The organism is Methanosphaera sp. WGK6, from assembly GCF_001729965.1.
Classification (GTDB): Archaea; Methanobacteriota; Methanobacteria; order Methanobacteriales; family Methanobacteriaceae; genus Methanosphaera.
Genome location: NZ_JRWK01000007.1, coordinates 1 through 111210, shown reverse-complemented (window position 1 = coordinate 111210; position 111210 = coordinate 1). Strand labels below are relative to the sequence as shown.

Sequence of the window (111210 nt, the reverse complement as noted above, 5' to 3'; positions counted from 1 at the left end):
TAATAATAGATTAGACTTTTAGTTCAAGGTTTATATAAGAATCATTTTCTTGTAATATTATTATAAGTATATTATGTTATTCTTATTCATGAGTCTAATGACACATGTTTTATTCTGAAAAACTATTTTTTTCTATTCTAGTTAGGTGTATTCAGTATTTGGATGATACTAGTTTTAATTTGGATATACATTGATGATTAGTAAAGTATATATATAATGACTTATATATATAATAACATTCATTGGTACGGCGACCATAGCGATAGGGTCACATCTGATCTCGTCTCGATCTCAGTAATAAAGTCTATCTACGTTCTGTCTTGTACTATAGGTGGTAAGTCTATGGGAATTTCGGAAAGTTGCCGGCCTTTTAATACTTATTAAAAAAAATTGCTTGTTTTATTATATTTTATTTGGAATTTATTATGTACTGTTCTAGTTTTTGTAGTAAGTTTAAGATTCTGTTTTTAATTTAATATTTTTATTAATTGCCGTGGTAGTTCAGTTGGGAGAACGCCAGACTGAAGATCTGGATGTCGCTGGTTCAAGTCCGGCCCACGGCATAAAATTTTTATAGCTTTTTTTTATAGTATTTTATAGTCTAATTTTTAACAATATTTTTTAATTAATATATTATTTATTTTATTTTCATGGTAACTTAAAAATAGTATGATTAACAGATTATTATATGTCATTTCTATTATATTTATAATAGATTAATACTTTAAGTTTAATTTTTAATTATTCTTAATCTGTAATGGATAGCTAGTATTAAAGTGTGACTGCCTGGTACGAGGGTTGCTCGGGGAGGGATGTTGGTAATCTACCTGTGATCTGGAGAGTTAGTAAACAGGCAATAACTTTTAATTAATTTTTAAAAAGAAAAAAGAGGGTTTTGGAGTTTATTTTTTTAGAATTTGTCTAATATATCTTTATAAACACTTTTCAATGGTTCTTCTGATTTTTCATATATTTTTTTAAGTATTAATTCGGGTGTACTATTAGCTAGATAGTTTATTTTTGGACTTCTATCTACTATTAAGTTATAGTTTTCATCAAGACCTTTTGCTTCTATTCCATCTGTTCTTATTTTTGTATTATTTGTTCTTTTTAGTATTTCGGGTGCCATATGTGTTACTATTATTGCATATGAATTTTTGTTTTGTATGTGTTCTATGAATCCTATGATTATTTTTATTGCTGCTTCTAGTTCGGTTATGGATTCTAGTTCATCAATTAATATTAATTGTTTTTCTTGTCCTATTGTGACTGGGATAAATGATGTTAGGAATGTTTCAAATGCTCCTGCATTTAATGATTGTTTTTTTGTAAAATAGTATATTTCGTTTGTTTTTGGTATTGTTGCTTTTTTTGGAGCAGACTCCTAATCCCATATGGGTCATTATGTTGTGTTGTCCTATTGTTTCAAGTAGTGTAGTTTTTCCTCCACTGTTTGCTCCTGTTAGTAGGATGATGTTATTTTCTTCATCCATATTGTATGTTACTTTTTGTGTTGTGATGTTGTTTATTTTTTCTTGTTGTTTTAGTGTTAGATGTAGACTGTCTGTTAGTTGATAGTTTTCACCTAGTTGGGGTATTGTTAAATCATAGAATTTGCTGAAGCTTGCTAATGTGAAGGAGTAGTCATAGTGTATTAATTCTTTTGTTTCATTTTCTACTTGTTTGTTGTATTTTTCAAGTAGTGTACATGCATTTAGTTGTTGTTCATATTCTTTGAGGTGTATGTTTGCTATTGCATTTTCTTGGACTCTTTTTATTTCTTCATAATCTAGTTCTAGTGGATATTTTATTATAAATGGATCAAATAGTAGTCCTGTTTCGTTACTTATTTCTTCTTTTGCTTCATCTAGTACTTCGTTGAATATTGTCATTATCTTTGGTGGAAGTTCTCCTTCATTATTTAGTAGTTGTAGTATTTCGTCTCCTTCTAGTGCTATGTTTTTTATTGCTTCGTTTATTGTTTCATTGGATTTGTCTTTTATGTCTTCGATAATATCTAGGATAGCTACTTTATTTTTCTTTTCGAGTTGTATATTATCTAATGCTTCTAGTACTTCATTTATACAACTTTCCATTCCAAGGTATTGTCTTAGGTTGTATACATTTTCTAGTATTTCTCTGTTTTGTTTGTAGTATTCTAGTATTATGTTTGGTTGTATTTCATAGTCTGGGCTGCTGTTACTTATTGTTACAATGTTTGTTGTTTCACCTGGATCCATATTGTATTCATTATATAGGTATATTACAAATTCAAATTCATTTAGATTTACTTGGTCTTCTAGTGGATATACATTACAATATTTGTTGAATCCTTTTTGTAGTAGTGATAGGTAATCTTCATAGTCTTCACATATTATTGCATACACATCATTGAATTTTGGTTTTATTTCTTTTTGTAATGGTTTTATCTTTTCATATAGTGTTCTAATGTATTGATAGTCTAGGTCTTGTGTTTCGTTTATTGTTTTTTCTATGAGTTTATTTGTTTCTTTTATTTCATCATAGTTTGTTGTAGGACTTAATAGAAGTACTCTGTTTCTTGCATAGTCAGTGTTTGCAAATTCTATTATTCTTTTTATTATATCTTCATAGATATTTTGTGATTGTTCTGTTTTTAAGAAGTTGTTTTCTTTGTTTCCATGAATATATCTTACTATTTCTAATGCTTTTTTTTGACTTAATCCTGTTATATTCATTAGTTTGTCTATATCATAATTTTTCATTGAATTTACAAATTCATCATATGATCCGTATGTTTGAATTATTTTATTGATTAATTTACTTCCTACACCTTTTATATTTTCTATATCGAATATATGACAGCCCTCCCTATTTTTTAGATTATATATTTTAAAAAAGATAATTAATATATAATTATTAGTTTATCTTATGATAAGTTTTTATTTATTATATTAAAAATGTATATGGTGGTTATTTTTATGGATTTTATTGTTTATATTATTCTTTTAATTATTGGTGGATGTTTTGGGGGTGGTATGGCTGGACTTTTAGGTGTTGGTGGAGGTTTAATTTTTACTCCTATTCAGTATTATCTTTTATTGGCTTCTGGTGTTGAACAATCAATAGCTTTGCCAATGGCTTTTGCAACTAGTCTTGCTGTTATTTTTGTGACAATGATAAGGGGTAGTTATGAGCATTGGCATAATGGTTTTGTTGTGATGGATTATCTTCCTTTGTTAATGATTTTAGGTTTTATTGGAGCAATTACTGGTGCTTTTATTTCAACACATATTGATGTTGGTTTTCTTCAATTCTTATTTGGTTTAATGTGTATTGTTGTTGTAATTAATATGATTTTAATTAAATATCCTGATAATGATGATAATATTAGTAAAAGTAGAATTAAACATGCGTTACTTGGGTTAGTTGCAGGTTTACTTTGTGGATTACTTGGTGTGGGTGGTGGAATTATTATGATTCCTGTGTTAACTATACTTCTTAAGTATCCTACTCATAAAGCTATTGGAACTTCTTCTGCTTCTATTATTGCAACATCTCTTGGGGGTTTAATTGCATATATTATTATTGGGTGGAATGTAGTAGGTCTTCCTGAGTTTTCATTAGGTTATGTAAATATGGTACAGTTTATTGTTTTAACATTAATTAGTACTATTGTTGTGGGTTATGCAGCAAAATTATCAAAAAATGTTAATGATAGCATTTTAAAAGTATTTCATATACTAGTAGTATTATATATTGGACTAAAAATGTTAGGTGTATTATAAAAATAGTTTAAGGAGTTATAATTTTATTATTTATAAACTCCTCTTTCAAAATTACAAGGGTAAAATTCATTATTCTTAGTCAAAGTTAATGAGCTTTTTTTGTTATTTATTTTATCTTCAAAATACTTGATTATATTCTCAGTATCTTCTAAGTTAAAAAATCTAGAATCAATACTTAGACTTGAAATTGATGTATCATATATTTTATCAAGATGTTCTGATAAATCAAGTAATCTGTAATCAAATATATGACTATGATTATAACAGTCAAATAATAATTTAAATTTGTTATGTCTTTTATCAACAAGGTAGTAATAATCGGTTCTATATGAATCTAATAGATTTTCAAAGTCATCTTCACTTAACATTAATTGAACATTACCAAATACAATATATTCTAGTGAACAATAATTTTTTAATTTCTTAATATCATTATATGATAATTCATTGGAAATTGTTAATCTTTCAAATCCGGGATTTTCACTTAGTGTTTTAATAGAATAATTGTTATATATGTTCAAATTATTCCCATAACAATTAGTATCTAATTCATTAGCTACTCCAATATTATCTGTTTGAACTTTAATATCAATATCTTCATAATTGAATTTAAGTAGAATTTCACTAACATGTCCAATTTCATTATCAAGTAAAAGTTGTGGCAAAATCCATACTAATTTTTTATCTCCAATTATTTTTTTTACTTCTCTAAGTTCATCATATATATTTTGACAATAATCTTTTATGGAATCATAGTTATAACTTCCATCATAATATACTGTGTCTATATAATCATATTTTGTAATGATTTCTGCTTGTTGTATTTTATTAATGTATATATTCCATGTTTTATCAGAATCTATGTTATTTTTATTATGGTAATGTTCTTTTTTAAATGATTCAATATTATCTTGAATTTTTTGTATTTTTCCTTTTGGTGGAATATATGATTTACGTATATTTTTTGCTATTATTTCAAGTAATGATCGTCTTATATTATTTAATGAGGACATTGGCATAAATAAGTTATCTTGGAAGTTTTCATAGTCTATTTTATTGATTTTAAATGTAGTATTTCCTGTTTTTCGTAATTGTTTGTTTACAGTATCTTTTGTCAATGGCTTATTTTTTGCTTCTTCAAATACTTCTTTACTTGTATATGTAACTGGTTTTTTAAGATTATCTGAAGTACATTTTATTACCATTTGACTATTATTATTTATACTAATATTAAGATTAAGTCCTATTTTATGAAGGTGTTTTTGATTTATTATTGATTTGGTCTTATCCTGTAAATATTTTGAATAAGTGATATAGACCATTGAGTCTTCTTCCACTGGAATATTCTTTTTATTGAGTAATGTGATTTTATTCTTTGTCTGTGAAATAATTTTACTAACATACATACCACAACTTTCATTCTCATACTCAAATTTAAGACCATCACCATTAACAATCTTTGTAGGAAAACGACGATTACCAAACTTAATAGTAATCTTATTTTCTTCAACTTTAATCACACGACCTATAGGATAACCTTGACTACCAGAACGTTCACGACCAACAACATCATCAGAACTATTTTCATTAATATAACCACTAGTTAAACCTCTATTAAATGCAAGATTAAGTAATAAGAAATCATCTGCATTATAATTACCTTCAACTGCTTGTTTATAACAATAAGTACTACTTGAAACATACTCCTTAGCTTTCATACGACCTTCAATCTTAATAGAATCAATACCAGCATCAATAAAATCCTTAACATTATTATAAGTACAAAGATCCTTAGTACTAAGAAGATAAGTACTATCTGTAAGAGGAACATTATATGAATCCTCAAGAATATATCTCATACGACAAGGTTGAGCACATAAACCTCTATTACCACTACGTCCACCTAAAAATGAGGACATAAGACATTGACCTGAATAACAATAACAAAGAGCACCATGACCAAACACTTCTATATTAATATCATGATTAAATTCATGAAGCTTAGATACAATAGTTTTAATTCGAGTTAATGGAACTTCTCGTGAAATATTAACATTACTAAAACCATTTTCACTTAACCATTTAACAAAGGAATAATCATAAATAGTCATTTGAGTAGAAGCATGTAATTCTAAATCAGGAATCAACTCTCTAACAATAGATGCAAGACCAATATCTTGAATAATCACAGCATCAGCACCATGACTATAAAGATAAAAAACATAATCTAAAACATCAATAAGTTCTGATTCAAGAATAGAAATATTCACAGTTACAAAAACCTTAACATTAAATTTATGGCAGAAATTAATAGCATTTTTCAAACCATCATAATTAAAATTATCAGCAAAATCTCTAGCACCATATTTATTTCCTGATAAATACACATAATCTGCTCCACTAAAAACAGCTGCAGGTAAAACATCCTCAGAACCTACTGGTGCTAATATTTTACAATCATCATTAGCCAAACTATTTTCCTCCTAGAAATAACATATTATATAATATAATATTTGACTTAATAATTAAAATAGAATTAGTTTAAAATATAATAATATATAATCTAGAGAGTTAAAAAAAATGTACATAGTATTAGAAGGAATAGATGGTGCAGGAAAATCAACACAAACACAATTATTAAAAGAATGGCTAACTACAAAAAATTATGAAACAAAGATAATAGTAGAACCAACAAATTCTGAAATAGGTCAACTAATAAGAAAACAACTACTCAAAGAAGAATCAACAAATGATATAAATCAACAAATGCTAGCATTACTATTTGCAGCAGACAGATTAACACTAAAACAAGAAATACTAGATGCAAAAAACTCAGATAAAATAATACTAAGTGATAGATCCTTTTATTCAAGTATATGCTACCAGAATAATGAGTCAATAGATATTAGTTGGGTGGCAAATATAAACATACACACACCACAACCTGATCTTACAATAATACTTGATTTAAATGAACAGGATGCTATAAAACGTTGTGATAAAGAAGAAGTATTTGAAACTATTACATTTCTTGAAAAAACAAGAAAAAACTATCTTAAACTATTAAAAACAGAAAAAAACATAATAAAAATAGATGCAACACCATCAACAGAAGAAGTTCAAGAAGAAATACGTGAAAAAATAGCTACAATATTAAAAATATAATATTTATTTTCAAATAACTTTTTTTTTAAAAAAATAGTAAAGAGGGTTTAAAAATCTAATCTTTCCCTCATAATATCAACAATGTAATTAATTGCATCATTAACATCATATAATGTTCCATGTAATTGAGGACCTTCATCAGATTGTTTAAGTTGCACATCAAATTTATCAACAGCTTGTTTTATTTCACTTACTGTAGGGCCTGGTGGTAATGTAACATCAACCACATGCTTAGTAGCACGTCTTAAATCTTCAAGTTCTCCTTCAAATAGAATAATTCCCTTATCAGTTTGAAGCATATTCAAATGATATTCATCAATCATTTCATCTACTTGTCTTGGCTGCATACCTGATAAAACTCTCATTGTATGTTTTGCACACATTATCTCACCAAATTATAGATTTTCCATATATTCACGTGCAGGAGCAAGAATATCAATTAAATATTTACTAACTGTATTTTTCAAGTCCATTGGATGTAATTCTTCTTTAGCATAGATATCTAATAATTCTTCTTCTGTTAATTCAAGATTTCCACCAAATTTTTCAGGTCTTTCAATTAACATGGTTTCATTTTCATCATAGATGTAGTAATGAGCAAGTTCAAGTACAGGGTTATCTTCAATAACACCAGTAGGGCAGAAACTTTTATTAATTTTATTTTTAATATCTTTTGGTGAATCATCTATTGCAATAAAGTTTCCTTTACTACTTGACATTTTATCAGATCCATCAGTTCCATGAATTAATGGGATGTGGATACATACTGGAGCTTCAAGTCCTAATTTTGGAAGAACTTCTCTAGCTAACATATGGATTTTTCTTTGTTCCATACCTCCAACTGCAACATTAGCTTTAAGATCATGAATATCCATAACCTGCATAATTGGATATAAAGCTTCTGCTACATTATGTGCATCTCCTCTTGAAATTTGTGCCATACTACGTTGTGCTCTTTGAATTGTTGTTAATGTGGATGCATGGAATACATTAACGATGTATTCAGGAGTCATACGGTCTGATCCATATATAAATTCAGTTGTTTCTTCACTTAAGCCTAATGCTTTGAAACATTCAATGTTGTATGCTGCTGTTTCATTTAATTCTTCAAGTGTTCCTTTACCATTAAGGTATGCATGTAAGTTAGCAATAAATATTTTAATTTTAAAACCAGCATCTTGTAATGCTTTCATTCTTTTTATTGTTAAAGCATGACCTAGGTGTATTTTACCTGATGGTTCAAATCCAACATAAGCTACTTTTTCATCCTTTTTTAATAATTCTTTTAATTCATCTATTTCTATGATTTCTACTGTGTTTCTTGAAATATTTTCTATAGCAGTATCTATGTCCATTTATTTTCCTCCCTCATTTTCAAGTTAGTAAATATATTTATATTATAATACTATGTATATCATATCTTTTATTTTTATGACATTTATTTCTTGACCAATAGTTATATTATTCATAGATTCAGTTTTTTTAAGATCTACTGTCATATATGTGTCAGGGTCAAGTATTTGGATTTCTGTTGGTGTTATATTAGTGACTGTTGTTTGTCTAATATCTTCTTGTGTCCCAATTTTTTTTATTTTATCATATTCTTTCCATGTGAGTGATTCTAGTTCATTTGTACTTAGATTTACTCCTGAAAATTTATGACTTCCAATTTTCTTTATTTGTAGAATTTTATCTTCATGTTCTATGAATTCATTTCTATGGAATGCAGGTAATCTAACAGATAACCATGTACGATATAAGTCCTTACTTCTTGATTTATCATGACCTACAATCTTTCTAGATTCAGTAATAACGCCACCAAACTGTTTTTGCATATTAACTGCAATTTTATGTGCTGCATTATATGAACCAACTTGATAGTCAATTCCTTCTTTAAGAACAATACGTTCTGTAACATAAGCTAATTTATTAGTCTTACAAATTCTTTGTATTTCATTTGCTATGAATTCATCAGCTTCTCTTATTTCATAATCATCTAGTTTTCTATCATCTGCTCTTAATTGAATTACAGCTTCATAGTATCCAGAATGAAATTTACTACAATCAGGACATACACCTTTTTCTACTTTTACTTCAATAGGGTATGTTTTTTCAATTGGTTCATTAATTATTTCACCATATACATGAAGTATACATTCATATACTGTGCCTCTATTATTAGTAATTTCAGTTGTAATATCTACATTTTTTAGTTTTTCATTGATTTTAATATCTTTGTAGATAGCATCATTAATAATTTCATCATCATAGTATCCTGTTTGAACCCATTTTTCATGTTTTAATGTGGCTCCACAATGAGAACATACGGTAAATTTAGCATATTCTGGTACTTTTATAAGTTCAAATTCTTTAAGATAACAGCTTTTACATAATCCTTCATATAGTTTTTCTTCACTGTTACATAATATACAAAACATTTAATCACTCAGTATTTGATTATATGAATAAATAAGTTTATATTTATTTTTTAATAAAAAAAAGTTTTTTTCTTGTTTTAAGGAGCTTAAAAAATATAATAGTATGTTTATACTATTATAATGATTTGAGTGGTGCTCTAGCTCCACATGCACTACATTTAAGCATATCAATACGATCTTCACGTATAATGATTGTATCTGGTCTGTTACATTCATGACACATTACAAAGTTATCTACATATTCATTTATACGATCGTTAATTACATAGTGGGTAAATTTACCTTGAAGTATAGCACGATTTCCTTCAACATTTCCTGAAGTACCTAATTCTCTTAATAAGTATTTGAGAACATGTTGAGGGTCTCTGTTTAATGTTCTGGATACATCACCAAAGTTTTTGATAATTGTACGATTTCCTTGAATAACAGAGTATCCTTTTGGTATTTTAAATCTTTTTGCTTCAAAGATTTTATCTGGTAATTGATCATAAGCTTGATCTAATAGTTCTTCATATTCTTTAAAGTCCATATCGTCTTTTCTAGCCATTAAATTTTACCTCCCTTTGGATAATTCATTGATTATATTGATTTATAAAAAGTTCATGTTATAATTAAATGATAATTATACAGTATATTATAATATTTTATAAATCATTATTAATTAATTTTATTAAATTATCTAAGCTACTTTAAAGTGGTCTGGTGAAGGTTCATATATAACACCTTTACTTTTAAGCATATTAATAAGATTATCAACTTTATTTTCATCAATATTATATTTATCTGCTAGTTCAGCATAAACAATATTTCTAGGAGCATTTCCTTCATATTCTTCAGATAATTCTTTAATAACATCAGTAACTATGTTTATTTTATCTCTTTCTGATTTCGATGTTCTACCTTCTACTTTATCAATATCTACTTTACCTGTATCTGGATCATATCCTACTTGTTTCATACAATCTTCTTGTAGTTTAATAGCTCTTTCAGCATCTTCTTTCAATACTTCATTACTTAATCTTATACGAGCACTAGCTTCGGATAAACGTACAAGAGCTTCTAGTTGACGAGCAGTAATTGGTACTGGGGCTTCTTCATCAATAGCACCACTACGCATAGTTACATAAAAGTCTTGCAATACTTTTGCTGCTTCCTTGGTTAATGTAGGTTGTACATTTCTACGTGCATATGCAATATATTTTCTCATTAATTCAGGTTCAATTACATAAGGGATTGTGCTTTCTTGATGTATTTTAAGAATATGTCCTGCTAAGCTATGATCACGTTCTGCATTTGGTTTATCTTCAATAATGAATATTAAATCAAAACGTGATAAAATTGGTGATGGTAAATCAATTTGTTCAGCAATAGATTTATAACGGTCAAATCTACCAAATTTAGGGTTTGCTGCAGCAAGTACACTACAACGACTGTTTAATGTAGCCATAATACCTGCTTTTGCTATTGATATTGTTTGTTGTTCCAATGCTTCGTGTATTGCAGATCTATCTTCTTCACGCATTTTGTCTAATTCGTCTACACATACATTACCTTTATCTCCAAGTACAAGAGCACCTGCTTCTAGGCTCCAACCACCGAGATCATCACGTACAGCAGCTGCAGTAAGTCCCACTCCACTTGTACCTTTACCACTTGTGTAAATACCTCTTGGTGCAAGTTTGGATACATATTTCAGTATCTGAGATTTACCAATACCGGGATCTCCTACAATAAGTATATGCATATCTCCTCTAATACGTGTTTTATCTTCAAGCTCTTTTGCAGTACCTCCAAATAATTGGAATGCAATAGCTTCTTTTACTTCATAATAACCTTGTATTGATGGTGCAGTAGAATCAATAATCTTATCATAAATATCAGGAGATTTTGCTAATTCTATAATTTCTTTTTCATCTTCTTCATCAATGTGTAATTCTTCAAATTCTTGTTCTAATGGTTCAAAATAATTACCATAAATGTAGTTGTTGAATCGTTTTGTTCGTTCATCACGATTTGTTTTTAAAATACCTGTTACTCTAACCTTATCTCCAGGAGTTAAAGTATCAACCATATCATCTTCGAGGATGATATTTATTTGTCTTGGTTGATCTCCTCCAGATAGGTTTTCAAGGGGTTCTTGTAGTTTTACTGTTTGAGTATCCATGTATCTTGATTCATCTTGAATTAATTTAAATGAACGTCCACCACATTCACTGCATACTGCAGGTTCATGAATAATATTTGATTTTTGTTCAACTTCATGTATTCTCATACAGCTTCTACATTCAAAAACAGCTGTTATTATACGTGGATGAATTTCATCAGTTTTACGTACAATACCATCAACGGCAACAAATTTACCAATAAATTCACTACGTAAAAATCGTAGTGGTACAATATTACGTACATTTTTAAATCGCACATTTAACTGTGCATTTTTCCGTTGTGGATCTATATTTACAATAGATTTACTTGCTGCTTCAAGGGTTTCATCAGGTTTTTCAATTAATAAATCAGCAGAGTCTGGATCAAACATCTCTAAATCATTATAATCAACAATAACTGATTTTTCCTCAGGATACATATCTAAAACTGCAAATACTTCATCTTTACAACGAGTACTGAAGAATTCTTCAAGTTTTACAGTTGATGATGTAAATGAATTTCTATTAGTTTCTACTGTCATATATTATTATTTTATTTAGCTCATGTTTTTTATTATTTAGGTTGAATATTTTTTTAATATATAACTAGTATAATATTAATACTCTGAAAAATAAAAGTTTAAATAACTAACAAATTGATATATCATGTAACGTATCAGAGGTTTTGTATGAAAAGATCAAGGTTGAAATTATTTAAAACAACTTCTCTAACAATTTCATTAATTGGTATAATTTTAATTTTATTAACTTTATTTGTTGTTGGTTATATATTTGTTTCAGGAGTAACTAATTCTGTATCCACAACTGTTAATAGTGGAGCATCTTATGATGATTTAAATCAATTAAAGATGGAGTATAATAATTTATCTCAAAAATACACTTCTTTAAATCAGCAATTAGGAACAATGCCTGATGCAAATGTTAAAACAATGTTTAATAATGGGAAAATAAAACTCTCAGAATCGAATCAGACTTTAACTGAACTTGAAAGTGATATTGGTAATGGTAAATCTGATCAATTCATTAAAAATAAAATTAGTCAGGTAAGAGAAGAATTAAAAGAAGCTGAAGGAATTTATAATAATATAACAGCAAGTAAATAAGTTGTCATTTATCCTTCATTTATTTATCTTTTTTTAAATTTTTATATTAATTAGTTATTTACCGCCCTTAAATCCTCGTGCAATAACATACATTTCAGCACTACGTTTACGGGATGAATTAGGTTTGGTGGTTTTAACATTTCTGAACTTTTTCTTAAGTCTTTTAATTAATTCTTGGTAAGCTTCACCTTGGAATGCTTTCATAATAAGATTACCTTCATTTTTTAGGATATTTTCAGTAATATCAATAACAGCCATTGCAAGGTCATATGCTTTGAAATTATCTATATCTTTAATTCCAGTTAATTTGGGTGATGCATCAGATAATATAACATCTGCTTTACCATCAATTAATTCAATAATTGTCTCCTGTATTTCAGGGGTGGTGAAATCTCCTTTTACACCTGTATATGCTTCATGGTCTATTGGTTTAATGTATTCTAGGTCCACACTAATTATTTGACCAGTTCCTTCTTCACCAATTACATCAGCTACTACTTGACTCCAGCCTCCTGGTGCAGCACCAAGGTCAACAACATTGTAATCTGGTTTTAATAAATTATATTTCTTATCTAATTGTTTTATTTTATATGAAGCTCTTGAACGATAATTTTGTTTTTTAGCTAATTTATAATAATGTTCTTTATCATGTTTTGCTTTCCAACGACTCATAAATAACATTCCTCCTTATTTAAATTGTGAAAAATCCAAAGCTTTGCATGTAGGTCTTCCTACTTTAATAATATCTGCTTTAACTTCTGATCCTTCAATTTCAAGTAACATAACTGTAGGATCAGTTAAACGTGGTTGTGTTGGACTACCTGGATTAAGAAGTAACACATCATTTATTTGTTCTATCATAGCTTGATGAGTATGTCCACTTATTAATACATCTACTCCTAATTCTTTAGCTTTATAATATAATTGTTGAGTATCACCTTTTGGATATACAACACCATGGATTAAGCCTACTTTCAAATCTTCTATTTCTATTACTTCACTTTCATTAAGTCCTAAATTAGGATCACAATTTCCATGTACTGCTGTAACAGGTGCAATTTTTTCTAATGATTCAATAACACTTAATGATTCAATATCTCCTGCATGTAATATCATATCCACATTATCAAATACATTAAAAACAATTTCTGGAATTTCATAGGATCTAAATGGAATATGTGTATCTGATATAACTCCGATTAACATGTAATTCACCTTTGATTATTATATTTGTTTTTATTATGTAAAATAAATTATATATTACTCTTAAATTTTAATAAAATATTTACTTATAATTAATAATCAATTTTTTGAAAAACTACAATATTATATATTATAGATTAAAATATCATTTTATATAGAATAAATTCAAAAAATAGAATTAAATTTAGTTATAATTATTACTACTAATTTTTGAATAATACACTATTAGTATAATAAAAAAAGGATGGGAGATTTAATAATGAGTGAATTAATTATCTGTGAAAAGCCTAAAGTGGCAGAAAAAGTAGCTCAAGCATTATCAGATTCACCAGTAAAAAATTCATATAAAAGAGTACCATATTATGAAATTGTTAAAGATAATGGGGATACTATTACTGTATTATCTGCAGTAGGTCATTTATTTTCATTAAAAGCAGCAGATAAAAAGAAAAAAAGATTATATGATGTAGAATGGGTACCATTATATGAAACAGATAAATCAAAAAAATATGTTAAAAATTATATTGATACTATAAAAAAATTTTCAAAAAATGCTGATAGATTTATACATGCCTGTGATTATGATACAGAAGGGACCTTAATCGGATATAATGCTTTAAAATATATTTGTGGAAGTAATAGTATAGAAAATTCATTTAGGATGAAATTTTCAGCGTTAACTAAAAAAGATCTTATAAAATCTTATTCAGAAGCATATCCGCTTAAAGATGATCAAAGTTGGATAGATAGTGGTGAAGCAAGACATATTCTTGATTTTTTATTTGGGGTAAATATATCTAAATCAATGACTGATTCAGTGTCAAAAGCTTCAAATAGGTATGTTCAGTTATCTGCAGGGAGAGTACAAACACCAACCCTTGCAATTCTAGCAGAACGTGAAAAAGAAATAAAAAAATTTATTCCAGAACCATACTGGTTAATCAAGGCAAAAATTCAAAAAGGAATAATAGCTGACCATAAAAAAGGTAAAATCTTTGATAAAAAAGAAGTTAAGAAAATACTTGATAACTGTAAAGGAAAAGATGCAACAGTAACAAAAATAACAACAAGAACATCTAGTAAATCACTACCAGTTCCATTTGAATTAGGAACATTACAATCTGAAGCCTATGCACAATTTGGTTTTACTCCAAGAAAAACACAACAAATAGCACAGAATTTATATGTTGAAGGATATACTTCATATCCAAGAACATCTTCACAAAAATTACCTGACTCATTGGGACTACCTAATATTCTAAATCAATTATCAAAAGACCCTAAATATAAAGATAAAATTAAACAATTAAAACAACCACTCAAACCAAATGAAGGTAAAAAAACTGATGAAGCACACCCTGCAATACATCCAACTGGAACATTACCTAAGGATATTTCTGCAGACTATCAGAAAATATATGATTTAATAACTTATAGATTTATTAGTCTATTTGGAGAACCTGCAGAAATTGAATCCATAAAAGTGGACTTGGATATTGGAGAAGAACCTTTTGAATTCTCAAGACAAAGAATTTCAAAAGAAGGTTGGTTAAACTTAGATCCATATCAATATAAAAAAGTTAAAAATGAAGAATTCCCTGATATATCTGAAGGTGAAACAACTAAAGCTAAAGTTAAAAGTGAAGAAAAAGAAACAAAACCACCAGCACGATATAATCAAGCATCAATAATTAGAGAATTGGAAAAACGGGGATTAGGTACAAAGTCTACAAGGGCAAATATTGTTTCTATATTATATACTAGAAAATATGTTGAAGGTAAAAAAATAGAAGTTAGTCAATTAGGTGAACAAATTATTGATACACTTGGAAAATATTCTGAAAGAATAACTAGTGAACAAATGACTCGTGAATTTGAAACAGACTTATCTAACATTAAAGAACATGAAATAACAGAAATAAATGTTATTGATGAAGCTAAAAATGAATTAGATGGTATTCTTGATTCTATTGATGAAAATAGTGAAGATATTGGTAAAGAACTCTATGGTGCTTATGAACAAAGTAGAATTGTTGGTGAATGTGAATGTGGTGGTAATTTAATTATTATTTCATCACCACGTGGTGGAAAATTTGTAGGTTGTTCAAATTATCCTAAATGTAAGAAAACATATTCATTACCATCAGGAGCAAATGTGCTAAAAACTAAATGTGAAAAATGTGGATTACCATTAATATCTTATGGTAAACCTAGACAAAGAGCTTGTCTTAACTTTGAATGTGCGAATGGTGGTCAAAAATCTACAAATGATGTGGTTGGAAAATGTCCTGAATGTGGAAATGATATTATAAAACGTATGGGACGTTATGGTGAATTTATTGGATGCACAGGTTTTCCTAAATGTAGATTTACTTCATCAATAGCTGATTTTGAAAAATCACAAAATGAAAAAGAAGAAGTTAAATAAATAGAATAATTCACTTATCCTATCTTTTTTTTAATTATTTGAAATTATTTCATATAACTCTTTTAATATAATTAATGTGCCCTTTTTATTCAAGTATTTATCATCTGTCTGTTGTTGTGAACTATATATGCATGCTGGACATCCAGATTCACATTCACAATCTCTAACTAGCTCATATGCCATTTTAATAATGTTTTTAAATAATTTAAATGCTTTTAGGGTTAATCCAACTCCATTTTCAAATCCGTCATATATGAATATAGTTGCATTTAATGTATTTTCATGCATATTTTTAGTAACACCTCCTAAGTCATAGGTATCACACATTACATGAAATGGTGTAACAGAGAGCATTACATTTTCTACTCCTTGTAGACAACCCATGAAAACGTCATTAAATTTTTCATCATTTATTAGTTCTTCTTTTAATTGTTCTTTTATTTCAAATGGTATGGTGAACCAAAATCCTTTTGTTTTGAAATTTAATGGTGGTAAATTTAATTTCTTTGAAGAAATTATTTTACTATAATTTATTACATTATATCTATCATATTTTTCAGTTACATTTAGACGACCATAACTAAGTGTAATATCTCCTATTTTTTCTTCCTTTTCTTCTCTTAATATTTTTACATCTACTTCTTTCAATGCTTGAGTATAATAATTTAGATTTTTCTTTTTAACATACACTCTTCTTTCTTGTATGTCCATTTTTCTTACAAGGTAGGTGTCTCCATTATGGATTAGTACTGCATTTTCATGAGCTTCTCTAAATGCTTGCTTTTCATTCATTTCTTCAAGGAATTGATTTCCATTAAATACTTTGTATGGTTCTGAACGAACGTCACTTAGATTTACTTCAAAGTTAGGTGATTTATCTTTCTTTAATAGATTTTGGTCATCATATATCCATTGGTTGTCGGCATATTTTATAATACCTTCTGTTTCAAGATCACTTATTTCATCTATTACAATACCTTCATCATCAAATCCAAAACTTTCAATTTCATTAAGTTTTAAAGGATTTTCATATGCTGCACATTTCAGGTGGTCTCGTAGTATTTGTTGGTTATTTAAATCTATTATTGCATGTTCATGTGTTTTATTAAAAAATAATTCTGGATGTTTCATAAAGTATTGATCTAGTGGGTTTTGAAATGCAATCATGGTTATTATTGATTCTTGATTACTTCGTCCTGCTCGTCCTGCTTGTTGCCATGTGGATATAAGTGTTCCTGGATATCCTGAGATAATTACACTATCTAATGAACCTATATTAATTCCTAGTTCTAATGCATTTGTTGTGACAATACCTTTTAGTTTTCCTTCTTTAAGATCGTCTTCAATTTTTTTTCTTTCATCTACAGTATATCCTGCACGATATGCTGTTATTTTATTACATAGTTCTGGCTGTTTTGTTTTGAATTGTTCTTTTGATCGTAGTGCTATTACTTCTGCCATTTTTCGTGATATTTCAAAACATATTGTTTGAAAGTCATTTTGGATAAATGTATTAAATAGTTGTAATGTGTCATTATGTATTGATGGATTTTTTGATTCTATAGCGTATGGATTGAAGAATATGAAGTATTTTTTACCTGAAGGTGACCCATTTTCATCAACTAGTTTATATTCAAGTCCTGTTAACTTTTCACTAAATTCTACAGGATTTGCTAGTGTAGCAGTTGATATAATAAATTGAGGTTCTGAACCATAAAACTTACATATTCGTTTCAAACGTCTTATAAGAAATGCCATATTGGATCCAAATACTCCACGGTACTGGTGTGCTTCATCAATAATTATATATTTTATATTTTCAAAGAATCGTTTCCATTGACTGTGCCATGGTAATATGAGATGTAGTTCGTATGGATTTGTTATGACAAGTCGGGATTTTCTTTTTATTTCTGGACGTTTGGATTTAGGAGTATCTCCATCATATTTGGCAGGAAATATTTCTAAATCACAGGCTTCATCTATTTTTAGTATACTTTTTAGTTGATCATTAGCTAATGCTTTTGTTGGGTATATATATAATGCAGTGTCTTCTTTGTTATTTGTCAAATCTTCTAGTACGGGTAGTGTGAAGGATAATGTTTTTCCACTAGCGGTTGGTGTTGTGATAATAACATTATGTCCTTCTCTTACATATTTTAATGATTTATATTGGTGTGTGTATAACTTAATTTCATTTTCTTCAAGGTAATTTTCGAGAGGTTTAGGTAATTCTACTTTTTCTGTTGTGTATCTTGCTCTTCTTGCTGGTATTTCTTCTATATGTTCTATTCTGTCTCTGAACCATTTTTTGTTTTGAAAATATGTTAAGATATCCTTTGTCATTATATGATCAACCTGTTATTTTTTTGTTGATTTATAAATTATTTTTTTATAATAGAAATTCGTCTATATAATATATTATATTATGATTTTTATTTTTTATTAAAATTTTTTTCATATATTTCAATAAGTATTAATGGATTTTTTTTAATTTTTTTTAATTCTTATGTGTATAGTATACTTTAAATAATTTGTTTTGAAGTGAGTTTTAATAAAATTAGTTAGTTATTATTTTTTATTCTTGTTTTAATTAATTATTTTTTATTTTTTTATTTTTTCTACTTTTATATTGTTCTATTTTTTTTAAAACTATTTTTTATAAATTTAAATATATCTTTAAACTTAAATCTTTATAAGGATATTTTTTTGATTAATATATAATAAACAATCTAGTATTGAATAATTTATTCTCGTTAGATACTGTTTATAATTTGAATTGAAAGAAACACTTTATCAATAGTAGATGAATATTATCCTACTTTCCATCAAAATTGGAGGTAAAAAGGAGAATTATCACATGGACAATAAAAAATTAGCAATTAAAATAGCGCCATTTCTCATAGCGATATTACTAGTATTAGCAGTTTTTGCAGTGAGAGCAGAAACAGTAAATCTCGGTGGAATCTCAGATTCAAGTCAAAAAGCATTATATCAAGATGATAGTGGAATGCCGTACTTCACGGAGATAGACTCATATTATAATTATCGTTTAACTGAGAATTACTTAGAAACAGGTCACTTGGGTGATAGTGTTATTAATGGAACTGATTGGGATTCATTATCTACGTCACCAAATGGTCGTGAAGCAGATTATCAACCAGTAATTATAGTTTTAGCTGCAATAGTTTATAATTTTGTAAACTTATTTGGATCAGTATCATTAACACAAGTTGCATTCTGGTTAGGTCCAATAATAGGATCTTTAGCAGTATTACCAGCATTTTTCATAGTAAAACGAGCTACTGGTAGTACATGGGGAGCAATTGTTGCAGGTATAATTGCAGGAGCAGCACCAGCATATTTCTCACACACATATGGTGGTTTCTTTGATACAGATATGTTCAACGTATTATTACCCTTAATGATAGTACTTTTCTTAACAGAAAGTGTATATGCTAAAAAACCAGCATATAAAGGAATTTATGCAATAATTTCAGCATTATTCTTAGCATTATTCTCTCTATCTTGGAGTGGATATACTTATATGGTTTTATTAACATTTGGTACATTAATATTATATTTACCAATTAGTTATTTTGTAGATAAAAAAGATGGTAAAAATATTTCCAATGTCAAAGAATGGTTATCTAATAATCCAGTTACAATAACCTTAATTGTATTTATTATAGCATCAGTAATATTATTAGTAATTACTGTTGGTGGATCAATGTTTGAATCAATATCAAGTGTTGTTGGTTTATCTACCAGTTTACAAAGTGCTACAGCAGGTACAGCATATCCTAATGTATATGTATCTGTAGGTGAGATGCAAATACCAGAAGTAATTGACATTGCAAATCAAAGTGGAGGTTTATTCTCTTTAATTTATGCATTACTTGGTTTAGTATTATTGGCATATGTTTTAAGAAAAAGACCAAAATCAGAAGAAAAAATTGTTGAAGAAGTTCAAGCTCCAACAGATAAAAAAGTTAGAAACAGAAGATATACACCTAAAACTAAAAAAGCAGAAGAAATGGCTCATCATGAACATGTATTCAGACCTGGAAAATTTGAATGGACTGTTGATGAAAAGAATAATAATTTATTCCTATTTGTTCTAACATTACTTTGGATTTTAGGTATAGCTGTAATGTTAACTCAAGGTACAAGGTTTATAGAACAATTTGAAGTGCCAGTAGCTTTACTTGCAGGATTATTCGTAGGAATAATAATTAAGTATGTTGACTTAAAAATAGAACAAAAATCTTATGTTACAGCCATAGCAGTAGTACTAGTATTACTAGCAGTTGCAAGTCCAATGATGGCAGACCATACTACTGCAGCAGCTGCTGTGGGAAGTACAAATGATGATATGTACAACACATTAACTTGGATAAAAGCAAACACAGCTGAAGATACAGTACTTGCATCTTGGTGGGACTTCGGTCACCTATTCACAGCAGTAGCTGATCGTCAAGTAGTATTTGATGGAGGTTCTCAGAACAATATGAGAGCATATTGGATAGGTAATGCATTACAAACTCATGATGAAAACTTATCTGCTGGTATTCTAAGAATGTTAGCAAATAGTGGAGAAGAAGCTTCAAATACATTAGATTTATATACAAATGATACAAGTAAATCAGTAGAAATATTAAATGCAATTCTACCAATGGATAGAACAGCAGCAAACACAGCATTAACTGGAACATATGGATTATCTCAACAAGAAGCTAATGCAGTATTAGATTTAACACATCCGGCTAATACAAAACCAGTTAATTTAATATTAAGTTCAGATATGCTTTCAAAAGCAGCATGGTGGTCTTACTTTGGTACATGGGATTTCCAAAACCAAACCTCAACACATTACTCATATTATCCAGGACAAAGTGAAGTTGAGCAAATAAATGGAAATACCTTTACTTTAGATTATAGTAATGGAATTGTTGGAGTAGCTTCAACAAGTAATGATACAAATGGAACCAGTATGACATTTGCATATGTAGATCAATCTAAATTAAATAAAACATTAAATGAATCTACAACAGAAGATAAAGAACGTATGGCTACTGAATTAACAGATGGTACTGGAAATGAATTAATTAAACCACATAAATTAATATATGTGGATAACAATCAGTTAACTGAAAGAATAGTTAATAATAATAGTAACATGTCTATCATGGCAATACATCAAACTGATGGTTCTTACTTCACAGTATTATTTGATTCATACTTAGAAGATTCTGTATTCACAAAATTATATCTTGAAAGTGGAATGAACACAACAAGATTTAACATGACTCACTCTGAGCCTGGAATAAGTGTATGGGATGTATATGAGTATGCCAGCACATCTACTAATAGTACATAAGTTGTATAAAAATACAACATTCTAACCTTTTTCTTTTTTTTAAAACTTTTAAATTAAATAACCTTTTTTTTGTATATTGATTGATTAATCTTGATTTTTTTCACTATTCGTAATTCAAATATTTATATTACTAATTACAAAATATAACTTAGTTATAAAAATGTTTTAGTAATTAGAAAAAAAATGGGGATATTAAATTGAGAACACTTTCAGACTTAACAAAATCTGTTCTAATTCCTACAAATTCATCATTAGATGATATTTTAGGTGGTGGAATTGAAAAAGGTTGTATAACTCAGATTTATGGACCACCGGGTTGTGGTAAAACAAATATAGCTTTAACTGTTTTATATGAATCTACAAAAAATAATTCTAAAGCAATATATATGGATACTGAAGGTGGTTTATCCTTAGAAAGAATACAACAAATAGCGGGATCTGATTTTGATTCAATAGCGAATAATATTTATCTATTTGAACCAAAATCATTTAATGAACAACAATTAGATATTCAAAATATTGAAAAGCTACTTCAAGAAGAGAAAAACATAGATGTTCTGATAATAGATTCAATTGTTGCATTATATCGTGTAGAAGAAGGGGATCCTTCTGATATTAATAAGAAATTAGGACGTACAATGGCTAAAATTCTAACATTAAGTAGGGAATATAATATAGCAGTACTAATAACAAATCAAATATATTCACCATTTGATGAAGATGATCTAATAGTTGAACCAATTGGGGGGACTGTTTTAAAATATTGGAGTAAAATTATTGTTGAAATAGAAAGAATACCAGGTTCAACAAAACGTTCAGCAATATTACAAAGACATAAAACAAAGGCACCTGGAATATCAGTCACATTTTCAATTACTGATGAGGGAATAACATAATTAATGGAAATATAGGTGTGTATATATGGCATTTAAGAAAAAAGAAAAAAGAATACCAAAAGGATTTGATAATATAAATGATTTCTTTGATTATTTATATAAAAAAGAAGATTTAATATGGATGGGTCAAAATACAAACCATCTTCAAAAAGATAAGGATATAGAAAATGCTTTAATCACAGCAGCTAAAAAAAGAGATTATTGTAAATATCCACCACCTGAAGGTTTTCCAGAATTAAAAGAATTAATTCTTGAAGATTTAGGTTTAGATTCAAATATATTTGATATACAAGTAACAGCAAGTGCAACAGAATCATTATACTTAGCAATCAGTACATCATTATATCATGTAACAAATACAATAGCATCAGATCCAGGATATCTTATAATTAACAATTTTTGTAACAGATTTGGAAATCATGTAAAAGAAGTACCAATATATAATGAAGAATGTGGTTATAAATTAACACCTGAACTCATTAGACAAAATATGGATGCAGAAACTAAATTAATAATATTAATAGATCCATTAAATCCATTAGGAACTGCCTATACAGAAGATGAAATAAAAGAAATTGCAGAAATTGCTAAAGAAAATAATATTATAGTATTGCATGATATAACCTACAAAGATTTTGCAAGAGAACATACTTTAGTGGCAAAATATGCTCCAGAACATACAATTACAGTATATAGTTTTTCTAAAATATTTGGAATGGCTGGTTTAAGAATTGGTGCTGTAATAAGTTCTCCTGACTTAATGAGACCAATGAGAGCTAGTGTAATTAATGATTTAGGAACAAATTCATTAGCACAAGAAGCAGGAATTGCTGGTTTAAAAAGTAAGTCAAACTGGATTGAAGATATAAGACAAACTTGTTTCAATAATCAAAAATTAATAAAGGAAGCTGTTGATGAAACACCAGGTACATTTTTACCAGTTTATCCATCTGATGGAAATATGATGGTTATTGATATATCTGAAACAGGTATTGAACCAGTACAATTATCAGAATATCTTTTAGAAGAAAAAAATATATTTGTAAGAGAAGGAAATTATACTAGTAAACTCTTTGGGGATAGATATGTACGAGTAAGTTATTCTATACCTACTGAAGAGGTAATGGAATTCAGAAAAGAATTTAAAAATGCAGTATTAACATTACAAGAACGTAATATGAAAAAATAAGCTGAAAAGTGAATTAGTTATTTACTTTTCTCTTCTAATTCATTTGGATTAACTATTTCTACATCAGGAACTTCAACTGGTTCTTCTTCTTTTAGAAGTTCTGATTTAGGTACATTTAATAATAAATAATCACCAATTTCAGACACCATATCGATTGTTGCTTCAACAGTAGTTTTTCTTAAACTAAGTTCATTTAGATTAATGATTATTTTTGAAATTGTATTTTCTTTTAAATCTAAATCAATGTTTTGAATTTTACCAATTTCATTAGCATTATCATCTAATACTTTTTTATTAATAAGTTCCGTGATTTTCATGTAGAACACTCCTAATAAGTTTTATAATATATTATTTACTATTCATGTTTTAAATTTGTATTGTTTTATATTTGATTAAAAATAAATTAATAAATAAGTAATTTTTTTGTGTAAGGAGGATAATAAATGGAAGATGCATGTCGATTAATAATAGAAGAAGCTCTAAAAAAATAACATAACAACAAAAAAAGAATTGGAAAAATTGAAAATACAAACATGTAGAAATTTAAATTTACCTGGTTTTATGAGTAATTCTAAAATATTACAATATGCAAAACCTGAAGAACTTGATTCTTTAAGACCAATACTTATGAAAAAACCTACTAGGACAATTTCAGGAGTAGCTATTGTTGCAGTAATGTGTCATCCACATAAATGTCCTCATGGTCGTTGTAAATATTGTCCAGAAAGTAGTATAGCTCCTCCAAGTTACACTGGTGAAGAACCAGCAGCTTTAAGAGCAAGAATGTTTAATTTCCATCCTTATATTCAAACATTTAATAGATTATATCAACTAAGAAATATAGGACATCCAATAGATAAAGTAGAACTTATTATTATGGGAGGAACATTTGCATCAAGACCTATTGATTATCAACAATGGTTTGTAACACAGTGTTTACGAGCTATGAATGATTTTTCATCAATAATTCATAATCTTCCTCCAAATCAAAGAGAAGCAAATATAACACCACCAACTGATTTCCAATATTTACACGATGTGAAAAAAATAAATGAACACAGTAAAGTTAGATGTATTGGGTTAACATTTGAAACAAGACCTGACTTTGCAAAACAAGAAGATGTAAATAGAATGTTGGATTTTGGAGTTACTCGTGTAGAACTAGGAGTACAAACATTATATAATTATATTTATAACCGAGTGGATAGAGGACATAGAATTCAAGATGTCATTGAAGCAAACCAACTTCTTCGAGACTCCGGTATAAAAGTGGCTATGCATATGATGCCAGGATTACTTTCCACATTTAACAGTGATTTAAACATGTTTAAAAGATTATTCACTGAACCTCTATTTTCACCAGATATGTTAAAAATATATCCATGTCTTGTTACAGAAGGTTCTGAATTCTATGAGATGTGGCAAAAAGGTGAATATGAACCTTACACATCTGAAGAAGCAGTAGATTTAATTGTAGAAGTTAAAAAGATACTTCCTAAATGGGTTAGAACTATGAGAATTCAAAGAGATATTCCAGCCACATTAATTGATGCAGGAGTAAAGAAATCTAATCTAGGAGAATTAGTATATAATAGACTTGAAGAAGAAGATGTGCAATGTCAATGTATTCGATGTAGAGAAGTAGGACATAAACGAGCACAGGGTGTTGAACCAAATTATAATAACATAGAATTACTACGAACAGACTATGAAGTAACTGGAGGACGCGAAATATTTTTATCTATAGAAGATCCTGATAATGATATTATAATAGGATTTACTAGATTAAGAATACCTTCTGAAAATATATTCCGTCCAGAAATAACAAATAACAGTGCACTTATACGAGAATTACATGTTTATGGACAAATGCAGAAAATAGGTAAAAATGAGAAAAATCTATGGCAACATAAAGGTTATGGTGCAGAACTTATTAAAGAAGCTGAAAAAATTGCTAAAAATGAATTTGAGAGAAATAAAATGCTGATTATAAGTGGTATAGGCGTAAGAGATTATTATCGTAAATTAGGATATCATAAAGATGGTCCATACATGTCTAAATTCATATAATTTTATTCTTTCTCTATTTTTTTAATCTTCAAAACATTTTTATTCAAATAGGATAAATACTATTAATAACTTTTCACAAAAATAACAATAGTTTATAAATTATTTAAAAAACATTTTTTAGGTTGTATTACGTTGAAAATAGAAACTTCTTCGAGACTACATTTATCATTAATAGATCTTAATGGTTCAGAAGGTCGTGTTGATGGTGGTATAGGGATAACTCTAAAAAATCCATCACTCATTATGACATGTAATGAAACTTCTTCTGAAACAAAAATATTATATGATGATAAATTAGATTTTAACACTCATATTAATGATTGTAATTATAAGATACTCGATGCATGTACAAGAATGAATGAGTATTTAGGTGTAAACAAATCATACACATTCCATATTGAACAAATATATTCTTTTCATCAAGGTTTAGGTCTTGGAACACAACTTGCTTTATCAACAGCACGTTTAGTTGCAAAATTAAATAATATTGAATTAAGTACTTATGAATTAGCAGAAATTGTACAACGTGGGGGAACTAGTGGTATTGGAGTACATTCATTTGATAAAGGTGGTTTAATAATTGATGGAGGTCATAAAAGAAGTGTTAAAAAGAATTTTTTACCTTCATCTGTATCAAAAGTAGCACCACCTCCTTTACTTGCACGATATGATTTTCCAGAAGAATGGAATATAATATTAGCAACTCCAAATAGGATTCCAGGGGCTTCTGGTGATAAAGAAGTAAATATATTTCAAGAATACACACCTATAGCTATGAATGATGTTGAAAAAATAAGTTATCTTACATTGATGAAGTTAATGCCGGCAGTAGTAGAAAAAGATATAGTTTCTTTTGGAGAAGCAGTAAATCAAATACAAACTTTGGGCTTTAAAAAAATAGAACGAAATTTACAATCAAATAAAATAACAGACATTATTAAATATATGGATAATAATGGAATTCCTGCAGTAGGAATGAGTTCTTTTGGACCTACATGTTTTGGAATAACAGATACTAATGTAAACAGTATGAAAAAGGACCTTATTGACATGATGGGTGAAAAAAGTAAGGTATGGATAACTAAAGGGAAAAATCAAGGTTCAATAATAAAAAAATGAGGTATTATAATGGAAAAAATGAAAGGAAAAGTGTGGACATTCAGAGATTGTATAGATACAGATGTGATAATTGCAGGAAGATATCTAAGAACATTTAATCCAGAAGATTTAGCAGCACATGTAATGGAAGCAGAAGACCCTGAATTTGCAGGTAAAGTAAATAATGGTGATATAATTGTTGGTGGATGGAATTTTGGTTGTGGTTCATCACGTGAACAAGCACCAGTAGCAATAAAAACAGCAGGTGTGTCTGTTGTTATAGCTAAATCTTTTGCAAGAATATTTTATAGAAATGCAATAAATATTGGATTACCTGTAGTAACTGCTGATATCGAAGCAAATGAAGGGGATATTGTTGAAGTAAATGTTGAAGAAGGTATAATTATTAATGAAACAACTGGAAAAACATTTGAAATAAAACCATTTGATCCAACCATGTTGGATATATTAGAAAATGGTGGTCTTGTAAATCAATACTTAAAAAATAAGGGGGAGTAAATATGGTGTGTCCTATATGTGGGTTTGATGAATATGAAATACTAAAAAGTAATGGTAAAAATAATAGAGAATTATTAGTTAAATGTGATGATTGTGGTCATATCTATAGGGATATAGCTCCAGAAGAAGCTTATGAAATAGAAGTAAGAGTAATTATCAGTGAATTTGAAACTTCCTGGAAAACTACAGTTAAATTATATTCTGATGAATATTTGGAAACAGGAACTTTATTATATATTGATGATAAAGATGTTGAAGTTACATCTATTGAAAATATGGAAGAAAATAGAGTTTATGAATGTCCTGTGGTTGATATTAAAACAATTTGGGTTAAATCATTAGATACTCTAGCACGTATTGGGTTATCAATTGATAATCATGGTACTGTATTATCTCATAAAATTGAAGTAGAACGTGATTTTATATTTGCAATAGGTGAAGTAGGTGAAGTTAAAGGACTTAAATTCAGAATATATGCTTTCAAAACATTAGAAAGAAATATGAGAAAAGGTTATGCATATGCTAAAGTAATAAAAAGGGTATATGGACGACTTCTACCTAGAAATGATAAATCTAAAGTTAAATATGATTTAACAGAATATGTTGTAAAAACAACTATAAAAGAAAAAGATTATAATTAATTAGAAAAATTGCTTTGTGATAACATGAAAATTTATTTAGAAACACATGGTTGCACGTTTAATCAAGCTGATAGTGATATTATGATGAATATGCTGTTAGATGACCATGAAATAGTTTATGATTTAGAAGAAGCTGATGTAATTATATTAAATACTTGTTATGTTAAATTACCAACAGAACAAAAAATGATTACAAAAATTCGTAAAATTCAAACAGAATATCCTGATAAGAAATTAATTATTGGTGGATGTATGGTTGAAGTAGATCCTGTACGTCTTAATAAATTCGCAGGAGATAATTGTTGGATTGGACCTCATAAATTAGATAAAATAGGGGAAGTTGTGGACAAAGCAATGAATGATGAAATTGTACATGAATATGGGAAAACCACAGTAATTAAGGCAGGTAAAAATAAAAAACAGAATGATTCCTTAATTCATATTCTTCAAATATGTGAAGGATGTAATGGGGCATGTACATTCTGTTGTACAAGAATAGCTAGAGGCTTTTTAGTAAGTTATCCAATTGATATTATTGTTGATGAAGCTAAAGATGCAATTGAACATGGTTGTAAAGAACTACAAGTTACAGCTCAGGATTCTGCATGTTTTGGTTTAGATAATGATGAATCATTTGCAGATTTATTAAATGAATTAGGTCAAATTGAAGGTGATTTTCGTATACGTGTAGGTATGATGCATCCTAAGAGTCTTAAAGATCAATTACCTGAAGTAATAGCAGCATTTAAAAATAATGATAAGATATTTAATTTTGTACATTTGCCAATACAAACAGGTAGTAAAAAAGTATTGGAAGAAATGAATAGGCAGCATACATTAGATGATTTCAAATATATGGTCAATGAATTCCGTAAGGAGATACCTGACATGTCATTAGCTACAGATATTATTGTAGGTTATCCAACTGAAACTGAAGATGATTTTGAAGAAACATTGGATTTATTACGTGAAATTAAACCTGATATAATTCATATATCAAAATATATGCATAGACCTGGAGCAAAATCTAATACATTACAGGAAATTGATCATAAAACTATGAAAAGTCGGTCTCATAGATTAAATGAAGTAAAAACAGAAGTAATGCTAGATAATAATAAAAAATATGAGGGTTCTAAACAAAAAGTTTTAATAACTTCTAAAGGATCCTCTGGAGGATATGTGGGTTATACCGATTCTTATAAAAATGTTATTGTGGATAATGTTGAAATAGGCTCTTTTGTTGATGTAGAAATTATGGAAGGAAAAAGAACATATCTTTCAGCAAAATTAGTAGAATAATATATTAAGTAAAAATTATTATATATACATGGAGATAAAAAGATTATATTTTAATATAATAAAAGGAACTTGATTTTATGAGTTATATAGTATGTCGTAATTGTAAACGATTTATTAAGGTTAATGAAAATATGCCATTGGTATTTGATAAATGTGAAAACTGTGGACATACGTTGGAATTTGCACGTGATGAACAAGAATTACAATTTATATTAAGAGGTATTGATTTACCACAAGTATCTTATAATAAAATATGTTCAAAATGTAAATCAATCAATCCTCGTGAGACTGGTAGTTGTTTGTATTGTGGATCTACTGATTTTCAATTACAATATGATTTGGAAAGTATTCAAAAATATAATGAAAGTATTAATAGATTATCTGATAATTCAGAATCTCAACAACTTCAAGGACAACCTCAAATTATAATAAATCCTCAAAATGTGAAAGTTAATTGGTTATTTAGATTAATTGCTTTAATTATTGGGGTAATTGATTTTTTCTTTTTCTCATTTGTTGGATTAAGTTTTATTTTTGATGAAAATACAGTACCTACAACAACTGCTGGAATGATGATATTTGTTACACAGAATGTTCAATCATTAATGTTGGTAATTATTGCTTCTCTTTTAATAGCAGGTATACTGGCGGTTTTCATCTTACCAAAAATGAGTTATAAGGATTCTTTTCAAACAACTTCTTTAATTGGAATTGTAGTTGGATTAATTACTTTAATGGTATCTAGAGATGTTGCAGTTGTACTTATTTCAATGATAGTTTGTGCAATTATAACTGGAATTGGTGGTTTGATTGGTGAATTATTAGTTCAGAAATTGTTTAGGAGATTGGGTTCTCGTAGATTTTAATTAAACTCCTTATTTTTTTTTTAATGATTTTAGTTTTTCTTGGTTTTAACTTAGAAAACTATTAAAATGATTTTATTCAGATAAATTTTCTTTATTTTGTAATTAAAGTAATATTTATGTTTATTAAAAGTTAATTTTTGAATTTAGGTTGATATCTTTGAGTAAAAAAATCTTTTTTTTTAATATTTATTGTAAAAGTTCTTTTAAAAATAGTATTTATTATAAAGGTTATGCCGTGGGCCGGACTTGAACCAGCGACATCCAGATCTTCAGTCTGGCGTTCTCCCAACTGAACTACCACGGCTTTTTAAAAATAATTTATCAAATATGGGCCGAAGGAGATTTGAACTCCTGATCCCCTCCACGTCAAGGAGGTATCATACCCCTAGACCACCGGCCCAGAAATATCTTCTTTTAAGACTATTTAATATGTTTTTAAATACTAATATATATACTTTTTGGTAGTTTTATTGGTGTATAAAAATATAAGTTAAAAAAATTATACATATAAATATTAAATAAAATAAGTTAGGAGTAAAAATTATATGGATCTTGATAGTTCACTTGATAAAACATTAACTCAAATTCAGAATGTCATGAATGCAAATAGTATTATTGGGGACCCAATCACTACAAAAGATAAAACTATTATTCCTATTTCTAAAGTAGCATTAGGTTTTGGAATAGGTTTAGGTAAAAATGAAGGGAAAACTGAAACTGAAATGGGTGGTGCTGGAGGTGGAGGATCTATTGATCCTGTAGCATTTGTTGTAATACATCATAATATTCCAGGACCAAATGGTGTTGAAATATTACCTATTGAAGGTACAGGTACACCTCTTGGGGATTTACTTGTAGATGTAGGAAAAGTGATTTTTGATTTAATTGGAAATCAAGGTATGGGTATGTCAGGAGAGGAAGTTCCTGAAGAAAATACAAATAGTATTGATAAGATTAAAACTAAAGTTAAATCAACGAAAAAAGAATAAATACATATGATTTTTTTATTTTTTTTAAGATAATAAATAATATATTAAGACATGATATTATATATTAAATAAGTTCTTCTAATTACAATTGGTTTTAAAAATGTTAGTCCAAATATTAATTATATCATTGTTTATTTTAATATTCTTGTTTTTTTATATAATTTTCAAACCTGTAGATATACATATAGTATTTAAAAATTACAATAATGATATGGATGGTTTTATTTATATAAATTATAGTTTGTTAGAATTTGTAATTGATATGGATGACAGATTATTTAAAACTAATCTAAATATATATTCTCATAAATTTAATATATTAACAATAACCCTTAATAGAAAGAATAAATCTTTAAAGAAAGATAAATCTTCAAAAGAAACTGATGAACATAATTTCAATGAAACAATAGAAAAAATAATTCCACTTATAATAGAATCAAAAGAAGATTTACTTAAAATAATTAAATTATTAACAGAAATTTGTAAATTTAAGAAAAGTTATATGGATATAAATCTTGGTTTAAATGATAATAATTTAACAATTAAACTATGTAGTATGATTTGGGCAATCACTGCACCTTTCTATCCATTAGGATTAGAAGTATTATTAATACCAGAAATTAATAAATTAATTATAAAAACAGACATGGATATATCTTGTAATATTTTTTTATATAAAATAATACAAATTATTATAAAAATAATTACAACAAAAAATCTTAGAAATTTAATAAAAACTATTATCAGTTGATTCTGCATGATTAAAAATAAATTATACGTATTAAAACCAATAACTTTGGAAAATAGGTTAATTTATCCAATTGTTGAATTATCTGTTTTTACTTTAGAAAATCTTTTTTTTAATATAGATTTCACTGTTGTAGCACTTAAAATAAGAGAAAATGATGAAATTTATTATAAAAATATTTCAATGTCAAAAAATGATTTTAAAAAAATAAAAAATTAAAGAAAAACTGTTTTCTCTGTTTTTCGAATGATAATTTATGGTAATGAGTTATAATTCTTTGTAAGCCATTACAATATCTTCAGCTTTAAGAGTTTTTCTACCTTCTTCTTTAGCATTATTCAATGCAATTTTAGCAAGTTCTGAAGCTTGATCTTCTAAAAAGGATGATAATTCTTCTTTAGCATCTTCACTTACTCTTTCAGCCCCACCATTTTTCATAATTCTACCTAAAGGTGTTAATGGTAATTTTGTCATGATAATTCATCTCCTTATTATAATTAAACTATATCGTACTATTTAAATATATTTTTTTTAGTTAATATAAATTGGAATTTCCTTTCTTTTGATTTAAACACATATTTCACTAATAAAATATTTGTTTTCGTTTTAAAATAAAAATAGGAAATTATTTTTAAATAATCACTATTTTTTTGATTTCTGAATACTTTCTAATTTTGCTTTTCTAATATTATCCATTATTGCTTTAGCCCTATCTGAATCTAAAGGTATATGACATTTTTCTTCAATTTCTTCTCTATATATATTGTTCATAGTACAAAATGGGATAATTCTACCATCAGGAGTAGCATAATGAATTACACATCTACGTACTCTATTTTGATCAAAGTTGAATGGGTCCATGAAGTGCATTGATGAAACAAGTAATGCATTCATGTGGAAATCACCTAAAGCTTCATAATCTTTTTTAATGAATATGTTTTTTAATAAATTAGTCATATCCAAATATGATGGTGTTTCATGAGTATTAACTGTTTTAGGTAATTCTTTTAATGCTTTTGCAATAGTTTTTGTTTTTGAAAGTCTGCTTTGTTTTTCAAATCCGGGAATACTTTCTTCTATTAATGAAATGAATTTATCCACATTAATAAATTCAGTAATTGGTATTATAGATCCATCCGTTTCTTTGAATATGTATGTTCCTACTCCACAATGTTCGTGGCATGTTAATGTAACTTCTGCTTCACTTTCATTCATAGCAGCTATTAAATCAGATATTGGTGCAACAGATGAAGCTGGGTAGAATGAATTTTCAGGAATATTTCCATTTGTTTGTTTTTCAATTGCTTTCATGAAGTCATCAATAGTTATACGTTGTTCTTCAACTTTATCTGAAGGAGTTCGGCCTGCGAATGATACTGGTTGGAAGTTCACTCCTCTTATAACATCAATATTATCTAAAGCAAATTGAATAATATCTCCAATTTGATCATCATTAATGCCTGTAACTAGTGTAGGTACAAGAACAATACCTAAATTTGCTTTTCTACAGTTTTCTATAGCTTCTATTTTTTTACCTAATATATTAGCATTACGTGTTTTGATATATGGTTCTTCAGTTATTCCATCAAATTGTAAGTATACTGTATTAAGTCCAGCATCTTTTAATTCTTGAGCTAAATTTTCATTATTTGCAAGGGCAATTCCATTTGTTGCAATTTGAGTATGGGTGAATCCTTCTTCTTTAGCTATTTTAATTAATTCAACTATATCATCACGTACTGTAGGTTCTCCTCCAGCATATTGAATAGCTGTTGTGGGTACTGGTCTATTTTTACGAAGATTTTTAAGCATTTGTCTTATTTCATCTTGACTTGGTTCGAATAATGTTCCACTGGCTGCTGCATTAGCAAAACAAATAGGACATCTTAAGTTACATCTATTAGTAACATCAATTAAACCTAGTACTGTTTGGCTTTCATGTTTATTGCAGAGTCCGCAGTTTGATGGACAATCACCATCAGCTATTTTAGATGGGTTATTAATTGGATGTTCTTCTGATTCATAGTTTATAGCTTTTTTATATGCATCAGCATAACGCCAGTATGTATTTTTAAAATTTCCATGTTCTGGGCATGTTTTTTCAATATATATTGTATTATCTTCATCATACACTTCAGCATCTAATATTTTTAAACATTCAGGACATAAACTCTTAGTTTTTGATATGGTTGTTATTTCAATCCCCCCAAAGATTTTTGTATAATCTATTGTTAATGTAATTTAAATAAGTCAGTTAATAATTTATATTATAATTAATTATGTTAATTTTATTTAATAACTTTATGCTATTTTTTTTAAACATACAATGTACTTATCATTGATTTTATATTTCTGTCTTTAGAGTATTCGGATTATTTATTAAGGAATAATATAAAATATTAATATATAAAGATGATAGGAGTTTATTATGGATATTTTAAATTTAATTTTTTATTCGATATATTTAATGATTCCTGCATATCTGGCTAATGGTTCTGCACTAGTATTTGGTGGTGGAACACCATTGGATTTTGGATGTAATGCGTGGGATAATAGAAGAATAACTGGGGATGGAGTTACCTGGAGAGGAACTATTGCAGGTGGTCTTTTTGGAATGGTTGTAGGAGGTATTTTAGGATTATTAGCTACCTATGGTATAGGTGATTACTTTTTTAATATAACTTCTTCACAAATAACTATTGTGTCTGGTTTTATTCCTCAGGGATTATTAATTGGATTGGTATTAGGTTTTGGTGCATTAATAGGTGATGCAATTGGTAGTTTTATAAAAAGAAGACTTAATTTTGAACGGGGAAAACCAGTACCATTACTTGATCAATTGGATTTTGTTATAGTATCCTTAATTTTTGTATCATCTATAGTACATTTACAATTATCTATGATTATTATAATATTATTTGTAAGTGTATTTTTACATCTTGGAGCAAATATGTTTGCATATGCTATTAATTTAAAAGATGTATGGTACTAAGGATAAAAAAAATAGTTTGAGTAAAGTAACTTGATTACTTTACATTTTTTTTTGAAAATTATATACAATGAATTAATTGAATATTAGTATCCTGCTCTTCAAGATACATTTGAACTGCACCTATTGCAGTAATAATACTCATAGATTTCTTTGAAATATATTCATCAATGTCTATAATATCTAAACCTAATTTTTTTGCCGCATTATAACAGATTTTACTATTTCCTAAATCACAAATTATAACTGATGTAAGTCCTGTTTTCTCAACAACTTTTATTAATCCCTGAGTTACTTGTTCGACTTGTTTTTCATAGATGTATTTTGTAATATTAATTATTTCCTCATCAGTTAAAGTATCTAAATCAGCACAAATTAATCTACATAATCTTCGTTTACAGGAGGTTAAGTCCTTATTTTTTCCATCAGGAGTTGTACAGGTATATTCTTCTTCTGTTATATGTTCTAATATTCTATGAATATCTGCAGATATTGTGAATAGTTCACTACTTACTGATGTTGGAATATTTTTAACTGGTACTTCATGTACAATAGTTGCTAAATTAGTACGTAACATTCCAGTATATACTAATTCACCAGTACCTAGTCGTTCAGTATCACTATGGCCTGATGCGATTTCAGTCCTATTTTTTAAAGGTATAATGTCTGTAGTAGTACTACCCATATCCATAAAAATACAATTATTTTTAATATATTTAATAGCATTCACAGTTCCAATCCAATTAGCAGCAGCTGCATCAAGAGGATTTTTTAAAATTTCATCATAACTTTTTAAACCATTAAATGTTACAAATTTAACTATTTTTTCAGAAAAAGTTTCAATTACTTTTTTAGAAATATCAAGCACTCCTTCTGTTTTACTAGTATATGAATCTGCAAGTTCTGCTGTCATTGATACACATATAACTTCAATTTCAGAATCATTATCATATAATTTTATAAGACATTCTTGTAATTTCTCATTATCTTTCCACATTGGTAAATATTCTTTGTATTCTTGGATGGATTTGATTTCATGTTTATCATTAATATCTATTATTACACAATCTGTATTTGCTCCACCAATATCTAATCCCATGATTTTCATAAAATATACCTTCATTTTTTATTTTCTTTATAAAATTTTCCTTTTCCTTTTAAATTAATTTTTGTTTCTTTAGAATATAATACTAGATTAATCAATGCTTCTGTTAAATTAACTTCACTTACTTTTTGAAGTACAATATAAGGAGTGGTTATACGTGAATTTATTTCAACAAAATAAATATCATCTTCATTGATAATAAAATCAATTCCTATAAATCCTTTTAAACCATCAATACTTTTTATTATTTTTTTAGATATGTTAATAATTTTATTTTCTAAAGGATGATTTATAGGTGTTTCACAACCTTCATATGTAATTTGTTTTTCATTTTCTAATATTTCTTGGGAATTAATACTTATTATATCAATATAATTATTATTACATAATGCACTAACACTAATTGATTTTCCAGGGATATATTGTTGTATTAGGAAATATTCAATATCTGTTTTTTTAATAAGATTTATTGTATTTTTCAGGTCTTGTTTTGTATGGATGTGGTATATATTATTTGATGATGTATTAGAATCAGGTTTTATTATAATGTCCTGTTTAGTTAGAATATGATTTATTTTATCATAAGTTATTTCTTCTTTTGATAATTTAATTGATGGAATTTTTAATATGTCTTCATCAATTTCATGATATGTCCTATCTTTACTAGTACATATATATGATGCAGTACTATTTGATCCAATAATTTCAATTTCTCTTTCTTCAAAAAATTTAGTATAAGTATATTGTATTAAATTATCTTCTGGAGCTATGAATAAACAACAATCATAATTATGTATATTATGATTTAACCAAGAATCTAAGTCACTAATATAAATTGCATTACATTGCCTTAAGTTACTTATTTTTAGTTTAGGATTTATTAAATAATCCACAGAATAATTTTTAATTTGATCTAAATCAAATAATATACTTTTTAACATATTATATCCTTCAGAATATAAATGAGTTCTAGATTCAATAGTGGATACTTCAAAAACTAAGATATTCATGTTAATTACTCTAAAATTAATTTTTCTAATAAAAAAAAAGAAATAGTTAAATTTCTCAAAAAAATATTTTAACTTTTATCCTTAAATTGTTTGATAATTATTTTTCTGTTCTTTAAATTCATTTTCTTTTGAATATATTCAGGTTTACCATTATAAAATACTTGTTCAATAATACAATCTTTATTGATTGTTTCATATTCTTCAACAGTAATATTTTCACTAATTTCTTCTAGGATGTATCCTTCAAAATCAACAATTTTATTGGCTCTTGTAATTTTAAGTTTATTTGTATCATGTTGATTTTTTATAATTCTGTAAATTTGCTCAGCACTAGTACCATTACCATATGGGTTTATAGCATTACTCATTTTTGAATAAATTTTTTCATTATTAAGAATATTGTTTATATTTTCTATAATTGCATTAGTTTCTGTTCCTACAAGTATATTTCCACCTGCACTTATTGTTTCAGGACGTTCAGTATTATATCTTAAGGTAATACATGGAATATTAAGTGTAATTGCTTCTTCTTGAACACCACCAGAGTCAGTTAAGACTAAGCTACTATTTGAGAGTAAACAAAGAAAGTCTAAGTATCCTTGTGGTCGTGTAATTTGAATATGTTCGGAATTAGCTATTTTTTCATATAAATTTAAATTTTCCAAAGATTTTTTTGTATGTGGATGTATTGGAAATACTATATTATATGGTATATTAATAAGACTTGTAACTATATTTCTTAATCTTTCTTCATCATCCACATTTTCTGCTCTATGACATGTTAATAAAATATATTCATTGAAAATAATTTCATCTTGCACAGTACTATTTTCTAACGCTATCTTTAAGTTTCTATTACATGCATCTACAATAGTATTTCCTGTAACATGAATTGCTTCATGATTAATTCCCTCATTTTGTAAATTAATTCCAGTTTCAGGAGTAGGTACAAAATATAATGAAGAACAATTATCTGCTATTAATCTATTAATTTCTTCAGGCATATTTTTATCAAATGATCTTAATCCTGCTTCAATATGGCCTACAGGTATTTTTAATTTATTTGCAGCTAATGCTCCAGATAGAACAGCATTTGTATCACCTTGAACTAAAACTACATCAACAGCTTCATCAATTAAAATCTTTTCTAATTCTGAGATAATAATACTAATTTGGTTAATTGCAGTATTTGATCCAATTCCTATATTGTAGTTTGGTATGGGTAATTTTAAATCAATGAAAAATTGTTGTGACATTTCAATATCATAATGTTGACCAGTATGTATAATGATAAATTCAGAACCATTATTTTTTATTTCATCAATAATGGGTGACATTTTAATTATCTCTGGCCTAGTTCCCAGTACAATTCCTATTTTCATAAATATCTTCCTATACTTTTTTTTATTCTTTTAATATCTTGATTAATAAATCATCAGCTTTCTTTTCCTGTTCATGATTAAGATATTCTTTTTTAAGTACTTCTATAAGTTTATTTTTAGCATATTGTGAATCTTCAAATTTAATATTTTTATAATTCATATCACTAAGAATTAAACCATTTGCAGGTGCTGCTTGTAATCTGATAAATTGTCGTAACTCTTTAGGTTGAAGTAATTTTTCAATATCTTCAAGTTCTAGTTCACCATATCCCACATGCATTAGAGATGTCACTATTTTTCGAACCATATTCCATAAAAAGCTTTGTCCAACAATAGTAAATATTATAACATCATCTTTTTCTTCTAAATCCATACTAATTATTTCTCTGTTAGGATTTTTTTCATTTCTTTTAGAAAAGTTTCTAAAATTATGTTTACCTATAAAATATGGAAGTGCTGTTCTAATTTTATTAATATCTAATTCTTCTTTTTTAAAGGGATTTAATGGCTGAATATATGTGTAAGTTCTAGTTAATGGAAATCGAACTTTAAAACCATAGGGAACTCTTGCTTCTCCAATAATTTTAATATCATCAGGTAATAATCCATTTAATTGATTTATTCGAATTTCTTTTTCAGTAATAAACGAAATAACATTTCCAGTAGAATGAACACCTTTATCTGTTCGTCCTGCAACAGAGTAATGTGCTTTCCATGTATCTTCAATTATTCCAGTTTCATTAAATACTTTTAATAATTCTCCTTCAACTGTTCTATAATTAGGTTGGCGTTGATATCCATGAAAATTAGTACCAATATATGCAATTTTTAATGCAACACGTCTCATAATTTAAACTCGTCTTTTTTTATATAATTATTTGTAAATATTCATTTAAGTTATTTTTTTTATTTCCTTTTATCTTAATAAATAATAAATAATAACATAACCTATAAAAAATATAACTTTTAATTAACATTAATTTTTGATATGATATAAATATTTAAAGAATTATGGGTTGAAAAATAATGATTGTAATACCAGCAGTAGATATTAAAAATGGAAAATGTGTACAATTAGTACAAGGTGAACCTGGAACTGAACAAATAGAACTAGAAAATCCATCAGAAGTAGCACTACAATGGGAACAAAAAGGAGCTCAAAGATTACATATAGTAGACTTAGATGGTGCATTGGGTAGTGGAGAAAATATTACCATAGTAAAAGAAATAATAGAAAAAACATCAGTTCCTACACAAATGGGTGGAGGAATACGTACAATTGATGATGCAAAAAAACTATTGGACACAGGAATAAGTACTGTTATAATTGGAACCATGGCTATAAAACATCCTGAGATAATCTCTGATTTATCTAATGAATATGGATCTGAGAGAATTTGTGTTTCATTAGATAGTAAAAATAATAAAGTAGTTACTCATGGATGGACAGAATCCACTGATAAAACACCACTTGAATTTGCAAAACTCTTTGAAGAAAAAGGTGCAGGATCTATTTTATTTACAAATGTAGATGTAGAAGGACTGCTTGGTGGAATTAATGTAGAACCAATAAAAGAATTACTTAATAATATTAGTATTCCCATTATATATTCAGGTGGAATAACATCACATAATGATTTAAAAGTGTTATCTGAAATAGGTACGGATTATGTTGTTATTGGATCTGCACTATATAAGGGATTAATTAATTTTGAAGATACATTAGATTTCTGATACTATAAAAAAAGGGGGTGTTTTCATTAAAGTAATGGCTTCAGGAACATTTGACATAATTCATCCAGGACATGGATTTTATTTACAAGAAGCAAAAAAATTAGGTGGAGAAGATTCAATATTAATGGTTGTCATAGCAACAGATAAAACAGTACAAAAACATAAAAGAATACCTATAATAAGTCAAGAACAAAGATGTGAAATGATTTCAATGCTTAAATCGGTTGATGAAGCATATATTGGTGATGAAAATGATCCTTTAAAAATAGTTAAAGAAAAAAAGCCAGATATAATTGCTATAGGTCCTGATCAAACTTTCGATCCTGAAAAACTCAGAAAAAATCTTTTAAATAGTGGTTTAGATATAGAAGTAGTTAAAATAGAAGATTATAAAAAATTTGAATTAGATAGTACTTGCAAAATCATTCGAAAAATAAAAAAAACACATTTCAATGAAGATGCATTTCAAGATTGTAATGATTAATTTTTTTTGGATAAGGTATGTGTCTAATTAATAAAATTAATATACTGTATTAAATATAAATATAAATAATATTATTTTATGATTAAATTAGGGAGGTTTCTCAAATGGTAGCAAAAGAATATTACGATACATTATTAAAAATTACAGATATCATGGAAGAAAAAGGTGGAGGAATCATATATATTCGCAATGAACCTACTTGTTATACAATAGGAACTCGTTATTATGATGAAGAAATTGCAGGATATTTAGATAATACTGTTAATGATTGGTTTGGAGAAGAATCTACTCTTAAAAAGAAATCTAAAAAACGATCCAAAAAACAAGATAAAGTAGAAGAATTATACTACTTATGGAAAATAACATTACCTGAATAAGTTTTAAAAACTTATATATTCTCTTTTTTTTAACATAACTTTTTTTTCAATTATTTATTAAAAATCTATTTTAATCATGATAAATATATTCTATAATATTAATAATATAATGATTTATATAATGGACTATAACTAGTTTTAAAGAATCAATAAGAGGTGTTATATTGTTAGAAGAAATATATAATAAATCCTTAGACAATGAAATAACAAGGAAAGATGCTCTTAAATTAGTAAGATCTACTAATCAATTTGAATTATTTGATACTGCAGATAAATTAAGACAAGAAATTGTAGGTGAAAAAGTAACATATGTAGTTAATAAGGCAATAGATATTACAGATAATTGTATGATTGGATGTAAATTTTGTTCATTTAGAAATCATGAAAATTATCATATGACTGGTGAAGAAATATCTGAAAGTATCGTTCAAGCAAAATCTGTTGGAGCAACAGAAATTTGTTTGTTTGGTGGTATAACTAAAGATATGGATATTAATTACTATTGTGATTTAATTAAAGATATTAAAGAGGAACATGAGATTTGTTTACATGCATTATCTCCTGCAGAAATATATCAAACAGCAAAAAATTCAAATATAACTACATATGATGCTCTTAAACAATTAAAAGAAGCAGGTATGGATACTATGACTGGAGCTTCTGCAGAAATACTTGTTGATTCAATTAGAAAACAAATATGTCCTAATAAATTATCAACACAAGAATGGGCGAATGTAGTTAAGGAAGCTCATGAATTGGGAATTCCTACAACATCTACGATGATGTATGGGAGTGTAGAAACATGGGATGATCGTATAGAACACATGTTTCTATTAAAAGAAATTCAAGAAGAAACAAAGGGATTCACTGAATTTGTACCTATGACATTTTTGGGTGGAAATAATGAGTTAGGTAAAATATCTAACGGTGCAACGGGTATTGAAGACTTAAAAATACATGCTATATCCAGGATAATTTTTGGTAATATAATACCTAATATACAAGTTTCATGGGTAAAATTAGGATTAAGAATGACTCAAGTAGCATTAACTTGTGGGGCTAATGATATTGGGGGAACTATGATTGAAGATAAAATATCTACTGCTGCTGGTGGTGGGTATGGTGGATATCTTCCTGCTGATAAAATAAAACAATTAGTGTTGGATATTGGGAGAATTCCTCAAGAAAGAACAACTAAATATGAATTAATATAATTTATAATTATTTATTTTAAAATAAGGTTATTCTTTTTATTTTTTTAATTATAAACTTCTATAGAAATAAAATAAAAAAGGGGTTTATATATGTTTATTTAACATTTTTGTACGTTCAGTTGATGTTAATTGTTTAACCATATCTTCTGGAGTTCCATGGTCTAATAATTTTCCATCACGCATTAATGCTGCTGTATCACAACATTCGAGTACAAAGTCCATATCGTGTGAAATAAGTATAAATGTTTGATCTAATTCTTCACGTGCATTAAGTATTGATTCAGTTACATCTCTTCTAGTTATTGGATCCATTGTACCTGTTGGTTCATCTAATATGACTATATTTGGTTCTTTTATAAGTACTTGTGCAATTGCTACTCTGTGTCGTTCTCCTCCACTCATTTGGTCAGGATATTTTTCAAGTAATGATGCTGCTTCTTCTTCTTTAAATCCAACAGCTGTTAAAACATGTAATGATTTCATTTTAGCAAATTCTGAAGGTAAATCTAAGCTAATAGCATCTGTTAAGTTTCCAAGAATTGTTTTATATGGATATAAACTGAAATCTTGGTGTAATAGGCCAATGTGTGGTGTTACTCGACCTCTATGTGTTGGTCCTTTTTGTGACATATCTATCCATTCTTCACCAAGTCTTATTTTAATTTCTCCATCACTAGGTTCTACAAGTCCTGCAATTACTTTGGATAATGTTGTTTTTCCAGCTCCACTTAGTCCTACAATACTTGCTATTTCACCCTCATTAATTGTTAGTGTTACACCATCAACAGATTTTACAACTCCTCTGGATACTGAGAAATAGTATTTTTTAAGGTCTTTTAATTCAATTAATGGGTCACCTATAGCAACACTTTCATGTTTTTTGGGAAGAGGTATTTCTTTTACAAATTCTTTAACAACAGCTTCGGGTTCTCCTTCTTTTTTTATTTTTCCATGTTCTAACCAAATAACTCTGTCTGATAAATCTTCAATTACTTCTGGCCAGTGTGAGTTAATAATCATTGTAATATTTTTGTCTTTAACTCCGCTTAGTAGTGCTGCATGTAATAATTTTGCTGTTTTAGGGTCTAATGTTCCTGTTGGTTCGTCTGCTAAGAAGACCATTGGATTTCTTGCTAATTGTCTTGCAAGTACAACTCTTTGTTTTTCTCCTCCACTTAAATCACGTGCAATATGGGTTGTCCTATGTTCCATATGGGTCATTTTAAGAAGATCTATTGCTTTATTGATGTTGTCTTCATTTCTTTGGTCTTCAAATGATTTCATTATATTTTCAATAACGGTGTCTTCTTCATATAGTGCAAATGTTCTTTGTAACATGATAGATATTCTTTTTTTCACTGATGCAAAGTCTGATCTTGATGTGTTCCAGAGGTTAATTTCTTTACTTTCTAATTTTTCTCCACATGAACATAGTGAACCTACTTTTGATGGTGTATCAATATGATTGCATTTAGGACAACAAGATACATTGTATATTATTTCTCCTTCTTCAGGTTCATATTCTGGTATTCCACGTAACATGTTTAGTAATACGGATTTTCCAGCTCCACTTCTTCCAAGAATACCTAGTACTTCTCCTTCTTCTATGTTTAAACTGATGTTATCTAATACAGCAGTGTTATCGAATTTTTTTGTTATATTTTTGACTTCAATAAAACTCATTATTCACACCTAATAACTTAATGATTATGGTAATTATTTTTTTAAAATTTAGTTCTTATTAATTCAAACTTTATTTTCTTATAATAATATATTGTTATTAGAGTATTATTAAATTAACTACAAAAAAGGGACATGGTAGTTATTTTTCAAATAATCTTTAATAATTTGTAATTATTTATCATAAAGTTTTTATTATATGGAAATTAAATATAAATTTAATGTAATTATATTTTTTTATAATAATAGTAGCTATTGTTTAAAATTATTTCAGGAATATTAAATTACAAGAATTTATTCACGATAACAATAAAAAAGGGGAGATAATCTTGCTTACTGCAGTGCAAAAAGAAATTTTACAAAGTTTAATCAACTTATACCGAAAGTCAAAATGTACTTCTGTAAAATGTGAAAGTATAGCTGAATTAATGGGGAGAAATTCAGGAACAATACGTAATCAAATGCAATCATTACGTAGTCTAGGGCTAGTTCAGGGAGTTCCAGGACCAAGAGGAGGATATAAACCAACATTAGATGCTTATCAAACACTAAATATAGCCAATGATCCATGTGAAATACATGTACCAATATACATTAATGGAGATGTTATTTCAGATATATCAGTTAATAAAATAGAATTCACAAGTATTTTAAGACCCGGTGATTGTGAAGCAACAATATCTGTTTTAGGGGATATTAAACAATTAGATCTTGATGATGAAATAAAAGTAGGTCCAACACCAGTAAATAATTTAACAGTTACAGGTAAAATCATAGGAAGAGATGATGTGGATAATGTATTACTTATAAAAACAAAAAATATTGTAAGTATACCTAATATAAAACTTGATGAATTAGCTAATAAATCTGTTTTAACATTAGAACCTACTATGGATATATATGAAATCTGTAATGCTTTATTAACTCATGAAAGTACATGTGCACCAGTAGTAAATAATAATAAAATTAGTGGTGTAATTAGATACAGAGATATTATGAAAAATATCGCAGATAAAAATATTGATGCTAAAGCAAAAGATATTATGGATAAAAATGTTGTTACAGCAAAGGATAATATTAGTTTAATGAGTGCAATGGACTTATTACAACAAAACAATGTTTCATCTCTGGTGTTATTAAATGAAGATGAAGAAATAACTGGAACAGTAACATTTATAGATATATTAAACACATTACTTGCAGTTTAATTATTCATCTCTATTTTTTTTAAATTTTTTTACCAATTATTTTTTTAATATATTATACAAATTTTTGAGGTTATTTTATGAAAGTTAAACATTTAGAAATTACAAAAAATATGTCTATATCTGAATTTATGAATCAATTAGATGAATCTGGAGTTCTAGGGGCAGGACGTATAGCACATGCAACAAATTTACTAGCAGATTCCATGAAAGATGAAGATACTAAAATATTTTTAAGTCTTGCAGGACCTATGATTCCTGGAGGATTAAGAAAAGTTGTACGAGATTTAATAAATCAAGGCCATGTGGATTTAATAATATCTAGTGGAGCTAATTTAACACATGACTTAGTAGAAGCATTTGGTGGAAGACATTATTCAGACATACATGAAAATGATGAAACACTTCAAGATAGTGGAATTGGAAGAATAGCCGATATTTATACAAAAGCTGATGATTTTGAAGTCTTTGAAGAAGAAATACATAAAATATTTGCTAAAATTAATGAAAAATATGATGTAATATCTATTCAAAAATTCATCTATGAGATTGGATTACTAATTGATGATGAAAATTCATTTATTAGAACTGCAGCAAAGAAAAATGTTCCCATTTTTGCACCAGGACTAATTGATTGTATGATTGGATTACAATTATGGATTTACTCTCAAGATCATGATTTTACATTAAGTGCAGCAGGGGATATGCATTACTTGTCTGATTTTGTATATAATTCTAAAAAAGTAACAGCATGCATGCTTGGAGGAGGACTACCAAAACACTATACACTAGCATCAAATATACTAACTGGTGGAATAGATGCAGGTATTCAAATAACCTTGGATAGAAGTGAAGGTGGAAGTTTAAGTGGAGCACCTCTTGAAGAAGCAAAATCTTGGGCAAAAGCAAAAAAAGGATCAAATCTAGTTACAGTTGTAGGGGATGCTACAGTATTATTCCCATTAATAGTAGCTGGTGCATTAGATAAAATAGAATAGGTTTAATTCATGTTTTTAGATGCAATATGTTTTGCATTATCAGGATTTTTTATGAAAATATCTGATGAAGCAATGGATGAAAAAAATAATATTCTTCTTGCGATAATAACTGGAATAATATGTGTAATAGCTACAATACTAGTTTCAATAAATAGTGGTGATGCTGCATGTATATTTATAAGTATACTTGTAGGAACTGCACTTGCACAAAAAGTAGATTCAATAAATCATATAATATCTGCTATATTATTAATAGTGATTTTGTTATTGATTGGAATTCCTCAGTTTAGTTACATTACATTAATAATATGTATCATTGCAGCATTTATTGATGAAAAAGGCAATGATATAGCTGATGAAAAAGAAGAAAATAAAGAAGAATATGGATTAATTGATAAATTTTTCAAGTATAGATATACTATGAAAATAGTAGTACTTATTTTATCATTGTTAGGATTAATAACTAATTTATTGAATTATTCTTTCCTAACAGGGTACTTTTTTGAACCATTAACATTCATATACTTCTATTTATTTGATTTAAGTTATGAATTTGCAGGTTTAACTTTTAATGGAATTTATGACCTTTTCTAATGTTTCTTTAGGTGATGGGGAAGTATAAATACTTCTACCAATAATAGCTGCATCAGCATATTGGAGAGTGTCCTTTGCTGTTCCACCTTGAACTCCTACACCTGGCGATATAATAAATGCATCATCACCTACCACTTTTCTAATTTTTTCAAGTCTATCTAGTTTAGTAGCAGGAGCAACATAATTAGTAATTCCTAATTCAACACCCATTTGTGCAATATCGAGGGATACTGGTTTTAAGAATTTATCTGCACCCGGATGGGACATTTCTGTTAATAAAAATATTTCTTTATTTAAACTTTCAGCCATATTTTTACAAGCTAAAACACTATCTTCACCTACAAATCCATGGATGATAATAGCATCGGCTCCCCAATTTAGTGTTGTTTTAACTATTTTTTCATTAGTTGCATCTATATCTGCAACTTTAAAATCTGCAATAATATTAACATCATAATCTTCTTTAATTGATTGAATAATAGATGGTCCTTCGGCTAGTGTTAAAGGATAACCAATTTTAATTGTATCTAAATATTCAGTAGTTTGATCTAGAATACTATAAGCTTCATCTTTTTCTTCTACATCTAATGCTAAAATAATTTGATTTTTAACTTTCATAGTTATATGTTTTATTTTTTGAAATAAAAATAAGTTGCATTTTTTTTTATGAAACTATTTCTTAAATGCAGTTCTTAATAATGTAGTTCATGTTTATTTTATAGGATGTGGGTGTTATAATGAATTTTTTGCATGGAACAAATAGTGGTGTTGTGTAGTATTATTTGAATTTTTAGTAGATAAGCTATTTTTTTGGATTTAATTTGTTGTTCAAAGTTATAATTCATGTTTTCATATTAATTTTGAATATATTTTTAATTTTTGTTTGTTTTTAGGTCATGATTTTAATAAATAACTATTTACTCTTTTAAAACTATTGTTTTTCTTTTAAATAATTTTTTCTAGGTTATTTTTCTAGTAAAATTGATTTAATTTTATTTTTTAGTTTATTTTTTATTTTTTTAGTTTTATGAGGTTTATTTTATAATTTTTGTTCTATATGTGTTTTGTTTTAAATTTTTATAAAAATAAATATTTATTTTATAAATTTAGTTTATCCTTAAAATTAAATTAAAGTTTAATGACTTCCCAGAATATTTAAATAGTATATTTAATATATCTATAATTATTATTTTATTATATGGTTTAACTTTAATTGAGTAATAAAATAAGTAGATTATTAGATTATTATTAATTTATAATATGGAGGAAAATCAAAAATGCACATTATGGAAGGTTACTTGCCTCCAGAATGGTGTGCTTTATGGATTATCATATGTATTCCTGTAGTAATCTATGGTATTATGCAAATTAAGAAAGCAACAGAAAATAATGACGAAGCAATGCCATTATTAGCACTTTCAGGTGCTTTCATGTTTATTCTTTCTTCATTAAAAATGCCATCAGTTACAGGAAGTTGTTCACACCCATGTGGTAATGGTTTAGGTGCAGTATTCTTTGGACCAGCAGTAACAGCAGTATTATCTGTAATAGTATTATTATTCCAAGCTATCCTCTTAGCACACGGTGGATTAACTACTATCGGAGCAAACATATTCTCTATGGGTATAGTAGGTCCATTATGTGGATGGTTAGTATGGAAAGGACTTAGAAAAATAAACATATCTGCTCCAATTTCAATGTTTTTCACAGCATTTGTAGCAGATTTAATGACTTATGTTATGACAGCAATAGAATTATCATTAGCTTTCCCAAAACCAAGTTTCGGTGAAGCTTTAGTTACATTCTTAGTAATATTTGCTATAACTCAAATACCATTAGCAATTGCTGAAGGTATATTAACAACAGTTATTTACAATTATATTAGTGATGCAAGACCAGATATTCTTGTTAAATTAAATATAATTGATGAAAAAGAAGCAGGAGCAAATTAAGATGGTAAATTATAAACAAATTGGTTTACTAGTTATAGTAGCAATATTAATCTTAGCTCCTCTCATTATATATAATGGTGTAGGTGAAGACGAAGGTTACTTCGGTGGATCTGATGATACTGGAGGAGAAGCAATCGAAGAAAATAACCCAGACTATGAAGTATGGGCAGAACCTCTTTGGGAACCACCTAGTGGAGAAATTGAAAGTTTAATTTTCTGTCTCCAAGCAGCAATTGGTGCTATAATCATTGGATATATCTTTGGTTACTGGCATGGTGGAAGAAAAGCTAGAAAAGAATAATTATATTCTAATATAATTTATTCTTTTTCTTAAAACTTATTTTAGATTTTTTTTTTATGAAGTGGTGAATAATTATGTCAATATTTGAAGACACTTTAGATCATTATACAGCACATAATAATTTAAGTGAAAATAATATTTATTATAAGACATTATTTGCTGTATTAACATTAATTATAAACTTATTTGCTAACTCACCAATCGTACCTTTCCTAATTTTCATAATATGTACTATAATTATTATAGGAAAAGCAAAAATACCTGCTAAATTTTATGCTACGTTCATGGCAGTTCCATTTGGTTTTGCATTAATTTCTGTAATTTTCATGGCTTTCTTCTTTGGAGTTGGTGATCACATATGGAACTTAGGTATATTCGGTTGGGGTATTACAGCTGATGGTCTAAATAGGGGAGTACTTGTATTTTTCAAAGTTATGGGTGGTGTTTCAGCTTTAGCTGTTCTTATATTAACTACACCTATGAACAGAGTATTTGGTATATTCCATGATTTACATGTTCCATCAATATTAACTGATTTAGCAATACTCATGTACAGATACATTTTCTTATTCTTAGATGTAACTGCAACAATGTACAATTCACAAAAAACAAGACTTGGATATCATAGTTATATGAGTTGGATGCACTGTCTTGCATCACTAGCTGGAATGGTATTTATTAGAACATGGGAACAAGGAGAAATATCTTATAAAGCATTAGCTTCAAGAGGATATAATGGACGTTTAAACATGATTCGTCAAGGGGATAATATTAAAGATATTTCTGCAATTGAATGGATTTGTTTAATAGTATTTGAAGTACTAGTGGCATATGGAATATATATAACAGGAACAATTAATGTAGTACCAGTACTAATTTAGATAAATAAATAATTTTTATTATAGGATGATTTTAATGACAACAATATTAGAAACTAAAGAGTTAATCTATACTTATCCTGATGGAACAAATGCTCTTAAAGGAATTAACTTTAAAATTGAAGAAGGTTCAATGGTATCTTTATTAGGTCCTAATGGAGCAGGAAAAAGTACTTTTTTCCTACATTTTAATGGGATAATAGAACCTACAAGTGGTTCAGTTGAAATTGAAGGTAAAACTTTAAAATATGATAAAAAAAGTTTACTTGGAGCAAGACAAGAAGTAGGAATCGTATTTCAAAATCCTGATGACCAACTATTTGCACCAACAGTATTTGAAGATGTTGCATTTGGACCAATGAATATGGGATTACCTGAAGATGAAGTAAAAAAACGATCAATGGATGCACTTGAAAAAGTAGGAATGGCACATGTAGCAAACAAAGCACCACACCATTTAAGTGGAGGTCAGAAAAAACGTGTTGCAATTGCAGGAATTCTTTCCATGCAACCAAAAATAATGGTTTTGGATGAACCTACAAGTGGATTAGATCCAAATGGTGCTTCAAGTATCATGCAATTATTATATGACTTAAATGCAGAAGGAATGACAATTATTATTTCAACACATGATGTTGACTTAGTACCAATGTATTCTGATGATATTCACGTAATAATTGGTGGAAAAATTATCAAATCAGGAAATTGTAAGGATATATTTATGGATGAAGAAATTATTAAAGAAGCTGATTTACGATTACCTTGGATTGGGCAATTATTCAATGATTTAGACAAAGAATATAATATAACTTTCAAGGAAGGTTATCCATTAACAGTGGGTGAAGCAAAAACAGTATTAGCTAAAAAATTAAAATAATTTTTTAGAAAAACTAATTTTCTTTATCTTTTTTACAAACTTATTTTTTTAAATTAAACTTTTCACTTATTTCTACTAGTCCAATATAAAAGATTATTAAGTATATTAAATATATATAAATACTAATAATAGATAAAATTAAACAAAAATCATAACAAGAAATCTATTTTTTAATTAAACTTAACCTAAATTAATTTTAAATAATTACATCACATTAAATTCACAACATAAAATAAAAAGGAGGACTAAAACATGACTGGTGAAATAGATATTGATTATTTTCAAAAAATAATTAATAAATTAGAATCTAGAGTGGATTATGCTGATCTACGTGTAGGTGACTCAATAAATAATACTATTGTAATGAAAGATAGTAAAATAGATAATGTAGACACAGGTATGAATTTTTCAGTAGGTATACGAGTACTACAAAATGGTGCATGGGGTTCAGCATTCACAACAGATATAAATAAGGTTGAAGAAGTAGCAGATAAAGCAACAACACTTGCAAGTCAATTAAGTAGTGATGTTGAATTAACACAAGCAAATCCACAAGAAGACATAGTAGATTCGAAAGCAAAAATCAAACTAAATGATGTATCTTTTGAAGAAAAAATTGAAACTATGAAAGAAGCAGATAAAGCAGCACAACTAGAAGGCATTCAAAGTACAAATATAACCTTTTCTGAATCAGAATCAAAAAATCTATTACTAAGCACTGAAGGAACAAATATTCTTTCAGAAAATAATAGAATAATTTTTTCAATGAATTCTGTTGCTTCTAATGGTGAAGTAATGCAAATTGGACATAAAAGTCTTGGTGGAGTACAAGGTTTTGAAATAATAAAAAATGCAGATTTGGAAGAATTTGGAAGAAGTATATCTCAAAAAGCAATAAGTTTACTTGATGCAAAAACACCACCTTCTGGTGATTTTCCAGTTATATTAGATTCTGAACTTGCAGGGGTATTTATTCATGAAGCATTAGGGCATGCTTCAGAAGCAGATATTATTCTTCAAAATGATTCAATACTAAAAGGAAAACTTGGTCAAAAAATTGGGTCTGATTTAATAACAGTAGTTGATGATGCAAGTAGGGAAGATGGATTTGGATATTATCCATATGATGTTGAAGGAACAAAAACATCTAAAAATGTACTTGTAGAAAATGGTGAATTAAAATCAATACTTAGTTCACGTGAAACTGCTAAAAAATTAGGGAGAGAATCTAGTGGAAATGCAAGATCAATAATTAAAGATCAACCAATTGTTCGTATGAGTAATACATATATTCAACCAGGTGAATCCTCATTTGATGAATTAATTGAAGATATGGCTGATGGAATTTATCTTAAAGGTTCACGTGGTGGACAAGTAGATACAGGAAGAGGTGTTTTCCAATTTAATGCAGTAGAAGCATACTTGATTGAAAATGGGGAATTAGGTAATCATCTAAGGGATGTTTCATTATCTGGAAGTACTCTTGACATATTAAATAATGTAGTGGGTGTAGGATCTGATTTCCATTTAAGTGTAGGTTTCTGTGGAAAAGATGGTCAAACAGCACCTGTAGGTGATGGAGGACCACATATAAAAGTAAGTAAAGCAACAGTAGGTGGTGTTCAATAGTGAATAAAGTTGTATTTTCCGAAGAGGAAGGACAATTACTTATTGAACAAGCTAGGTTAGCAATATTATCTTACTTAAATGATGAAGAATATCCTGAACTAATTAATATTCCTGAAAATTTCAATAAACATTTAGGTGTTTTTGTTACATTAAATAAAAATAATAACTTACGTGGTTGCATAGGTACTTTTGAAGCGGAAGAACCATTATACAAAGAAGTTCAGGAAATGGCAATATATTCTGCATTTTATGATAATCGCTTTAATATGTTACAACTTGAAGAAATTGATGATATAGAAATAGAAATTAGTATACTAACTGAACCTGAACTGGTTGAAGTAGATATATTTGAAGAATATTTCTCTAAAATAGACTTAGGTGTAGATGGACTTAAAATAGAAAAAAATAATAATGTGAGTGTATTTTTACCACAAGTTCCACTAGAACAAGGATGGGATATGGATAATTATTTAGAAAATTTATGTTATAAAGCAGGTTTACCTAAGGATGCATGGAAAGAAAATGATACTAAGCTATATAAATTCCAAGCACAAATTTTTGAGGAAAAAAATGAATAAAAAAATATTGGGAGATATAAAAAATGAAGTTACCACAAGTACCAACACCGGATGAAGTAATTGACAAGGCATTTAACAGGGCAAGTAAAGCTGCTTCTAAAGTAAGAAGTTCAAAATTACATCCACGTGTTAAAGGAAGACGAATTGAAGAAGTAAGAGTAGAAACTGCATGTGAAACAATAAACAGTACATTTAATAGAATAATAACAGGAACACCAATTATTGAAGAATTACCTGAATTTTATCAAGATTATATTGATATTGTTGTAGGTGTAGATCAATATAAACATTCATTAGGTGCAGTATTCTGGGCATTAGGTGTTTTAAAACAAATTGAATCACAATACACAAGTAGGATAAGAAAATCAGATTCATTAAGTGCAATTCCAATACGTAAAGAAGCATATGGTAGAATAGTATCTGTTGTAAAACGTATTGGTGATGAGTTAGATTTCTTAGACTTTGCAAAACGTGAATTAAAACATATGCCAAATATTAATTTTGATGCAGTAAGAGTAGTAATTGCAGGATTTCCTAATGTAGGTAAATCCACATTACTTAATAATATTACTGATGCAAGTCCTAAAGTAGCTAACTATCCATTTACAACACAAGGATTACAAATAGGAAATTATGAATTAAACTTCAAACAATATCAAATAATTGATACACCAGGTTTACTTGATAGATCTATTAATGACATGAATGAAATTGAGTTAAATGCTATAGCTGCTCTAGAACACTTGGGAAATATAATTATATACATATTTGATCCCTCAGAAACTTCAGGTTTCTTAATGGAAAATCAATATTTATTATATGCCGAAATTAAAAAAGTATTTGAAACACCAATGATTTGTTTATTTAATAAAACTGATTTATTAGCTGATGATAGTGTAATTGAAGAATATTCTGAAAAAATAGATGATCCTATATTCAGAACAAGTATTAATGATTTAAGTAAAATCGATGAAATTAAGAACTTAATTGAAAATATGGGTAAATCATTTGCTAGTCAAGATGAATATAATCAGAAATATGCATTAAGACATCCTAGAAAATAAATAACATTCTTCTATTTTTTTTATAATCTTTTTTTTTAATTTCCTTGTTGACTTTTAATGTTTATCTTATTTAGGAAATCTTTAAATATTATGGATAATATTATTAATGTATGTACTTAAATATGTAATATTATAAATTAATAGGGTTGATTCTAATGGTCGATGTAAATATTAATTCAGAAGAAATCAAAGAAGAAGAAATTGAAGAAGTAGATGAAATTGATAAAAACACTGAAAATGTTGAAGAAACTAATGAAAAAACCACAGAAAAAAATCAATTTAACTACAAATCATATGGAAAAGAAGCTGCAGGAGAAGCAAGAGAAAATGCAAAAAAACTAGTGGATGATTTCTATTCTGCTTTTAAATCAATGCAAGGTGACTGGAATAAAACTATTGATGAATACAGATCAAATAAACCAGCATTTGATTTATTAGAATATGAAGATAAATTAGTAATAAAAATGGATTTGCCAAGAGTTTCTAAAGAAGATATATCTGTTAAAATGTCTACTGAAGCAGTATATGTAGAAGTAGAATTCCCTGAAGAATCTGAAGATGAAGATGTTAAAGTTTTAAGAAAAGAAAGATGTTCTGGAAAAACTAAAAGAGTAATACCAATTCCTATAGAAATAGAAGTGGATGATGTAAAAGCATCTTTTGAAGATAATGAATTAACAATCACTATTCCAAAAGAAAAAATTAGGGAAGTGGATGTTGAAATAGTATAATATTTTATCTATTTTTTATTTTTTTTCAAAAACAGTTTTTTTCATGGTTTATATTTTGTTTTTTATTAACTTTTTTATCATATTGTATTCGTATGATGTATATTATCAAATGACAAATAATTCATTTTTCTAACAAATACTATAATATATAACTTATAGATAATTATATAATAAGAAACTATTTAAAAGGTGATATTATGAAACCTTATGTTATTTTAATAGGTTCTGCTTCAGGAATAGGAAAATCCACAATTGCATATGAAATATCAAAAGCACTAGGTATAAAATACTTAATAGAAACAGATTTTATAAGAGAAATAGTACGGGGAATAATAGGTCCTGATTATGCACCAGCATTACATAAATCTTCTTTTAATGCATATACAACTCTAAGAGATACCTATAATTTTAACTCAGAGACAAAACTAATAGAAGCAGGATTTGAAGAACATGCAACATTTGTAATTCCAGCAATAGAAAAAGTTATCACAAGATCAGTGAAAGATAAAGATTCCATTATCATAGAAGGTGTACATCTAGTTCCAGGATTAATAAATACGAAACAATTCGAAGAATTGGCTAATGTTTACTTTTTTATATTAACTGCAGATGAAGAATCACATAAAGAACGTTTCATCCAAAGAGCAATGGCAATAAAAAGAGGAGGAACTCAATTAGATTACTTTAAAGAGAATAGAATTATTAATGAAGATTTAATTCAAAAAGCAAATATGCTAAATATTCCCGTAATCAATAATAAAAATAAAGAGGAAACCACTAAAAATATATTAAGACACATAAATGAAGTATCAAAAGAACTCTTTTTAAAACATTCTATTGATGAAATAGATTTGGAACGAAAAATAATTACTAAATATGGTGGAAGAATAAGTGATATTTCCTATTATATAGATGACTTTAAAGAACCATTAACAAGACAAGTAACTGATTATGATAATGAAGAAAAATCAGATAACTTCTTGGATAATCTTGAAAAATCACCAAAACAAAAAGAGTCATTAAAAAAATTGTATGATTTATCTAATAATATTCATAGTCATAAAATATATGCTCCAGATAAAAAAAGTTTAGAAAGTATTATCAGGGAATTAAAAGAACATAATTTATTATATGATTCTTATAAAAAAACTTAAATAATAGTAAAAACTTCTAAAATAAGAATTATTAGTTTAAAAGATAAAAATAAATAAAATTAAAGGAATTGAATAGATATGAATGAAAATAATTTGAAATCAAATGATGTAATGAAATCTGATTGTCCTGTGTGTGGTGGTGATAAAACATTAGAAGTAATAAATAAAACAGATAATATACCCTACTTTGGAGATATATTAGAAACATCAGTATCATGTACAGTATGTGGTTATCAATCTTCTGACAGCATATCATTACAAACTAATGATCCATCTAAATACACACTTCAAATAAATGATACAAAACTAAATACAAGAGTAGCAAAATCACAAACAGCTACAGTAACTATACCTGAATTAGGTTTAAAAGTAGAACCAGGACCAAAATCACAAGGATATGTGTCAAATGTAGAGGGCATACTAAATCGTTTTGAAGCTGCTGTTGTAAGAGCAATAAAACTTGAAGGCGAAGGTATATCTGATGATATTGAAGAAAATGCTTTAAACATCTTACAATTAATAACTGATATTAAAATAGGTGAATTAACTACAGAACTCATAATAGAAGATCCATTTGGAAATAGTGTTATTGATGATGAAGATGCTGAAAAAGAATTATTATCACAAGAAGAAGCAGATAAATTAACAACAGGATTTACAACAATAGATCAATAAATCAGGTGATTTAATGTCAGTATTAGAAACAATAGAAAAAAGATATAGTGTACGTGGATATGAAGATAAAGAAGTAGAAGAAGAAAAATTACAGAAAATTCTTAAAGCAGCACAATTAGCACCAACTGGTGTAAATGCACAGGCATTCAAAGTATATGTTATTGACACTAAAAAAAATGCAGATAAATTAAAAGAAGTTTACAGTGCTGAATGGCTAATTGAAGCACCAATAGTATTAGCAGTAGTAAGTAAAGCTAATGATGCATGGATACGTCCATGGGATAGTGTAAATATTAATGAAATTGATGCAACAATTGTAATGGATCACATGATACTTGAAGCTACTGAACTTGGATTAGGAACATGTTATATTGCAGCATTCCATGAAAGACCGTTAATTGATTTATTAAAATTATCTGAAGAAGAACATCCTGTTTTATTAACACCTGTTGGTTATCCTAATGCAGAACCACGTGAGACGGGTAGAAAAAGCTTGGAAGAATTAGTTGAATATATCTAATTTCTTTTTTAAATCTTATTTTTTTTAAATCTTTAGTTTTAGAATTAGTTTTTGCGTCATGTTTCAGGAGGTTAAAAAAAGAATTTAGAGAAGTAATCTCTAGAATAATGTATCTTCATCTTCAGTGGTATCTGGTTTATCATTAATTTTAAGTGTAGCTTTAACATCCATACTTAATGCATCACAGTCTGCTTTAATAGCATCTAAATGTTTTAATATTCTCATTTTTTCTTCATTAATTCTTTCTATGTTAGTGTATGGGTATGTGGATTCTTTTAGCATTTCATATTCTACTGTTGAGTATGGGTATTCATTGAGTTGTTTACATACATTTACTAATACTTCACCTAAAAATTTGTTCATTTCTACTTTTACTCGTTCCCTAATCATTTTATCGTCATCAAGATGTGCTTTCATGAGACGTACTACTTCTGCTTTTGCAAATGGTAATTTTTCGCCTGCTTCATCGAAATTTTCTTCATTTTCTGTTATTTCAATGTCTTCTGTTTCAACTTCTTCGTTTATTTCATAATTTTCTTCAAACTCTGCCATTTATATTACCTCGCAAAAATTCATTATATGAATCATAATTTCACATGTTTTCATATAATTTTATGTTATTATATGTGTTCTTTTTAATTAATAAATATATTGTTATTTTTTATTTCATGATTAAAATATTGATATTATCCAGAATTAACTTTGATTATTTTAGGTCATTATATTAATTTAATTAAAGATAATTTTTTTATTAATTTACATTGTATCCTGTTATAATAAATCTAAACCCATATCTAATGATTTAGCACTATTTGTAATAAACCCACTAGATATTACATTCACATCTAATGCAGCATACTCATTAATATTATCTGGATTAATACCACCACTAACTTCAATAATAACATTTTCACGTAATCTACGTTTTTTCAAAGTATCCAAAACTTTTTTAATTTCTTCTGGATTCATATTATCTAGCATAATTATATCTGCACCAAACATACTTGCTTTCACTGCATCATCAAGGTTTTCAACCTCAATTTCAATTTTTTTTGTAAAACTAACATTAGCTTTAGCTCGATCTATAGCTTCAATAACACTACCTACTACTTGGATATGATTATCTTTAATTAGAACACAATCATCTAATTTAAATCTATGTGCATCACCACCACCAAGTTCAACAGCCTTTTTTTCAAGTTTCTGTAATCCTGGTGTAGTTTTTCGAGTACATGCAATACGAACATCTGGATTTATTTCATGAACTTTTTCACATGTATTATGAACTAATGTTGCAATTCCACTTAAATGCATTAAATAATTAAGTATGGTTCTTTCAGTCATTAATATATCTTTAGCTTTACCTTCAAATTCTAGAATAATATCTCCTTTATGAATTTCATCACCATCAAGATAACTACTTACCATGTTTAAGTTAAATTCTTTAAGAATATAATGAGCAACATCCATTCCTGCTAAAATTCCATTATCTTTACATATAATTTCTGCTTGAGCCCATTTATTATCCTCAATTAAACTGTTTGTAGTAATATCTTCAAATCCAATATCATCATATATATTTTCTATAATTCTATTATCACTAAAAATGGTCATTATTTTTCACATACCTTTCTTTTTAATATATATGTATATTATTTTTAGTACTAAAAAGAATTATCTAAAATTTTTATTTTCTTTAAAATAAATACTAATAAACTACATAAATATATATTATTTAAAAAATAGGAATATTATTTTTTTAATTATTAACAGTAAAGGAGTTATTTATTATTATAGAATTAACCTTTTTAGGCACAGCATCTGCAATACCAACAAGGTATAGAAATCATACTGCAATTCTGGTGAAAGTATCAAATAGAATGATTCTTTTAGATTGTGGAGAAGCTACTCAAAAACAATTAATGAAAGCTGAAATTAGTCCTATGAAAATAGATGATATTTATATTACTCATTTACATGGTGATCATATTCTAGGATTACCTGGATTAATACAATCATTAGCATTTCGTGGAAGAACAAGACCCTTGAATATTTATGGGCCAAAAGGAATAGGTGAATTAATAGATCATATTAAACACTTAGGATACTGTACAATGGGCTATGATTTAATTACACATGAAATACTTGATGATGATATTATAATTTATCAACAAAATGATTTTCTAGTTAAAGCTAGGAAAATGAAACACACAGTTTTTGATTATGCATATAAAATAGAAGAACTTAGACAACCAAAATTCCTAAGAAGTAAGGCAATTGAATTAGGAGTACCACCAGGTCCACTTTTTGGAAAATTACAAGCTGGAAATTCAGTTTCAATAGATGGGAAAGTGATTGAACCTGAAGAAGTACTAGGACCTCCAAGAAAAGGTGTAAAATTTGTATTTAGTGGGGATACAATACCACAAGAATCTATGATTGACTTTGCAAAAGATGTTGATTTATTAATACATGAAGCAACATTTACTGGAGATATTCGAGAAAAAGCGACTGAAAATGGACATACCGTTGCAGAAGATGCTGCAAGAATTGCAAAAGATGCAAATGTGGAACAATTAATATTAACTCATTTATCTAATAGGTACACGGATTCAAAACCATTGGTTGATGAAGCAAGACAAGTATTTAAAAATACAGTATATGCTAAAGATTTAATGACAGTTGTAATAGAAAATAAAAAGCCTGTAACAATAAAAAAGAATAAATAATAGGATAGGGTATTTTCAAATATTTTTAAAAAAATATATTTAATCATTTAAAATATATATTAATATAAGGATAATTTAATTAAAAAAAGGTAGAGTGATAATATGGGTTTATTTGATAGTATAGAAATTGATTCTAGATTAATTCCTTATATAAGTAAAGGTGAAGGTGTAGGTGTAGTAAAAATAGATGGTTTAGGTAAATGTTCTGCAAGACTAGAATCTGATGAAATTGTTTTAACAACATATGATGGTCAAAGACAAGTACCTGTTAAACTTTCAAGTATAAATCTTTTAAGTTATGATAAAGGAAATTTCATTAATGAACCAAAAATGACGATTGGTGTTTCTGGAAGACAATATGTTCTAGCAGGTGTAAATAACAATGATGCTGAATTAGAACGTTTTTACAATACAATTCTTGACTTAAAAGATAGAGAACATAGAAGTAAACAAGGAAAACAGCAAACTAATCCAAATAATCACAAAGGTATGCCACATCCTAATCCTAATATAACAAATCCAAACAAACAACCAAATAAACAACAAGTAACTACTCAAAACATGGATTATGAACAACCACAACAACAGGATACATATAAAAATGAGGATAATTTCACAACTTCAGAGTCAATACCAGAAAACATTTCTCAAAAAGATCCTGTCGATGAAATTAGAAGATATTATGAATTAAAAGAAGATGGAATAATATCTGAAGATGAATTTAATCAAAAGAAAAAGCAATTACTAGGATTATAATTAAGAAATTAACTTTCTTTTAACTTTTTTTTAAAATTTTTTTTTAGGTGTATTATGAGACCAAAAAATTATATTGGTATTATATTAGGCTTTGTATTTTTATTAACCATCATTACAATTAGTTTAAGTTATCTTAGTTTATATTATATTTAACTTTAAACTAAAACTAATAAAAGAGCATATGTTATCTTTTGCATAATTCTATTTTTTAAAAAAATATTAAAAATCAAAAACAAATATAATAATTATAGTAATATAAATTAGAATAATAAATTAACTATATAAATAATCATGATTTAGGTGGATAAATATAATGAATACGCCATGGGTAGAAAAATACAGACCACGAACATTAGATGATGTAATAGGACAAGAACAAATTGTTGGAAGATTAAAAAGATATGTGGATGAAAACTCATTACCAAACATAATGTTTACAGGATCAGCAGGAGTAGGTAAAACCACCTGTGCATTAGCATTAGCAAAAACATTACTTGGTGAATACTGGCAACAAAATTTCCTAGAATTAAATGCATCTGATGCTAGAGGAATTGACACAGTAAGAAATGAAATAAAAAGTTTTTGTAAACTCAAAGCAGTAGGTGCTCCATTTAGGATTATTTTCCTAGATGAAGTAGATAATATGACAAAGGATGCTCAACAAGCACTACGACGTGAAATGGAAATGTATACAAAAACATCTTCCTTTATCTTATCATGTAACTACTCATCAAAAATAATAGATCCAATACAATCTAGATGTGCAATATTCAGATTTGCTCCAATTAAAGCAGCACAGATAATCAAACGTTTAAAATATATTGCTGAACAAGAAGAAATTGAAGCAGAACAAGCAGCACTAGAAAATATAGTGTACTTTACTCAAGGTGATATGAGACGATCTATTAATATATTACAAGCATCAACAACGATAGATAATAAAGTAACTGAAGATACAGTGTATGATGTAATAAGTAGGGCAAAACCAAAAGATGTACGTAAAATAATTAACAAAGCATTAAATCGTGATTTTATGGCTGCACGTGATTTATTACGTGATATTATGGTTGTAGATGGAATTAGTGGGGATGATTTAATAACACAATTCTATCAAGAAGTAACTCAAATGACAAAAGAAGGTATAATTTCAGAAACAAGTTTTGTTAAATTAATGGAATATATGAGTGAATGTGATTATAGAATAAGGGAAGGATCTAATCCACGACTTCAATTAGAAGCGTTATTGAGTAAATTTTTAATAGTTAATAGTTAAATAGGATGCATAAAATTGAAATGGGTAGAAAAATATGCACCTAAATCATTAGGTGACGTACTTGGAAATGCCAAACCAAAGGCAGAAATAGAAGTATGGGCTAATAAATGGTCAGAAGGTACTCCACAGAAACCATTATTATTGGTGGGAAGTCCTGGAATTGGAAAAACAACTATGGCACATTTAGTGGGAAAAGAATATTTTTCTGAAACAATAGAACTTAATGCTAGTGATAAACGTTCATATGATGTATTAAAACGTAGTATTGGTGAATCTTCTCAAACAAAAAGTCTATTCCAGTCAGGTTATAAATTACTTATAATGGATGAAGTAGATGGAATTAGTGGTCGTGATGATAGTGGGGGAGCACGTGCAATTAATGAAACAATAGAAAATGCAAAACAACCACTTATAATGATGGCAAATGATCCATACAGTAAAAGATTAACAACTATTAAAAATAAATGTCAAGTAATTAAATTTACAAAAATACATACAAATACAATAAATGCACAATTAAAAAGAATATGTTCTTGGGAAGATATTAAATATGATCCTGATGCAATTAAATTACTAAGTAAACAAAGTAATGGTGATTTACGTTCAGCAATAACTAGTCTTGAAGCAATAGTGGATAATACTAAAAATATTACTATGGATAGTATATCTGTAATATCTAAAAAAGATAATGAACAAAATATTTTTGATACAGTAAGAACAGTTTTAAAAAGTAAAAATACAGAACATATTCTAGAAGCTATGCGTGTAGATACACAACCACAATTTCTCATAGAATTATTAGCAGAAAATATTCCAAGAGAATATGAACGAACAAATGAAATAGCAGAAGCTTATGAAATGATTGCATTAGCTGATGTAAACTTAGGTAGAACATTCAAAACACAAAACTACACTTACTGGAAATATGCATTTCTATTTATGGGTAGAGGTGTAGCTAATGCTAAAAAAGAAACATATAAAAAATTTGTGAGATACACAAATTCAACAGTCTATGCAAAACTAGCAAAAGGAAGAAAAAATAAAAACTTACGTGAAGAAGTAACAAGAAAAATGAGTTTAAAACTACATACATCTCCTAAAGAATTAGAAAAACAATTACCTTACTATGAAGTACTATTTGAAGATAATGAACGGGCATATGACTTAAAAGAATACTTTAAATTAACAGATGATGATGTAAAATTATTCAGATCTCGAAAAATACCAGCTTCTATAGAGAAAAAACGAATGAAAGAACTTAAAAAACTTCAAGAACAAGAAGAAAAAGAAATTCAAAAACAAAAATTATTAAAAGAAAAAGAAGCAATAAAAAATCAAGAAACACATGATGTAAAGCAAGAAACTAAAAATGAAATCAGTAAAAACACAACTAAAACAGTAAAAAAACAGTCAAATATTAAACAATCACAGAATGAAAAATCAATAAAGGAACCTGTAATTAAAAAAGAAAAACAAGTAATGATAACTGATAAAAAATCTTCAAAATCCAATAAGAAAAGTACCAAGAAGAAATCGAAACAAACAACATTATTTGATTTTTAACCTTTTTTTATATCTTTTTTTAAAAAGAAACTTATTAAACTAAAAATAAAAAAGATAATATTTATATAGATAATTTTGAAAAAGATGATTTAAAATGTTTTTTTATGCAGATAATATGATGAGATTTGCTTTTTCTCAAGAATTAAATGAAGATGAGGAAATTGAACAAGGCTATGCAATAATGGGAATTCCTTTTGACAGTACAACAAGTTATATTGCTGGATCAAGAAATGGTCCTAAGGCAATACGTGAAGCATCATATGATTTTGAATCATATAATCTTAGATTTAACAAGTCATTAAAGTGTTTTAATTATGATATTGGGGATGTTCAAGTAAATAATGGAAATTATGAAAAAACAAATATCATGGTAAAAGACACAGTATGTTCTGTTTTAGAATTAGGTTTAACTCCAATAGCTATGGGTGGGGAACATACAATAACTAATGGTGTTCTTGGAGCTATTTATGACTATGATAAAGATTATTTCAATGATTTAACAATTGTACACTTTGATGCTCATTTTGATATGCGTAACACATATCTTGATGAAAAATATTCTCATGCAACAGTTCTAAGAAGAATACATGAATTAGATCCTAAGAAAATAATACAACTAGGGATACGTTCTGCAGAATATGAAGAACATGAGTATGTTAAACAACAAGAAAATATTGAATACTATACAAGTCATGATATTCAAGATAATAAGAAGTCTATTTTAAAAGAACTGGAAAATATCAAAGGACCTATTTATATAACAGTAGATATTGATGTATTAGATCCAGCATATGCTCCATCTGTAGGAACACCAGCACCTTGTGGGATAACACCAAGAGATTTAGAAGACATGATTTCAATACTTGCAATTAAAGAAACAGCAGGATTGGATGTTGTAGAAGTTTCATCAAATACACTGGGTGATTCAACAAGTATAAATGCAGCAAAAGTAATCTATGACTTCTTATGTCTTAAAGATTGCTGAATGATTTTATTAAGAATAATTAATATAAATTAGATTAGAATTTTAAAATTGTTTTTTTTACTAAAAAAAATAATAATCATGGAGGATTTATAATGTTTCCAACAACAAGAATGAGAAGAATGAGAACAGATGAAAGAATTAGGAGTATGTTTCGTGAAACAAATATAAGTATGGATGATTTTATTTACCCATTATATATTAAAGAATCTGCAAAGGATGGTCAACCTGAAGAAATAAGTACAATGCCGGGTCAATATAGATATTCTGTGGATGATGCAATAGATTTTGCTGGATTACTTGAAGATAATGGATTAACATCAGTAATATTATTTGGAATTCCAGATTATAAGGATGAAATTGGTTCAAGTGCATATGATTCTAATGGAATCATACAACAAACAATTAGAGGACTCAAAGAACAAACAAATCTAGTAGTTTTAGGAGATGTTTGTATGTGTGAATACACCAATCATGGGCACTGTGGAATTATTAAAGATGAATATGTTCAAAATGATGAAACATTAAAATACTTATCAAAAATTGCAGTAAGTTATGCACAAGCAGGTGTGGATGTAATTGCACCAAGTGATATGATGGATGGAAGAGTATCTGCAATACGTGAAGGATTGGATAATAATGGTTTTATAAATACTCCTATCTTTTCTTATGCAGCAAAATATGCATCTACATACTATGCTCCATTTAGGGATGCAGCAGATTCAACACCAAGTTTTGGTGATCGTAAATCATATCAAATGGATCCTGCAAACTTTAATGAAGCAATAAGAGAAGTTGCATTAGATGTTCAAGAAGGAACTGATGCAATAATAGTAAAACCTGCACTAGCTTATCTTGATGTATTACGTGAAGTAAAACAAACATTTAAAATGCCAACAATAGCATATCAGGTAAGTGGAGAATACTCTATGATACAAGCAGGTATAGAAAAGGGATATATTACTGATGATTTATTATATGAAACATTATTATCTATAAAGCGTGCTGGAGCGGATATGATTATCAGTTATTTTGTTCCTCAGTTATTAGACATGGAATAAGTCTATTCCTATCCTTATTTTTTTATAATTACTATTTTTTTTCATAATTAACAGAATATTAATAATTAAGTTTAAACATAAATTTAATTATCAATAAATTATTAGTAATATATTTAACTACTTTTCTTTTTATTAAGAAGAAAAATTTATACTTATAATTATTTAACTTTTATCTTAATCATAATACATTAGGAGATATGTGGACTTTATGATGTTAACTAGTCAAGATGTGGCCCGGTTAGGTGAAATAGCTACATTATTAGAAGTTAGTGGATATCCCAAGCCAGGTAATGTTCATAGAACACAAGATTTTGAAGATATGTCCTATGAAGATTTTTTAATAAGTAGTGCATCAATACGAGAAAATCTTGATGTTGCTGCTTATGATGGATCAAGATATTATCCAAATATGCTTCATAGAATTCCAATTGGGGAATGTATACTGAATTGTGTTAGAAATACTCAAAATTTGGTAAATACAAATACGAATCTTGGAATAAGTATGTTACTTGTTCCATTAGCTGCAACTTTCGGAGCATTACTTGAAGAAAAATCAATAAATAGTTTACCTGGAACATTAGATATTATTATTAAAAATACTGAACCTGAGGATGCAATAGCATTAGTAAAAGCAATTAGTCTTTCTAAAGCAGGAGGTATTGATAATAAAACATCAGAATATGATGTTAATAATACAAATACTATTGATGAAATAAGAAGAAATCAAGTTAATCTTCATGACTTGCTTGACATGTCATCAAAATATGATAAAATATCATATGAACTAACAAATGGATTACCTGTAATTTTAAATTATGGTTATCCAACATATTGTAAGTATATGGATGAATATTCAAGAAATGATGTAACACTTGAAATATATCTAAATATACTTGCTAATGTGCCAGATACATTAATTGATAGAAAATATGGTGAAGAAATAGCAGAAAAAGTATCTAAAAAAGCACAAATAATACTAAAAGATACTGAAATTGGTACAACAGAAAGACTGGATAAATTAAAAGATTTTGACATATTTTTAAGAAATAAAAAATATAATCCTGGAACAACAGCTGATTTTACAGCAGCATCATTATTTGTAGGGTTAGTTGATAAATATTCTCAAAGTGGTTTATAAATATTTAAGGAGGAATAATAGTACATGTTAGAACAAGTAATTAATGAATTGCATGTTTATGAAAAAAAATTATTAAATGCATTATCTAAGGATGTTAATTTAACACCTGAAGAAATAGCTGAAGTTGAAGAGATGCCTGTAAAAGCAGTTACAAGTGCTGCAGGGATGCTTGAAAGTAAAGATATTATCACAGTAAATAAAAATGCTATAGAAAGTATAAGTCTTTCTGATGAAGGAATAGATTATGCTATAAATGGATTACCTGAGCATAAAATACTTCAAGCATTACAAGAATTTTCAAAAGAAGGTAAACTTGAAGTAACAATGGATGAAGTAATGGAAAAAGCTGAAGTATCCAGACCCCAAATGAATTTTTCTATTGGTATATTAATGCGTCATCATTGGGCAAAAATGAATAATGGAAAATTAATGATAACTGATGAAGGTAAATCTGCAGATTTATCTGAACTACCTCAAGTTAAATTCTTAAAATACTTACTTGAACATAAAGAAGTTCTTAATGAAGCAATACCTGAAGAATTTAATAATGTACGAAAAGAATTCAAGAAACGAAAAGAATTATTTGATAAGACAACAAGACAAGAATTCTCTTTTAATTTAAATCAAAAAGGAACAGATATTCTCAAAAAAGGATTCACAATTAAAAATGATGCAACACAACTTACCCATGAACAACTAAAAGAAGGCACATGGAAAGACCTACATTACAGAGGATATGATATTCATGCATCTGCACCTAAAAACTTCCCTGGTAAAATACACCCATTACAACAAACAATAGAAGAAATAAGAAGTATCTTTATTGACATGGGATTTGATGAAGCAAAAGGAACAATTCTTGAATCAGCATTCTGGAATTTTGATATGTTATTCCAACCACAAGATCATGCAGCACGTGAAATGCAAGATACATTCTATGTAAGTAATCCATCACAAGCAAAATTACCAAATAAAGAATTAGTAGAACAAACCCGTGCAGAACATGAACATGGTGGAAATACAGGTTCAACTGGATGGAATTATAAATGGGATGAAGATATTGCAAAACAAATGGTTTTAAGAACCCATACAACTGGGCTATCAGTAAGACATTTATCTGAAAATCAACCACCACTTAAAATGTTCTCAGTAGGAAGAGTATTCAGACGAGAAACTATAAATTACAAACACTTACCTGAATTTCATCAAGTAGAAGGAATTGTTGCAGGTGAAGATATGAGTTTTAAGAACTTACTTGGAATTTTAAAAGAATTCTATAGAAAACTAGGATTTAAGGTAAGATTTAGACCAGCATACTTCCCATACACCTATCTTTCAATTGAATCTGAAATATACGTACCAGAAAAGAAAAGTTGGATGGAACTTGGAGGATCTGGAATGTTTAGACCAGAAGTACTTGAACCACTAGGAATTGAAACACAAGTAGCAGCATTTGGTCTTGGAATTGAAAGACTAGCAATGATGAGATATGGTATTGAAGATATTAGAATGCTATATCAAAGTGATATTGGCTGGTTAAGAGAATTACCAGTAACAAGAAACATCAAAGATTTCTAGATGTGATATAATGGTATATAATTCATTAGAACTGAATCTTGAAGCAATAACAAATACAATTGCAATGTTAGAAAAAGAAAATAATGATGAAAACAAGGAAAAAATAGAAGAACTTAAAAAAGAAAGAGATAAGTTACTTCAAGAATTAAAAGTATTCTAGAAAAAGTTTTCTAATTATTTAACATACAGTATTTAAAGTTAATAGTATGGGTGATTAAATGGAATTATTAGTAAGTGCAATTAATTTAGAAGAAGCAAAAGAAGCTAGATTGGGTGGAGCAGACATACTTGATGTTAAAAACCCTAAAGAAGGTTCTTTGGGAGCTAATTTTCCATGGGTTATAAGAGAAATTAGTGAATATGCAAATAATGAAATAATTGTAAGTACCACTATTGGTGATGTACCATACAAACCAGGAACAGTATCTCTAGCAGCACTAGGCTGTGCTACTGCAGGTTCAAACTATGTTAAAGTAGGATTATATGGTCCAGAAAATTATGATGAAGCAGTAGAAGTAATGAATGCAGTGGTAAAAACAATAAATGAATATGATGATACTATAACAGTTGTAGCATGTGGATATGCTGATGCATATAAAATAGGTTCAGTAGAATCTGAATTTATACCAAAAGTAGCATATGATAGTGGTTGTGATTTAGCAATGCTAGATACTTATATAAAAGATGGGCATAGATTAACTGACCACTTGAACAAAGAACAACTAAAAAATTTTGTTGATGAGGCACATGAATACAAGCTTAAAGTAGCACTAGCAGGGTCAGTTAATTCTGGAGATATACCATTACTTAAAGAAATTAACTGTGATATTATGGGTGTACGTGGCTGTGTTTGTAGTGGTGGTGACAGAAACACTGGAACCATAAATCAAGAATTGGTACAACAATTAAAAGATAACATTTAATTATTATCTTGAATAAAAATAATACTAATAAATTACTAAATAAATTAACCTATCTTTTTTTTATTTTAGTCAATTGAACATTAAGAATTTGTTTTAAAAATGAGGGGCATTATATGAGCAGTAAATATATGGATAAATTAACAAAAGCAGAAGATACTTATACATTTGATGATTTCCTTATAAAACCAGGATTATCAAATATAGAACCAAAAGATGTTACACTTAACACTAAAGTATCAACTAATTATGATTTAAATATACCTGTAGTAAGTTCAGCTATGGATACAGTTACAGAATCAAGAATGGCGATATCTTTAGCAAGACAAGGTGGTCTTGGAGTAATTCATAGAAATTTAACAATAGAACAAGAAGTCAAAGAAGTTAAAAAAGTTAAATTTGCTAATGAATTAACTGTAAAAGAAGTTATAACAATATCTCCTGATGAAACAGTAGCTGATGCAAAAGAAATTATGGATATTGAAGGAATCAGCGGATTACCTGTAGTTAATGATGAAAATATTGTAGTAGGTATTATAAGTCGTAGAGATATAAAACCATTACGTGGTAAAAATCTAAATCGTAAAATATCTGAAACAATGACTCATAATGTAGTAACAATTTCAGAAGATACTGATACAGAAACTGCATTAGATTTAGCATATGAAAATAAAGTAGAACGTTTACCTGTTGTTTCAGACGAAGATCAAATTGTAGGTATTGTAACAATGAAAGATATTTTAGAACGTAAAAAATATCCAAGTGCAGTACGAGATAAAAATGGAAGATATATTGTAGCAGCAGCATGCGGACCTTTTGATATGGAACGTGCAATGGCATTAAGTGATGCTGGAGCAGATATTATAGCAATAGATAGTGCTCATGGACATAAAAGTGATATCATAGAATCTGTTCGTGAAATGAATAAAAATGTTGAATCTGACATTTTATTAGGTAATATTGCAACAGCTAAAGCAGCTGAAGACATATTAAAAGCAGAAATTAATGGTATAAAAGTAGGTATTGGTCCAGGATCTATATGTACTACAAGAATTGTTGCAGGAGTAGGAGTACCTCAACTTAGTGCAGTATCTAGTGTGGCAGATGTAGCTGCAGATTATGATGTTCCTGTAATTGCTGATGGTGGACTTAGATATTCTGGTGATGTGGCAAAAGCATTAGCGGTAGGAGCAAATGCTGTTATGGTTGGTAGTTTACTAGCAGGTACAACAGAATCTCCTGGTGAAATGACTATTAGAAATGGACGTAAATATAAACAGTACCGTGGAATGGGTTCCTTAGGTGCAATGACTGGTGGAGTTGGTGCTGGTAAGGATAGATACTTCCAAACTGGTGGAAGTAATATGAATTCTACAAAATTAGTGCCTGAAGGTATTGAAGGAGTAGTTCCATATAAAGGGGAAGCTAGTCAAATAGTTTATCAATTAATGGGTGGTTTAAAATCATCTATGGGTTATGTTGGAGCAAAATCTATTGAAGAAATGCATGAAAAGGCAGAATTAGTGCATATTACATCTAATGGAATGTCTGAAAGTCATCCTCATGATATTACAATAACTAATGAAAGTCCAAATTATCATCCAAGAGATTAAATATAATTAATATGTAATTAATCCCCTCTAATATTATTTTTTTTTATCAACTAGTTTTTGGTATATTTTTTTTAAAAAAAGAGTATATTTTAGAAAAATTTAATCCTTCCGTCGTTTAGCATAAATACTCACTGTTTCTGGTTGTCTTCCATTTTCTAAAATAAATTTATTAACATTTTCTATAGCTTCTATGTATTCATTTTTATATATCTTGGTATCATCTACTATGATGTGTGGTGGCATATTGCCTTTTTTAGTATTATAGTCTATTACTTCTTTTATAAATGACTGGTATTCTTTTTTAGAAAGTTCTTTTTTTATTTTCTTTTTTATTTTCATTTTTTATCACGTTGGTAATGTAATGTGGTCTTCTAGTTTAATATTGGCATTTTTTGCTTTATCTCTATTTTCGGGGGATAAAAATAATGCTAGATCAGCATAGTTATATTGTGCTTTTTTTAGTGTGTCTATAATTGTAGATACTTTTGTCAATGGTTGAAATCCGTCATAGGTTTTTACTTGTATGCTCATTTTCTTGAATGATAATTCTTCAGGTATGTCTACTATAACTTCTTCGGGTGGGATGTTTAATTTTGCTGCAATTGTTTCTTCGGCTTCTGTTAGGTATTTTTTATCCATTTCCACTATTTTTTCAGGATTTTCAAATTGTGATAATTCAATTGTATCTGCTTTCTTATATAAGTGTCTTGTATCTAGGTTTTGCATAGTTTTTTGTGGTAGTCCGGGAGTATTTCGTGTTATATTGATTAAATCCCCGTCATCAAGGTATCTTAGCTCTTTTTCTTCTATTATTTTATTGTTGAGTAGGTGTTCTAGTGAAACTCTGAACATACTGTTTACAATTCGCGTGGTGTGATGTTGGTATACTGTTGGATACATGAAGTATCTTGCAAGTAGTGTTGATTCTGCAGCTTGAACTCCTTTTTGTGTGAGAACAAGGTTGTTTTCATCATATGTTAATGAGTACAGTAGTCTTTCTGTGTCAATTACACCATATGCCACACCCGTATAATAGGAGTCTCTTGCAAGGTAATCCATACGGTCTACATCTAAATCACCGGATATTATTTTACCATACTTTGTTTTTCCATCTATAATGCTTGTAATTAGTTTTGGTTCAAATTTTTCATTGATTATGTCAGTTACTGGTGAGTTAAGAATAATTTCTTTGGTTATTGTTTCATGGGATTTTTTTAGTGCTCTTTCTGATACATGTGAAAATGGTGCATGACCTATATCATGTAATAATCCGCAAATTCTTAATAATTCAAGGATTTCATTATCTAATCCTAGTATTGTACCTAATTTATTTGCTAAATACAATGTACCTATGGAATGTTCGAATCTGGTGTGATTAGCACCGGGATATATTAGGTTTGTAAATCCTAGTTGTTTTATTCGTCTTAGGCGTTGTATTTCAACGGTATCAATTAATTTTAATTCATAATCTGTTAGATGTAAATCTCCATGAATACTATCTCTTATGAATCCCATTTTCAACATCTCATTCTATTTTTTTATAATATCTTTTTTTTATATTAATTCACTAATTTCTTTTTTATTTAGTTTTTGTATACGTTGAACTCCTTTAATTTCATTAATAACCTTCACAACGGATTCTGGAATTAATGATTGCCAGTCATCATCATTTAATATTCTTTTTCTTACTTCTGTTCCGGAGTATTCAGTACGATTAAATAATGATGGTTGTATGCATGGTATTTCACCTTCTTCAAATAGTTGTTGTACTAGGCTATTTCCAGAGTATACTTTGCAAAATGGTGGTGTTAGCATTTTTACATGGCCTACCCATAATGAATTACAGGAAATATCTTCTAGAGGAATAATGTAGTAACGTGATGGGTCTACATCATATTCTCTTAATGCCTTAGTTAACATAAGTACTCTTTCTCCACCAGTAAATGGGTTTGATTGTGTATGGCTTTTTTCAGCACTTCCTATTCCTATAATTAGTTCTTCAACTTCTTTTAGAGTTTCTTGAATTACACTTATGTGTCCTTTATGAACTGGTTGCATTCTTCCAATTAATAGTCCTCTTTTTTCTTTCATATTCTTTCCCATATACAATTTTTTATTATTCTTTTTAATTGTTATTTAATTATGTTTTTCAATACTATTTATAGTTTTTTTTAAGTAAGTGTTTATTTTTTGTTAGTTCTAGTAAAAATGGTAAATTTTTTAACAATTTTTAATAAAATTTGATTATCTTTGTTTGTTTTTTTCTTTATAATCTCTTTATTTTTCCATATTTTTCGCATAGATTTCATTCATTCAAATAAAAATTTAAATATTATAAACATTAGATTTTTATATAGTACAATATATTGTATGTTAGTTAGTCCTTTAGGGTAGTGGCAATCCTACGAGACTCTGGATCTTGTGACAGCGGTTCGACTCCGCTAAGGACTATTAATATTATTATTCTTTTTTTTAACTACTTTTGCAGGTGGTATTTACAATGACTTATATTTATTCAGAAATAGTTTATTCTAATGATTTATTTGATTTAATAAAAAGAGATGCAGCATTAATCATTAAATTTAAAGTAAATAATAATTTAGTGATATCTTCATGGCTTAATGGTGGTTATCAGGAAAATATGAAATATGTTGTTAATCAAACATTGGAAGGAAGTGATTATAATGAAATTGCTTCTATGGATTATAAAACATTTCAATCAAAATGTATGGAAAAATTAGAATTAAATCCATTAAAATCAACAGGACTATTTACATCAGCATGTATGGATAACTATGCTATATCAACATATACATTTAACAAATTAACTGTAACTTCAATAGTAACTGCTGGAGCAGATAAAAATGGTATAAAAGCAGGTGATCCAGCATCATTCTATGAATATGATAATAAATATTCATCAATAGGAACAATTAATGTAATAACAATAATAAATGCAAATCTTGAGCCTGGAGCATTAATAACAGCATCAATAACAGTAACAGAAGCAAAAACAAGTGTACTTGAAGATTTAAAACTAGAAAGTCAATTTTCTACACATATAGCAACAGGGACGGGAACTGATGGAATATGTATTGTTTCAAATAAATCAAGTAAAAATCACATAGAAAATGCTGGAAAACATTCAAAACTAGGTGAACTGATAGCAAAATCAGTTCAAGATGCAACAAGAAAAGCATTATACTATCAAACTGCAATGAATACAGAATATCAAAAAACAGTAATAAATAGATTAACTAGATTTAACATAGACTTTGATGACTTTTATAATAAAACATCAAATATAACTAAAACAGATTATGTTAGTCTATTGTATCCTTATATTAATGAAACAAGAAACATTGCATGGGTAAGTATGGTTGTTAATTTAATAGATGAATATCAGACAAATCTATTAGAATTTAAGGATATAATAGAACCAATTAAAGAAATAATTTCTACATTTACAGGAATATCTTATGATATTAATATAAAATCAATAAAAGATATTATGGACTATATGATAAATGCAATAAATGATTATTTAATAAAAAAGGGGTAAAGTAGGTGTTTATTTAATAATAATTATTGGTAAATCTACATGTTTTAGTGTAGCTTGTGTAAAACTACCTAATAATTTAGATTTAAGTCCTGTTCCACGTGAACCCATTACAATAACATCCGCTTCACTTTTTCTTGCAACTTTTTCAATATCAAATTCTGGACTTCCAAATAAAATCATACTTTCTACTTTAACATCTTCTTCAACTGCAAGATCAATAATTTCATTAATATACTTATTTGCTCTTGCTTCTTGTTCTTCATAAGCTAAAGGTACTTTTTGATCCATAATATGGGTAACAACAATTGTAGAATCAAGATTTTTTGCTAAGTCTATAGCTTCAATTGCTGCTTTTTTAGATAACTCGGAACCATCTGTTGGTACTAATATTTTATTAAACATAATATTAACTCCTATTATTCAATATCTTCTGATTCAATAAATTTATTTGTTACTATTTCCGGATCTCCTTCAGCTACTAGTTCTCCTTTATTAATAAGTATACATCTAGTAGATACTTCTTTTACAAATTCCATAGTATGACTTACTAGAATTATTGTAGTGCCTAATTCTTCATTAATTTTTTTAAGAGAATTAGCAACAATTCGTAAAGTAACAGGATCTAAATCTCCAAATGGTTCGTCAAGTATTAAAATATCTGGATTTGATGCAAGTACTGTTGCAATAGCTACTCTTACTTTTTGACCACCAGATAATTCAATAAATTGTCTTGATAATAATGGTAATGGTAAGTCAAGTGCTTCAAATACTGGTTTAGAGTAGTTTATTATTTCATCTTGTTCTATTGTAGGGAATAATAATTCTAAAACTTCGGGTCCTAGATTAACTTTTTGTAATTTAAGTATAGCATCATTTCTTGAAAGATCTGTTAATTGATATATAATATCTAATGATTCCTTACTTAATCCTAATTCATCAGCTTTTTTCAATGCTTTTTCATATACATTATCCATTTTTGGTGATAATTTTGAACCTATTTGTTCTAATATTGGTGTGTGTGGTGTTAATGCAAATTCTTGATGCATGAATCCCATATTTTTACGGATATTCATACGATTTTCACCATATTCATCCATTTTAGTCCATGTATCATTAGTTAGTATTTCAATACTACCACTATCTGGTTGTTCAAATCCTGCAATCATACGTAGAATTTCTGTTTTTCCAGACCCTGTAGGTCCAATTATTGATAATATTTCACCTTTATTCACATCAAAATTTATATCATTAATTGTAAGAACATGACCTCCCTTGTATAAGTAGAAATCTTTAGTTAAATTACGTACTTTTATAATAGGTTCACTTCTATCCATATCGGCTATTGGATATATTGATTCTTCATTTGATAAAAATTTATCAATAATAGTTTCAGTATCATTAACTTCCTCTACTTTACCATTAAATAAGAGCATTGTTCTACTACATAAGAATTTCTGAATTTCAGGTTGATGTGATACTACAATAACTGTTGTATTATATTTTTCATTAATTCTTTTAATAGTTTTAAGAATTTCCAATCTCTTCTTAGGACTACTCATAGTAGCAGGTTCATCAAGTAAAAGTATTTCTGGCTTTTTAGCAAGTTGTCTTGCAAGAACAAGTCTTTGCTTTTCACCACCACTAAGAACAGGAGCAAAATGATCTGCTTTTTCCTTAAGACCAACAGTATCCAGAATATCTAATGCTTCATCATAATAATCATCTTTAACTTCATTAATATCTGTTGTTGTTTCATCACCTGTTTTTATTCCAACAAGTTTATGAATAACATTTTCTATTGCAGTTTCAGACCATAATCCAAATGATCTTTGAAGATGAATAGCAGTTTTATCCTTTAAATCATTTTTATATTCGGAATAATTTTCTGGAGTAATTACAATATCATCTACAGTAATAGTACCCTCATCAAATTCCTCCACACCTCTTAAAATACGCATGAGTGTTGATTTACCAGAACCACTAACACCCATAATTCCAAATATTTCTCCATCATTAATTTCAAAGGAAACATTATCTAATGCTTTAATTCGATTATTGTTATTTAATTTATAAATCTTAGTTAAATTTTCTACTTTTATCATCTAATTAACACCAAATTTAAAGAAATTTATTATATCTATATGTAATATATGATTTTTATTCTAAATAAGATTATATTTAAATTTAATAATTCACTTTATCTTACAAAATTAAACAGTTATTAATTAATTTAAATTTATTTTAAAGTATTAACTTATAGTTATTATTCAATTTTCTTTTATTTTTCATCAAATTATAAATATTTCTATATATATATATAATTTGATTAACTTTGGTTTTCCCTTTTTTAGTGGTAATTGGGGGTTTTAGGTGTATGGGGATGTTTTCATGTATTTATGGGATTTTCCTATTGTTTAATCCTCTTTTTTTTATTACTTATAAGGGATAATAGTATAGTTAATTTTTTTCATATTATAAAAAACATTTTTTGGAGAATATAATGAAAAATAAGAATATTAAATCTGTATTCTTATTAGTAACACTAGTATTCTTACTTGTTGGACTTACAGCACTCTCTGCTGCTGACACATCAAGTAACAGTACTGATGTAAGTACATCTAGTGTAAGTAGTGTATCTGATAGTTTATCTTCAGATACTCTTGCTACTTCTGCTAGTGATAATAAGAACACAGTAACAACTAAAACAATTAAAAGTGAAGAAGAAACAGTAAATTACTATGTATCTGATTCAAAAGGATCTGATGATAATACAGGTAAATCTGAGGATACTGCTTTCAAAACTATTGAAAAAGCAATTAATTCAACCACAAGTAATGGTGTATACAATATACACATTGCTGAAGGAGTATATAAAGGCATAGGAAATACTAACCTAACAGTATCTGGAAATAACCATATTAACTTCATAAGAACAGGCATTAATAAAACAGTCTTTGACGGTGAAGCAAATTATACAATAAGATATGGAGACTTCGTATGGGGATCATCAGATGTCTGGAGATACTATGATAATGGTACAGGTAACTGGTTTATGAACATTACAGAAGGTAATGGAAAAATCACAATTACTAACATGACATTCCAGAAAGGATGGGTAAAAGGTGGAAGTGCAACATCACTCTATAAAATAGCACCTATAGACAACTATGCAACACTAAATGTAGATAATGTATATTTCTATTCCAACTTCTGTGGTGTAGGTTCAGCATTAAGAAACCGTCCAGGAGCAACATTAACAGTAAATAACAGTATATTTGATTCAAACCGTAAATCAGACAGTACAGGAAATGCAGGTATCATATACAACAATGGTACAGCATATGTATATAATTCATTATTCACTGATAACTATGCTCGTTGGGGAAGTGTAACTAATGATCGTGACTTAAGCGTAATTAACTGTACATTCCGTAATGGTATTGCATATGATGGAAATAGTGGATTTAAAAGTGGAACAGGAATCTATATGAACACAGGATCTCTTGACTATTTTGTAGTATATGATGTTGAAGGTATAAAAACACTTGTAGAAAACTGTACATTTGAAAACAACCAACAATGTGATGTACATATAGGGTTTGGACAAGCAACAATCCGTGGAAATGTATTTAACAAATCAACAGGTATTTATGAAGTAAGTGCAGCAAGATCAGCAAAAGTAAACCTTACAGTAACACACCTCATAGAAAACAACCAATTCATAAACATGCAACCATCCACATTACTTGCAACAATGCTCACAACAACCACACCATCATTCGCATTCTACTCAACAGCTCTAGGATACAATACAACAATAATCAACAACACAATCGACGTACCAAATGTAAGATATGGTTATGGACTAAGATTAACAGGATACGCAAATGTAATAAACAACACAATGAACAACTACATAGCAGTAGAAGGAAACAATAACACGATAACAGGAAACACCATAAACACAAACAAAGAATACACAATCATAGCATCCAACAGTAGATTAAATAACACAGTTACAAACAACACATTAATAACAGAGGTACTAAAAGGTGACCTATCAGTAGATATGAACACAACAAAAAACACTGTAGAAAACAATTTACCAAAAGCAGATATAATTACAATAACTAATGAAAACTATGCAAATTACTTTAATAATGATGGTACCATAAAAAATGGTGCAATTATTAGTGGAAATAAAGTAATATTCTCAGGTAAAATAATTAATAAGAAATTTATCTTTGATGATGTTAAATTATTAGTAACTAGTGAAAATACCAATGCAACACTCATTAATTCAACAATAATGACAAGAAATAATGCAGCAATCATGTTAAATGATGTTACAATAAATAACACAGATTCAACACTTGATTATGCAATACTCTTAAATTCAACAAAAAATAAAATAACAAAATCCAAAATAATTGTTAACACAACAAATACAATCCATGCACTAGTAATTGATGCAGATGAAAACACAATTAATGGAACAACAATTGATGTAGTTGGTCCTTCTCTTGATGTGGACTGGTCAGGATATCCAGTTGGACTTGGAAAAAATATTGGACTATTAATAAGATCATCAAATAATCTAATAGCTAGTTCAACAATAACTGTTAAAACACAAGCAAATGGAACAACTTATGGCTCAGTATATGGTATAGAAATTCAATCACCAGATGCAACAAAAACAGTCACTGGAAATGAAATAACAAGTACTCGAGTAACAGTTACCGGAGATATGTATGCTTATGCATTAAACATAGTAAGAGCAGATAACACAATCACAGACTCAAACTCTCGTTTCACAGCAACTAGTAATAACACAGCATACGCACTACAATTATCAGGACCAGCTAAAAATAATGAATTTGGTGGATATGCAACAGTAACAGCAACAACAAATGCATACGGTGCATATGTAACAGGACAATGGTCAGGAACTATAACAAACACAACATTTAATAAATACATAGTTCAAAATATAAATTCTGAAAATGGATATGGAATAGTAATAGAATGTGCATCTAATATAAATATTAGTAATACTTGGAATGAAGGACATTTCTATGGAAATAATGGAATAATATATTCATTAACTAATACAAACAATTCTTATATTTACTGGGGAACTAGGTATATGCATTGTGAAAATCCACAGTTTGCATTAATCACTGATTCCCGTAATTTAACTATGTATGCTACTAGTATGTATTCTAATAATGGTGAAGGTGTAGTTATAGTAAATTCTAGTGATATAAATATAACTGGAAATAAGTTAAATATAGGAAATGTCACTTGTGGAAATGATGCAGTAACAAGTACTAATTCAACAGATGTAACAATTGAAGCAAATACACCTGTTATAGGATTATTAACAGAGGATACGTACAACACATACTTTGATGAAAATTCTGTAATAAGAGACAATATTAATGTAACATACTTAGTACTTGGTGGGGATTTATATAATCATGATTTAATATTCAATAAAACTATTGAAATGAGAAATGCAGGAAACTATACAATATATAATGGAACAATAATCGCTAGAGGAAACATATCTGGAATCACAATTGATGGACCTAATATAAATAATGTAAATAAACCTGCAATAATCACAGATTTAAATAACACCATACAATCAAATATTTGTATATATAGAAGTAAAATTACAGTTACAGGAGATAATGTAACAGCAGTAATATCTGAACGTAAATCTGACACGCAATTAAATACAGTTTATTTATATCAAACTAACATAATACTTAAAGGTAAAAATGCGACAGTGGTTTATTATACTGGAAATGTTACAGGAAATACTATAAGTGGACAACTAAGAATAGCTAGATCAAATATAACTGTACAAGCTGAAGATAATTCAATAGTATTTAATGCAAATGCTGTTGATATGTGTTTGGATTATAATAATGTAAGTCAATCTGGTAAAAATGTAATAACAATATTAGCTAACGAATATGCATTATATTATCAATATAGTGGTTTCAGTTATAATAATGTTTCATTAAATGGAGATAATGTATCAGTAATTTATGCTACAAATAAAATAGGAAGTCGTTCTGGTTATTTCCAAGGAAATAATATAAATTTAACTAGTAATAATCCAATAACTGCTATTACACTTGATGGACGTAATAATTATGTATCTCAGAATAATATTACTATAAATACATATAACAAAAATACACCTGTAGTTTCAGTAGTAAATAATTCACGTGTAACTGATAATTACATATCTGCTTATGATGTATGTGGTAATGCTGCTGTAGAAGCAATACCTGGTGTAACTATCAGTGGTAATACTCCGGAGTATGTTCAAGTTATAGTAACAATGAATGATATTACAGGATTTGTAAACCAAGAAAATACAATCACAGCTAAAGTTACAGATTTGGCTGGTAATAATAATGTTGAAGGATTAGTAACATTCACTAATGCAAATGGTAAAGTTATAGGTACTGCTACAATAGATAATGGTGTAGCAACAATAGATTATGTGCCAAGTCACATTATGGATTCAACAATAACTGTAACATATACTGGAAATGGAGTTTATGATACTAAAAACACCACAGCTAACATTGTAATAAAAAGATTACCAACAACTATCAAAGTTGACCCAGTAACAGCATATATTGGTGATGTAATAACACTAACTGCTACAATAACTGACAGTGAAAACAATGCTATTACAAATGGTAAAGTAATATTTAAAGTAAATGGTAAAACACTAAGAGATGCTGAAGGTAACACTATATATGCAACAGTAAAAGATGGTAAATATGTTGTAGAAAATATAACTGTACTATCAGGCTGGGCAAAAACAAGTTCAGTAATCACTGCAGTATATGGTGGATATGGTGACTTTGAAAGTTCTAGAATTAACACAACATTTACTGTTACAAAACGTGAAGTAAAAGCAACTGTTGACTCAGTAACTACTAAAGCTGGTGAAACTGTAACATTCACAGTTAAACTAACTGATAACATCACAGTAACTGGTGGAAAAGTTGTATTTAAACTCAATGGTAAAACACTCAGAGATGATAATGGAAATGTACTCTATGGTACAGTAACAGATGGTGTAGCTAAAGTAACATACACACTACCTGCTAAAATGAGTGCAAAAACATACACATTAACATCTGTATTCTCAAGTGGAATATATAATAGAGCAGAAGCAAATGCAACATTAACTGTAACAAAATAGTCTTTTTTTTGACATGATGGGGATATATTTATTATTCTCATCATATTTTTTTTTCTTTTTCATGATTTGAATTAGTATTTTCTTTTAATATCATGATATGATTTTTTTTCATATATTTTTTGGGATATGTATGTTAATTAATATTAAATTTATTTTTTGTATTTGTATTTTTATTATATTATTTTTATTATATTATTCAAATTTATTTTAAATTATATCAAATTATAAATATCTTATTCAAGATATAGAATATTATGTTAACTTTATATACAAATGTTAGTAATTTTTTTTATATTTAACTTAAAAATGTTTTTATAATATGGAATAATTTTTATGAAGTTAATATAATTATTTTGGAGAATATAAAATAATGAAACATAAGAATATAAAACATATGTTCTTATTAGTAACACTAGTATTCTTACTTGTTGGACTCACAGCACTCTCTGCTGAGGACACATCAAGTAATAGTACAGATGTAAGTACATCTAGTGTAAGTAGTGTATCTGATAGTTTATCTTCAGATACTCTTGCTACTTCTGTTAGTGATAATAAGAACACAGTAACAACTAAGACAATTAAAAGTGAAGGTGAATCTGTAGATTATTATGTATCTGATTCAACAGGATCTGATGAAAACGATGGTAGTTCTAGTACTACTCCTTTTAAAACTATTGGAAAAGCAATTACTTCAACAACTGATAGTGGTATATATAATATACACATTGCTGAAGGGGTATATAAAGGAGTTGGAAATACTAACTTAACAGTATCTGGAGCTAACACAATTAACTTCATAGGTTCTGGAATCAATAAAACAGTCTTTGATGGTGAAGCAAATTACACTATTCAAGAAACAGGGTTTTATTGGGGCTCATCCAGTGTATGGAAAAGCTATGTTAATGCAACTGGTAATTGGTTCATGAACATCACAGAAGGTAATGGAAAAATAACCATTACAAACATGACTTTCCAAAAAGGATGGGTGAAAGGTGGAAGTAGCTTAGCTGCTTATAAACTAGCACCAATAGATAACTATGCAACACTAAGTGTAGATAATGTATACTTCTACTCAAACTTCTGTGGTGTAGGTGCAGCATTAAGAAACCGTCCTGATGCAACATTAACAGTAAATAACAGTGTATTTGACTCTAACTGTAAATCAGACAGTACAGGAAATGCAGGTATCATATACAACAAAGGTACAGCATATGTATATAATTCATTATTCACTGATAACTATGCTCGTTGGGGAAGTGTAACTAACGATAAAATCATAAGTGTAATCAACTGTACATTCCGTAATGGTAAAGCATATGATGGAAGCAGTGGATATAAATTTGGTCCTGGTGTAGCAATGAACACAGGAACACTTGACTATTACACTGTATACAATGTTGATGATGTACAAACATTAGTTGAAAATTGTACTTTTGAAAACAACGATCAATGTGATATATACATAGGATTTGGACAAGCAACAATCCGTGGAAATATATTTAATAAATCAACAGGTATTTATGAAGTAAGTGCAGCAAGATCTGCAAAACTAAATCTTACAATAAATCACTTAATAGAAAACAACCAATTCATAAACATACAACCATCCACATTACTTTCAACAATGCTTACAACAACCACACCATCATTCGCATTCTACACTACAACAGTAGGATACAATACAACAATAATTAACAATACAATCGATGTACCTAACACACAATATGGTTATGCATTAAGATTAACAGGATATGCAAATGTAATAAATAATACAATGAATAATTACATATCCATAAATGGACATAATAACACAATAACAGGAAATATAATAAACACAACACGTGATTACACTGTTGTTGCAGCTACAAGTAATACAAATAACACAATAACTAACAATACATTACTATCAGGTATGCTTAATGGTAATTTAGCAGTAAATGTATCAACAAGCAATGTTGTTGAAAATAACTTACCATCATCTGATGTAATAGTAATAACTAATGAAAATTATACAACATACTTTAATAATGATGGAACCATGAAAAATGGTGTAATAGCAAATGGAAGTAAAATATTACTTTCTGGTAATATAATTAATAAAACATTCATCTTTGATAATATCAAAGTATTAGTAACCAATGAAACAGAAGCACAATTAGTTAATTCAACAATAATAACAATCAATGATGCAACAATATCATTAAATGGAATTATAATAAACAACACTGATTCAACAACTGAATATGCAGTACTCTTAAATTCAACAGGAAATAAAATAGTTAACTCTCAAATTATTGTTAACACAACAAATACAGTTCGTGCAGTAATAATAGATGCAGATGGAAACACAATAACTGGAACAACAATTAATGTAACCGGCCCATCACTTGATGTGGACTGGTCAGGATATCCTGTAGGACTTGGAAAAAATATTGGATTATTAATAAGATCATCTAATAACTTAATTAATAGTTCAAGAATCAATGTAACATTCCAAGGAAATGGAACAACTTATGGCTCAGTATATGGTATAGAAATTCAATCACCCGTAGCTACAGAAGTAGTACATGGAAATGAAATAAGAAGTACAAGAGTATATGTTACAGGAGATATCTATGCTTATGCATTAAACATGGTACGAGCAGATAACACAGCTTCAAGCTTATCCTACTTCACAGCTGAAAGTAATTTCATGGCATATGCAATGCAATTATCAGGTCCAGCTAAAAATAATACAATAGCAGGATATGCAACAGCAATAGCACCAACAGCAGCATATGGGGCATATGTAACTGGACAATGGTCAGGAACTATAACAAATAACTCATTTGAAAAATACTATATTCAAAATGTAAACTCTTCAAATGCATATGGTATAGTACTTGAAGGAGTATCTAATACTATTATTGGAAATGCAACATACACTATACATGGAACAGTAAGCGAACCAATTTCATTAACTAATGCAAACAATACAGAAATTTATTCAATAACTTTAAATCAATACACAACAGATGTTAATTCACAAATTGCAACAGTTACAAATTCAAGTAATGTAACTTTCAGAATTAACACTATGTCTTCATCAAAAGGAACTGGTGTAAATATAGTAAATTCCAGTACAATAAATGTAACTAGTAACTACATTAACATAGGAAATGTAACTGGAGGAAATGATGCAGTAAAATCTGAAAACTCAAGTAATGTAGTAATTGAAGCAAACACACCTGTTATAGGATTATTAACAGATGATACATACAACACATACTTCGATGAAAACTCAAAACTACGTGAAATTACATTTGATTTCATAACAATTGGTGGAGATTTACATAATAAAGATTTAATCTTTAACAAATCAGTTGATATAAGAAATGCAGCAAATTACACAATATATAATGGAACAATTACATTTGAAGGAAATGCAACTGGAACAAGTAATTTAACTAAAATCAACATAAATAATGTAGATAAACCAGCATTAGTAACTGATTTAAATAATACTGCACAAGTAAATATATATCTAAAATATGGTAACATAACAGTTACTGGAGATAATGCAACTGCAATAATATCCGAACGTAAACCAGCTACACAACAAGTTTATATATCAGTACAATATGAAAATATAACAGTCACTGGTAAAAATGCTACCTATGTATATTACACAGGAAATGCTACAACAAGTACTGTAACTGGTGTAATGGAAACAATATATTCTAATATTAATGTTACAGCTGATGATACATCCATTGTATATGATATAAACTCAGCAACAATATATTTCAGATACAATAATGTAGCACAATCTGGTAAAAATACAGTAACAATATTATCTGATAAAGGAGTAATTAGTTACTCAAATGGTTTCCAATACAACAAAATAGTTGCAAGTGGAGAAAATATAACCGTAATCAATGCAGTAAATAAAATTGGTACAACAAGCAGTTATATTTATTATAATAATATAAACTTAACAAGTAACAATCCAACAACAGCTATTACAATAGATGGACGTTACAACTACGTAGCATACAATAATATCACTGTAAACACATACAATGGTGAAACTCCAATTATATCAGCAGCAAACAATTCATCATACGTAAGATTTAATAATCTTGTAAGTTATGATATTTGTGGTGATAATGCAGTAGAACATACAGGTGTTACAATCACAGGTAATACACCAACATATTTACCAGTAATCTTAACAGTTAATAATATAACTGGATTTGTAAATCAAGTAAACACAATCACAGCTACAATCACTGATCTTGGTGGTAAAAACTATGTAGATGGAACTGTGATATTTGCTGATGCAAATGGTAAAGTAATAGGTACAGCTACAATAGATAATGGAGTAGCAACAACAGATTATGTGCCAAGTCACATTATGGATTCAACAATAACTGTAACATATAATGGAAATGGAGTTTATGATACTAAAAACACCACAGCAAAACTAGTAATAAAAAGATTACCAACAACTATCAAAGTTGACCCAGTAACCGCTCATATTGGTGATGTAATAACATTAACTGCTACAATAACTGACAGTGAAAACAATGCTATTACAAACGGTAAAGTAATATTTAAAGTAAATGGTAAAACACTAAGAGATGCAGAGGGTAACACTATATATGCAACAGTAAAAGATGGTAAATATGTTGTAGAAAATATAACAGTACTATCCGGCTGGGCAAAAACAAGTTCAGTAATCACCGCAGTATATGGTGGATATGGTGACTTTGAAAATTCCAGAAGTAACACAACATTCACTGTTACAAAACGTGAAGCAAAAGCAACTATTGATTCAGTAACTGCTAAAGCTGGTGAAACTGTAACATTCACAGTTAAACTAACTGATGACATCACAGTAACTGGTGGAAAAGTTGTATTCAAACTCAATGGTAAAACACTCAGAGATGATAATGGAAAAGTACTATATGGTACAGTAACTGATGGTGTGGCAAAAGTAACATACACACTACCTGCTAAAATGAGTGCAAAAACTTATACCATAACATCAGTATTCTCAAGTGGAATATACAACAGAGCAGAATCAAATGCAACATTAACCATAACAAAATAAATCAATTTAAGATGAGAATTAACTTCTCATCATTCTTTTTTTAAATAATTTATAATTAAATTAATGTTTTTTTAATATTTTATTCAATCAAATTAGTTTCATTTCTTATTTCTTTCTTCATAATCCTTATTTAACTTTAATTATAATAAATTTTATATTATATTTTCATCATAGATATTATTATTCAAATGAAACATATATGTTGTATGGATTATTTGAATATTAAACAAGTATAAGGAGCTAATGACATGTCAAATAAAAGAACATTAATGTTTCTAATGGCTCTAGTAGTTTTAATATTAGGATTATCTGCAGTAAATGCAACAGATATATCGGATATTAACAGTACAACTGTTAGTAATTCACAGATAACACAGACAGAAACAGTTATTGATGATTCTAGTAATATAGAAACAATAGATGTAACTAAAGAAACATCAACTAATAATATAAATAAAAATAAGATAAGTTGCAATGACAACAATAAACTTTCAACAAAAACAGCAGCAACTTTAAAAACAGATTCTCAAGTACAAACACATATTATTACAAATACTACTTTCAACAACTACTTTACAAGTAGTTATTTAAATAATAATGTAAATGCAGGAGATACACTGGATTTTAGGGGAAATTTCTTCTCATCAAGTGAAAATAATTATACAATGGTTATTAATAAACCAGTTAACATAATAGCTAGTCTTAATAATTCAAACATATCTCTTAACACAACATCATCTGACTTCTTTGGTGATAGTCCGGGAGATTCATTTGTAATATCTAAGGCAGGTTCTGGTACAAATGTAACTGGTCTTTACTTCTACAATACACAAATATTTGTAAAAAATGCAAATAATGTAACACTTCGAAATCTAACAATTCTTGATATTAAACAAGTAGTTGGGGGAGGAGTAGGAGTATGTTCTATTCGTGAAAACTCATCATATATAACAGTACAAAATTGTTACTTCTACACTGAAAATAATGGAGGACATAGTTCTCTAGTAGGAGCATGGGCTCATCACTGTACATTTGATAATAATACTATTGTTGGTTCAGGTAATCTAGGTAACCTATTATATCTTACAACATATAATGTAGATATACCTGATCTTAGATCAACTAATGACTATAATAATATTACTAATAATAAAATATATGGTCCATCATCACCATTAGCAATTTGTTATGGAATTTGTATTGTAGGTTCAAATAATATTATTGAAAATAATACAATTGAATATAATAGAGGTCAAGGAATAATTGCACAATATGGTAGTGGAACTGGAACAGAAGGTGATGGTACAAACCAAATAATTACACAAAATAATATTATTAGAAACAATGTATTATTAAATGGTAGTTCAATGAGTGCTCCAGTAAAAAGTATAGTATATAATAACACAGTAACTGGAACAACAATGATTAACTATGGAACAACATACTATAACAATACACTTAATACAGTAGAAACAAGAGCAGGAGATTCTCTAGGAACAATATCTGTATATAATAATACAATGAATAACTTAACTATCAGAAGATCAGCTCAAGCAACCAATATAACATTTTCAAATAACACAATTAATGGTAATATAATAATTCAACCAGCATCCACTGGTTATTACAATGAAAATGTAACAATAGTAAATAACACTATTAGGGGAAATATATCCACTGGTAGTGAAACAACAGGAAATATTGGAAACATAAGTATTAAATCAAATAATATTACAGGAATACTTACTTTAGCTAGTAAAAGAAATGTGAAAATAAATGGAATGACCATAACTAATAATACAATAATAAGTCCTCTAAATTACACTATAACACTCACAAGTAACACTGCAAACATATTAGTACAAGATAACTTATTAACATCAAATGAATCTGTAGGAAATATAACAGTAATAGATAAGGGTTCAAATAATATAATAATTGATAATGGTCCATCACCAGAAGTAATTACTGATTACACTCGAGTTTTAATTGCACCAGTAAATGGTATGATTGGAAGTGTTGTTACAATTGATGCCACCATAACTTATGGAAAAACTATTGTAAATGGTGGTAAAGTAGTATTTAAAATCAATGGTAAATCAATCAGAGATAATGATGGTAATATAATTCAAGTAGATGTAACTGGTGGTAAAGCAGCACTTAATATAATAGTACCCGTTTCCTGGTCAAAACAAGGAACTATAATATCTGCAGTATATGGTGGTTATAATGAATTTAATCATGCTAGAAGTCAAAATTACACATTAAATATTACAAAACGTACTACATCACTAGAATTCAAATCCATCACTGCTAAAATTGGTGAAACAATAACATTTTCTGTTAAAATAACTGATAATTCAACAATATCAACTGGAAAAGTAGTATTTAAAATTAATGGTAAAACAATAAGGGATACTACGGGTAATCCAATATATGTTCAAGTAGTAAATGGTGTAGCAACATTAAAATACACAATTCCAACAACAATGACTGTAAAAAATTATACAATTCAATGTGTATATGGAAACAACATATATAACCGAGCAGAAAACAGTACTATATTATCTGTGACAAAATAACTTATAATCTTTTTTTGTAAATTAGAAGTGATGATTTAAGACATCACTTTCTTATATTTTATTTAATTTAATATAACAAGTTTAATACTATTTTCTTATATTATAATCTTTTCTCATCTTTTAAATCAAATAATAATCTGTTTTTAAGTTCATATTTTCTCGTTAAACTAAAATTTATAATAAAATTTATATTAATTTTCAAATAAAAATATTATTATTCAAATAAACTATAATTTTTTTATTATTTATTTGAATATTATAAATAAACAAGGGAATTATAAATATGTCAAAGAATAAGACAATCTTATTTGTAATGACTCTTATAGTTTTAATAATTGGAATTTCAGCAGTAAATGCAGCTGATATGGCTGATACTAATTCAACTGTTGATATAAGTACAGCTACAGTATCAAATGCTGTTTCTGATTCCAGTAATATTAATACAGTAGAGTCAACTACAAAAGAAATAACTAAAACATCAAATGATATAACAAAGACTAAATCAATTAAAAATGATGTTCAAACACACATAATTAATAATTCAACAGTAACTCAATACTTTGATAAAAATAATAATTGGACACTAACTGATTTAGTAAAAGATGGGGATACACTTGATATTCAAGGTAATATTAGTGGATTAACAGAAAATATTTCAATGGTAATAAACAAGCCTGTAAATGTAATTTCAAGTACTAATGATGCATACATTGACTTAAATACAACAGCAGGAAGTTTACTTGGAGAAAGTCCCGGTTCTAGCTTTTCAATATTAGCTGGTGGTTCCTACTCTAATGTAACAGGAATAAACCTACACAACACCCAATTATGGATAAGTGGTGCAAATCACGTAGTATTAGATAATATATCTGCAGTAGTAGAAGATCAAAGAGTAGGAAGTGGAGTAGGTCAAACTTCAATAAGAAATAATGCAACATACATAACACTCAAAAACAGTTATATTCGAACAAGAAATAATGGTGGAAGTAGTTCATTTGTACTAGCATGGGCTGATTACTGTACTATCGATAATTGTACAATAATTGGAGAAGGTAGTGTAGGAAACCTCATGTATCTTACAACATACAATGTTAACATAGCAATACCTACAGGTACAAAAATAAACTCAAACAACAATATAACTAACAATAAAGTATATGGTCCAACAACAGTTGCTGGAATCTGTTACTGTCTAGGTTTAACAGGATATAACAATACAGTAGCAAATAACACATTCTATTATTCAGGTGTTGGAGTTACAATGCAATGGGGACAAGGTGTCTCAGGTAGTGTTACATTTATCAACAACACATTTAACAATGGTTGTGGATTTAGTGGAGCATTACCAAATTCAACATACATTAATAACACAGTAAATAATGGACCATTTACAGTTGGAGTAAATGCATACGTAGAAAATAACACAGCAAGAATAGCAACATTAGCAAATAACACCACATTTGTAGGTAACACTATCACAGCAAATGTAACAGTACAAGGATTAGTAAACATGACTAACAACACTGTTGGTGGTATAATTGTAAATAATGCTAATGCAAAAGAATCAAATATTACAAATAACACTATTAATGGAGCAGTAACAGTAACAAAAGCTACTGGTCTTAACATATCAGATAATATAATTCAAAGTACATCTGATTACACAATAAAAATAGATACAACAAACAACATAGTAACAGGTAACTACTTAACAACACCAACACTAGCTGGAGAAGATACATTAATCATCGTCAGTGGAAATACAGTAGAAAACAACAGACCAGAAGCAGGTTCACAATACAATATAACTGATGAAACATACTCTAACTTCTTTGATGAAAATGGAGTTTTATTAAATAAAATAAGTAATTATTCAAAAATAAACTTACTTGGAACATTCAATAATAAAAACTTCACATTCAACAACATAATCATAAATGTAAATGGAGTAGAAGCAGTACTTCTTAATTCAACAATAAAAGCAACAAATAATGCATCTGTAAAAATAACAAACATGACTATTAATAATAGTAATTCCAATGACCATGCAATAATACTTGAATCAAATAAAAACATAGTAGCTAATGTATCAATAAATCGTAACACTACAAATAATATATCTCAGGAAATATACATAACAGGTAATACAAACACAGTACAAACAACAAACATAACAACAAATGCACCAGCATCAGACATAAAATATGGGGTAGATCCATCAATAGCAAACCTTGCAGCAATAGTAGTATTATCCAATGATAATACAATAGTAAACAATACAATAATTGTAAACTCAACAACATCAACCTCACAATGGGGTTATGGTACAATTGAAGCAATAACAGTACAAGGATCCACAAAAACAACTGCAAATAACAATAAAGTAACAAATAACAATATAACAATAAACTCTCCAGAATATGGTTATGGTATAAATATAGGAGAAAACACATCAGCTAACACAATACAATCAAACACAATAAACATGAACTCTAAAAACTATGCAGCAGGTATTCAAATAGGCTATGGAACTTCAACAAGCAATACAATACAATCAAACACAATAAATATAAATGCAACAAACTATGCATATGGATTACTAGTAAGTGTATATGGTACAGTAGATGTATCTGGTAATAAATTCATATCAAACAAAGTAACAGCAAATGCAAACTCCGTATATCTTATTGAAGCATACAGTAGCAGCCCAACAAGTCCAATAAGTGGATTAAACATAACAAGTAACACACTCACAGGTAATGGTAACCACACAACAGGTATAGCAATAGTAGGAAAAGACACAATAATAGCAACAAACACAATAACCATCACAGGATTAACTAATGAAACATTAAACAATTCATATGATGTAATAAAACCTACAACAGTAGGAATAATCCTACAAAACAGTGATAATATAACAGTAAACAATAGAAATGTAATAACAATAGTAAATGGTCCCGCAGTAAAATTAATTAACACAACAAATTCATTAATAAACTCAACAAATTCAAAATTCATCTCAAACAATACTGATATAGTATTAATTAACTCAAATGATAATAAAATCATGAACATATCAGCAAACACAACTTCAACATACGCAGTATCACTTGAAAACTCATCAAAAAACACAATCATAAACAACACATTCTATGCAAACAATGGACTTCTCGGAGGAAATGAAGCAATAATTCAAGATGAAACAAGTACAGAAAACACAATAGAAAGAAACATACCAAAAATAGGTGTAGTAACAAATGAAACATACTCCACATACTTTAATGAAGATGGAGTATATATTGGTGATGAAAACATATCCATACTTGCACTAGGATCCAATCTCTATGGTGTAGACTTCATATTTAATGGAAAAGCAATTAAATTCATCAACACAGGAAACTACACAATATACAATGGAACATTCAAATTAATTGGAACTTACACAGTAAAAGAAAGTAATCTCATTGGAATTAATATAGATAATGTAAACAAAGAAGCAATTTCACTTAATTTAACAAGTAATATACAAGTAAATCTATATGTAGTAAATTCAACAATAAAAGTTACAGGGGATAATGTAACAGCAATAACTGCACAATACAATAATAACACATCAATGAACTACCTATCAATATCCAATTCTGCAATAAATGTAACAGGTACAAATGTTGTAGTAGTAGACTACACAGGACGTAACAGAACAACAAGTGTAGAGGGAGTAATGGAAATACTTAACTCCACAATAAATGCAAATGCAGAAAACACATCAATACTCATAGATGCTAAAACAAGCAACATCTACTTCAAATACAATAATGTAACACAAACTGGTAAAAATGTAGCAACAATCATTGGAAGTCCAATATTCTCATACAATAATGGTTTCCAATACAACAATATTAATGTAAGTGGAGATAATGTAACTATACTTCACACAACAACAAAAGTAGGTACAACAACATCATACCTATACTATAACAACTTAACACTAACTAGTGATAACCCAGTAACTGCAATTACATTACAAGGAGCAGGAAACAATATAAGATACAATAATATTATAGTAAATGCATATAATGGTGAAACACCAGTTGTATCAGTAGCACAAAATACTTCAAACACAGTATCTAATAACTACATCCTAGCTTATGATATAAGTGGTAATAATGCAGTAGAACATACTGGTATTACTATAAGTAGTAACACACCTAACATATTACCAGTTATATTAACAATGAATGATATTACAGGATTTGTAAATAAAGAAGTTACAATAACAGCAAAACTTACAGATCTAGGTGGTAAAGCATTTACAGAAGGAGAAATAATATTCACTGATGCAAAAGGTAATATTATAAGTACAGCTACAGTAAATGATGGAATAGCAACATACAACTATGTATCAAACCACATGGAAGATACAACAATAACTGCAACATACAATGGAAACAGTACTTATGCTTCAAAAAACACAACAGCAAAACTAGTAATAACAAAATTACCAACAACAATCAAAGTTGACCCAGTAACAGCACATATTGGTGATATAATAACACTAACAGCTACAGTAACTGACAGTGAAAACAACGCTATAACAAACGGTAAAGTAGTATTCAAAGTAAATGGTAAAACACTCAGAGATGCAGAAGGAAACGTAATCTATGCAACAGTAAAAGGTGGTAAATACGTTGTAGAAAATATAACAGTACTATCAGGCTGGGCAAAAACAAGTTCAGTAATCACCGCAGTATATGGTGGATATGGTGATCTTGGAAGTTCCAGAAGTAACACAACATTTACTGTTACAAAACGTGAAGCAAAAGCAACTGTTGATTCAGTAACTGCAAAGGCTGGTGAAACTGTAACATTCACAGTTAAACTAACTGATGACATCACAGTAACTGGTGGAAAAGTTGTATTTAAACTCAATGGTAAAACACTAAGAGATAATAATGGAAATGTACTATATGGTACAGTAACTGATGGTGTGGCTAAAGTAACATACACACTACCTGCTAAAATGAGTGCAAAAACTTACACATTAACATCAGTATTCTCAAGTGGAATATACAACAGAGCAGAAGCAAAAGCAACATTAACTGTAACAAAATAAGTTTTAAACTTCTAAATGGAATAAAATGATATTCTTTTATTCCTATCTTATTTTTTTAAATTTTATCTAAATATATAATAATTTAACTAATTCTTTTAATATGTTGATAAACATATACTTTAATATAAAAATAATATGGTTTAGGTGATAATATAAATCTTAGAGAAAATTTTATAAATTGTCTTGAGGGTAGATATGTGGAGAAGACTCCAGTAGTACCAGTAACAACAATAACTCTTATGGAGTATCGTGAAAGATTTAATAGTAATTTTCCAGAAGCACATATAGATTCTGATAAAATGGTTAAACTTGCAGTAGCACCATATGTAGTGTCAGAAATTGAGGGGATAAATTTACCTTTTGATATGACAATTGAAGCTGAAGCTTTTGGATGTGAAATTGATCTTAGAGAAAATGAACATACACCTGAAGTTGTTAAAACACCATTTAATAGACCATCTGATATACATGTACCATGTGATTTTCTACAAACTAGTAGAGTAGGAGTACTTGAAGAATCAATTATAAGAATCAAAGAAAACTATCCTGATGTACCACTAATAATAGGGGTTGTAGGACCATTTACACTACTAGGACAACTACTAGGAATAGAAAATCTACTAAAATATGTTAAAAAGGATTATTTTGAAGTAGAAGATGCAATAAGCATAGTAACAGAAGCATTAGAAGAATTCATAGCACTACTAAATTCTTATAAAGTAGATGCAATTTGTATATGTGAACCAAGCTCCTCATCAGATTTACTAAATCCAGAAATATTTAAAAAACTAGTAAAACCAGAACTAGAAATTCTAGCAGATAGCATAAAATCAAAAACAATACTCCATGTATGTGGAAATACAAATCCAATCATACCTGATATGCTAACATGTAATTATGATGCAATAAGTATAGAAGATGTTGTAGATATAAACTATATTACAAAAACAAGAAAAGAATTAAATTCAAACACAAAAATATGTGGAAATATCTCAACAAACAAAGCATTACTACAAGGAACAACAGAAACCGTAAAAGATGAGGTAACAACAGCACTAGAAAAAGGTGTTGAGATAATATGTTCTAGTTGTTCAGTACCACCAATGACACCAGAAGCTAATGTTAATGCAATGATAAAAGCAAGAGATAAATATTATAACCAAAAAACTAATAATTATTAAAATATAAATTTTAAGGAGGAAAAAATCAATGCGTGAAAATGCAATGTATACCATGATTGGTATAGCTGCAGTTCTTGTTGTAATAATAGGAGTAGTAGCTGGTGGATTACTAGGTTCAAATACAAGTAATGAAACTAACAATACAACAGATTTAAACATAACTAATAACACAACACTAAATGAAACTAATAATACAACGATTGCTGATACAACACAAACATCCACTAAAAAATCTTCATCAAGTAGTAAAAAATCTTCTTCATCATCAAGTAGTTCTGATAATTCCAATTCTGGAAGTTCAAGTAGTGATTCTAATACTGAATCTAGTGGTAACTCTGGTGGAAGTTCAAGTGGTGGAGCACATAGTGGTTCTAGTAGTAGTGTAGCTACTAGTTCTGGAAGTTCAAGTAGTTATACTGAATAATCCTTAATTTATCTTTTTTTATTTATTTCAATTTTTTATAATACTTTTCTTGTTTTTCGCATGATTTATCTAAAATATGGTTTTTTCATAATTTGATATAGGTGTCATGGTTAATTTTTGGTGCATATGATTAAGGGGTCTTTGGTTAATCTGTTTTTTAATTTGATATTATTTTTTTGTTTTTCAGGGTCATCATATTCTATTTCAAATTCCATAAATTCTAAAATATGAATTAAGTCAATACCATAACATCTAATTGCATTTTCATTTCCATTAAATAATCTTCTTAATTTAGGAGTATTTAAAAAATCTTCATCTATTTTAGAGGTTAATTCTAAATCCATATTTTCTTTTAGCAGTAACTTTCCATTAGGTTTAAGAATTCTATATAATTCTTTTATAATTTTTTTATCATCCTCTGATTTATCGAGTACATGTAATAATATTATAATATCTAGTGAGTTATTTTTGAATGATTTTAGTAAATGTAATGTGTTATCTGATATATCTTCCTTTTTTTCAATATTAAATTGTTGTATAGGATTATCTACTTTTTCAGGATTAATGTAGAGTGTTGCTGGATTTTGTTTTAAATCATTTTTTATTTTTTCATAGACTAAACGTTCATCACTATTTGAATTACAGTTGGGACATATTTTATCTAAATCTGGATTATTTTTAAATGTTACTTCTTTATCACAAATAGTACAATAATTATTGGAGTTAGTTTCTTTGTTTATAGTTGATAATTTTGTTTTGTTTTCTTTGTTAATTTTTTTAACTCCAACAAATAATGGATCTGCAGATAATGCATGTTTTTTCATATCTTCAGGATTTTTCTTACCTGGCACATAGTTTTTACGTAGTGTTGTAAATCCAATATCTTCTAAGTCTTTAAAAAGATTATCTACACTGTAATATCTAAGATGATCATGTTGTTTATTATATCTTTCTTTTAATGTCGGTGTATTTATTTGAGGTAGCTCAAATGTTTTTGTTAAAGAATATAATGATGGAATTAGAATTATAACCATTCCATTTGGTTTTAGAACTCTATAAAATTCTCTCATTGCTTTTTTGTCATCAGGTACGTGTTCAAGTACATGTGAACTAATTATTAAATCAAATGTGTTATCTTCGTAAGGAATGTTTTGTATGTCAATGACTTCATCTACACATTCTCTTTCTTCAATATCTGATGCAATATAGTTATCTCCATATTTTTCTTTGAAAAGATGATATATTTTGTTTTGTGGGGAGTTATTTAATATTTTTAGATTGTCTCTTTCAAAAACATCAGTATATTTTTCAAGATAGTACCATAGTAATCGTGTTCTTTGGAATGTATTACATACGGGACATTTTTCATTACGACGATTAGATTTTCCATAGTGTAGAAATTCAAATTCTGATTCATAACCACAGATGTTACATTGAATAGTGCCTATATCTGGATCTATTTTCACACAGTTTTCGGCTTGTTGTTTTTTAAGGGCTCCTTTTATTGTATTTTCGTCGAGATGCTCATTCATGTGGTAACTCCATTAGTTTTATGGTCATAGTATATCAATTCAAATATAAATAATTTGTTTTTCAAGGAGGATTATATTTTTTTTGGATTATTATTTTTAGAAACCATGTTAAAATATGAAAATGGGTTAAGTTGATATAGGTGTAGTTGTTGATTTTCGGGTATTTTAGTAATTTTAGTATTGTATATAAAAAATTGGATTTAGTGGAGGTTAGTATTAGAGATATTCATCATCTTCGTATTCATCATCGATTATACTGTTGTTTTTTCGTTCATTTATATCTTCATAATATTGGTCTAATAGTTTTCCTATTATTTCTTCTATTGTTTCATTTTTTTCTTTAAGTTCAATTAGCATTTCATATGTGTCATCTGATATTTCTATTTGTTTCATTTTTAATTACTCTCTTCATTTTATTTGTTAATACTTTTCTCTTATGTTTGTATTATTTTTAGCTATAAAATAGCTATTTTTACTTCGTAATATATGTCTATAACGAAGTATTTTTCTAGGGACTCAAAAATATGAAAAAATTCCACGAAAATTAACCCCTTATTTTCATACATAATAATCAGAATTTTTTAATATAAAAATATTTTGAAAAATATAATTAACCAATATCTTCATTTAAATAATTATACAATTCTTCCTTCACAGGATGATGTAAACTTAACTTGAAATTAACAATTGGTGATAAAGTACCTTTATCATTTTTAATTGTAGTTTCATATCCATCATCATGATTTACTTGTCCTAGATAATAGAACTCATTACCATCAGCATCATCACTTTTCTTAACAAATAAATGCATTCTTAAATTTTCATTTTGCGTGATATCAAGAATTTCTTTACTTTTTAATGTACGTTTACTACGTGTCATCCAACTAAAAATATATCTTGATTCAAAAGTCTCTTTATATTTTGTACTTTCAGATATATCTTCAGTTTTCTTCAATGTTACAAATATAGGACAAGTATCATGTTTTGCTTGATAACCATACATTGTAGAACTATCATCATGACTCCAATTAAGAAGTCTACAAACATCTTTTCTAGAATATTTACTATATAAATTAAGATTTACACTATCAGTCTGCATATAATTATCCAAATACTTATCTAAACCAAAATCAAGAACATCATCTAAAAGATACTTATATGTATCTGAATCTAAAAAAGATTTAAATTCATCTGAAATCATAAATTTCTCATTTCGTAAATGTTTTTCATGCTCTAATAATGAATTATCAAATTCAAAGAATTTAACATTACTATAATAATCCACATCTTTTTTAACAAAGAAATTTAAGTTAAACATCCTAAAACAATGAATAATTGATTTATAATCCTCTTTAATACGATAGGGGGCTTTTTTCAATTCATTTTCAAGTAAAGCTATACTGAAATAGCCATGTTTAATTAGTAATTTAAGTATTAATAATTCATGTGGTCGTTTACCATTACTAAAATTACTAGTAACAAATTCAAGACTTCTAATTTCATCATCAGATAAAAAACCATTATACTCTTTATCCACATGTTTAAGAAAAGAATAATAACACTTAAACTTAGAATGACTTAAAATCAATGAAGGATCTAATTCCTTATTTCTATAAAAATCAACCAAGTACGGAACATGTCCTAACCGATATTTAAGTTTCTGATAATGTTCCTTAAACAAAGCTATTCTAGAAAAATTTGTATTATTAATAGATTCATAAATTTTCTTCTTAGAAATTCTGTCAAAACTAATTGATGATTGACCTGGAATTATTTTAGTTCCTTCCATTAAATATTTACGAAGATTATCCTTATCATGACTCATATCTCCAGATAATGCAATAGGAATCAAGTAATTCTGTTTATAATTTCCAATAAAGTCAATTATAACAACGTATTCTTTATTATTAAATTTACGAAGACCTCTACCTAACTGTTGGATAAATATGATAGATGATTCAGTAGGTCTAAGAAGAATAACTTGGTTAACTTCAGGAATATCTACACCTTCATTAAATATATCAACAGTAAAAATATACTCTAAATTATCTTTAATTGTATCATCTGTTAATCTGATTATAGCTTCTTCTCTTTCTTTTTGTGAGTTATCACCTGTAAGAGCAATACTTGGATGACCTTTTTTATTAAATGATTCAGCAAGAGTATGAGCTTCCTTTTTAGTACTACAAAATATTAATGATTTTAATCTATCTCCAGAATAACCATAATACTCGGAATTCTTAAGAATATAATTTACACGGTCCTCTGATACTAGAAATCTAAAATCACTATTATCCTCTAAAACTTTACCATCTACTTTTATATCATGAATTCCAAAGTAGTGGAAGGGACAAAGAAGATCTTTATCTAATGCATCTTGAAGTCTAATGTCAAGTGGAACATTATAATCAAATAATTCATAAATATTAAATGAATCAGTTCTATCAGGTGAAGCACTCATTCCTAGACAGAATTTAGGTTTAAAATAGTCAAGTAATTTAGTATAACTTGTTGCTCCGGCTCTGTGAACTTCATCAATAATAATATAATCAAATGTATCTGGTTTAAAGTGGGTGTATGTTTCTTCTTTTGACATACTTTGGACTGTTGAGAAAAGATAATCTTTATCAGTTTCTTTCGATGTTCCACTTAGAAGACCAAATTTTTCTTTTTCATCTTTAAATATTTGTTTATATGATTTTATTGCTTGTTTAGCAATTTGTTCACGGTGAACTAGAAATAGAAATTTCTTAGGATGTGCATCTTTAACTGCAAATGCTGATGCATATGTTTTACCAGTACCTGTTGCTGATACGAGAAGTGCTCTTTTTTCTCCTTTTTTCATTAATTCTCTGAGATTTTCTATGAATTCCTGTTGCATGGAATTTGGAATAAGTTCTTCTGTTGTCTGTTCAACATGTTCTAATGATTTTTGGAAGTCTTTAAACTTATTTTTCTCATAATTTTTTGTGTATTCCTCAATAACATCATCTAAGTTATCTGCTTTTTTCCATAATTCATCAAGTTCATGACATATATCTTGTATTATTTCTCCTTGATTTAGTGATGTAAATCCAATATTCCATTCCTTATTAATAGTTAATGCATTCATTGTAAGATTAGAACTTCCCACAATACCTCTGTATATGTCTTTATTTCTGAATATGTATCCTTTTGTATGAAATCCTTCTTTTTGTTGTGAATATATTTTAACTTCAATATTTTGGAAGTTATTAAGTTTTTTTAGTGCTGCAGGTTCTGAAAAATTAAGATAGTCTGTAGTTAATATTTTTCCTTGTATTCCTCTGTATTCTAATTCTTTAAGGTCTTCAAGTAGTGGTGTTATTCCACTTAATGTGATAAATGCCACACTTATATAGAATTCATCACAATTATTTAATTCATCTTTTATGGAGTTTAGAACTTTATGGTCTTTATTATTAAGTATTAATTCTGGTTTATTATCATAAATAGGATAATGTTCATCAATAAATGCTTTTTTAGCACCCTTTATAATACTTATTTCAGGGTTCATTGTATTACTCCATTAGATATTTCTTTTAGGTAGTCTATTATTTGTATATCTGCTTCTATCCATTCAACAGAGTCTAATTCTTCTTTAGTTAACCATGTAGCATTCATGTGTTCTAGTAGTTCTATATTTCCTTTTAATGTACATTCATAGCAGGACATGTAGAGGTAAAATTCTGGGTATTGCCATTCTATATCAAGTGCGAATTTATTGATTTCTATATCTGCATTTAGTTCTTCTTTTATTTCTCTAATTAATGCTTCTTCTTTTGTTTCTTCTTTTTCTATTTTGCCTCCTGGAAATTCCCATAGGCCTTTGAATTCACCGTAACCTCTTTGTGTGGCTAGTATTTTTCCATCTTTGTTTATTATAGCAGCTACAACATCTATTTTTTTTCATTGGTTAACCTCTTGTTTTTATTGGATCTTATTTATATTGTGTTTGTGTTTATTTTTGGATAGAATAATGAAATATATTTTTTATTATTTCATTTAACTAAATTAAATTCATGATCTTGATCAATATTTTTCTAGTTTAAAATACTAATAGCTATCTATATTTTTTTTGTTCAGTTGTAGTGTTTTTTCAATATGGATGTCTTGTTTTTTAACATTGTTAAATCATGTTATATAATGAAATAAGATTATTATTTTATTTATTTTATATTTTAAATAATATTTTATATTATTATGAAATATAATTCTTTTAAATAATTTTGCCATAATTTCGAGTATTTTAAATTTATTTTAAAAATAGTGTATTTTATGGGTATTTCAACATAGATTTAATATTTAGTTTTAAGAAAAATAGGTATAATTATAAAGAAATTTTTTTTTTAAGTTACTGGGTGAAATTTGTGGATTTAAAGAAACTAATAGACTTGAGAAATTTCTCACTGAGAAAACTAAATAGTATTCTTATACTCATTGTTTTATTAATACTAATTGACCATGGTGGTTCATCTATACTATACTTATTAGGATTAATAAACCATTCACCTAATTTTGTGATAATGGGAAGAAGACTATTTATAGTTCTTAGTATTCATGTAATTATAAGTTTATATTTATTCCTTAAGGATAAAATCAAGCAAAGAAAAATAAGAACAATTCCTGAAGCTAAACGTAGTCCAAGACAAGAAATACTAACTGGAATCGCAATAGTAGTACTAGTATTACTTCATGTAAGAAACTATTCAGCAGCACCAGTAAATGGGATATATGTATTTAGCATATTATTCAATCATTATGTGGTAGATAACTTATTATTTATTGCAATAGCATTACATCTAAGAGTAGCATTTCCACGTTTACTCATGTCATTTGGATTTTTAACTGGAAAAAATGATTTTAAAAAAGCTCAAAGAACTATAAATATCTTGTTATGTATTCTATTTATAATAGGAATACTAGCTGAAACAATATTTTATATACTATAAAGAGGATTTGTATAAATGAAGACAATAATTATAATTGGATCTGGACTTGCAGGATTAACTGCTGCAGTTAAAACAACAGAATATGATGCAAATGCAATTCTCATATCTCCAGCACAATCAGAAAGAACACAATCGGTAATGGCTATGGGTGGAATAAATGCAGCATTAAATACAAAAGGACAAGATGATTCAACACAACAGCATTATATTGACACAATAAAAGGTGGAAATCACATTAATAATCCTAAAGCTGTAAAGAAATTAACAACAGATGCACCAGATATAGTCCGATGGCTAGGTAATATTGGTACAAGTTTCACAAGAGATGAAAATGGAAATATTGATGTAAGATACTTTGGTGGACAAAAAAAGATGCGAACAGCATATGCTGGTGCAAAAACAGGAAAACAAATAGTAACAGCACTAACCACACTATGTCGTAGAAAAGAAGCAGAAGGAAAAATAACTAGATATATTGGATGGAGATTTCTTTCACTAATTCTCACAGAAGAAAATGAATGTATTGGAGTCATTGTTATAAATGAAGATACAGATGAAATAAAAGAATTTTATGGTGATAGTGTAATTATAGCAAGTGGTGGATTAAACAAGATATTTGGAAAAACATCAGGTTCTACACATAATGATGGATGCACAACAGCCAAACTATTCACACAAGGAATAGAATTATCGAACATGGAAATGATACAATACCATCCAACAACAATAGACACACCCGTAAAAAAAATGCTTATTACAGAAGCTGCCCGTGGTGAAGGTGGACGTTTATACATAGAAAGAGATGGCAGGCAATGGTATTTCATGGAAGAATGGTATCCAGAATTTGGAGCACTAATGCCAAGAGATGTAGTATCAAGAAGTATCTACAAGGTATGTCATGAATTAGGTGAAAATCATGTATATCTAGATATAACACACTTGCCTAGTGAGACAGTAGAAGTAAAACTTGATGAAGTGTATGATGTATGTATGCAGTACCGTGGAATAAATCCTAAAAATGAACCAATACCTGTATATCCAGGAGTACACTACTTCATGGGTGGAATAAGTACTGATGAAAATCATAAAACAAACATAAAAAGAGTATATGCTGCAGGAGAATGTTCATCACAGTATCATGGAGCAAATCGTTTAGGTGGAAATTCACTTCTAGGAGCAATACATGGTGGATGGATAGCAGCACAAGAGGCAATCAATGAAACAAAAATTAGTGATAAAATAAGTCAAGAACAACAAGAAAAAATAGGAAAAGTTGTACTAGATAAAGAACAAGAAAAATATAACATGTGGCAAAGACTCAATAATAATGAATACAAGTCCTACAAAATAGAAGAAATATTAGCAAACATTATGAATAAATCAATGGGAATCTATAGAAATAAAGAAGAACTTGAAGAAGCATTAATACAACTGGATAATATATATGAAATTTCCAAAAAATCAGATAGTGGAAATTATTATGAGTACCAAAGACTACCCTTACTCATACAACTAGCAAAAACAATGATACTTGGAGCACTAAACAGAAAAGAAAGCAGAGGATCACACCAAAGAATAGAATACCCAGAAACAGATGATGAAAACTACAAGAAAACAACAATCATAAAACTAGAAAAAACACAAATCAAAGTATCCTTTAAAGAAATAGATGACATGGAGGTGTAAGTCAATGGAAAAACTAGTGATCACAATAAAAAGACAAGATAAAACTGGAAAAAAATACACACAACAAATAGAATACACAGGCAACCTAAAAATACCAGTAACAACACTTCTTGAAAAAATAAACAATCAAGAAGAAATAAAAGACATAAATGGCAAAGAAATACAACCAATAAAATGGTCATGCAGTTGTCTACAAGGATTATGTGGAGCATGTGCAATGCTAATAAATGGATGGCCAAAACTTGCATGTAAAACATTTGTAGATGAAGAAGTAATGACAAAACACTTCCATAAAATCACCATAGAACCACTATCCAAATTCAAGGTAATAGAAGACTTAAAAGTAGATAGAAGTAAACTATATGAAACAATGAAAGACATGAGTCAATGGATAGAAAGTGATGCAAAAGTAGGAGATGTTCAATTCCAGTATGAAATGAGTCTATGCTTAATGTGTGGAATATGCATGGAAGGATGTCCAAACTACTTTAGTGATAAATCATTCAAGGGAACACCTGTCGCTGTATCATCAGCAAAACTAGCATTCCAAGAACAAAATGAAAAACATAGAAAGAAAATAGAAAAAGAATACAAGAAAAACTTCTACAATGGCTGTGTAAAATCAATGATATGTGAAGACATATGTCCAATGGAAATACCAACACAACAAGCAATATCCAAGATGAATAGAAAATCAGTATGGCACATGTGGCACTTACTAAAAAAAGAATAAGTAAGGATAATAACAATGAATGAAAATACAATACAACACATTCCAAACACATTATCCATATCAAGGATAATACTATCCATAATATTTACATCAGTACTCTATGATACACTAACACACAATAAAACACTATTTATTCCCATAATATTCTTTATAATAATCACAATAACAGACATGGTAGATGGACATATTGCCCGAAAAACAGGGAATGTAACACAAAAAGGTACAAATCTTGATGTAATAGCTGATATTATATTCATGACATCTGCTTATATTCCATTAGTAATTATAAATGTTATTCCATTATGGTTTTTAATATTCAATATTCTATTTTTTATAGAATTCATGTTAACATCAAAGTATATGAAGAAATATTCTAAAAATAGTAATACAATAACCTATGATTTCACAGGAAAATACACAGGACTTCTAGCAATAGGAATTCCATTAATCATAATGATATTATACAATACATCATTAATGGGGATAATAACAGTTATATTAATTATAATAACAGTCATTGGTGGAATAGCTTCTGCAATATCGAGGATACATTACTGTTATAACTTAACCTCCTAAACAAATTTCACAACCAATTTCTTAATGATATTTTTTTTTATACATCTTTAAATTAATCAATTCTATTTCAATACATCTACCTTAAAAATACACAACATTTATTTAAAAAATATATAAATTTTTAAACACATAATCATAATTAATTAACTAATAAAAAATTAAAAGGATTGATTCAATTGAAATTAAAATTTCATAATGTAAGGACAGTAATCCTAGTTCTATCATTATGTGTAGGACTACTATCTACAGTAAATGCTTCATACTATCAAGGTACTGGATTTACAAATGATATCACAGACAACTACTATGATAGCATGTCAACACAAGATATTTTAAATAAATATAATGACACAACATGTTCAAAAGAAATAACAAGTACATGTATAAAAGTAGTAGATGGAGATACAATTTACCTTGCTAGTGGAGATAAAATAAGACTTGTTGGAGTAAACACACCAGAACGTGGACAACAAGGATATAAATCAGCAAAAAACTTTGTTAAAAAACTATGCTTAAATAAACAAGTAAGTATTGATGTAGATGATTCTAAAGGTAAAGATAAATATAACCGAACACTAGGAGTAGTAATAATAGGTAATAAAAATCTTAATGAAATGCTACTAAAAGAAGACCTTGCAGAAGTAATGTACATTCCACCAAGTGAATTTAGACCATACACTTGGACATAATCACCCTATTATGAGTAAATAGAATTACTCTAAATATTTCCATTTTTTTTATAAAACATTTTGAACTCAAATTATAATTCTTTTATATAATCTATTACAGAAACTATAATCAAGATAAATAAATAAGAGTTTAGAAAAAATGTTCAATGACACAATAATAATAAAAGGTGCAAGAGTACATAACCTAAAAAACATAGATGTAAACATTCCATTAGGAAAAATAGTTGCAATAGCTGGAGTATCAGGAAGTGGAAAATCATCACTAGCACTAGGAGTATTATATGCAGAAGGATCAAGAAGATACCTTGAAGCACTATCAACATATACTAGACGAAGAATCACACAAAGTGAAAAAGCAAAAATAGACTCAATAGAACATGTACCAGCAGCACTAGCACTACATCAAAGACCAAACATACCTGGAATAAGAAGTACATTTGGAACATCCACAGAACTACTAAACTCACTAAGACTACTGTACTCTAGATGTGGAAATTATATCTGCTCAAATGGACATAAACTAGATGCATCAATAAATATAGCACTAGAAATACCACTCAAATGCCCTGAATGTAATGAAGAATTCATGGGATTAAGTGCAGAAGAATATGCATTTAACAGTGATGGAGCATGTCCAAAATGTTCAGGAACAGGACTAATGAGAGACGTGGACTTAACAACACTAGTACCTGATGAAACCAAAACACTAGAAGAAGGAGCAGTAAATGCATGGAATATGATGGGACTATCATCCATGTTCTATGTGGCAAAAGAATTAGGAGTACGAATAGACATACCCTACAAGGACCTAACAGATGAAGAAAAAGATATAATATTCTATGGAGAAGAAGTAGCAAAAGATGTGGTAATTCCAGCAAATGGAAAAGTATTCGAGCTAAACTTCAAATACAGAAATGCAATAGATGCAGTAAAAATAGCACTAAGTAATGCAAAATCAGAGAAGGGACTAAAGAAAATTAACAAATTCCTAACAACAAAAACATGTGATGAATGTAATGGGTCTCGACTTAACAAGAGGGCAAACTCCACACTACTTGGAGGTATAAATCTAGAAAATACAACTAAAATGACACTAGAAGAAGTAGTAGAATGGTTACCAAAAACAATAAACAAACTACCTTCTGATGTACGAGAAATAGCAAATCAAATTGAAGAAGAATTCATGGATAATGCAAATGCACTACTAAACTTGGGACTAGGATATATATCACTAGACAGGCCAAGCTCCACACTATCCACAGGAGAACTACAAAGAGTACAACTAGCAAGAACAGTGAGAAATCATACAACAGGAGTACTATATGTTCTAGACGAACCATCAATAGGACTTCACCCAGCAAATGTAGATGGGCTAATAAAACTACTAAAACAATTAATAGAAGATGGAAACTCAGTAATACTAGTAGATCATGATACACAGATACTAGAAACCGCAGATTACATGATAGAAATAGGACCAAAATCAGGAGCAGGTGGTGGAAACATAATAGCACAGGGAACAATACCTGAAATTATAGAAAACAATAACTCACAAATAGGAAAATATCTAAATAAAACAGAAGATGTAATAGTTAGAAATAAAACATTAAAAGAAGATCTATTTGAAAAGGGTTCTATAAAAATATCCACAGATAATATACACACAGTAAAACCAATAACAATGGAAATTCCAAAAGGAAGAATGACAGTAATCACAGGAGTTTCAGGTAGTGGGAAAACAACAAGTATTCTTGAAGGATTATATCCAGCAATAAAAAATACAATAGATAACACACCACTACCAAGTCATGTTAAAAGTATAGATACGTGTGGTATTGAAAAAATTAACTTAATTGATGCAACACCAATCGGGAAAAATGTGCGAAGTACACTAGTAACATATAGTGGAATTCTAACAAATCTAAGAAAACTATATGCAAGTCTAGATGAATCAAAACAACATGAATATAATCTAAAAGATTACTCATATAATACAGGTAAACTAAGATGTGATAAATGTAATGGTACAGGCCAAATTAGTATGGATGTACAATTCTTACCAGATGTAGAAATAATATGTCCTGCATGTAATGGGCTAAGATACTCTGATAAAGTAGATGTAGTTAAATATAAAAATTATTCAATAAAAGATGTTCTAGCACTAACAATTGATGAGGCAATCGATGTTTTTAGTGGGGAATCTAAGATAAGAAATAAGTTACAAATATTATCAAATCTAGGTCTAGGCTATCTTACACTCGGTGAGGATACACCAGCATTATCGGGTGGTGAGGCACAAAGACTTAAACTAGCTTCAGACATTGGTCGAAAACAATATAATACCCTTTTCATATTTGATGAACCAAGTATAGGATTACATCCACTTGATGTTAAATTATTAATAAATATATTCCAAAAACTTATTGATAATGGTGCAACTGTAATTATCATAGAACATGATTTGGACCTTATAAAAAATGCTGATTATATTATTGATATGGGTCCTGGTGGTGGTGTTGATGGTGGTGAAATTGTAGCTTGTGGTGTGCTTGATGATATTATTAATAATGAAAGTAGTGTAACAGGACACTACTTATCATATTAAATTATTTCCTTTTTTATAAGTTAAGGTATTCTTCATCACTAACTTCTTCTAGCCATTCATTTTCAGTATTTTCTCCAGGTACTTCTACTGCAATATGACTAAACCATGAATCTTTTTTTGCTCCATGCCAGTGTTTTACATTTGCAGGTATTGTTACAACATCTCCTGGTTTTAGACTTTGTGCTTTTTTACCTTCTTCTTGGTACCATCCTTCTCCTGCTGTACATATGAGAAGTTGTCCCCCACCATTTGTTGCTTTGTGAATATGCCAGTTATTTCTACATCCTGGTTCAAAGGTTACATTTGCTAGAAATACACTTGTTTCTTCTGGGTTTACTAGTGGATTTAGGTATGATTGTCCTATGAAGAATTGTGCAAATGCATCGTTAGGTTCACCTTGTCCAAATATATTTTCTTTATCAAATGCTTCTTTATCCATGTTATCACCTTTTATTTTTTCCTAAATATTATATATATAAATATTTTATTTTTATATTATATATACATTATCTTAGAAGCCATATAATGGTTTTTCAATAGTTGTTTTAGCATATTTCATTACTGTGGGTATGTCAATGTGTTGAGGACATTTAGGTATACATGCTCCACATTCAATACATGCACTTGCCATTGGATGACCTTCCTTTGCATAGTTTATAATGTAGTTTCCTATTGCAGTGTATCCTTGATATTCTAATTTTTTCTCTTTATTATATAAATCAAATATTTCAGGTATGTTAATTTTTACTGGACATTCTTCTACACAATACTTACATTGAGTACATGATACTGTGATATCATTTTGTATTATTTTGGATACTTGTTCAAGAAGTGTGTATTCCTCATCTTTCATTGGAGTCATATTTTCCATGTAATTTATGTTTTCATTCATTTGTTCAATAGTACTTGCTCCACTTAGTATCATGAAAACATTATCTAGGTTTGCTAAAAATTTTAGTGCTAGCTCTATTTTATCTGTGTTATAGTCGTATTCTTTGATTAGTTCATCTGCTTCTTCTGGTATATTTGCAAGAAATCCACCTTTTAATGCTTCCATAACTACAACAGGTATGTCATATTTTTTAGCTACTTCGTATATTTTTCTTGATTCTATCTGTGGACTTTCCCAGTCAAGGTAGTTTAATTGTAATTGTACGAAGTCTATATCTGGATGATTTTCTAGTACTTTTTCCATATATTCTGCATCATCATGTAATGAAAATCCAATATTTTTTACTTTTCCTTCAGCCTTCTTTTGTTCTACAAATTCAAATGAATCAATATCTACAAATCCTTTTTCGGATGCTCTACTTACATTATGTACTAAGTAGTAATCGAAGTAGTCTACTCCACATCTTTTTAGTTGTTCATTAAATATTGGTTCCATATCTTCTTTTTTTGTTAGTGCAAATATGGGTAATTTATCTGCTATTACAAATGAGTCTCTTGGGTATCTTTCAACTACTGCTTTTTTTAGTGCTACTTCACTTGCACCATTATGGTAAGGATATGCAGTATCAAAGTATGTGTATCCATTTTCCATAAATGCATCTACCATTTTATTTACTTGTTTTTGGTCTATTTTTGTTGGATCCTCTTTATTTGTTAGAGGTAATCTCATCATTCCGAATCCCATTTTTTTCATGTTATCTTATCCTTATTATATGATATAAGATATAGTTTATTTTTTTAATTATATAAGTCTTTCATTAGTAAAGAGTTAGTTAAGTTAAGTATTTTTTTTTTTAAATACTTATTGGTCTAAAAGTATGTAAATTAATTTTACTATTTTTAAATAATTTTTGTATTAAATGTATTATTTTTCTAAAACCTTTATATACTATTACTTTCATATTATTTATTATACCCCTAGGGGTATGGGTATATAGTCATCACTCCTATCTGAATATATACCAATAAAAAAAAATATCTATAAAGACTTAACATAAAAACTCAAAAACACGAATGGTGTTTAAAATATGAAACAAAGAACAAAAGATAATGTCCAAGCAATACTTGAAACAGTATTAATGATAACATTTTCAATGGCTATTACAATAATATTGTAAATAAAAATGAAGATTAACATTATAACATATAATACAAAAAGGTAATAAAAATACAATTTATCAAAATAAATCACCTATTTATGTACCAATGTGTTTTTTTAAATATCCTACAAAAAATCCTTAAGTATTATATAAACAACTTTATTCATATTTACAAACAACACTATATAAAAAAAACTTATTAAAAAATGTATTAAAATAAAATAACCACCACAATACCCAAAAAATTTTTATTTTTTAAATTTTCAAAACATTCAAAAGCTACTATTATAGCTATTCTAATATGATAAAAAAATTATTTTTTCTAATAAAATTTATATTATGCAATGAAAAATTATTATTTCATTATATCTTTTGTGCAATATTTTCTATTTATGTTGATGTGGTTGGTTTGTTGAGTATAGTATGTGCTACAAAAAGCGTAACACTTGAACAAATAAACACA

At 28.1% G+C, this 111210-nt stretch carries 91 protein-coding genes, 3 tRNA genes, 1 rRNA gene and 1 pseudogene; 61 read left to right on the top strand and 35 right to left on the bottom strand.

What is annotated here, in order from left to right; genetic code table 11:
- Positions 1–246: 246 nt before the first annotated feature.
- Both rrf and NL43_RS05125 read left to right on the top strand, forming a co-directional pair.
- Positions 247–368, top strand: a 5S ribosomal RNA gene (rrf, locus tag NL43_RS05130).
- Positions 369–490: 122 nt separating this feature from the next.
- A tRNA-Phe gene (locus NL43_RS05125) sits at positions 491–563 on the top strand.
- 347 nt (positions 564–910) lie between these two features.
- On the opposite strand, the gene NL43_RS08160 is transcribed toward NL43_RS05125, so the two are convergent.
- Together NL43_RS08160 and NL43_RS05120 are read right to left on the bottom strand one after the other, a co-directional pair.
- Positions 911–1129, bottom strand: coding sequence for a hypothetical protein (locus tag NL43_RS08160; protein ID WP_084790419.1), 219 nt, complete (start codon positions 1127–1129; stop codon positions 911–913).
- Between the two features lie 166 nt (positions 1130–1295).
- Positions 1296–2819: a hypothetical protein gene (locus NL43_RS05120; RefSeq protein WP_371325644.1), complete on the bottom strand. Its 1524-nt coding sequence runs from the start codon at positions 2817–2819 to the stop codon at positions 1296–1298.
- Between the two features lie 141 nt (positions 2820–2960).
- On the opposite strand from NL43_RS05120, the gene NL43_RS05115 reads away from it, so the two are divergent.
- A complete protein-coding gene (locus NL43_RS05115) occupies positions 2961–3767 on the top strand; it encodes a sulfite exporter TauE/SafE family protein (protein WP_069592967.1) in 807 nt (268 codons plus the stop codon).
- 26 nt (positions 3768–3793) lie between these two features.
- Here the strand turns inward: NL43_RS05115 and NL43_RS05110 are convergent, their stop codons facing one another.
- A complete protein-coding gene (locus tag NL43_RS05110; RefSeq protein ID WP_069592966.1) occupies positions 3794–6238 on the bottom strand; it encodes a U32 family peptidase in 2445 nt (814 codons plus the stop codon).
- 109 nt (positions 6239–6347) lie between these two features.
- On the opposite strand from NL43_RS05110, the gene tmk reads away from it, so the two are divergent.
- Positions 6348–6932, top strand: coding sequence for a dTMP kinase (gene tmk / locus NL43_RS05105; protein WP_069592965.1), 585 nt, complete (start codon positions 6348–6350; stop codon positions 6930–6932).
- Between the two features lie 47 nt (positions 6933–6979).
- Here tmk and NL43_RS05100 read toward each other — a convergent pair whose 3' ends face one another.
- From NL43_RS05100 to NL43_RS05080, 5 genes are all read right to left on the bottom strand, one after another.
- On the bottom strand, positions 6980–7315 hold the full coding sequence (locus NL43_RS05100) for a hypothetical protein (protein WP_069592964.1): 336 nt from the start codon (positions 7313–7315) through the stop codon (positions 6980–6982).
- 12 nt (positions 7316–7327) lie between these two features.
- Entirely contained in the window at positions 7328–8287 is a 960-nt protein-coding gene (locus NL43_RS05095) for a tyrosine--tRNA ligase (RefSeq protein ID WP_084790417.1), read from the bottom strand.
- A 42-nt stretch (positions 8288–8329) separates the two neighbouring features.
- The gene (locus NL43_RS05090; protein ID WP_069592963.1) at positions 8330–9370 is read right to left on the bottom strand and encodes a 60S ribosomal export protein NMD3; all 1041 of its coding nucleotides are present in this window, start codon (positions 9368–9370) and stop codon (positions 8330–8332) included.
- Between the two features lie 115 nt (positions 9371–9485).
- Positions 9486–9899 (bottom strand): translation initiation factor IF-2 subunit beta, encoded by a 414-nt coding sequence (locus NL43_RS05085; RefSeq protein ID WP_069592970.1) that lies wholly within the window; start codon positions 9897–9899, stop codon positions 9486–9488.
- Positions 9900–10049: 150 nt separating this feature from the next.
- Positions 10050–12056, bottom strand: coding sequence for a minichromosome maintenance protein MCM (locus tag NL43_RS05080; RefSeq protein WP_069592962.1), 2007 nt, complete (start codon positions 12054–12056; stop codon positions 10050–10052).
- Positions 12057–12203: 147 nt separating this feature from the next.
- Here NL43_RS05080 and NL43_RS05075 point away from each other — a divergent pair, with 147 nt between their 5' ends.
- The gene (locus NL43_RS05075; RefSeq protein WP_069592961.1) at positions 12204–12638 is read left to right on the top strand and encodes a hypothetical protein; all 435 of its coding nucleotides are present in this window, start codon (positions 12204–12206) and stop codon (positions 12636–12638) included.
- Between the two features lie 54 nt (positions 12639–12692).
- On the opposite strand, the gene NL43_RS05070 is transcribed toward NL43_RS05075, so the two are convergent.
- Positions 12693–13310 (bottom strand): RlmE family RNA methyltransferase, encoded by a 618-nt coding sequence (locus tag NL43_RS05070; protein ID WP_069592960.1) that lies wholly within the window; start codon positions 13308–13310, stop codon positions 12693–12695.
- Between the two features lie 15 nt (positions 13311–13325).
- The gene (locus NL43_RS05065; protein WP_069592959.1) at positions 13326–13853 is read right to left on the bottom strand and encodes a metallophosphoesterase; all 528 of its coding nucleotides are present in this window, start codon (positions 13851–13853) and stop codon (positions 13326–13328) included.
- 247 nt (positions 13854–14100) lie between these two features.
- On the opposite strand from NL43_RS05065, the gene topA reads away from it, so the two are divergent.
- On the top strand, positions 14101–16269 hold the full coding sequence (gene topA, locus NL43_RS05060) for a DNA topoisomerase I (protein WP_069592958.1): 2169 nt from the start codon (positions 14101–14103) through the stop codon (positions 16267–16269).
- Positions 16270–16299: 30 nt separating this feature from the next.
- On the opposite strand, the gene NL43_RS05055 is transcribed toward topA, so the two are convergent.
- Positions 16300–18612 (bottom strand): DEAD/DEAH box helicase, encoded by a 2313-nt coding sequence (locus NL43_RS05055; RefSeq protein ID WP_069592957.1) that lies wholly within the window; start codon positions 18610–18612, stop codon positions 16300–16302.
- Between the two features lie 514 nt (positions 18613–19126).
- On the opposite strand from NL43_RS05055, the gene NL43_RS05050 reads away from it, so the two are divergent.
- From NL43_RS05050 to NL43_RS05040, 3 genes are all read left to right on the top strand, one after another.
- Entirely contained in the window at positions 19127–21646 is a 2520-nt protein-coding gene (locus NL43_RS05050) for an STT3 domain-containing protein (protein WP_069592956.1), read from the top strand.
- A gap of 197 nt (positions 21647–21843) precedes the next feature.
- The gene (gene radB / locus NL43_RS05045) at positions 21844–22542 is read left to right on the top strand and encodes a DNA repair and recombination protein RadB (RefSeq protein WP_069592955.1); all 699 of its coding nucleotides are present in this window, start codon (positions 21844–21846) and stop codon (positions 22540–22542) included.
- 25 nt (positions 22543–22567) lie between these two features.
- Positions 22568–23731, top strand: coding sequence for a pyridoxal phosphate-dependent aminotransferase (locus NL43_RS05040; protein ID WP_069592954.1), 1164 nt, complete (start codon positions 22568–22570; stop codon positions 23729–23731).
- A 17-nt stretch (positions 23732–23748) separates the two neighbouring features.
- On the opposite strand, the gene NL43_RS05035 is transcribed toward NL43_RS05040, so the two are convergent.
- Entirely contained in the window at positions 23749–24048 is a 300-nt protein-coding gene (locus NL43_RS05035; RefSeq protein ID WP_069592953.1) for a PRC-barrel domain-containing protein, read from the bottom strand.
- 126 nt (positions 24049–24174) lie between these two features.
- Between NL43_RS05035 and NL43_RS05030 the strand changes: the two are divergent.
- The 6 genes and pseudogenes from NL43_RS05030 (at position 24175) to NL43_RS05005 (ending at position 30227) form a co-directional block, all read left to right on the top strand.
- Positions 24175–25801: pseudogene (locus NL43_RS05030) on the top strand (tRNA uridine(34) 5-carboxymethylaminomethyl modification radical SAM/GNAT enzyme Elp3).
- A 132-nt stretch (positions 25802–25933) separates the two neighbouring features.
- Complete coding sequence (locus NL43_RS05025; RefSeq protein WP_069592952.1) at positions 25934–26920, top strand: beta-ribofuranosylaminobenzene 5'-phosphate synthase; 987 nt, start codon at positions 25934–25936, stop codon at positions 26918–26920.
- Between the two features lie 9 nt (positions 26921–26929).
- Positions 26930–27418 (top strand): homoaconitase small subunit, encoded by a 489-nt coding sequence (gene hacB / locus NL43_RS05020; RefSeq protein WP_069592951.1) that lies wholly within the window; start codon positions 26930–26932, stop codon positions 27416–27418.
- A gap of 2 nt (positions 27419–27420) precedes the next feature.
- Positions 27421–28059, top strand: coding sequence for an HVO_0476 family zinc finger protein (locus NL43_RS05015; protein ID WP_069592950.1), 639 nt, complete (start codon positions 27421–27423; stop codon positions 28057–28059).
- 24 nt (positions 28060–28083) lie between these two features.
- On the top strand, positions 28084–29361 hold the full coding sequence (locus NL43_RS05010) for a tRNA (N(6)-L-threonylcarbamoyladenosine(37)-C(2))-methylthiotransferase (protein WP_069592949.1): 1278 nt from the start codon (positions 28084–28086) through the stop codon (positions 29359–29361).
- A 77-nt stretch (positions 29362–29438) separates the two neighbouring features.
- The gene (locus tag NL43_RS05005) at positions 29439–30227 is read left to right on the top strand and encodes a hypothetical protein (protein WP_143741322.1); all 789 of its coding nucleotides are present in this window, start codon (positions 29439–29441) and stop codon (positions 30225–30227) included.
- Positions 30228–30458: 231 nt separating this feature from the next.
- On the opposite strand, the gene NL43_RS05000 is transcribed toward NL43_RS05005, so the two are convergent.
- Together NL43_RS05000 and NL43_RS04995 are read right to left on the bottom strand one after the other, a co-directional pair.
- A tRNA-Phe gene (locus NL43_RS05000) sits at positions 30459–30531 on the bottom strand.
- A gap of 24 nt (positions 30532–30555) precedes the next feature.
- Positions 30556–30627: transfer RNA gene (locus NL43_RS04995), tRNA-Val, on the bottom strand.
- Positions 30628–30772: 145 nt separating this feature from the next.
- Between NL43_RS04995 and NL43_RS04990 the strand changes: the two genes are divergently transcribed.
- The 3 genes from NL43_RS04990 to NL43_RS04980 all read left to right on the top strand — a co-directional run bounded on the left by NL43_RS04990 (position 30773) and on the right by NL43_RS04980 (position 32183).
- The gene (locus NL43_RS04990) at positions 30773–31216 is read left to right on the top strand and encodes a GerW family sporulation protein (protein ID WP_069592947.1); all 444 of its coding nucleotides are present in this window, start codon (positions 30773–30775) and stop codon (positions 31214–31216) included.
- 262 nt (positions 31217–31478) lie between these two features.
- Positions 31479–31967, top strand: coding sequence for a hypothetical protein (locus NL43_RS04985; protein ID WP_158005556.1), 489 nt, complete (start codon positions 31479–31481; stop codon positions 31965–31967).
- Between the two features lie 6 nt (positions 31968–31973).
- Positions 31974–32183, top strand: a complete 210-nt coding sequence (locus tag NL43_RS04980) for a hypothetical protein (RefSeq protein WP_069592945.1) — start codon at positions 31974–31976, stop codon at positions 32181–32183.
- A 48-nt stretch (positions 32184–32231) separates the two neighbouring features.
- Here the strand turns inward: NL43_RS04980 and NL43_RS04975 are convergent, their stop codons facing one another.
- Both NL43_RS04975 and tes read right to left on the bottom strand, forming a co-directional pair.
- On the bottom strand, positions 32232–32438 hold the full coding sequence (locus tag NL43_RS04975) for a histone family protein (protein WP_069592944.1): 207 nt from the start codon (positions 32436–32438) through the stop codon (positions 32232–32234).
- A 168-nt stretch (positions 32439–32606) separates the two neighbouring features.
- Positions 32607–34166 carry a tetraether lipid synthase Tes gene (gene tes / locus NL43_RS04970; RefSeq protein WP_069592943.1) on the bottom strand — a complete coding sequence of 520 codons (1560 nt, stop codon included), beginning with the start codon at positions 34164–34166 and terminating at the stop codon, positions 32607–32609.
- 226 nt (positions 34167–34392) lie between these two features.
- On the opposite strand from tes, the gene NL43_RS04965 reads away from it, so the two are divergent.
- Entirely contained in the window at positions 34393–34956 is a 564-nt protein-coding gene (locus tag NL43_RS04965) for a CDP-2,3-bis-(O-geranylgeranyl)-sn-glycerol synthase (RefSeq protein WP_069592942.1), read from the top strand.
- A gap of 58 nt (positions 34957–35014) precedes the next feature.
- Here NL43_RS04965 and NL43_RS04960 read toward each other — a convergent pair whose 3' ends face one another.
- The 4 genes from NL43_RS04960 to truA form a co-directional block, all read right to left on the bottom strand.
- The gene (locus tag NL43_RS04960) at positions 35015–36061 is read right to left on the bottom strand and encodes a hydantoinase/oxoprolinase family protein (RefSeq protein WP_069592941.1); all 1047 of its coding nucleotides are present in this window, start codon (positions 36059–36061) and stop codon (positions 35015–35017) included.
- A gap of 11 nt (positions 36062–36072) precedes the next feature.
- Positions 36073–37068 (bottom strand): ATP-grasp domain-containing protein, encoded by a 996-nt coding sequence (locus NL43_RS04955; RefSeq protein ID WP_069592940.1) that lies wholly within the window; start codon positions 37066–37068, stop codon positions 36073–36075.
- A 68-nt stretch (positions 37069–37136) separates the two neighbouring features.
- Positions 37137–38450: a non-hydrolyzing UDP-N-acetylglucosamine 2-epimerase gene (gene wecB, locus NL43_RS04950; protein WP_069592939.1), complete on the bottom strand. Its 1314-nt coding sequence runs from the start codon at positions 38448–38450 to the stop codon at positions 37137–37139.
- A gap of 22 nt (positions 38451–38472) precedes the next feature.
- Positions 38473–39297: a tRNA pseudouridine(38-40) synthase TruA gene (gene truA / locus NL43_RS04945; protein ID WP_069592938.1), complete on the bottom strand. Its 825-nt coding sequence runs from the start codon at positions 39295–39297 to the stop codon at positions 38473–38475.
- A 179-nt stretch (positions 39298–39476) separates the two neighbouring features.
- Between truA and hisA the strand changes: the two genes are divergently transcribed.
- The 4 genes from hisA (at position 39477) to cofH (ending at position 42259) form a co-directional block, all read left to right on the top strand.
- A complete protein-coding gene (gene hisA / locus NL43_RS04940; RefSeq protein ID WP_069592937.1) occupies positions 39477–40184 on the top strand; it encodes a 1-(5-phosphoribosyl)-5-[(5-phosphoribosylamino)methylideneamino]imidazole-4-carboxamide isomerase in 708 nt (235 codons plus the stop codon).
- A gap of 34 nt (positions 40185–40218) precedes the next feature.
- Complete coding sequence (locus tag NL43_RS04935) at positions 40219–40668, top strand: adenylyltransferase/cytidyltransferase family protein (RefSeq protein ID WP_069592936.1); 450 nt, start codon at positions 40219–40221, stop codon at positions 40666–40668.
- Between the two features lie 104 nt (positions 40669–40772).
- A complete protein-coding gene (locus tag NL43_RS04930; RefSeq protein WP_069592935.1) occupies positions 40773–41045 on the top strand; it encodes a hypothetical protein in 273 nt (90 codons plus the stop codon).
- A gap of 164 nt (positions 41046–41209) precedes the next feature.
- A complete protein-coding gene (gene cofH, locus NL43_RS04925; protein ID WP_069592934.1) occupies positions 41210–42259 on the top strand; it encodes a 5-amino-6-(D-ribitylamino)uracil--L-tyrosine 4-hydroxyphenyl transferase CofH in 1050 nt (349 codons plus the stop codon).
- An 84-nt stretch (positions 42260–42343) separates the two neighbouring features.
- On the opposite strand, the gene atwA is transcribed toward cofH, so the two are convergent.
- On the bottom strand, positions 42344–43942 hold the full coding sequence (atwA, locus tag NL43_RS04920; RefSeq protein ID WP_069592933.1) for a methyl coenzyme M reductase system, component A2: 1599 nt from the start codon (positions 43940–43942) through the stop codon (positions 42344–42346).
- 326 nt (positions 43943–44268) lie between these two features.
- Here atwA and NL43_RS04915 point away from each other — a divergent pair, with 326 nt between their 5' ends.
- From NL43_RS04915 to NL43_RS04905, 3 genes are all read left to right on the top strand, one after another.
- Positions 44269–45147 carry a CBS domain-containing protein gene (locus NL43_RS04915; RefSeq protein ID WP_069592932.1) on the top strand — a complete coding sequence of 293 codons (879 nt, stop codon included), beginning with the start codon at positions 44269–44271 and terminating at the stop codon, positions 45145–45147.
- A gap of 77 nt (positions 45148–45224) precedes the next feature.
- Entirely contained in the window at positions 45225–46142 is a 918-nt protein-coding gene (locus NL43_RS04910; protein ID WP_069592931.1) for a deoxyhypusine synthase, read from the top strand.
- 9 nt (positions 46143–46151) lie between these two features.
- Entirely contained in the window at positions 46152–46736 is a 585-nt protein-coding gene (locus NL43_RS04905; protein ID WP_069592930.1) for a hypothetical protein, read from the top strand.
- Here the strand turns inward: NL43_RS04905 and pyrF are convergent.
- The gene (gene pyrF, locus NL43_RS04900) at positions 46704–47354 is read right to left on the bottom strand and encodes an orotidine-5'-phosphate decarboxylase (RefSeq protein WP_069592929.1); all 651 of its coding nucleotides are present in this window, start codon (positions 47352–47354) and stop codon (positions 46704–46706) included. The two genes, NL43_RS04905 and pyrF, sit on opposite strands and share 33 nt — an antisense overlap.
- Positions 47355–48013: 659 nt before the next feature.
- On the opposite strand from pyrF, the gene NL43_RS04895 reads away from it, so the two are divergent.
- The 11 genes from NL43_RS04895 (at position 48014) to NL43_RS04845 (ending at position 57095) form a co-directional block, all read left to right on the top strand.
- On the top strand, positions 48014–48688 hold the full coding sequence (locus NL43_RS04895) for an energy-coupling factor ABC transporter permease (RefSeq protein ID WP_069592928.1): 675 nt from the start codon (positions 48014–48016) through the stop codon (positions 48686–48688).
- Between the two features lies 1 nt (position 48689).
- Positions 48690–48989, top strand: a complete 300-nt coding sequence (locus NL43_RS04890; RefSeq protein WP_069592927.1) for an energy-coupling factor ABC transporter substrate-binding protein — start codon at positions 48690–48692, stop codon at positions 48987–48989.
- Positions 48990–49063: 74 nt separating this feature from the next.
- The gene (gene cbiQ / locus NL43_RS04885) at positions 49064–49870 is read left to right on the top strand and encodes a cobalt ECF transporter T component CbiQ (RefSeq protein WP_084790414.1); all 807 of its coding nucleotides are present in this window, start codon (positions 49064–49066) and stop codon (positions 49868–49870) included.
- Positions 49871–49904: 34 nt separating this feature from the next.
- Positions 49905–50744 carry an ATP-binding cassette domain-containing protein gene (locus NL43_RS04880; protein WP_069592926.1) on the top strand — a complete coding sequence of 280 codons (840 nt, stop codon included), beginning with the start codon at positions 49905–49907 and terminating at the stop codon, positions 50742–50744.
- Between the two features lie 252 nt (positions 50745–50996).
- Positions 50997–52373: a TldD/PmbA family protein gene (locus NL43_RS04875; RefSeq protein WP_069592925.1), complete on the top strand. Its 1377-nt coding sequence runs from the start codon at positions 50997–50999 to the stop codon at positions 52371–52373.
- Positions 52373–52951: an AmmeMemoRadiSam system protein A gene (gene amrA, locus NL43_RS04870; protein ID WP_069592924.1), complete on the top strand. Its 579-nt coding sequence runs from the start codon at positions 52373–52375 to the stop codon at positions 52949–52951. Before NL43_RS04875 ends, amrA begins: the two co-directional genes overlap by 1 nt.
- A 23-nt stretch (positions 52952–52974) precedes the next feature.
- Positions 52975–54015: a GTPase gene (locus NL43_RS04865; RefSeq protein ID WP_069592923.1), complete on the top strand. Its 1041-nt coding sequence runs from the start codon at positions 52975–52977 to the stop codon at positions 54013–54015.
- A gap of 155 nt (positions 54016–54170) precedes the next feature.
- Positions 54171–54746 (top strand): Hsp20/alpha crystallin family protein, encoded by a 576-nt coding sequence (locus NL43_RS04860; protein ID WP_069592922.1) that lies wholly within the window; start codon positions 54171–54173, stop codon positions 54744–54746.
- A 194-nt stretch (positions 54747–54940) separates the two neighbouring features.
- Positions 54941–55900 carry a 3H domain-containing protein gene (locus NL43_RS04855; RefSeq protein ID WP_069592921.1) on the top strand — a complete coding sequence of 320 codons (960 nt, stop codon included), beginning with the start codon at positions 54941–54943 and terminating at the stop codon, positions 55898–55900.
- A 78-nt stretch (positions 55901–55978) separates the two neighbouring features.
- Positions 55979–56575: a ZPR1 zinc finger domain-containing protein gene (locus tag NL43_RS04850; protein ID WP_069592920.1), complete on the top strand. Its 597-nt coding sequence runs from the start codon at positions 55979–55981 to the stop codon at positions 56573–56575.
- A gap of 13 nt (positions 56576–56588) precedes the next feature.
- Entirely contained in the window at positions 56589–57095 is a 507-nt protein-coding gene (locus NL43_RS04845) for a nitroreductase family protein (protein WP_069592919.1), read from the top strand.
- Positions 57096–57194: 99 nt separating this feature from the next.
- On the opposite strand, the gene NL43_RS04840 is transcribed toward NL43_RS04845, so the two are convergent.
- Positions 57195–57647: a hypothetical protein gene (locus NL43_RS04840; RefSeq protein ID WP_069592918.1), complete on the bottom strand. Its 453-nt coding sequence runs from the start codon at positions 57645–57647 to the stop codon at positions 57195–57197.
- A gap of 219 nt (positions 57648–57866) precedes the next feature.
- On the bottom strand, positions 57867–58709 hold the full coding sequence (nadC, locus tag NL43_RS04835) for a carboxylating nicotinate-nucleotide diphosphorylase (RefSeq protein WP_069592917.1): 843 nt from the start codon (positions 58707–58709) through the stop codon (positions 57867–57869).
- 179 nt (positions 58710–58888) lie between these two features.
- On the opposite strand from nadC, the gene rnz reads away from it, so the two are divergent.
- From rnz to guaB, 11 genes are all read left to right on the top strand, one after another.
- Positions 58889–59824 (top strand): ribonuclease Z, encoded by a 936-nt coding sequence (gene rnz / locus NL43_RS04830; RefSeq protein ID WP_069592916.1) that lies wholly within the window; start codon positions 58889–58891, stop codon positions 59822–59824.
- A 102-nt stretch (positions 59825–59926) separates the two neighbouring features.
- On the top strand, positions 59927–60580 hold the full coding sequence (locus NL43_RS04825) for an SHOCT domain-containing protein (RefSeq protein ID WP_069592915.1): 654 nt from the start codon (positions 59927–59929) through the stop codon (positions 60578–60580).
- A gap of 313 nt (positions 60581–60893) precedes the next feature.
- Positions 60894–61853 (top strand): replication factor C small subunit, encoded by a 960-nt coding sequence (locus tag NL43_RS04820; RefSeq protein ID WP_069592914.1) that lies wholly within the window; start codon positions 60894–60896, stop codon positions 61851–61853.
- Between the two features lie 15 nt (positions 61854–61868).
- Positions 61869–63416, top strand: coding sequence for a replication factor C large subunit (locus NL43_RS04815; RefSeq protein WP_069592913.1), 1548 nt, complete (start codon positions 61869–61871; stop codon positions 63414–63416).
- Positions 63417–63510: 94 nt separating this feature from the next.
- Positions 63511–64401, top strand: a complete 891-nt coding sequence (speB, locus tag NL43_RS04810; protein WP_069592912.1) for an agmatinase — start codon at positions 63511–63513, stop codon at positions 64399–64401.
- 92 nt (positions 64402–64493) lie between these two features.
- Positions 64494–65459, top strand: coding sequence for a porphobilinogen synthase (gene hemB, locus NL43_RS04805; RefSeq protein WP_084790413.1), 966 nt, complete (start codon positions 64494–64496; stop codon positions 65457–65459).
- A 208-nt stretch (positions 65460–65667) separates the two neighbouring features.
- The gene (locus NL43_RS04800) at positions 65668–66597 is read left to right on the top strand and encodes a triphosphoribosyl-dephospho-CoA synthase (protein ID WP_084790412.1); all 930 of its coding nucleotides are present in this window, start codon (positions 65668–65670) and stop codon (positions 66595–66597) included.
- A 24-nt stretch (positions 66598–66621) separates the two neighbouring features.
- The gene (locus NL43_RS04795; protein ID WP_069592910.1) at positions 66622–68175 is read left to right on the top strand and encodes a phenylalanine--tRNA ligase subunit alpha; all 1554 of its coding nucleotides are present in this window, start codon (positions 66622–66624) and stop codon (positions 68173–68175) included.
- A gap of 10 nt (positions 68176–68185) precedes the next feature.
- Positions 68186–68335 carry a hypothetical protein gene (locus NL43_RS08355; protein WP_198923187.1) on the top strand — a complete coding sequence of 50 codons (150 nt, stop codon included), beginning with the start codon at positions 68186–68188 and terminating at the stop codon, positions 68333–68335.
- Positions 68336–68393: 58 nt separating this feature from the next.
- The gene (locus tag NL43_RS04790; RefSeq protein WP_069592909.1) at positions 68394–69098 is read left to right on the top strand and encodes a (5-formylfuran-3-yl)methyl phosphate synthase; all 705 of its coding nucleotides are present in this window, start codon (positions 68394–68396) and stop codon (positions 69096–69098) included.
- A gap of 113 nt (positions 69099–69211) precedes the next feature.
- Complete coding sequence (gene guaB / locus NL43_RS04785; protein ID WP_069592908.1) at positions 69212–70708, top strand: IMP dehydrogenase; 1497 nt, start codon at positions 69212–69214, stop codon at positions 70706–70708.
- 99 nt (positions 70709–70807) lie between these two features.
- Here guaB and NL43_RS04780 read toward each other — a convergent pair whose 3' ends face one another.
- The 3 genes from NL43_RS04780 to NL43_RS04770 are packed head-to-tail and all read right to left on the bottom strand — an operon-like array spanning position 70808 to position 72799.
- On the bottom strand, positions 70808–71047 hold the full coding sequence (locus NL43_RS04780; RefSeq protein ID WP_069592907.1) for a pseudomurein-binding repeat-containing protein: 240 nt from the start codon (positions 71045–71047) through the stop codon (positions 70808–70810).
- A 6-nt stretch (positions 71048–71053) separates the two neighbouring features.
- Positions 71054–72223, bottom strand: coding sequence for an HD domain-containing protein (locus NL43_RS04775; RefSeq protein ID WP_069592906.1), 1170 nt, complete (start codon positions 72221–72223; stop codon positions 71054–71056).
- A gap of 39 nt (positions 72224–72262) precedes the next feature.
- Positions 72263–72799 carry a nicotinamide-nucleotide adenylyltransferase gene (locus NL43_RS04770; protein WP_069592905.1) on the bottom strand — a complete coding sequence of 179 codons (537 nt, stop codon included), beginning with the start codon at positions 72797–72799 and terminating at the stop codon, positions 72263–72265.
- 409 nt (positions 72800–73208) lie between these two features.
- On the opposite strand from NL43_RS04770, the gene NL43_RS04765 reads away from it, so the two are divergent.
- Entirely contained in the window at positions 73209–74270 is a 1062-nt protein-coding gene (locus NL43_RS04765; protein ID WP_069592904.1) for an adenosylcobinamide amidohydrolase, read from the top strand.
- A gap of 9 nt (positions 74271–74279) precedes the next feature.
- Here NL43_RS04765 and NL43_RS04760 read toward each other — a convergent pair whose 3' ends face one another.
- A complete protein-coding gene (locus NL43_RS04760) occupies positions 74280–74672 on the bottom strand; it encodes a universal stress protein (RefSeq protein ID WP_069592903.1) in 393 nt (130 codons plus the stop codon).
- 14 nt (positions 74673–74686) lie between these two features.
- A complete protein-coding gene (locus tag NL43_RS04755; protein WP_069592902.1) occupies positions 74687–76372 on the bottom strand; it encodes an ATP-binding cassette domain-containing protein in 1686 nt (561 codons plus the stop codon).
- A gap of 398 nt (positions 76373–76770) precedes the next feature.
- Here NL43_RS04755 and NL43_RS04750 point away from each other — a divergent pair, with 398 nt between their 5' ends.
- The 6 genes from NL43_RS04750 (at position 76771) to NL43_RS04725 (ending at position 95905) form a co-directional block, all read left to right on the top strand.
- Entirely contained in the window at positions 76771–81507 is a 4737-nt protein-coding gene (locus NL43_RS04750; protein WP_069592901.1) for an Ig-like domain repeat protein, read from the top strand.
- A 370-nt stretch (positions 81508–81877) separates the two neighbouring features.
- Positions 81878–86602, top strand: a complete 4725-nt coding sequence (locus NL43_RS04745) for a right-handed parallel beta-helix repeat-containing protein (protein ID WP_069592900.1) — start codon at positions 81878–81880, stop codon at positions 86600–86602.
- Positions 86603–86850: 248 nt separating this feature from the next.
- Entirely contained in the window at positions 86851–89184 is a 2334-nt protein-coding gene (locus tag NL43_RS04740) for a hypothetical protein (RefSeq protein WP_069592899.1), read from the top strand.
- A gap of 283 nt (positions 89185–89467) precedes the next feature.
- On the top strand, positions 89468–94300 hold the full coding sequence (locus tag NL43_RS04735) for an Ig-like domain repeat protein (RefSeq protein ID WP_069592898.1): 4833 nt from the start codon (positions 89468–89470) through the stop codon (positions 94298–94300).
- Positions 94301–94452: 152 nt separating this feature from the next.
- Complete coding sequence (locus tag NL43_RS04730; RefSeq protein WP_069592897.1) at positions 94453–95481, top strand: MtaA/CmuA family methyltransferase; 1029 nt, start codon at positions 94453–94455, stop codon at positions 95479–95481.
- A gap of 28 nt (positions 95482–95509) precedes the next feature.
- On the top strand, positions 95510–95905 hold the full coding sequence (locus NL43_RS04725) for a hypothetical protein (RefSeq protein ID WP_069592896.1): 396 nt from the start codon (positions 95510–95512) through the stop codon (positions 95903–95905).
- A 110-nt stretch (positions 95906–96015) separates the two neighbouring features.
- Here NL43_RS04725 and NL43_RS04720 read toward each other — a convergent pair whose 3' ends face one another.
- From NL43_RS04720 to NL43_RS04710, 4 genes are all read right to left on the bottom strand, one after another.
- Positions 96016–97437, bottom strand: a complete 1422-nt coding sequence (locus NL43_RS04720; protein WP_069592895.1) for a methyltransferase domain-containing protein — start codon at positions 97435–97437, stop codon at positions 96016–96018.
- Between the two features lie 216 nt (positions 97438–97653).
- On the bottom strand, positions 97654–97830 hold the full coding sequence (locus NL43_RS08295) for a hypothetical protein (RefSeq protein ID WP_158005555.1): 177 nt from the start codon (positions 97828–97830) through the stop codon (positions 97654–97656).
- Positions 97831–98047: 217 nt separating this feature from the next.
- Positions 98048–100972 carry a DUF3427 domain-containing protein gene (locus NL43_RS04715; protein ID WP_069592894.1) on the bottom strand — a complete coding sequence of 975 codons (2925 nt, stop codon included), beginning with the start codon at positions 100970–100972 and terminating at the stop codon, positions 98048–98050.
- Complete coding sequence (locus NL43_RS04710) at positions 100969–101358, bottom strand: (deoxy)nucleoside triphosphate pyrophosphohydrolase (RefSeq protein WP_069592893.1); 390 nt, start codon at positions 101356–101358, stop codon at positions 100969–100971. Before NL43_RS04710 ends, NL43_RS04715 begins: the two co-directional genes overlap by 4 nt.
- Before the next feature lie 467 nt (positions 101359–101825).
- Here NL43_RS04710 and NL43_RS04705 point away from each other — a divergent pair, with 467 nt between their 5' ends.
- The 6 genes from NL43_RS04705 (at position 101826) to NL43_RS04680 (ending at position 108696) form a co-directional block, all read left to right on the top strand.
- Positions 101826–102407: a hypothetical protein gene (locus tag NL43_RS04705; protein WP_069592892.1), complete on the top strand. Its 582-nt coding sequence runs from the start codon at positions 101826–101828 to the stop codon at positions 102405–102407.
- Positions 102408–102422: 15 nt separating this feature from the next.
- Positions 102423–104093 carry an FAD-binding protein gene (locus NL43_RS04700; protein ID WP_069592891.1) on the top strand — a complete coding sequence of 557 codons (1671 nt, stop codon included), beginning with the start codon at positions 102423–102425 and terminating at the stop codon, positions 104091–104093.
- A 4-nt stretch (positions 104094–104097) separates the two neighbouring features.
- Positions 104098–104826 (top strand): 2Fe-2S iron-sulfur cluster-binding protein, encoded by a 729-nt coding sequence (locus tag NL43_RS04695; RefSeq protein ID WP_069592890.1) that lies wholly within the window; start codon positions 104098–104100, stop codon positions 104824–104826.
- Positions 104827–104841: 15 nt separating this feature from the next.
- The gene (locus NL43_RS04690) at positions 104842–105402 is read left to right on the top strand and encodes a CDP-alcohol phosphatidyltransferase family protein (RefSeq protein ID WP_069592889.1); all 561 of its coding nucleotides are present in this window, start codon (positions 104842–104844) and stop codon (positions 105400–105402) included.
- Between the two features lie 176 nt (positions 105403–105578).
- On the top strand, positions 105579–106091 hold the full coding sequence (locus NL43_RS04685) for a thermonuclease family protein (protein ID WP_069592888.1): 513 nt from the start codon (positions 105579–105581) through the stop codon (positions 106089–106091).
- Positions 106092–106230: 139 nt separating this feature from the next.
- Complete coding sequence (locus tag NL43_RS04680) at positions 106231–108696, top strand: ATP-binding cassette domain-containing protein (protein WP_069592887.1); 2466 nt, start codon at positions 106231–106233, stop codon at positions 108694–108696.
- Positions 108697–108709: 13 nt separating this feature from the next.
- Here NL43_RS04680 and NL43_RS04675 read toward each other — a convergent pair whose 3' ends face one another.
- Positions 108710–109135, bottom strand: a complete 426-nt coding sequence (locus tag NL43_RS04675; protein ID WP_069592886.1) for a cupin domain-containing protein — start codon at positions 109133–109135, stop codon at positions 108710–108712.
- Between the two features lie 72 nt (positions 109136–109207).
- Complete coding sequence (locus NL43_RS04670; RefSeq protein WP_069592885.1) at positions 109208–110341, bottom strand: aldo/keto reductase; 1134 nt, start codon at positions 110339–110341, stop codon at positions 109208–109210.
- Positions 110342–111210: the final 869 nt, after the last annotated feature.

Excerpts from the sequence above, each read along its gene's own strand:
- NL43_RS05115 (WP_069592967.1), top strand. The coding sequence starts at position 2,961 with ATGGATTTTATTGTTTATATTATTCTTTTAATTATTGGTGGATGTTTT.
- truA (WP_069592938.1), bottom strand. The coding sequence starts at position 39,297 with ATGAGACGTGTTGCATTAAAAATTGCATATATTGGTACTAATTTTCAT.
- NL43_RS04795 (WP_069592910.1), top strand. The coding sequence starts at position 66,622 with ATGTTAGAACAAGTAATTAATGAATTGCATGTTTATGAAAAAAAATTA.
- NL43_RS05100 (WP_069592964.1), bottom strand. The coding sequence starts at position 7,315 with ATGTGTGCAAAACATACAATGAGAGTTTTATCAGGTATGCAGCCAAGA.
- NL43_RS04775 (WP_069592906.1), bottom strand. The coding sequence starts at position 72,223 with ATGGGATTCATAAGAGATAGTATTCATGGAGATTTACATCTAACAGAT.
- NL43_RS04820 (WP_069592914.1), top strand. The coding sequence starts at position 60,894 with ATGAATACGCCATGGGTAGAAAAATACAGACCACGAACATTAGATGAT.
- NL43_RS05070 (WP_069592960.1), bottom strand. The coding sequence starts at position 13,310 with ATGAGTCGTTGGAAAGCAAAACATGATAAAGAACATTATTATAAATTA.
- NL43_RS04910 (WP_069592931.1), top strand. The coding sequence starts at position 45,225 with ATGAAAGTTAAACATTTAGAAATTACAAAAAATATGTCTATATCTGAA.
- NL43_RS04725 (WP_069592896.1), top strand. The coding sequence starts at position 95,510 with ATGCGTGAAAATGCAATGTATACCATGATTGGTATAGCTGCAGTTCTT.
- NL43_RS04960 (WP_069592941.1), bottom strand. The coding sequence starts at position 36,061 with ATGAAAATCATGGGATTAGATATTGGTGGAGCAAATACAGATTGTGTA.
- NL43_RS04935 (WP_069592936.1), top strand. The coding sequence starts at position 40,219 with ATGGCTTCAGGAACATTTGACATAATTCATCCAGGACATGGATTTTAT.
- NL43_RS04735 (WP_069592898.1), top strand. The coding sequence starts at position 89,468 with ATGTCAAAGAATAAGACAATCTTATTTGTAATGACTCTTATAGTTTTA.
- pyrF (WP_069592929.1), bottom strand. The coding sequence starts at position 47,354 with ATGAAAGTTAAAAATCAAATTATTTTAGCATTAGATGTAGAAGAAAAA.
- NL43_RS04790 (WP_069592909.1), top strand. The coding sequence starts at position 68,394 with ATGGAATTATTAGTAAGTGCAATTAATTTAGAAGAAGCAAAAGAAGCT.
- NL43_RS05055 (WP_069592957.1), bottom strand. The coding sequence starts at position 18,612 with ATGACAAAGGATATCTTAACATATTTTCAAAACAAAAAATGGTTCAGA.
- NL43_RS04930 (WP_069592935.1), top strand. The coding sequence starts at position 40,773 with ATGGTAGCAAAAGAATATTACGATACATTATTAAAAATTACAGATATC.
- NL43_RS04760 (WP_069592903.1), bottom strand. The coding sequence starts at position 74,672 with ATGTTTAATAAAATATTAGTACCAACAGATGGTTCCGAGTTATCTAAA.
- nadC (WP_069592917.1), bottom strand. The coding sequence starts at position 58,709 with ATGACCATTTTTAGTGATAATAGAATTATAGAAAATATATATGATGAT.
- NL43_RS04695 (WP_069592890.1), top strand. The coding sequence starts at position 104,098 with ATGGAAAAACTAGTGATCACAATAAAAAGACAAGATAAAACTGGAAAA.
- NL43_RS05015 (WP_069592950.1), top strand. The coding sequence starts at position 27,421 with ATGGTGTGTCCTATATGTGGGTTTGATGAATATGAAATACTAAAAAGT.
- NL43_RS04690 (WP_069592889.1), top strand. The coding sequence starts at position 104,842 with ATGAATGAAAATACAATACAACACATTCCAAACACATTATCCATATCA.
- NL43_RS04965 (WP_069592942.1), top strand. The coding sequence starts at position 34,393 with ATGGATATTTTAAATTTAATTTTTTATTCGATATATTTAATGATTCCT.
- topA (WP_069592958.1), top strand. The coding sequence starts at position 14,101 with ATGAGTGAATTAATTATCTGTGAAAAGCCTAAAGTGGCAGAAAAAGTA.
- NL43_RS04875 (WP_069592925.1), top strand. The coding sequence starts at position 50,997 with ATGACTGGTGAAATAGATATTGATTATTTTCAAAAAATAATTAATAAA.
- NL43_RS05090 (WP_069592963.1), bottom strand. The coding sequence starts at position 9,370 with ATGTTTTGTATATTATGTAACAGTGAAGAAAAACTATATGAAGGATTA.
- NL43_RS04980 (WP_069592945.1), top strand. The coding sequence starts at position 31,974 with ATGATTAAAAATAAATTATACGTATTAAAACCAATAACTTTGGAAAAT.
- NL43_RS05095 (WP_084790417.1), bottom strand. The coding sequence starts at position 8,287 with ATGGACATAGATACTGCTATAGAAAATATTTCAAGAAACACAGTAGAA.
- hisA (WP_069592937.1), top strand. The coding sequence starts at position 39,477 with ATGATTGTAATACCAGCAGTAGATATTAAAAATGGAAAATGTGTACAA.
- NL43_RS05010 (WP_069592949.1), top strand. The coding sequence starts at position 28,084 with ATGAAAATTTATTTAGAAACACATGGTTGCACGTTTAATCAAGCTGAT.
- hemB (WP_084790413.1), top strand. The coding sequence starts at position 64,494 with ATGTTTCCAACAACAAGAATGAGAAGAATGAGAACAGATGAAAGAATT.
- NL43_RS04675 (WP_069592886.1), bottom strand. The coding sequence starts at position 109,135 with ATGGATAAAGAAGCATTTGATAAAGAAAATATATTTGGACAAGGTGAA.
- atwA (WP_069592933.1), bottom strand. The coding sequence starts at position 43,942 with ATGAGTTTTATTGAAGTCAAAAATATAACAAAAAAATTCGATAACACT.
- NL43_RS05035 (WP_069592953.1), bottom strand. The coding sequence starts at position 24,048 with ATGAAAATCACGGAACTTATTAATAAAAAAGTATTAGATGATAATGCT.
- NL43_RS04740 (WP_069592899.1), top strand. The coding sequence starts at position 86,851 with ATGTCAAATAAAAGAACATTAATGTTTCTAATGGCTCTAGTAGTTTTA.
- NL43_RS04825 (WP_069592915.1), top strand. The coding sequence starts at position 59,927 with ATGGGTTTATTTGATAGTATAGAAATTGATTCTAGATTAATTCCTTAT.
- NL43_RS05085 (WP_069592970.1), bottom strand. The coding sequence starts at position 9,899 with ATGGACTTTAAAGAATATGAAGAACTATTAGATCAAGCTTATGATCAA.
- NL43_RS05075 (WP_069592961.1), top strand. The coding sequence starts at position 12,204 with ATGAAAAGATCAAGGTTGAAATTATTTAAAACAACTTCTCTAACAATT.
- hacB (WP_069592951.1), top strand. The coding sequence starts at position 26,930 with ATGGAAAAAATGAAAGGAAAAGTGTGGACATTCAGAGATTGTATAGAT.
- NL43_RS05050 (WP_069592956.1), top strand. The coding sequence starts at position 19,127 with ATGGACAATAAAAAATTAGCAATTAAAATAGCGCCATTTCTCATAGCG.
- NL43_RS04880 (WP_069592926.1), top strand. The coding sequence starts at position 49,905 with ATGACAACAATATTAGAAACTAAAGAGTTAATCTATACTTATCCTGAT.
- NL43_RS04840 (WP_069592918.1), bottom strand. The coding sequence starts at position 57,647 with ATGGCAGAGTTTGAAGAAAATTATGAAATAAACGAAGAAGTTGAAACA.
- NL43_RS04770 (WP_069592905.1), bottom strand. The coding sequence starts at position 72,799 with ATGAAAGAAAAAAGAGGACTATTAATTGGAAGAATGCAACCAGTTCAT.
- NL43_RS04800 (WP_084790412.1), top strand. The coding sequence starts at position 65,668 with ATGATGTTAACTAGTCAAGATGTGGCCCGGTTAGGTGAAATAGCTACA.
- NL43_RS08160 (WP_084790419.1), bottom strand. The coding sequence starts at position 1,129 with ATGGCACCCGAAATACTAAAAAGAACAAATAATACAAAAATAAGAACA.
- NL43_RS04765 (WP_069592904.1), top strand. The coding sequence starts at position 73,209 with ATGACTTATATTTATTCAGAAATAGTTTATTCTAATGATTTATTTGAT.
- NL43_RS05080 (WP_069592962.1), bottom strand. The coding sequence starts at position 12,056 with ATGACAGTAGAAACTAATAGAAATTCATTTACATCATCAACTGTAAAA.
- NL43_RS04680 (WP_069592887.1), top strand. The coding sequence starts at position 106,231 with ATGTTCAATGACACAATAATAATAAAAGGTGCAAGAGTACATAACCTA.
- NL43_RS04780 (WP_069592907.1), bottom strand. The coding sequence starts at position 71,047 with ATGAAAATAAAAAAGAAAATAAAAAAAGAACTTTCTAAAAAAGAATAC.
- NL43_RS04670 (WP_069592885.1), bottom strand. The coding sequence starts at position 110,341 with ATGAAAAAAATGGGATTCGGAATGATGAGATTACCTCTAACAAATAAA.
- NL43_RS04750 (WP_069592901.1), top strand. The coding sequence starts at position 76,771 with ATGAAAAATAAGAATATTAAATCTGTATTCTTATTAGTAACACTAGTA.
- tmk (WP_069592965.1), top strand. The coding sequence starts at position 6,348 with ATGTACATAGTATTAGAAGGAATAGATGGTGCAGGAAAATCAACACAA.
- NL43_RS04755 (WP_069592902.1), bottom strand. The coding sequence starts at position 76,372 with ATGATAAAAGTAGAAAATTTAACTAAGATTTATAAATTAAATAACAAT.
- NL43_RS04860 (WP_069592922.1), top strand. The coding sequence starts at position 54,171 with ATGGTCGATGTAAATATTAATTCAGAAGAAATCAAAGAAGAAGAAATT.
- NL43_RS04700 (WP_069592891.1), top strand. The coding sequence starts at position 102,423 with ATGAAGACAATAATTATAATTGGATCTGGACTTGCAGGATTAACTGCT.
- cbiQ (WP_084790414.1), top strand. The coding sequence starts at position 49,064 with ATGTCAATATTTGAAGACACTTTAGATCATTATACAGCACATAATAAT.
- NL43_RS04745 (WP_069592900.1), top strand. The coding sequence starts at position 81,878 with ATGAAACATAAGAATATAAAACATATGTTCTTATTAGTAACACTAGTA.
- NL43_RS05040 (WP_069592954.1), top strand. The coding sequence starts at position 22,568 with ATGGCATTTAAGAAAAAAGAAAAAAGAATACCAAAAGGATTTGATAAT.
- NL43_RS04985 (WP_158005556.1), top strand. The coding sequence starts at position 31,479 with ATGGATGACAGATTATTTAAAACTAATCTAAATATATATTCTCATAAA.
- NL43_RS08355 (WP_198923187.1), top strand. The coding sequence starts at position 68,186 with ATGGTATATAATTCATTAGAACTGAATCTTGAAGCAATAACAAATACA.
- NL43_RS04990 (WP_069592947.1), top strand. The coding sequence starts at position 30,773 with ATGGATCTTGATAGTTCACTTGATAAAACATTAACTCAAATTCAGAAT.
- NL43_RS04720 (WP_069592895.1), bottom strand. The coding sequence starts at position 97,437 with ATGAATGAGCATCTCGACGAAAATACAATAAAAGGAGCCCTTAAAAAA.
- NL43_RS08295 (WP_158005555.1), bottom strand. The coding sequence starts at position 97,830 with ATGAAACAAATAGAAATATCAGATGACACATATGAAATGCTAATTGAA.
- NL43_RS04975 (WP_069592944.1), bottom strand. The coding sequence starts at position 32,438 with ATGACAAAATTACCATTAACACCTTTAGGTAGAATTATGAAAAATGGT.
- NL43_RS05005 (WP_143741322.1), top strand. The coding sequence starts at position 29,439 with ATGAGTTATATAGTATGTCGTAATTGTAAACGATTTATTAAGGTTAAT.
- NL43_RS04890 (WP_069592927.1), top strand. The coding sequence starts at position 48,690 with ATGGTAAATTATAAACAAATTGGTTTACTAGTTATAGTAGCAATATTA.
- NL43_RS04905 (WP_069592930.1), top strand. The coding sequence starts at position 46,152 with ATGTTTTTAGATGCAATATGTTTTGCATTATCAGGATTTTTTATGAAA.
- guaB (WP_069592908.1), top strand. The coding sequence starts at position 69,212 with ATGAGCAGTAAATATATGGATAAATTAACAAAAGCAGAAGATACTTAT.
- NL43_RS04850 (WP_069592920.1), top strand. The coding sequence starts at position 55,979 with ATGAATGAAAATAATTTGAAATCAAATGATGTAATGAAATCTGATTGT.
- NL43_RS04955 (WP_069592940.1), bottom strand. The coding sequence starts at position 37,068 with ATGAATATCTTAGTTTTTGAAGTATCCACTATTGAATCTAGAACTCAT.
- wecB (WP_069592939.1), bottom strand. The coding sequence starts at position 38,450 with ATGAAAATAGGAATTGTACTGGGAACTAGGCCAGAGATAATTAAAATG.
- NL43_RS04715 (WP_069592894.1), bottom strand. The coding sequence starts at position 100,972 with ATGAACCCTGAAATAAGTATTATAAAGGGTGCTAAAAAAGCATTTATT.
- speB (WP_069592912.1), top strand. The coding sequence starts at position 63,511 with ATGTTTTTTTATGCAGATAATATGATGAGATTTGCTTTTTCTCAAGAA.
- NL43_RS04845 (WP_069592919.1), top strand. The coding sequence starts at position 56,589 with ATGTCAGTATTAGAAACAATAGAAAAAAGATATAGTGTACGTGGATAT.
- NL43_RS04895 (WP_069592928.1), top strand. The coding sequence starts at position 48,014 with ATGCACATTATGGAAGGTTACTTGCCTCCAGAATGGTGTGCTTTATGG.
- NL43_RS04865 (WP_069592923.1), top strand. The coding sequence starts at position 52,975 with ATGAAGTTACCACAAGTACCAACACCGGATGAAGTAATTGACAAGGCA.